This window comes from Priestia sp. ABM2_011 (assembly GCF_056158845.1).
In genome coordinates this window covers 2,529,526-2,644,868 of record NZ_JBSWUB010000001.1, presented here as the reverse complement: position 1 = coordinate 2,644,868, position 115,343 = coordinate 2,529,526, and the positions used below count along the sequence as shown (strand labels likewise).

Genomic DNA, 115,343 nt, shown 5'->3' with positions numbered 1-115,343 from the left:
TTAAAAAGCTTAGAGAAAAACCCTTTATCTTCAACAAAATCCTTTGCATCAAATTTGTCCATAATCTTTCCAAGCTGCTTTAATAATTGACTTGACTCTTCCATGCTAGACGATTTAATTGTACTAAGCACTTTTCCGGAAAAAGAGGAAATTTCATTGGCTGTTTCTTTCCCATACTCAAGTAAAGCCAGCTGATTTTTATAATCAATTTGTTCTGCTAAGCGACGTACTTCCGGCTCTTCTCGCAGTTTTGCTTTTACTTCGTTAGGCTTTGTTTCTAAAACTTCTTCGGCTTCGTTTACATCTAAAGGCTGTAATTCGTTTGTTGCCATTTAAAAACCCTTCTTTCTTTAAAAGATTCGTTTTAACCATTTTTGAATGAGCGACGGCTCTTTGAATTCTTCATTAAAGCTAATATCTTCTAGCCAGTGCATATCGAAATACTTTTCTTCGACGAACGCTTCTATATCCAGTTGACCCGTCGGATTAAAGAGAACAATATCAACGCCGAATTCATTTAATAGAAGCAGTAAAGCTGCATCTTCACGCGTAAACGCTTCTCGTTCATTTCCATGATAAATAATGAGACGGGGTACATGCTGCGTATAATCAAACTTTTGAAGCATGCGAAGCACGTTGTTTGGAAGCTTCAAAGACTGATTAAACAAATACATTTGATGCTGATACGCATCTTCATGATCCAAGCGAAGGAGCTTTAAATGTGCACAATACCTAGAAATAGCTGCAGCGAGCCCTTTCTGAAGCCCGATAGGCAGCTCTTTATAGCGCCACCAGTTGCTTTCAATCATTCTATCAGGACTGAGCGTGCCATCACTTCCGAGAGCTCCTTGATAGTGAAAGTGATTATTTCCTTCTATTTTTTTAGCAAAAGGAACAGAATCAATCGTCAGAGCTAACTCATCTTCCGTTTGCATGAGCTCATGAACTTTACTCCAGTACTCTTTTCGGTTTTTAGAGATACCAAGTACTTTTGAAAACAAGACCGGCACGTGTACATATGGCTTGGACACTTGAAAATTAGGACGAATAAACGCCCGTTCTCTCATTAATAAAAAGATTTCATCATACGTCGTTTTAAGAGTAACTGAAGTTGGAAAATACGAACGAAATTGCCAAGGTTTATACAGCATAGACTCCTCTGAATGAAGCACTTGCTCAATTTCTTGAGAAGCTCGAAATGCTACCGTACCTTTTCGAACCGGTTTATCCGTTGGAAAAGGTACAAGAGAGCTAGTAGAAGGAAACGTATAAACCGTTGTTAAGTGCTGATTCTTATCTACTTCTTTTAAATGATCCTTTCCTTCTGGATGAAAGGTAAGGACGTCAAAACCTAGTAAAATTAAATAATGGAGAAAATACTGCTCGCTTTTATTTGCATCCCCATACCACATGATGCGAGGCGCGTGCTCAGGAAATGCTTTATCGACCATCCAAGGTTTTACATGATTCCACTGCCACTTTATTAAATCGATTAATACGCGTTGAAAATGCCCGTCCATAAAGCCCTCTGCGTGCTGTTCTTTAAAACACGTTAACGTTTCAATAAATTTTTCACGTACTCTTCTATGTATAGCGGGATTTTCCGACTTCACGATCAGCTTTTTCCCTTCTAAAAAAGCAAATAGCCGATTGACAGAAAGGCCGCGTTCTTCTTGATTAATTTTAAGGATCGTTTGTACTTCTTTTAATCTATCATTAGAAATGGACTTATCAAGCTTATCGTGCAGGACAAGGATCGATGGCGATGAATGCGCAAGTTCATAAAGAAAATCTGCGTACTCGTCCGCATCAAGATGAGTGCCTACATATCTGCCTGCCACTTGTTTATAGGTAGTTTGCTGCTCATTTTGTATAAAGTCACCTCGCAGAGAAACATCTTTAGAAAAAAGAGAAGTTCCATCCTCCTCGTTAAGATTAATCATATGAGGATCAATTAATTTACTCACACCTTACAGCTCCTTTCTTTTCAGACATATACATGCTAAAAAGAAAGGGTACTCGTTAAAGCACCCTTTCTTTTTCATTTATCGCATGCCTTTTTTATACGGATAGTCCGTAGTTGCGGCAAAGATCGGCCAATCCGCCAGAAAAACCGCTGCCAATGGCATTAAATTTCCAGTCGTTTCCGTGCTTGTATAGCTCACACACCACAACAGCTGTTTCGATTGAAAAATCTTCGCCTAAATCATAACGAAGCACTTCTTCATTTGTTTGGGCGTCAATGAGACGAACAAACGCGTTGGATACTTGTCCAAAGTTTTGTCCGCGAGCATCTGCGTCGTGAATCGTGACGCTAATTCCGATTTTTTCAACGTGGTCAGGAAGAAGAGAAAAATCAACGGCGATTTGCTCATCGTCTCCATCTCCTGCACCTGTACGGTTGTCACCGGTATGCTCCACAGCTCCGTTTGGACTTTTTAAATTGTTGTAAAAAACAAACTCTTCGTCATTTACAACTTGGCTTGATTTATTGGCTAAAAATGCACATGCATCTAAATCGAAGTCCTGAGACCCAGCATATTTATTTGTATCCCACCCAAGACCTACTATTACTTTTGTTAAGCCTGGGTTCGTTTTGGTTAGGTCAATGCGCTGACCCTTTGATAAAGAAATTGACATAAAAACATCCTCCGTACATTTTCTTACTTTAATGATTAGGCGTTTAAACCAAAGTCGTTTACAAGTGCCGCCAAGCCGCCTTGATAGCCGCTGCCAATGGCATTGAACTTCCATTCTCCATCGTGTCGATACAGCTCGCCTACCACGACCGCTGTTTCAATCGAGAAGTCTTCACCTAAATCATAACGAATTAACTCTTCGTCATTTGTTGCATTTAAAATACGAACGTAGGCGTTGCTTACTTGGCCAAAGTTTTGACCGCGTGCTTCCCCTTCATGGATCGTAATGGTGAACGCAATACGTTCAATAGATTGAGGCACATTTTTCAAATCTACTTGAACCTGCTCATCGTCTCCTTCACCTACGCCTGTACGGTTATCTCCAGTATGTTCAACCGCTCCGTTTGCACCCGTCGTATTGTTGTAAAAAATAAAATCAGATTCTGAAGCGCATTTTCCCGCTCCGTTTAATAAAAAGACAGATGAATCTAAATCAAAATCGTTTCCACCGTCATACTTATTTACATCCCACCCAAGACCTACTACTACGTTTGTTAATCCTGGATTCGTTTTTGTTAAATCTACTTTTTGTCCTTTTGAAAGATTAATAGCCATTTCGTTTCCCTCTTTTCTAGTTGTTTATTTTGTATATTTGTTTGCAATTTCAGCCAATCCAGTATCTCTCGTTGCATCTCCAGTTGCTGAAAACTTCCACTCTTTTCCGTCTCGATAAATTTCACCTGCAAATAAAGCTGTTGCTCCTGAATGATCTTCAGATAGATTAAAGTGTACAAGCTCTTCGTTTTTAGCACTGTCCACAACACGGATAAAAGCATTTTTAATCATACCGAAATCTTGGTTTCGCTCAACACACTGATAGATGTTGACTACAAACACAAGTTTATGTACGTTTCCAGGAACATTTTTTAAATTAACAAAAATTTGTTCATCGTCCCCTTCACCTGCTCCGGTAAGATTATCGCCTGAATGCTTGACGCTTCCACAGTTACTATGACGATTTCCAAAATACACAACGGCTGAGTTACTTACAAGTTTATCGTTCGAATTGAGCATAAGAACAGATGCATCGCAGTCAATCTCTGGGCCGCTTCCTCCAAAACCAAAAAAGCTGCGTTTTTTTACAGGATCCCATCCTAATCCAACCGTAATAGAAGATAACCCTTCTCTTCCCTTTGTTAAATCAATTTTCTGCCCTTTTTGTAGATTAATAGCCACGTTTATTTACTCCTTTACTATAGCGAACACATTCTTTTACAGGTTCTATATAACTTTACATAATAGCGTAGATAAATGAAAAAATAGTGAAATCTTTGATACTATTTTTAACGTTTACGTAAGTCTTCTTATGGAGAGAATACCACAATTTGGTGATTGTTTCAAAAATTAAGCTATGTTTTATAACGTAAATTCATTGACTGAGAGTTTAAAATTTAAGTTAAACTATTAAAAAAAGGCTGTCTCTAAACCGGAAATCCGAGTTATGAGACAGCCTTTTTTGGCTTATTGAGCTATTTTTAAAGTCGGTTCTTGCTGTTCAGCTGTTTTAGCAGCTGCCACGTTTTGAATACGGCCTTCAGCTTTGTATTCAAACGGGCTCTGAAGTGTTTTAATATAGTTTACCGTTGCTTGTAAATCTTCTGGTCCCACTTCCATATCTGACGAAAGTGCACCAATACCATATTTTTCATTTCCGTACATGTAGTTATTCACTACTACCGTATATTCTTTTTCTTTGTCGATTTTACTTCCATCTGGTAGCGTAATATCGACTACTTTATTTGTGCTTCCATTCCACGTATAGTTAAAGCCTGCAATATGGAAATCTAGTCCAGATGATGTAATTTGATTATTTAACACCGTTTCTAAATCCGCTCCGCTTAGCTTTACTTTATTTAAGACGTTGCCAAACGGCTGAATCGCAAACAAATCACCGTATGTCACATCACCAGCATCAAGCTGTGAACGAACGCCTCCGCCATTCATTAAAGCAAAGTCAGCGTTCATTTCTGCTTTCATACCGTCAGCAATTAAGTTTCCAAGCGCGATATCCCCTGTTGCTCCGCTAGAAGGATAGCCTTTTGCCAAATCTGTAGATGAATTCCCAACCACTTGTGCTTTAATAGGCGCTGCTAAATCTTCGTACTTTTTCATAATGCTTGAAACTTCAGGATCTGGCGTATAGTCTTTTTGGTATACGGTCACAATTTTTGCATCTTTTTTCACGATGTCACCCGTGTTATCAATTTCAACGTCTACGTCAGAAAACGCTGAGCCGTATGAATAAGCTTGAACGATTAGTTTGTTATCTACTACTTTGTTGTTGTATACGTGATTGTGAGCTGAAAAGATCACGTCAACTTCATCGTCAACTTTTTTAGCGATATCTGCTGCATCAAACTCGGTAGACGTTCCATTTTGATTAGATGGATTATGAGCAAGTACCACAATGGCTTTAATACCTTGCTTTTTCAACTCTGCCGTGTATTTATCAATTGCTTCTGCTTCGTCCGTAATTTTTAAGTTTTCATTTCCTTTACGAACAATCATGCTTGGCGTTTCTTGTGTTACAACGCCGATGAAGCCGATTTTCTTGCCGCCTACTTCTTTTATCGCATAAGGTTCTGTAATTAATTTATTAGTTGACGTATCATAAGCATTTGACGCTACTACCGGGAAATTCATGCCGTCGTATCCTTTTGTTCCTTTTGGATGGTCTCCGCCTTCAATCATACGGTGAAGCTCAGCAATACCTTCATCAAACTCATGGTTTCCAAGCGTCCCTACATCAAATCCAAGCGATTCCATCACTTCAACCGTTGGCTCGTCTTGAAACAGCGCTGAAACTAGCGGACTTCCGCCAATCATGTCTCCTGCATGAACTAAAAGCGTATTCGGATTTTCAGCTTCTTGTTTACGAATAGCTGCTGCTGTATATTTCATATTTCCAGCTAACAGCGATTGGCCATTTGAATTGATTTTTGTATCTGTATCGAGCTGACCGTGCAGGTCGTTCATGCCTAACAGCTGAATCTTTGTATTATCTTTTGATTCGCCGTTTAAATTAATTTTGTAAATGCCGAATCCTTTGTCGTCCGTTTTATTTGTATACGTAATGTTACTTCCTTCAGTTAAATAGCTTTCTCCGCGCGGTGAGCTTGTGAACGTCACGTTAGCCGTTCCGTTAATTGGTGCAATGGACCAGTTATCATCAGCTGTCGGCGTAATTTCTTTTTGTTCGGTGATGTAGTCCATTAGAATTTGACGGTTTTCATCCGCTGAATCCACCACAAGCTCGCTTCCTTTTAGACCAGGGAAGTTTCCGCCTCCGCCAGCTCGGTAGTTATTTGTTACAACAATAAACTCTTGATTCGGATCAACAGGCTTGCCGTTATACGTTAAGTTAACAACGCGGCTTGAATCTCCGTGAATCACGTTTCCATTTACATCGTATTTTGCTGGTTTTGTTACGTCGATTTGGTATTGAACGCCATCAATGACGTCAAAATTATAAACAGGGAAGCTTGGGTTTAATAATTCCTGCTCTTCTGTTTTGTTCGGTGTAATTTGATTAAATTTACCGGCAGACATATCAATCCAGTCTTTTACAACAGAACCTTTTACTTTAACCGCTTTTAACGTGTTGTCATATAGATACAGGTCGCCAGCGCTTCGGATCGTTAAGTCACCTTTTTTAATTTCCGTATATTCATCAACGCCGTTTCTTCCTGCTTTAAAAGGCGCTCCCACTGATAAAATCGGAAGGTCTTTATATTCCGGCTTGTTTTGAGAAACGTACTTTTCTACGTAATCTTTTTGTGCATTTGTTACCACTTGAATAGATGGATCATCTTTTACAAGAGAAAAATAGCTGTGAATATCATCCGTCGTTTTACCAATTGGTGTGTTCACATATTTAACCGTTGCATCGTGATCTTTTTGAACCGCTTTAACAACACCTTTATCCGGTTCTACCGTACTTTGCGTAACCGTTTTCCCTGACACGTCTTTTACATCTTTATACGTTTCACGCGTAGACGATTGAGAGCTTACTACTTTCCATTTTCCTTTTTCTTCTTTTAACGTTAAGTCAATTAAACCAAGTGACCCTCCGCCGTAACCTGCTTGGACAGCGGGAACGCCGTTGATTGTTCCTTTTGCATTATCAACGCCAGGAAGAGGCTTTTTATCTGCTCCAAGGAACAAACCGTCTAGCGAAGCTTCCGTTTTAGCAGGGAAGACTTTATGCGTATGCGAAAACGTAATAGCATCAATGCCTTTTACTTCACTTAATGAGTAAATGACATCTTCCGTGTTTTGCTTGTTGCTGCTAAACCCGGAGTGAGCCATCGCGACAACTACGTCCGCGCCTTTTTTCTTCATTTCTGGAATGTACTTATTGGCTGTTTCCACAATGCCTTTTGTAATGACTTTTCCATCAAGGTTTGCTTTGTCCCAATCGTTAATTTGAGGAGGCACAAAGCCAATGAAACCGACTTTAATCGTTCGTTTTTTACCGTTTTCATCAACGACTTTTTTATTCATAATTTTATACGGCGTAAATTTATTTTTGTCATTTTTCGGGTTGCTGTCATGATCGTCAACATAGACATTGGCATTTATGTAAGGGAAGTTCGCATCGTTGTACGCTTCTTTTAGAAAGTCTAATCCGTAGTTGAACTCATGATTTCCAAGTGTTGCAATATCGTAATCCAGCTGATTCATGGCTTTAAATACAGGATGAACTTCACCTTTTTTCAGCGGGTTAATCTTGGCTTTATACGTGCCTAGAGGCGTTCCTTGAATGAGGTCTCCGTTATCTACTAATAAGCTGTTTTTTACTTCTTTTCGAGCATTTTTGATTAAGGTAGCGGTTTTAGCTAAACCTACTTTTTCATAAGGGGCGTCTTTGAAATAATCATAGTTTAATAGATTCGTATGAACATCAGTTGTTTCCATCAGGCGTATATTCACAAGCGCATCTTTTTTATTGTGGCCTTGATGCTTGCTTTGCTGTGAGCTTTGTCCAGGGTGACGTTCTTCTGCTCCTGCCTGTGTAGTTAGAAGCTGCATTGATAATAAAGAAAGTGCCAGTGATGTAGTTAGTATTTTCTTCGTTTTGCTGCGTTTATTCTTTTTCATCTACCATTCACCTTTCAAGTAAGTTATCATCGCTATAAATCTAGCAACTGTTCAAAAATAGTATAGCAGAAAAGATTTATAAAGGATGTAAATTTTTTGATTTTTTAGTAAACCATTTGTATGCGTTTTATTAACTTTTTGTAAACCGAAAAATTTTTTTTAGTTTCTCTCTTTAAAACAAAGGACTATGGTTTTTATTAATTGGATGAACCCTCCTTTCTAAATGAGTCTTATTACCTAATACATCAACGTTCCCACGTTCTCTTTTCATTCAAAAAAAATTTATTTCAAGCGGTGTGTATATATGTACTATACATAGGATATGAAAAGCAGACATTAAGTTTGTCACAGCTTCTAACAAAATTTCGTAGATATAAAAAAGAAAGAGAAGGTTTTGTCTTCTAATAAATAGATATTTTTATATAATTTTACATTTATAACATGGAAACGAGGTTGAATTATAAGGCATACCTACTATATCAATCCAATCTAAAGCATCTATACACATGAAACATACGTTCACCCTACAAATAAAAAAATCCGAACGAAGTTGATTCTCCATCAAGAATCGTGATTCATCGTTCGGATTTTCTTCAATTAGCACACTTTTGTCCCAGGTTTGTTTTTTTACTGACCTAATTCTTTAATTTGTTTCATAATACTTGATACATCTTGAATTGATTGAAACAATTCACTGTTTTTTAGCGCTTCTGGATTGAAGCTGCCATCCTTTATATTGGCTTCATACGCTTCAATTCCACTAATGATTTTTTCGTTTTGCTGAACAAGCTGATCGTGCACATCAGAAGCGATGTCAGGAGCTTTGGTTTGATTAAATTCTTCGGCTTTCCCTTTCATTTCCTGCAGCTTTTGCTCGAGCTTTTTTATTGCCTCATCGTCATTAACAGCTTTTTCCGCTAGAGGCGGTATTTCTTCAGCAAACTTTTGAGCTTCACTCACGTAATCTTTCGCATTGTTTGCGTAGTTCAACGTACTGCTTGTATCTTCAAGAAAAGAACAGCCGCCGACCATAAAGAGAACAGCAGTTGACATGACCAGCATCCACTTTTTCACTTAGCACTCAACCTTTCTTATTTTCTTTTCTGCTATCTTCTTTTCGATTTTCGTTTCTTTAACTCTTTCATAATAATCGGTACAGCTTTTTTTATTCCTTTTTTTACAGCGGGGCTTTTTAACAGTCTCGATAGTTTTGACATTTTTAAGCTCCTCTCTTCTTTTGAAATAACAAAAAACACCTTTACCATATGTGGTAAAGGTGTTTGTATCCAGACCTTTACCAATGGCAACATTGGCAAAGGTCTCGCTAACAATTTGCATTGTCAATAAAGCCGGAGATAATAATCTCGAAATGACGACTTTACTGCAAGAGCTACTCCCCTTTGAGCAAAACAGCATTTTTTGTTAACACAATCATAACGTATGTTCCTGATTATCGTCAACTTATATGGAATTAATACACATCTTTTTTGGTAAATACCAGAAACGACACGAGCAGCCCGGCAAGTCCCCAGATGGTTAAAACACCTAAGGAAAATCCTAGTGTCATTCCTTCAGTCGGAGGAGCTGTGCCTTGCAGGTAAGAAGTTAAATTTAAATTGACCATAAACAAGTATTTAGCTGAATTCCACGAAGAAACCATACTGCTTAAAATCGTACCTGCAATCAAACAAGCAAGCATCACCCCCATGCCAGCAGCCGTACTTTTAATTAAAACGGACAGCATAAAAGCAAGCGTCCCAACCACCAGTGATACAAACCAAGCAAGGCCAAATTCCATTAAAATATATCTCCACTGCGAAATTAAATGAACGTCCGCTGTATTCAAATCATTGCCCTGCACGCTAAATCCCGTAAGAATAGGCGCTGTCCAGCCTTTAAATCCAAATACAACGCCAGAAATGAGATACGACAAAACGCCAAACATTAAAATTAAAAACGAGACGGACATGACGAGCGTGATGTATTTACTAAGCAGGATTTTCCACCGTTTCACAGGCCTCGTCAACAGTACCTTGATGGATCCCAAGCTGTATTCTGAAGACACTAAATCCGCTGCAATAATCATAATCATTAGCGGCAGCAAAAGCTGAATGGCGTTTTCAATGAACCCTCGCACAAACGTTGGGGCTCCTGGTTCCGAAGGATTAATATCGTTATCTAAGTAATACTGCTGCTGCGCCACGCGAATTTCAAGCTGCTTGCGCCAATCATCTGAAATTTGGCTTCCGCTCAGCCGGTTTTGCGTATCGATAATTTCTTGCTGCAGCGTACTGCGCCAATCGGTCGTTCCTAGCTTTTCTTGAAGGCGCTGCGTTTCGCGAAGCTGAGCATAGGTGAACATGGAAATCAAAACGCCCATAATAAGGGTAACGATTAACAGGCGCTTTTTTCGAACGAGCTTGATCATTTCATTTTGAACCAAACTAATCAATCGATTCGCCTCCTGTCATTTCGATAAATAAATCTTCAAGAGTCGGAAGCTTTCGGTTCATTTCTTTTACCGTTACTCCTGCTTGAATGAGCTGTTTGTTCCACTCTCCCACTTCAGCTTCCTCATAAAACGTCGTGACATATTCTCCCTGCACTTGCACAAAGTCCGTCACTTGTTTTAAGACGTCTATTCCCGCTGGCTGCGGATCTAGCTTCCACAGTAAGCGCTCCTGCTGAGTTAACAGGGTCTTCACCGATTCTGTGTGAATAACTTCTCCTTTTGCAATAATCGCTACTCGGTCACACATCAGCTGAATCTCGCTCAGCAAATGACTCGATACTAAGACGCTTAGACCTTCACTTTCAGCTAAAAAGCGAATAAATTTACGCATATCCCGAATCCCAGATGGGTCGAGTCCGTTCGTTGGCTCATCTAAAATGAGCACTTTTGGTTTTCCGAGAAGCGCTTGCGCAATTCCTAAACGCTGCCTCATGCCTAACGAATACGTGCGAACTAAGTCGTGGATGCGCTCTTGCAAGCCAACTAATGCCACAACTTCATGAATGCGTTCTTCCGTCATAGAAGGAATCATACGTGAAAAATGCTGCAGATTTTCCCAGCCGCTTAAGTATGGATACAGCTCAGGATTTTCAACAATACAGCCGATATGCTCCATCGCTTTTGTAAACTGCTTTGATACGCTGTATCCACAGATAGAAATGGAACCAGCCGTCGGGCGAATCAAGCCGACAAGCATTCGAATCGTTGTCGTTTTACCGGCTCCATTGGGTCCTAAAAAACCGAACACTTCGCCTCTTTTTAATTCAAAATCAATATTTTTGATGATTTCACGTTTTCCTATTACTTTTCTCAGTCCTTTTACGGAAAGTGTTACTTCACTCATATCATTCCCTCCCTTACCACGTAATAAGCGATGCTACACGTTCTGCGATCAGCTTGTAGCCTTTTGCATTCGGATGAAACTTATCAGTATATAAGTAGTCATCTACCTTTAACTGAAACAAATCAAAGGTCGGAACAAAAACAGTTTGCTTATAATTAGCGCTTAATTCACTGCTTTTATAATTCCATTCCCGTACAATAGCCGTTGTCGTTTCTGCATCCTGCAGGTTACTAAACGGATTATATAAACCAATTAAAAAAATCGTTGCGTCTTTATTTGCCGAACGGATGCTTTTTAAGATGCTGTCTACGTTTTTTAAATAGTCATTTTCTAGCTTTTGAATATTGTTTTTATTTAAGTTTTGCAGCGTTTGTCCACCTTGAAATAAGTCATTTCCACCAATCGTAATCAACACGGTATCTGCAGACTTAATCTGCCGCTGAATTTGCTGCTGCTTTACTTGACTTGCCAGCTGCGAAGACGTTTGACCTTTTATTCCAAAGTTACTTAAGAGGATTTTTTTCTTCGTTTTTTCTTCAAGATTATCTTTTAAATACCCAACGTATCCTTTCCCCGCTGCGTCTCCTGTTCCTCTTGTCAGTGAATCTCCTAAAGCAACAATCGTATAATTTTTGGTGCTTTTGTTACTGCTGCTTGTTTCTTGCTTCAGCTTTGGCATTTCTTTTACAGTAGCTTTTGAGGCGCTAACATAATCATAAATAGACATTCCAAGCCCTGCTGCAAACAGCAGACACGAAATAATTGAAATAAAGGATACGATCCATACCCACTTTCCTTTCGCTTTCACTGGCTGCACTCCTTTTCGTCTTTTTAGTTATCTTTTTTTAGAGCTTCAACTGTTTTTAGTAACGCCGACCAGTCTAAATGACCCCAGCCATTTTCGACCCCTTGTTCATAGTGACCTTTCACAAGCTCTCCTAACGGAAGCGGCGCGGACACTTTTTTGGCTGCATCAATAGCCAAGTTTACATCTTTTAATCCAAGCTCCAGCTTAAATCCGGCTGGATCAAAGTCTCTTTTAGCAATTAAATTGCCGTAATTTTTATACACAGGAGATGCAAATAAGCTGTTAACCACTTCAAGAAACTGCTCCGCTTGCATCCCGTACTGCTCTACCATGACTACTGCTTCAGAAACAGCTTCTAACATCGATACTAGTAAAAAATTATTGCCAAGCTTAGCTACATTTGATAAGTAAGGCTCGTCTCCTACAGTAAAAATAGTTTGACCAATCGCTTCAAACAGCGGCCAAACGTGCTCTCTTGCTTCTTTATTACCTGCAACTATTACTTTGAGAGCCGCAGCAGCTGCTGCGTCGGGGCGCCCTAAAACGGTCGCTGCAACAAAATGCTGTCCTGATGCAGCATGTGCGCTTGTTAATTTTTCGGACAAATCTACGCTAATAGTACTCACAGAAACGTGAATACCGCCTTCTTGGAGGCCTGCAAGTATACCGTCTTGTGACATCGTTACTTCTTCTAAAGCCTCGTCATTGGAAAGAATCGTAAAGACAAGATTCGCTTCTTGTGCTGCTTGGGCAGGTGTCTCTACAACCTTTGCTCCTTTTTTCACAAGACTTTCCGCCTTTGAAGCAGTTCGGTTATAAATCACAAGTTCATGACCCGCTTTTATCATATTTTCCGCCATCGGTAATCCCATATTTCCTAAACCAATTAAACCCACTTTCATCTTTACCACTCCATTTCAGCGCTCAGTATGTACATTTATACTTGTTTTCTACCTTTAGAAAAACCATATTTTCATTATTATATAACTACAGTAAAAGCGAATACAAAGAATAGCCTTTCTAAAATGTTCAAAATGTGACATTTTTTAGACGTGTCTTATGAAAAACTTGTCAAAAAAATACGGATAGTTTTTAAATAAAGCGCTTGCAAGCATAGGAAATTTCTGCTAAGATATAAGAGAATTATTTTTGTTCGGTGGGGATGTATGAGTATTGTCACTTTTCGTCTTTAGATTTGAGCAAGAATAGTACCACAATGTGCGAGTCCGCACGAGGAGGCAACAATTATGGAACAAGGTAAAGTAAAATGGTTTAACGCAGAAAAAGGTTTTGGATTCATCGAGCGCGAAGGTGGAGACGATGTATTCGTACACTTCTCAGCAATCCAAAGCGAAGGCTTCAAATCTTTAGACGAAGGTCAAGCTGTAACATTTGACGTAGAACAAGGTCAACGCGGACCTCAAGCTGCTAACGTTCAAAAAGCATAAGAAACACAACATATCAGAAACAGATCCTTTAAAGGATCTGTTTTTTTGTGTACAAACATAAAAAAGCCCTGTTTTTCAACAGGGCCAGTCGGTACAAATACAGAAGTAAAGTTAATGGTACTCTTAGTATAGCACAAGATCATAACAATCTATACGAAATAATAAAATAAAACTTTCATCCAGCACGTTTACCTATGTTTATAGCTATTCCAGACTCTCTAGGGCGCTCGCAAATCGTTTAATTCCTTCTCGAATAACCTCTTCTTCCCCTCTGCCAAACGTAAAGCGAATAGCTCCGCTTTGAGAACTCAGCACGCTTCCTGGGACAAAGGCCACTCCTTTTTTAAGCGATTCTTCCAATAGACGATAGTCATCGACCGGCTGATTCACTTTGCACCATAAGTGAATCCCGCCTTGAGGCGAATCGAAAGATACTTTTGATCCAAGCAATTCGTTCAGACTCGACGACAGGGCATACTCTTGCTTTTTGAGCTCTTGTCTAAGCTTTTCAATATGAGAAGAAAACGTAGGAGAATCTAAGAATTGATAAGCAATCCACTGCGGAAAGATGCTGTGACCAAAATCAATTTGCTGCTTAGCGTCTGCCAGGCGCTGAATTACTTGCTCCGGCCCCACTATCCATCCAATTCGAAGGCCTGATGCAACAATTTTAGAAAGCGAGCTGATATAGAGGACATTTCCGTTCTCGTCCATCGATTTCAGCGTTTGATGTACATTTCCGTCAAATGCCGTGAGTGAATAAGGATCATCTTCAATAAGCGGAATGCCGTATTCTGAAGAAAGCTCTAAAAACCGCTTTCGACGCGCTTCTGATAACACAATACCGGTCGGGTTTTGATAGTACGGATTTAAAAAAATCATTCGAATGCGATGCTTTTTATGTAATTCTACTAAGTCGTCCGGGTTGGCTCCATTTTTATCTACAGGCAGTAAAAACGTTCGTAGACCTGCTGATTGAAAGAGCGGCAGTGAATAGCTATAGGATGGATCTTCAATCGCTACTGCATCCCCTGGCTTTAACAAACACTGCACAATCAAATGAAGTGCTTGCTGTGCACCTGATGTAATTAGAATAGAATTGGAGTCAGTGGAGATTTTCCGGTACTCATAAACATGAGCAGCAATAGCATCGCGCAAACGTTCATTGCCGTGGGGATGATCATAGCCTAAATGTTCATTAAAAGGCATGCCCGCTAATATTTGCTGAAAATCTTCGCTTGGAAATAAGCTAGGAGCTAACTCTCCGCTGGCTAAGTTCACAAAATCTGTTCGCAAAGCCTCGCTTCTGATTCGCTGTACGAGCGGTAAATTAGGCAGAAATGAACCGTCTTCTACATATCTCCCCCAGTTTGGAATACGTTTTCGGGAAATTCCCCAGATGCTCGAACTCACTCGCGTGCCGCTTCCTTTTTTACGTTCTACGATTCCAAGTGCCTGCAGCTCTTCATAAGCAGCTACTACCGTGCTTCTGTTCACGTTGAGCTCAGCGGCAAGCGTTCGTTCTGATGGCAGCATAGAATCCGGTGGAAAAGCTCCCGATGAAATACAGCTTTCAATATATTCTGCAATTTGTTTATAAATCGCTTTTTTGCTAGCGCGATCTGGTCTCCAGTTCATGCGGCGTCAGTCCTTACATTTAAACTTTCTTAATTAGTAGTTTATCCTTTATCTCTCTTATCTTAAAGCAGTTTTATAAAAAAAGACCATCCAATTCGGTGTTTTTTTGCTCATCCACTTTATCAAAAATTATAATAGTAGCTATTTTTTATTTTTAGGTATTTTAGTTTACATAATAATTTTATAGTTAATCATATTGAATGAATTTCACCATGAAAAAGAGATTGAGACATAACCACACCAGTCCAATCTGAAGACGAACAAATGGGATACATGAGCTCATATGGGTTGCTTGGTACACCACATTTGATTTCCGTGCAAGACTTCGCTTTCCGCGGGCGGCCGGTGAGCCTCCTCGTCGCATACGCTCCTGCGGGGTCTCACCTATTCCGCTTTTCCCGCAGGAGTCTTCGCCTTGCTCTCCAATCAACTGCTAGAAGCAACGAAATACATGAAAACTACATTCACCATGCCAATAAAAAAACCCAAACGAAGTTGATTCTCCATCAAGAATCTCGATTCATCGTTCGGATCTTTCTTCAACTAAATTACTTTCGTCACAGCCTATTTTTTTATAAAGGCGGTAAATCTAGCTTGCCTTCTTGAAACAATTCTTTCACCATGTGCTTGGCATACCCTGTTGCTTGCCCAAGCGTTATTTTTGCTGGCATAGGCGCTTCGTTTGCATCAACGATTACATCGATAATACACGGTTTATTCTGTCTAACTGCACTTTCAAAAGCCGGCAACAGCTCGTCTTCCTTTTCTACTCGGTAGCCAACACCTCCGCAGATATCTGCATACCTAGCAAAATTCGGGTTTGTTAAATCTGTCCCAAATTCAGCATTTCCCATTACTTCTTGTTCAAATTTAATCATGCCGATTTTATGATTATTAAATAGCACTACGACTAGCGGAAGATTGTATTTAACAGCTGTAATAAAGTCAGCCATTGTCATCGCAAAGCCGCCGTCTCCACACACCGCAAACACCTGCTTCTCGGGATAAGCAACTTTTCCAGCAATTCCGCCCGGCAGCCCGCATCCGAGAGTGGCTAACCAGCTTGAAATCACAAACTGCTGATTTGTCATCCGAAAATGACGCGCCATCCATACTGTGACGTTTCCTACATCTACAGACAAGACCGCGTTATCATCCGCTACGTGCTGAAGCGCTCGAATCACTCGCTGAGGCTTGATAGGTACACTTTCTTTGGCTTCTTGGTTATCAAGTTGATTCCACCACTTTTTCATACGTTCTTGACTTTGCTCTAAAAACTGACGATGCTCTGAGCGGCCAACGTTTTCTAAAAACCACTGAACCGTTGCTTTCGCTTCTCCTGCAAGCCCTGCATCTACAGGATATCGTTTGCCAATTTGTGCAGGATCAATATCAATATGAATCGTTTTTGCATGGTCTGGCAAAAAGCCTGTAAACGGATAGGACGTCCCAATCATGATGAGCGTATCCGCTTCTTGCATCGCTTCATACGCTGGCTTTGTCCCGATTAATCCAAGTCCTCCAAGGCAATATGGATGCTCATCCGGTATTGCGCCTTTTCCAGGAAGCGTAAGGACAATAGGTGCTGCGATTTTTTCTGCAAATGCAAGCAGCTCTTCTCTCATTTCATGTGTGCCTCGACCGGCTAGGATAACCGGACTTTCCGCTTTACCAATCAAATCTTTTGCTTTTTCAAGATCTTCTCTATGGGGGAAAATGTCTTGCTTGACAATGATGCTTGATGTTTCTCGTGCTTCTGATCCAACTTCAAAACGAGGAATATCATCGGGAATGGTTAACACAGCCACACCTTTTTTAGCATAAGCTGTTCGAATCGCTTGATTGACAACAGTCGGAAGCTGCTCAGCGGACATGACTCGCTGGTTATATACAGCCACGTCATCGAACATTCTCTCTAAATTAATTTCTTGAAACGCATCGCTGCCGATGAGATCTGACTCTACTTGCCCTGTAAGTGCTAAAACGGGCGCTTTGTCTAATTTGGCATCATATAAACCATTTAGTAAATGAATTGCTCCCGGTCCGGCAATAGCCGTGCATACTCCAATTTTCCCCGTTAGCTTTGCATATGCAGCCGCTGCGAGAGCTCCTGCTTCTTCATGCCTCACTTGAATAAACTTAATTTTATCTTGGGCTTTGCGAAGCGGTTCAATAATTGAGTTAATGGAGTCTCCCGGCATGCCGTAAATATGATCAACGCCCCATTCAATTAGCAGTTCAATCAGTTTTTCTCCAGCTTTTTGTTTAAACATATGACTACCCCTTTCTTCTTATATATAGAGATAGTGTGACCTGATACGCTCTTTCTTACTTATTTTCAGTCGTATAATTTTCGTTTTCTTTCGTTAAATGAAGGCAACATCTTCGTTAAATTTTCTTCACTCCTTGCAATTATCATTATCTTTTGCTATTCTATAAGAAGAATTATTTTTGTTCGGCAACAATCGATAGGTGAATACTTTCGTCTTAAAGATTTTGATCATGAGCAAGGATAGTAATACAATGTGTGCATAGCACACGAGGAGGCAACATTCATGGAAAAAGGTACAGTAAAATGGTTTAACGCAGAAAAAGGTTTCGGATTTATCGAGCGCGAAAACGGCGACGATGTATTCGTACATTTCTCAGCAATCCAAAGCGAAGGATTCAAATCTTTAGACGAAGGTCAAGCTGTAACATTCGACGTTGAAGAAGGTCAACGCGGACCTCAAGCTGCTAACGTTCAAAAAGCATAAGTAGAAAAAGACTCTGATTACAGAGTCTTTTTTTTATGTAGAGCTACGCATAAAATCTTTTTAACATGCAGTTTGTACACGTTATTATAAATAGTAAACTAAAAGAGTCTCTTCATTCCGAAGAGACCTTTTGTGGAAGAAATAGTTGAAGAAATAAAGTGTGGATGTTGCGTCGTCCTCATTTTTTAATAATTAGCACCAGCCGCCGCCGAAGCAAGAAGCGCCGATGATGATTAATAAGATGAAAAGTACAATGATTAAAGCGAAACCGCCGCCGCAGCCACCGCCGCCATAACCACAACCGTATCCGTAACCTCCGTAGTATCCCATGTGTTTCACCTCCATTTGCTATACTTTAAGATATGTGGATTTAGTTAAATTGCTCCTAATAATTCCATAGAACTTTTGAAAATGTTTGTCATACACTAAAATACTGAGCTTCTCAAACAAGTTCCACAAAGTGATAAAATATCTGATTTTATGGGCATTTACTCCTCTTTTCTTTATCTTTTAAAAATGTAATCGCTCCCTTTTTCATGAATGTACACCGCGCTGAATACCTTTAGTTATGTACACTCACACAGGAGGGGTTCAATATGTTAACACTCGAAATTTCAAAGCAAATCGTTAAAAACGTCTACCCTATTGTCTTATCGAACCGCAGTAAAATCTTTCAAGAGGAAGTGAGCGTCGCCGCCTTGCAAGACTACTTTGGTCTTGATCATGCCTTTAGCGTATATGCAGCTGCCACCATTATTTATCAGCTAGAAGCTGATGGATATGTATCCAAACCTCTGAAACGCAGCGAATACAAGCGAATTTTGCTCAAATAAAAACAAGCATCCCCACAAGGATGCTTGTCTTATTTATAGCTATACCTGTCGAATAATTGCTCGACTCTTTTGTGATAGTCCGCAAGGTAATCAGAGAGCTCCGTTTTGCTCAAATTATTGGCCTGCTCCTCAAATAGTGACAGCAGCGAAATTTTAATCATTTCCATTTCCGTTTCCGAACGATTTTCATTTCGCAAATCTTTTCTTAAATTCCACAGGCTTTGCTCCATTTCATGCTTTAATTGTTCTAGTGAGTGTGGTTCTGCAGATCCGGCACGAATGTCTTTTTTAAATCCACTCATCTTATCACTCCTCGCATTTGCACCTGCTAGATAGTATCTAATGTATACTATACCATAAATAACTATACGAGGCTTAAGCATGCATTTTAAGCAGTTGGTCACAAAATAAAAAACATCTCTTTGGATGTCTTTACGTTACTTTTTATCTTACTTCGTCTTCTTCACCTTTTACATATTTAAAAAATGAATCAATCATTTCATTTAAAAAATCATTTCGATCTTCAAAATTCATAATTTCTAAAAACTCCACAATATCCTTATCTAAGCTAATAGAAGCGGGAATATAAGCAGCTGCTTCCCTTCTTTGCGGGAATGGAATCACATTATCTTTCTTCTTCATAAAACACCGTCCTTTTTCTGTGCTTTACTAGTGTAAGCTTTCAAGGAACGATTTGCAAGTCCCTCTGATGTAAAATTTTATATAAACATTCTTCTGAAAAGACAGAGTATATCTTTAGCTACTCAAGCAAGCTCATTTGACCTTAGCCTTTTTCGTGTTCTGGCGTCATATTAATAATTCGCCGCTGTTTTCTCTTTTCCTTTTGGCATCTTTTAGCAAATTTAAACACAAATAGTTTAAAAGAGGTTTTTATTTCCTTCTTATAGGTTAAAGAAAGGAAACAACATTTTTATATGGAGGGGTTACAAATGATTGCATTAACTGGAAAAGTTGCGCTTGTGACGGGAGCGGCATCTGGAATTGGACGCGCTTCAGCCATTACCTTAGCTGAACAAGGAGCGCGCGTTGCTCTTTTAGACTTAGAGGAAGAAAAATTACAAGAAGTAAAAGAGACCATCATGGCGAGCGGCGGAGAGTGTATAGCCATTAAAACAGACGTATCTGACTCTGAAAGTATAAAAGAGAGTATCGAAACGATTAGCAGCTTATGGAGTCAATTACATATTGTTTCTATTAACGCAGGCATCAACGGTACGTTTTCTTCTATTGAAGAACTATCACCAGAAGATTGGACAAAAACAATTGATACAAATTTAACGAGTACTTTTTTAACCGTGAAGCATTCTATTCCTTATTTGAAAGCTCAGGGAGGAAGCGTTATTATTACTAGCTCCATTAATGGCAACCGTACATTTTCAAACATCGGCATGAGCGCATACAGTTCCTCAAAGGCTGGCCAAATGGCCTTCGGCAAAATGGCAGCTCTTGAACTTTCTACATACGGAATACGGGTTAACGTCATTTGTCCAGGAGCAGTTGATACAAATATTGAAAGCAATACATTCCGTCAAGAAGACAAATTAAAAGAAGTCGCGATTCCAATTGAATATCCAAATGGCAATCAACCGCTTGCTAAACGCTCGGCTAAGCCCGAAGAAGTAGCAGATTTAATTTCCTTTTTAGCTTCTGACGCGTCCAAACATATTACCGGAAGTGAAATGTTTATTGACGGCGGAGAATCGCTGCTGTAACGTACAAGCCCCTGCATTATCTGCCAGGGGCTTGTTTTTTGCTTTTATGAACAACGTCTACTCCACCCGAAGCGGATATAATACTGCCTGTAATCATATCTGAGTTTTCATCACAAAGAAACTCAATAATACGCGCAATGTCTTCTCCTGTCCCTGATCGACCGACAGGCGTTGCTTTGTCTTCTAGTAATCTTGCTTTTATAATATCACTTTCTTTCATGTCTCCTACAATATCTCCGGGGCAGACCATATTGGCCGTAATCCCGTATTCCGCTACTTCTAGAGCAAGCGATTTGGTCAGAGAAGCTAGCCCTGACTTAGCGGCACTAAAAGCCGCGCGGTACATCCATCCAGGGGTATGCTCTACATCTTGAAAGCCGTATGTAATAATCCGTCCAAACTGCTGGTTTTTCATAATAGGAACAACAGCTTTGACAAAGTGAAAAACAGAGCTTAAATTCCCTTCCACCATTTCATACCATTCACTGTCTGTGTACTCTATTAATTTCTTTCTTTCAAATACATACGGACCTGCATTATTAATTAAAACATCAATACGTCCAAACCGCTCCATAGCCTGCGCAACGACATGTTCAATATCTTCTTTATTTGTTATGTCTCCTTCTATAAACTGTACGTTATCACTATATTGATGCCATTCTTCTTGCAGTTCTCGCACTTTATTTTTATCACTGCGAAAATGGACGGTAACGGAATACTGCTTTTTTAGAAACTGTTCTGTTACTTTTTTGCCGATACCTTTATGACCTGCTGTAATTAATGCATGTTTCATCGACCTTCACCTCTTTTACTCTACTTCTCTACTATATATATTAGACAGCTTCTTGATTTCTCCTTTACTAACGGAAAAAAGCCCTTGACGAAAGGGCTTTTCTTTTACGGTCTTAACAAAATTTTACCTGTACTTTTTCGGCTTTCAAGAAGCTCATGTGCTTTCGCTCCGTCTTTTAAGTCAAATACCACAGGATCGGTTAGCACAAGCTGACCTTTACTGATCCACTCAAACAGCTGCTGTGAGCGTACTTTGCGTTCTTCATAAGATACAAGCACGTTCCACAGATCTCCGCCTGTAAGCGTTTTAGAGGTATCCATCAGCATACGTGGGTCGACCGGAGCCGGATCGCCTCCTGCCATTCCGTAAAATACCACGGTTCCGCCTGTTTTTACGGCTTCAAAGCTTTTTTCTAGCGTAACTCCTACAGATTCGTAGGCAACATCTGCGCCTCGCTTCGTTACTTCTTTCACTTGTTCCACCCAGTTATCTTCGTATAAAAAGACATAGTCAGCCCCTGCTTGAGCCGCTGCTTTTGCTTTTTCAGAAGATGACGTTAAGCCAATAACCTGTCCGCCTAATAGCTTGGCAATTTGAACTAAAAGCTGCCCTACGCCTCCAGCAGCTGCGTGAACAAGCACATAATCGCCCGGCTGAATGCTGTAGCTGTCTTGTGTTAAATAGTGGGCCGTTAACCCTTGCAAAAGCACAGAAGCAGCTGCATCAAACGAAATATCGTCAGGTACAGCAATTATTTTATCCTGTGGCACGGCAACAAGCTCTGCATTTGCAAAAGGAACGTCAGCAAAAGCAATGCGGTCTCCTACGTTAACGTGACTTACTTCTGCTCCTACTTCTTCTACCACACCTGCTCCTTCATATCCTAAAATATACGGAGGTGTACCCGTTAAGTGGTAGTTCCCTTTTCTTCGGTACACATCCGCAAAATTAAGTCCAATTGCTTTTGTTCTTACTAGTACGTCTGTTGGACCAATAGAGGGATTCGGTATATCTTGATAGTGAAGAACGTCAGGTCCTCCAAATCTTTCAAATACTAATGCTTTCATAGATAAGTTACCTCGTTTTCTTTATGTATTCCCTTTCATCGTAATTCAAAGAGATACCAAACACAAGTTTCTGACTCAGGGAAAAAACGCTTTGTCTCCTCATGAGACAAAGCGTTTTTTTAATTTGTTTGTGCTACGGTTTCTCTCATCGTTCCATTTTTTTGATAAGACGTATGAAAAGAAAAGGCTTTTTCAAGAACGTGCGGTGTTTGGCCGCCTCGCGTGAGCGCTTCTTCGTAATACGCCATAAGCTGGTCGCGGTACATTGGATGTGCACAATTTTCAATAATGCGCTTTGCTCGTTCTCTTGGAGCAAGTCCGCGTAAGTCTGCATATCCTTGCTCTGTTACAATGACATCCACATCGTGTTCCGAATGATCAACGTGCGAAACAAACGGCACTATGCTTGAAATATCACCGTTTTTAGCAATGGATTTTGTTACAAAAATACCAAGGCGCGCATTTCGGGCAAAATCCCCTGAGCCTCCGATTCCGTTCATCATTTTTGTTCCCATCACATGCGTGGAATTGACGTTTCCGTAAATGTCTAGCTCTAGTGCAGTGTTAATAGAAATCAGCCCTAAACGACGAATGATCTCGGGATGGTTGGAAATTTCCTGCGGACGAAGAATAAGTTTATCTCGATAGGCTTCAAAATTAGAGAAAACTTGTTTCATTTTATCCGCTGAAAGCGTAATTGAGCAGCAAGAAGCAAACGTAACTTTTCCTGCATCAAATAAATCAAACACGGCGTCTTGCAATACTTCTGAATACACTTCTAAATCATGAAACTCCGAATCTAACAAACCGTGGAAAACGGCATTTGCCACGGATCCAATTCCAGATTGTAAAGGGGCAAGCGATTCAGTTAATCGCCCTTCTTTAATTTCTTGACGTAAAAATGAAATCAAATTTTGAGCCATCACAACCGTTTCTTCGTCAGGTGCTACAATTGTAGACGGTGAATCTAGCTGATTTGTAAATACAATACCCTTTACTTTATCTAAATCAATTGGTATGCCTAACGAACCAATACGATCATCGGATTTTTTCAAAGGAATTGCATCTCGCTTTCCTTGAGCGCCCGGATCATACAGATCGTGAATACCTTCTAACAGCTCTGGCTGCGCTGTGTTTATTTCAATAATAATTGATTTTGCATGCTCGGCAAACACCATTGAATTGCCGATTGACGTTGTTGGAATCATCATTCCGTCATCTGTGATAGAAACCGCTTCCAAAATAGCGAAATCTATTGAATCTAACACGCCTGAACGCACCCATTCAGAAGTATGCGATAAATGCTGGTCAATAAACTGAAATTCACCTTCATTAATTTTTTTACGCATCGTCGGATCCGCTTGAAACGGCAGGCGTTTGTTTAACATGCCTTTTTCTGCAAATAGCTTATCCACATCTGACCCAAGTGAAGCACCGGTATACACGCTGACTTTTATTGCCTCAGTTTCCGCTCGTTTCGCTAGCGCAAACGGCACAGCTTTGACATCGCCCGCGCGTGTAAAACCGCTTAGACCAAGCGTCATTCCATCTTGAATCCAAGACGCTGCTTCTTCAGCAGAGACAACGCGATTCTGTAATGCTTCATGCTTAATTCGATTACGTGCGTTTTCCATTCTCTTCACTCCTTGTTTTTGCTCTTTTTACCATTTTACTGTAAAGAAAGCGTCCACAAGAGTTTTTGGAATGAAATGGACAAAAATAGCGACAAAACAGCATATTTGATGATAATGAAGCTAAATGACGGTTAAAACCCAAGCAGCTTTCGAAAATAACTGGCGTACGACTGACTGACCGGAATTTTTTCTCCATTGTTCATCACTAATAAAAAAGTCGAATGTGTATCAGGGTAAATTTCTTGAATTTGTGTCACATTGACGATAAAGGAACGATGACAGCGCACAAACTCTTCTTTTGGAAGCACATAATCAAATTCATTTAACGTGTATTTATGCGTACCCGTATACTTCTGTGCGTACACATAGGTTTTTCGGTCACGCGCTTCTACGTAGATGATTTTTGAGAAAGGAACCGGTATCCATCCTTCGTTCACCTTTAACGTCACAACTGACTTTCCGCTCGTTAACGCAGGAAAAATCGCCGTTACGCATCCTTGAACATCTCCTTCATCTAAAAAAGGCACGGCCATGCCGTAGTAAGGTGTGCCGAACACGTCTCGGTGAATAAATTCCGATACTTTTTGCTTTCGTTCTAATGCTTTATATGTAATCGTTCCTTTTTTTATTTGATCTCCAGGGCTGATTTTCAAATTAATTCGTTTGCTTGCTCGGTAATACACGTACGTTTCTAGATCTGAAACGGCAATCGACGCTTCATCGGAGAACAATTCACTGATAACATCTAGTAGGGCTGAGGCTTTAAATGGTTTCATGGTTTCACCTTCTTTTGTCTAGTTAAACACGTTGCTTCTTTATTGTAGCGCAAAAGCAAAAGCGATTGGGAGACAAGCATGGAATTTATCCTTTTAACTGCATAAAATTTCTATTTTTTCACAACATAAAACAATGAAATGAAGGAAGGGTGAAATGTATGGGCTATGCTGAATCGACGTTTCGAATCGCCTGTTCATTTTTTGTGCTGCTTCTTTTAACGCGGCTCATGGGGAAAACAGAAATTAGCCAGTTAAATGTATTTACATTTATTACGGCAATTACGATTGGTAATATCGCTTCTTCCCTCTCCACCGATGAGCGAGTGGAGATTGATAAAGGGGTTTATTCACTGCTAGGTTGGACATTTTTAACGATCGCTATGGGCTATATTGGAATGAAATCGAAAAAAGCGCGGCATCTTATTACCGGTGAGCCTAAAATTGTAATTAAGCAAGGGAAAGTGATGGAAAAGGCATTAAAACAAGTGCGGCTAGATATTGAATCTCTTTTAGGCATGCTGAGGCAGCAAAACGTATTTTCCATAAAAGATGTAGAATACGCCATATTAGAAATCAACGGAAACCTTTCCGTTATGCAAAAACAAGATAAAAAGCCGAACTCATGGTCAAAAACGCTTTTATTTCCCACTTCAACCGGCGTTATTTACGATGGAAAAGCGAATGAAGATGCGTTGAAGGACCTGCATGTAGATAATAATTGGCTGCATAAGCAGCTCGAAAAAGCGGGAGTCAAATCAATTGATGACGTCTTTTACGCTGAGGTTCAGTCGGACGGATCGCTTTATATTGACTATAAAAAAGACAAATTTAACTCATAAAAAAAATCCGTACCATATTAAGGCACGGATTTTTTATTAGCTTGCTTTTTTCACACGATTTGTAATGGTATCTTCTTTTGGTGATGTTTTACGAATAAAGAAGGCTAAAACAAACGCGATTACACTTAAAATCGTTGCGATCATAAACGCATCGTTAATACCCATTGCTGTACCTTGATTCACAGCTTCAGCCATACTGCCTTTATCTGTCGGCAAAATTTGCTGATTCGTTACGATGTTTTTCACGTGTTTTTCACCTTGATTCATCATAATGGATACAAAGAACGCCATTCCTACAGCTCCAGCAACCATTCGAAGCGTATTAACCATTGCCGTGCCGTATTTATTTAGACTAAGCGCAAGCTCATTTAATCCTGCTGTAAAGATCGGCATCATGAGCAGTGACATCCCAAACATACGAACAGTATAGACAATCATCACATACATAAATGTTGTGGTTGTTTCAAGTTTTGTTAATTCATATGTTGTCACAACGGTAATCGCTAAACCAATAACAGCAAGCCATCTTGCGCCGAACTTATCAAACAGTCTTCCTGTAATAGGAGACATAATCCCCATTACAATTCCCCCTGGCAGTAACAGCAAGCCTGAAAGAAACGGTGAAAAGCCGCGTACGTTTTGCATATAAATCGGCATTAAAATCATACCTGAAAACATTGCCATCGTCACAATTACGTTAATAATTGTTGTCAGCGTGAACATGCGGTAACGGAAAATACGGAATTCAAGAAGCGGCTGATCAATTTTTAACTGACGGAAAATAAAGAACAGAATCGAAATACCGCCTACAATAAACATGGCTAACACTTCGGTGCTGGTCCACCCCTTTGTACCGCCCGTAGCGAACGCATACAGTAAGCCGCCAAATCCAATTGTTGATAAAATAACGCCAAGCACGTCTAGCTTAGGTCGGCTTGTTTCCGTAACGTTTTTCACTAAAATAATTGCCGCAATTACGTTAATAAGTGCAATTGGAAACATCATAAAAAATAAAACGCGCCATGAGTAGTGCTCAACGATTAAACCAGAAAGCGTCGGACCTACTGCCGGTGCGAAGTTCATCGCTACTCCAAAAATCCCCATCGCAAAACCGCGTCGGTCAGGCGGGAATAACGTAAAAATAACGTTTGTAATTAACGGAAATAAAATTCCTGCTCCTGCTGCTTGCACGACGCGTCCCACTAAAATAACAGAAAATGTCGGTGCGATACCGCAAAGGAGTGTTCCTACTGTAAACAGACCCATTGCTGTAATATACAGCTGCCTTGTCGTAAATCGATTCATTAAAAATGCTGTAATTGGAATAACAATTCCGTTTACTAACATAAAGATAGTTGTTAACCAGTTCCCCGTAGCCGCCGTTACATGGAAATGATCCATCATTTGCGGAAGCGCAATGTTAATCAGCGTTTGATTTAAAAAAGCGACGAGCGCTCCCATTATCATTACGCCAAAAATAGACCGAGTTCGGGCTTGATCGGACTGTTGTGTTTGTGTATTCATTTTAACAAGACCTTTCCCTTTTAAAATTATCTGTATGTAAATCTTCAGATGACAAACAGGTTAAGAATATAGTTTATGTGTTCATTCTATTAATTTATGTCACGAATATTTAATGAACTTAATTATATACCGGATAAATATATCCGTTTCCGAAATATTTGTCAACAAATATGATCATTTTCGTAAAACTTTTCCATCAGTATATATAAAGTAGGATGCCCTTTAATGAAGAAAAAAATGAGAGCCTTTCAACGAAGGCTCTCATTTCTTTAAGGAATACTTATTTTAAGATTTGAACTTTCACTGTTTTTCTTCCCCATTTTAACGCTTCTTTTTGAGAAGGAAGAAGAACATCAATTTTATTTCCTTTAATCGCACCGCCTGTATCAGCTGCGATTGCCGTGCCATAACCTTCTACGTATACTTTTGAACCAAGCTTAATCACTTTTGGATCGACAGAAATCACTTTTTGATTTGGATTCTTTTTCAAATCGATTCCAATCGCCGTTTTTCCGCTGCAGCCTTTGCAGTTCGCTGTGTACGCTGTTGCTGTTACTTTAAATTCTTTCACAACGTTTGAAGACTTCGCAGGCGCTGCTTTAGCAGGCGTGCTTGATTTTACTTGTGATACTTTTAATACTTGTTTCGGATGAATGCTGTCTGACTTTAAGTTATTCCACTGTTTCAGCTGACTAACCGATACTTTGTATGTCTTTGCAATTTTGTATAGCGAATCTCCGCTTTTTACTGTATATGTATTTGTTGCAGCTAATGCACCACTTGCCACACCGAACAGTGACATTAGAACTAAACTGAACGTAATCATTGTCTTTTTCATGTAATTGATTTCCCCTTTATATACCAATACATAAAAAATAACACATGAATATTACAGTTATATTTCAGTAGCATGTCAATAGTTTGATAGTTTAGTTACAGTAAAAATAAATATTCTTCCTTTTAAACTAGTAAATTAATCACCTTAACATTTCAAAAACATACATATTTAGGCATATAACGGTGCTTTTACACACATTTATATTGGATTATTTCATTTGTAACATTTCACTGGTTCTAGAGGCTTAGACTTTATTTTTCATTGGTTATTTAGAACATAGTTTATTTAAAATTAATAAATGCGTTAAAGGATCTTAATATAAATCACTTTTTACACCGCAGTTGATTTCCGTGCAAGACTTCGCTTTCCGCGGGAGTCTTGCCCTCCAATCAACTGCTAGAAGCGTATACATATATCACCGCGATAACAATAAAAAATCCGAACGCGTTGGATTCTCCATCAAGAATCTCAATTCATCGTTCGGATTTCCCTTCAACTAAAATGCTTTTATCATAGCCTTTTTATTTGAAATTAGAATACCTGCAATACTTGTTAATACGGCTGCCACTGAAGCATTCTGGCTGCCTCAAATCTTTTTTCTACATTCGGCCAGTAAACGATTTTCCACCAATTATCAACGTACGGATCACGTTCATTTTTGTACTGCAAATAATAAGCGTGTTCCCATACGTCTAATACGAGCAGCGGAATGGTATCCCACTGCGTGAGAAGCTGATGACGCTCCGCTTGCAAGACTTCAAGCTTTCGCGAACGCGGCGACCATACTAAGATAGCCCAGCCCACACCTTCTACTTTTTTTGCGGCTTGAGAAAAGTGCATCACAAATTTCTCATAACTGCCAAAGTCTTTTTGAAGCTGCTGCAGCAGCTGGCGCCTCGGCCTTCCTCCTCCTTCTGGACTCATGATTTCCCAAAAGATTGTATGCAGATAATGACCGGAGCCATGAAAAGAAGCTTCCCGTTCCCAATGTTTTATGAGGTCAAAATTATTTGTGTTACGGGCTTGTTGCAGCATGAGCTCTGCTTTATTTAATCCATCGACATAGCTTTGGTGATGCTTGCTGTGATGAAGGCGCATAATTTCTCGGTTAATATACGGCTCAAGAGCTGAGTAACTATAACCAAGCGGCGGCAGCTCATGCTGCCCCGGCGCTATCGATTCCCTCTCCCTGCCGTCGTCTCCAAGCCGCTCTTTTAAGATTTTATCAATGTGCCGTACCGCATTATTGATTTCTTCTAACGTATATTCGTTCACATCTTCTTCACTTAAATATTCAAGAACGTCTTCTTGCGTGCGCGTGATATATGACGTTATATCTACTTCTGTAAAAGCTTCTTCAAATACAGGATCACATACTTGTTCAAGCCAGGTCTGAACTTCCATCAAGTATCTTTTTCTCTCATCTTGATCGGCCATACTTCCCCTCCTTACACCTCATCTTCACTATCATATTCAAAAGAAAAAGCAACATAACTTCCTACTTGTATCTATTGAGGTAGAAAATTCGACATAAAAAAGCAAGAGCTCCTTAAAGGATAAACTCTTGCCTTTTTTCTTATATCTTCTTCGCCATATTCACATAATCAATCGTTTCTTGCTTACTAACAGCTGCGTGCTTCAGCTTTGGGTCATAATAGAGCTCCACTTTTATATTATTGATTTCACAGTCGTCTGGCATGTCCTGCAAATCCGTTAAAAACGGCAGCAAGTGATTGTTCATATCGTATTCAAACGCCCCGTTTTGCAAGTAATACACCTTTGGCACATAGTTAATATGGCGAAAAAACTTCACTACGTTAATTCGCTCACCGTATGAGGCGATCACTTCATCTTCTGTCAAGTTCGGATAAGATAAATTAAACACTTGCCGAACCGGCGTTTTCAGCCACTTGGTCAAGCAAGTCTGCGGATTATTGACAAGCGCTTTTGCTCCTTTTACGTACCCCGCTAAAAACATTGACATAAAGCCGCCGCCCGAAGATCCGTAAAATAGCACATTAGACGAACTCACCTGTACTTTTTTCATGAACTTTTCAATTAAAACCGCAATGTCTTTTAAATAAAAACGGTCGCTTGTCCCTTGCCCCCACGCAAGCGACACCTTTCCTAAATAAAGCGTAGGATCGTTATAATAAATAATTGAATCTTGGAATTCATTCATCCACGAATGGCGCTGAAAATATGGAGGACCTGCCGGCATTTCTTGACTTGCTCCTCCTCCTGAACCAAACACAAGCAAATGAGAAGACTCTTTTTTTAATCTCACCAAAAACTCAAACAGCACTCCGTTCCACTCGACTCCTACTAAAATGGGCTTATCAAACGGCAGCTGAAGTTCATCCAGCTTTTCATACGTACTATTTATCTTTTCATATTGATCAAGCAACAGCTCTGCAACTCACTTTCCTTAAAATGATCCGTCTTATGCGTCTGACATTGATCATGGCTCTGTAAAAAAAGAACCTGTTACAGTGTATGAAAATCAGTGGACAAATGTTTGTACACGTTATCAAAAATAGGCCTTACCTACATATCCTCCTAGGCTTCTGTCACGAAATAAAACTCTCTACATACGATACAGCATCATAAAAAATTCAAGGATAGGAGCTGGAGACCCTTGTCAACGCCCTATATGGATTACAATAATCCAAACGTACAATACTTTTCTGATGTGAACAAAAACAGACTTAATACGCGAAACGATCAAAATTACATTAACCGATTGGGCCGGGATGTGCTCAACACATTAGGAAATGTATCATTACTTGATATTTACTTAAGCAAAAGCCGTGTAGTCGAACCGCACTATCACCAAAATGCCGCTGAGCTTGTCTACTGCATTTCAGGCTCAGCCGTCGTTTCATTAATCAATCCGTTTAACAACGAAGTCACAAATATTCCGATTACTCCCGGTCAAGTAGCCAATATCCCTCAAGGCTGGTGGCACTGGGAAATTGCGTCTGAAGACAATACGCATTTACTTGCCATTTTTGACGCCCCTTACCCGGAATACATTTTTGGATCTGATATTTTAAATAAAACGCCTATTGAAGTGCTTGCTCACACGTACTGCTTAGATCCGGAGCAGCTAAAGAAAACGCTGGCTCCGCTAAAAAATCAAACCATCGTGATTGGACCAACGGACGAATGCGGAGAAAAAGAACACTATAAAAAGAAAAAACAAGTAGGCCCTGTACACCACCAGCAGCCTACTTATACGTATCCTCCGCCTCAAAATCCTTATTACTCTCCTCAAAATCCCTATCACTATCGATATTGGTAGAGACAAAAAAACCCCGCTGCCAGTGCAACGGGGTTTTTTAACGAATACATAACGTTATTAATCTGTATATGTACTGTGAAAAGCGGCTTCAATATATGCAACTTGGAAATGATAATGTCCAATTAAATATTTCACAATATCCACTTGATCGATTTTGCCAGGCTTATCGACCATCGCTTCTTTCACCATTTTTTCAAATGTACCTTGATCAAATTGTTCTTCATGAATAACAATTGTCTCAGAGTACGTTTCATTTTGTCCTTCTGAAATGCGGTAATAATACAATTTTTTCACCTCAATTTATCTTAAATACATGTATACCCCTAACTAATAACATTCAAACATTTTTTCAACGTTCTTTTTCCGCTTTACGATAGGCTGCGGCTTTTGCTTTTACAAGCAGCCTTGTAAACCAATACGCTACTAACGTTATCCCTATATCAATCAGAAAAATATAGAACAAGCTCATTACTTTTCCTGAATCAATAAATTTAAAATGGTGTTCAAGGGGCGCCAGTCCAAATGAAAAAACAGCGCTCAGCAGAATCGTATACAGATAAAAATTCTTTTGGTGATTCGTACAATATTGATAAAGCAGCAGAAAGCCTACCGGCAAAATAGAAGCGGTAATATTCGTTGCGTTTGGAAGCAGCGGCGTTAAAAAAAACGTGTGCGTTAAATGACCGCTTCTCCCAAGTGCAATATCAATATATGCCCAGAGCATGTGCACTGTGTAACCGAAGAAAAACACCTCAAAGATCCTCGTCCGATCTACGGTAAAATACAACAACACAAGAGGAAGAACGAGCGAAGCAACCACCACCCAAAACTGCCAGTTTCCGAAATCTGAGTACTGATGCCAATACGACGATAATAACTCCTGGAGCTTATCGCTTTGTTCATGTATGTTTCCCCAGTATTGTTTATAACTCACTGAAGCACCCTCCTATATAGAATCTCTGCTTATGTATGTACGAATAAGCTCCATTTTATACAGAGAAACATGAAAAGCGGCCATTTATTGCTTGTGATTACCCAAATTGGTCACCGGGAGTTCACGTTCAATTACTTCTTCCTCTTTTCGATCAACAGCGTACGCTTTTGCTGTTGCCCTTGAGCTAACTGACGTGGATAGCTTCTCATCTTTAAAATGCAGCGCGACTCCGTCATCTACAGCGTAGCCTTCTTTCATTTCCCCGCTTGCCATTAACTCATGATACGAAGGTCTTCGATTGCTTTCTCCGTCGTAGTGAGGACAGTTGCTTCCCGTTAAAAATCCTAAACAGTCGATTTTAGACAGTTTATTGTTCATTGAATCGGTGACGCCTTCTTCAAACCAGCAAATCGAACCTGCGCTTATTCCCGCTAAGATCACTCCTTTTTCATAAGCCTCTTTTAAAATCGTATCCAGTTCCCATTCTTTCCATAAAGAAAGCATATTCCTTGTATTACCGCCGCCTACATACAAAATATCGTGCTGCAGCACATATGCTTTTAAATCTATAAAGTTTGGTGAAAACAGCGATAAATGAGACGGTGTACATACCAACTTCTCAAACGCTTCATAAAACCTTTCTATATAATTATCGGCATCTCCGCTGGCTGTAGGGATAAAACAGATTTTCGGCACATCTATATGAGCTTGTGAAAGTATGTATTGATCCAGAAGCAAGTTATCCGGCTCCATCGAAAAACCTCCGCCGCCCATGGCTATAATTTGTCTCATTTCAATTCTTCCTTTCAAAAAAGTGATATAGAAAATGTAAATTCATACTATTTCAAACAAGAAGTTTTCCGTATAATGGAAGAGTAAAAAAGGTGGTGCAAAGCTTTTGAAAATAGTACGAACACTTTTACTAATACTAGGTATTTTTATTATCTTGTTTTGTATCTTTGGCTATATCGATTATAACGGTCAAAAAATGGATTTAGGAGCCAAACAAGAAAAAAACATCCCATCTTCCATAAGCATTGACGGGAGAACTATTACGCTATCTGCTGTAAGCGAAAAGTACGATAAAACGCAGTTTGGCTTTTTTGTTATTCAAAACAATTCGACGCATACCTTAACGATTCCTTATGAAAATACGGCGGATCACTTAAAAGACGGAAAGTGGTACGAAGTTGTGCTAAACGGATTGGAGTTTCCTGATAAAACTGTCACGCTGAAGCCAGGGAAATCACTCAAATTAGATATCGCAACTCCTAACTACAAAGTAGGAAAATATCGTTTTGTTCAACACTTTAAAGATGAAAACGGAAAAGAGTATGTACTAGCGGCTCCTTTTGAAATCGTTTGGCCGAGTCTTAAAAATGTTCTCGGACAGTTTGATTAAAGGTAAAAAAGCACTTACCTGCTATGAGGTAAGTGCTTTTTATCAGCTCTGATTTAAAACGCGAAGCGTAACTTGCTTTGTTCCGACTTTTACCGTCTCTCCGTTTTTGATGGCTTCTTTCACACTGAGACTGTGCAGCAGAAGATTTTCTTGAAGCAGCGTTTCAAACTTCGCAACGGCTTCCTTCACTTCTTCGTCTCCGCTAAGTTCCAAATCAATACGTAAGTTCACGGGTAAATCCAGCTTTTTACGATAATCTTGAACCGCTCGAATTACTTCACGAGCGACTCCTTCCTGCACGAGTTCTTCGGTTAACGCCGTATCCAACACCGCAGTGTACGTGCCGTTGGATGCAACTGCAAAACCTTCTTTTGGCACTTTTTCAACGAGTACGTCTGCCGTTTCAAGCGTTAGGTTTTCTCCTGAAGCAAGCGTAACACTCAGCTTGCCTTGTTCAACAAACTCTTTCCCTTTCTCTTCTGAAAGGTTTTTCAGCGCTTGGTTGACCTCATTAACTTGTTTCCCGAACTTTGGCCCAGCCTGTTTAAAATCAAGTTTTAATACGTATGAAACAAGTTTGTCGTCGTCTTGCTCCACGTTAAAGTTCTTTACATTAAGCTCATCTTTGATGACATCATGGTATGCTTCCCACTCTACATCTTCTTCCGTTACCACAAGTGAAAGACTTTGCAGAGGCTGCTTTACTTTTAACGAATGCGTATTTCGGATGCTTCGGCCTAGTTCCACCACTTGAAGCACCGCTGCCATTTCTTTTTCCAGCTTTTCATTCACTTTCGTTTGATCGCATGCAGGATAGTCTGCTAAATGAACGCTTTTCCCTGTCAGATTTTCATGAACATCATCCGCAACAAACGGCGTAAACGGTGCTAACAGCTGACTAAGCGTGACTAACACTTCATGAAGCGTATCGTAAGCCGCTGCTTTTTCTCCGTCCATCCCTTCTGACCAAAAGCGATCGCGAGAACGTCGTACATACCAGTTGCTTAGCTCTTCAATAAATGCCGCGATTTCACGAGCGGCACTTGTAAACCCGTAATCTTCAAGATGTGCTGTGACGCGCTTGACCGTGCTGTGCAAACGCGAAAGAATCCACTCATCCAATTTTGTTTTTTTCAATTCATACGTTTGCTCAGGGTTATAGCCGTCAAGCTTGGCGTACAGAATGTAAAAGCCGTACACGTTCACAAGTGTATCAATCACTTTTGACTTCGCTTCTTGCACGACGCGCTCTGAAAATTTCTTCGGATTCCACGGTGCACTGTCTGCTAAAAGCGCCCATCTAAGCGCATCCGCACCAAATGTATGAATAAGATCAACAGGGTCTAGCGCATTTCCTTTACTTTTAGACATCTTTTGACCGTTTTCATCTAACACGTGGCCAAGAGACAAAACGCGCTTATAAGGCGCTTTTCCAGTAAACAGCGTTGAAACTGCCATCAAGCTGTAAAACCAGCCGCGCGTTTGATCAATTCCTTCTGCGATAATGTCTGCTGGAAACTGCTTTTGAAACAGCTCGCTGTTTTCAAACGGATAGTGATACTGCGCAAACGGCATCGAGCCGCTGTCAAACCAAACGTCAATCACTTCCGGCGTTCGCTTCATTTCTCCGCTGCAGACCGGACACGTCAGCTGCACGTCATCTACATAAGGCTTATGAAGTTCAATGCTGTCATCAACGGAATGAGACGCATGATTTTGAAGCTCTTTGATACTTTTCGGAGCTACTTGATGCTGGCATGCTCCGCATTCCCATACGTTCAGCGGCGTTCCCCAGTAGCGTTTTCTGCTGATGTTCCAGTCCACCATATTTTCTAAAAAGTTGCCAAAGCGACCGTGCTTGATATGATCCGGGTGCCACGTCACGCTTTCATTGTTTTTCAAAAACTGTTCCTTCAACGCCGTCGTTTGGATAAACCAGCTTTCATTTGCGTAATAAAGAAGCGGCGAGTCGCATCGCCAGCAAAACGGATAGCTATGCTCATGCTTTTCTTTATGATACAGCACGCCTTCGTTTGCTAAATAACGTACGATATCAACGTCGCAGTCTTTCACGAAACGTCCTTGAAAAGGCGACACTTCAGACGTGTACTGTCCTTTTTCATCCACTACGTTCACAAATGAAAAGCCGTTTTCTTTTACAACTCTGTAATCATCTTCACCATATGCAGGTGCTAAATGAACAACTCCTGTTCCGCTTTGATCCGTTACGTAATCAGCCGTCACGACTTCATGCCCTTTTTCCACTTTCACAAAATCAAACGGCGGCTCATACGACATCCCTTTTAACTCATTTCCTTTATGATGAGATAAAACGCTATATTCTCCTTTTAACACTTTGTCTGCGAGTGCTTCTGCCACTATATACACGCTGTCGCCTTGCTGAGCGCGAACGTAGTTCATCTCTTCATGCACCGCAAGCGCCACGTTTGACGGAAGCGTCCAAGGCGTTGTCGTCCAGCCTAAAAAATACTCATTATCGCGGTTTTTCACTTTAAATTTCACCGTTACCGTTAAATCTTTTACATCTTTATACCCTTGCGCCACTTCATGCGAACTCAGCGAAGTTTGACAGCTCGGGCAGTAAGGTGATACGCGGTGGCCTTTATAAAGAAGTCCTTTGTCATGAATTGTGCCAAGTACGTTCCATACGCTTTCAATGTATGAATTCTCTAAGGTGATGTAAGGGTCTTCCATATCAACCCAATAGCCAAGCTGCTCCGTGAACGTGCGCCACTGTTTTTCATACACAAACACACTTTCCTTACACTTGTTGATAAAAGCTTCTACGCCGTATTTTTCAATATCATGCTTCCCCGATATCCCGAGCTGCTTTTCGACACCGAGCTCTACCGGCAGTCCGTGCGTATCCCAGCCTGCTTTCCGGATCACTTGATGCCCTGTCATCGTTTTATAACGAGCCACCACGTCTTTAATCGTCCGGCCTAGCGCGTGCCCCACGTGAGGCAAACCGTTGGCTGTTGGAGGCCCTTCATAAAATACAAACGAAGGATGCCCTTCTCGATTTTGAACCGACTGCTGAAACACATTTCCTTTTTGCCACTGCTGCTGGATACGCTGTTCGCGCTCTTGCGAAGACTCCCTTACATTCACTTCTTTCATGTGATACCACTCCTTTTAAAGTTAAAAGCACACAAAGAAACCCGTCCCTATGACTAGGGACGGGTTTTAACCGCGGTACCACCCTGGCTTCTATTGATCCGTTCATCAATAGCACTCAGCAACGTACAATCATACGCGTTCTTTTTAACGGTAGACTACCGTTCAAACTTACTTATAGGTTCAGTTTGACTTCTCAGAGAGGATATTCCCCTGCGGCTTGAACACTGGCTTTCAGCTATCACCAGCTCTCTGTAGAACAAACTTGCAGCGTACTGATTCTCTTCAACGAATTTGTGTGCTTTTATTAGTAGCTATTGTATGCGGTTTGGAAGGGAATGTCAATGTTTATGATATTTATGTATGTTTCTCCGTATAACGTAGCCATCTATTGATAAAATAACTGCTTACCACTGTTTGCTGTCTTTTTCACGCTCTCAGGAAAAGGAAATATACACAAAAAACCACCTCATTTAAGGTGGGTATTATTTGGCTCTCCGACTTGAAAGACGCTCTTTAAAACCAGTTAATAAACGGCGGAATGCTCTGAGGGAAATGAAATAGATTGCACGGATCATATGCTCGTTTCACTTCTCGAAGCTTTTTAAAATTCTCTCCATAATAAGCTGTTGGCCAATCTCTGATGAACCGGTCCGGCCAGTTCACATAATCTCCAGTTGTATATCTCGATAAAGCATTTCTTAATTCTTCAATCCATCGAATATTTGCTCGCTCTTCTGAAGGATGGCTCCATGTGGCAAGATATTCCTGTGCGATAACAGCATCTCTATAATAGAAGGCCGTTTCATTAGAGCCAACTTCCTCCACTGCTCCCCCAAGAGACTGGTGCCAAATACTAGATTTTTCATTCGGAGCATTTTCTAAAAAATGCTTCATTGTTAAAATAGCGTCTTTTGGAAAAGGTTTATTAAGAAAAGAACCTGACCTTTTTCGAGGGGCGGGTTGGTTTCCGCTCGGATCGTCAAAAAATTGTACAGCTTCTATATATGAAACTTCCTTTATTACTACTTTTTTAGGACACCCAACATCTATTAAAGGCTGCAGAAGTTCCTTCAACTTGAATGATGAACCAACAAACTCACCTTGAGCGATAATCTGATTTGCTTCCTTGGATTTTAACTCAATCTCCGAAGTTAAGCGCTTATCGGTATTTGTGGCCCAGTGCTGCCATGCATCAAAAGCAGCTTCGAAATCTTCCCATTCCCATGTAATTGAGAAGATTGACACCTTTGAGATAGGCTGCACCTTGAATGTAAGAGACGTAACAATACCAAAGTTTCCGCCCCCGCCTCCACAACAAGCCCAAAAGAGATCACTGTTGTGATTTTTATTTGCCTTAATGAGTTCAACTTCTCTCTGTTCATTTACTATGGCCATTTCAACTTCAAGCAAATTATCACAGGTAAGCCCAAACAACCTTGATAACATCCCAATTCCTCCGCCAAGCACAAGGCCTACAAGACCAACACTGCTTTCCGTACCTGCAGGGATAGTCGTTCCTTTTTTCCATAATTCATTATATACTTTCCCTAGATTAGCTCCTGCTTCTATTTTCGCTGTCATGCTTTTACTGTCGATCTTGATTCTATCCATTTCACTGACATCAATTACTAATCCACCGTTTACTAGTGAAAAATTTTCATAGCTATGCCTACCGCTTCTTATTCGAAATGGGACATGATTTTCCTTTACCCACTTCAATGCATTTACTACATCGTTTGTATTCTGACAAAATACAATTATTCTTGGAAATTTAGGCACACCTAAATTATTATTTGTTCTAGCCTGATCATATTCCGCATCATCAGGTGTAACGATTCGTCCAGTAAGCTTTGTTTCCTCCACGATATAACCCCTTTCTTAATACAGATAAGATGCTATATCCTATGAATTTTCTTCAGAAAAGACACACAGTTTAAAGGGGAGAAATAGAGAATAGAAAACTTACTGGAGGGGTTCCTCGTATGCTTATCTGCATAACTTGAATCCTGAAGAACCCGCAAAAGAGATAATCATACCTCTACAACAAATAAAATAAACATATACAGAATGATACCTCTGATGGGATTCGAAAGGAGAAATTACCTTTGACAAAATATCGGATTATGACCTTTGATGGAGGCGGTACTTTAGGTGCTTTAAGTTTACAGCTTTTGAATAGATTAGCTTATCAAAATCCCAAGTTAATTAGTGAAACCAATGTTTTTTCGGGAAATTCGATCGGTTCATTTACTGCTCTTGCATTAGCAAGCGGAAGATCGCCAGAAGAGACGTTTGATTTTTTTAAAGATCAAATCTTACCGGCATTCAGCGTTTCCCGACCAGGCGGACCTGTTTTTAATCAACAATTACCCTATTCTGGTTTTATTAAAGCCATACGAACGTTTTTCCCCCGGGACCTTCGCCTTGGAGACTTAAAAAAACGAATTGTTGTGCCATCCTTTCACTTATTTTCACCGGAGCTGAATCGTTGGAATCCTGTGTTATTTCACAACTTTCCTGGTTCTCCTTATCTTAATGAAAAAGCGAGTGACGTAATACTTAGAAGCAGCGCTGCTCCCGCAACGCAAAGAGCTTATCAAAACTACGTGGATGGGTATACAGTAGCAACTAATACCAGTACAGCTAGTATCGCGTTTGCAGTGGGAAAAGCAAAGCAGCCGTTGGATCAAATTGCCGTATTATCCATCGGAACAGGTGAGCAGCCAACTCAATTAAGAAGAGATACCAAGGGATGGGGAATGGTGAGTGCCGATAACATACGTCCTGAAGATATGGAGGACCTTCCGCCAAATTGGGGAGTACTTTTAGACCGTTCTCCTAATGAACCCTTGCTGCCGTTTCTTCAGATTATCTCTGGTGGATCAAGCTACTATGAATCAATGGTCAGCTCTGAGCTTTTAGGCGATCAGTTTTTTCGGTTGAATCCGCGGATTCCTAATTTCTCTAAAACAGATCCTTCGGTGGTGCCCGCTCTCATTTCAATTGCTAATAAAACGAATTTACGGTCTGCGTTTCATTTCATTGAAAAAAACTGGAATTGCTAATGTTTTTTGAGAAGAGTATTGAAATAGGGAATTTGTTGTTTTATAAACACAAATTCCTCTTTTATAAGAATTTAGCGTTTTTAACTAATTTCAATTTATTTATCATTTCTACCAGGATCAATAAGATCTTTTATTTCTTCTCTTTCAGATAACCCTTATACTCCAGCCCGGTTATTTTAATTCGCAAATTATCATGTAGTAATGTTTTCTCAATGGTACTCATTTTTCCTCATAAAAATTTACACTTTGTAGCATTTTTACAATACACTTGTTGATAAAAACTTCTACGCCGTATTTCTCAATGTCGTGCTTCCCTGATATCCCGAGCTGCTTTTCGGATCACTTGATACCCTGTCATTGTCTTATAACGAGCCAGCACGTCTTTAATCGTCCGGCCAAGCGCATGCCCTACGTGAGGAAGACCGTTTGCTGTCGGAGGCCCTTCTCGATTTTGAACCGACTGCTGAAACACATTTCCTTTTTACCACTGCTGCTGGATACGCTGTTCGCGCTCTTGCGAAGACTCCCTTACATTCACTTCTTTCATGTGATACCACTCCTTTTAAAGTTAAAAGTACACAAAGAAACCCATCCCTAGTCATAGGGACGGGTTTCAACCGCGGTACCACCCTGCCTTCTATTAATCCGTTCATCAATAGCACTCAGCAACGTACAATCATACGCGTTCTTTTTAACAGTAGACCACCGTTCAAACTTACTTATAGGTTCAGTTTGACTTCTCAGAGAGGATATTCCCCTGCAGCTTGAACACCGGCTTTCAGCTATCACCGGTTCTCTGTGGAACAAACTTGCAGCGTACTGATTCTCTTCAACGAATTTGTGTGCTTTTATTAGTGGCTATTGTATGCGTTTTGGAAGGGAATATCAATAAAAGGTGACTCTATTTTCTGAATAATGTTTCATTGCATAGATCAGTATATGCCATATTTACTCATTGGGAGGTTCATACAATATAACCATTTTCTCCTCTTGATTTAATATCCTTAGATACCAAATATAATAAAATAGTCACTAATATTTACTTTTTAGTAGTATTATAAGCTAAATTATTATGATAAGATTTTAATGATAACTGTTTTAATTGTTATTTTATATTAAACAAAGGTGGTTTCCATGAAAGAAGTTAAAAGAAGAGAGCTTGAGCTACTAGCAAGGGTTTGTAAACAAAATGATATTCCTTTAAAGTTAGCTAGCCAATTAATTCGTTCAGCAGAAAAATTATCCTATGAAAATGTTAGTCAAAGTGTGAGAACTAAAGAATATCAAGATTTAATCGATTTTCATACTAAAAATAATTAATAAGGTGAGGTTTAATGTTACTTAAAAAGTTGATTTTCGACAATTATAAAACCTACTATGGTCTGCAGGAGATTGACCTCTACATACCGGAAAAAGTCCGGAAGGAAAAAAGTCAAAATATTATTCTACTAGGCGGACTAAATGGAGCCGGTAAAACTACTATACTTAAGGCTATTCTTTATATTTTATTCGGCCAACGAGGAATTTCTCAGGTAGAATATAAAAGATTGTTTTCTAATACTATCAATAATTCCTTCTTTAATGAAGGTGGACGTGAATGCTCTATTTCTTTAATTTTAGAAACAGATTCCGGTGAAGAATGGAATTTGAAAGTTAAATGGTATTTTGATCAATCTAAAAGAATGGGGCATGAAGAAAGAGAGCTTGAGGTTAAAAAACAAGGTTCAAGCATTCCAAAGCGTGCGCGTATTGATAACATCGAGGTATTTAATAAATTCATAGATAGAATTATTCCTTATCATGCTGCACCTTTCTTTATTTTTGATGGAGAGGAAATTAAGGATATTATTCTAAGACAAAATAGTGATGAAATGAAAGAAGCTATTCAAAAAATAACGGGCATGGAGGCTTACAAACATCTATTAATTGACCTCCGCTCTCTTAAAGCATCTCTTGAAAATAAATTAGCTAAATCCGTCAGTCGAACGAAACTTAATAATGTCCAAAGAGAAGCCGAAGAATTGGAAGGCACAATCACAATACTAGAAAATAAGAAACAAAAATTTCTAACCGATATTCAACGATATAAAAAACTGATCAGTGAGGCTCACGAGAAACGCAATGCGAAAATTTCACAAAACTCAAAATCTCGCGAAGTCATCGTAAAAAACCAAGCTCGCGTAGCCACCCAACTTGACCTGTGTGTCAAACAACTTGATGATTTTCTTCAAGAGAACATAGTAAATATTCTTTTACGTGATAAAATCCTTAAGTTAAAAAAGCAGCTTAAAGCAGAAAATGAAATTCACCATAAAAAGGTGCTACAAAATGCTTCTTTATCTCCTTACCGACGTTTCATTGATCAATTACTTAACAAAAGTATTACTCCAGCTTTAACGGAAGACCAACTAGAACAAATAAAAAACATTGGTCAAGAAATCTGGATTAAGGAAAATGATATACAACAAACTGTACCTTCTGACTTTCAAGAAATACATGATATATCGAATAATGATTATAGTTATTTAATGAATCTTGCTATTAAAGATAAAAATCCAGTAGTAGAGTTAATTAATAAAATCGAAAAGTTACAGCAAGAATTAGATAAATTAGAATCGGATATCCGTAATGCACCAGAAGCAGTAAATATCGAAGAAGAAAATGAAAGAATTGATCTTTTAGTCGAAAAATCAGGAGAAATCAACACTAAATTTAAAGCTTTAAACCGTAGATTAAATAATGCTTTGGAAGAAAAAACTAAGCTATTAAATAGTCTTAGTAGACTATCCAACCAAGATGAAAACTTAGAAGAAGTGCAAAGACGCTACATCCATGTAGAGCGTATAATTAAAGGAATGGAACAATATGTTTCAGAACTTATAACTATGAAAGCAACATATATTAAAGAAGAATTCTCAACTATGTTACATCGATTATTTAGAAAACAAGATGAATTTGGAAAAATAGAATTTGACATTAATACGTATACTATTCGCCTTTATAATGATCGTATGCAGGAAATTAGTATTCAAGACAGATCAGCGGGTGAAATGCAGATGATTGCTTCTGCCCTAATATGGGCCTTGACAAAAGCATCGGATTTATCTTTACCTGTGGTTATTGATACACCGCTGGGACGACTTGATAGTTATCATAGAAATCATTTAATTAATCATTACTATAAAGAACTAAGTGAACAAGTTATTATTCTTTCTACTGATACAGAAATCACACAAGAATATGTGACGTTAATGGAAAATAATTCTTATAAACAATATATGTTAGATTATGATGAAAATAAGAAATATACTGTTATCAGAGACGGTTATTTCAATTTTGTAAAAGGGTGATATAGTGTCTAATCGAAGAATGCTATTATCTGAGGAAGGAAAACAAATATTAGACAGAGTTGTAGATTCCTTAGAATGCGAAAGACCTATGGCTGTAAAAATAGCTCTAGCTAAAGGAATCTCAATTTCAGAAGGACCAGTTTCGGAGCAATACTCTCCCGGAAAGAATAAGTGGACCATACCGGATAATATTATTAAAGATAAGGAATTTCTATTATTTAAGCATCTAATTATTAATGAAGTGAGTACACCTCTAACAGATGATGATTTACACAAACATATGCTAGCCTTTATTGAAAAAGGATTAAGAAAGTTAGAAGACGATTTAGAAAATAAAACTTCAATGGAAGATTTTAGATTACGCATCATATAAAAAAACCACCTCAAAGGTGGTTTTTTTTTACGTTCTTTCTGATAATGGACTAATATCTACTACTGTCACTGTAGGATGAGATAGTTCTCCGTTTTCTTTTAGAATAGGACCATGAACAATACATTGCCCTTTTCTTAATGAAGCTAATTTGTGTTCCCAATGCTTTTTCTCATGATTATCTTTAGATAAGCTAGCTGCAATGTGCGATAATTCTTGCTCTGGAGGTGAGAAATAAATTTTTTGAGATGAATTTTGTAATCTTGCTAATTCATCAGCATCTAACTGTGATTTTAAGAATTGAGTCGCATACCATGCTGACCAACCAAATTTTCTTCCTTCTGTCAGCACTCTAGCAGAAGGTGATTTTTCGGTATGATCAAGATTCTGCGCTTCATCCATAATCACGGGCATAGGCGTATTCTTATTACCGTACCTCACAGAATAATTCCATAAATCCCAAAGGATAAATTCAGTGATGATTAATTGAACATCTCGAGGGAACCCGGTAAGTTGAATTACATAAACCTCACCCTCACTATGAATAATATCTTTCCAGTTAATCACATTGTCGTTACTGAATGGATTACGATCAATCAAAGGTCTAATCTGTGATAGTGCTGTTTTAGCATAATTTGATCCATCCTCTTCAAGAAGTTCTTTTAGCTTTACTAAGCTCATTTGCTCATCATAAAGCTCTAAACCTTTTAGAATCGCTTCGTATATTGCATTTTGTTGTTGAATACCTAACGAACTATAAACAGCCGCAAAAACACTTTTAATTCGCTCTGCTACATCAGTGTTGGATTCTGGTAACTGAATTCCTCCGATATCCCGAGTATTCTTTTGAAATGGATTTATTGGAAGTTTTTCACTGTAAACAATTTTTTGTTTTAATTTGTGTCCCAGATAGTCCACAAACTCAGGTTCTAATTGATTAGGTAAAAAGCCTTCGGTATAGTCAATAACAATACTAGAAATTCCCAGCTTAGCTTTCTCTAACAATAAACATTGCATAAAATAAGTTTTACCTTGACCTGACTTACCAGAAATTAATAAATGTCTATTGGCAAGGCCTTTATTACCATATTCCCAATAGATTTCTCGATTAGAATTTTCCGCTTTACCAATCTTAATTCTTGCCTGTTCTAAGGAAAGATAATTAGTTATTTCTTCCGTCGGATTCGTAGATAACTTCCCTTCATACCTAGACTGAGCGCCCTTTTTATACAGAGAATTTTCATGTTCATCAAGATTCTCAGTAATTACCGTGTCTGCTTTCTCGGTTTCATAAGATCCTAAATTTTCACTAACAGCCGCATAGTCCCCATGTTCTTGAAGGGGGCTACTTTTTTCTATCGTTGGAAAGACATCCGATTGAGCACTTTTATCCATTGAAGATTTATGCTCCCCTTCTAGTTTATAACGAGACGATAGCATATCTTCTTTAATAAAATCGCTTGATTCGAACTGAATCCAATGCTGCATTTCTTTAATTGGAAAGACTAGACCCTCATACCCATCTTTTTCCGTGAGATTTAATAGTAAGACATCGTCTTCTAATTGAGCGCTTCTATGAAAAGCATCTTTTTGGAATGAGAGTATGGCGCTGTTCCCTATATAATTTTTCAGACTATTAGACACTAAGTAATCATCTTTTAATAATTTTTCAATAACTTCATCTGATAGACTATATTCTTTCTCTTTCCAAAAACCACTTTGTGTCAGCTTTTGAGCATTAGAAATGAATAGCTGAGCAAAGAAGTTACGATAAAACTTACTCGTAAATGTATCTTCGGCTCGCTTAGTTAAAGTTTCAATAAACAATTGGTTTGTTTTTTGAACTTGGTGTCGTGCTTTTTCTAATACTTCTCCTTTATTTATTCCAATCTTGACTTCAATAGGATAAAAATGAAGTGAAATATCCCCTTCTCTATTTTCTAAACCTATTAATAGTAAATCATCGCTATGACTTCCTTTAACTCCAAGGTTTTTAGCTGTAAATACCCCATCAGATTTATTCAAACTAACAGCTCCAGCAACCCTTAACACCTCTTCGAGAGAAATAGGAACCCAAAGAATATCTGGATGATCAAAATAAGATACAGAATATTTGATAGCAGAAATAATACTTAATTTTTCTCGATCATAATGACCTTTACTTCCTATGATCCTTAATAGCCACTCACCGTTAAATGTATTAAAAGCTTTAATTGTAGCAAGGACATTTTCCTCTGTGCCTTCTACACCTTTTTGCTTAAGAAACTCTTTAATTACAGCATAATATTGGTTTGTTTTATCAGTCACAGTTATAGCATCATATCGACTTGAAGAAGAGTATTGATCGTTATAATGAATCACAACTAGCTCGTCCTCATAATCATGAAAAAATTCCAAATCAATTAATGGATCTACAAATGTTACCCAATAAGATGATTTAAAAATCTTTTTCAATGTTTCCTCATCCGCTGTAGTTGTTCTTGAAAAAATAGCTTCTCCTTTTCTATAACTATCATTACCGCCATTTCGCAAGTTCGCCGCTAATTCATTTAAATAGTAAGCTGTGCTTGTTAAGTAATTTTGAGGATCGATACTGTATGCTTTTGTGCCAAATCCACTTCTATAGGTCTCCTCATCCTTCATTGACGGGACGCTTGAGTAAAGGCCTTCAATAGCAATCCCTGACGTCATGCCATTAAGTGGCTGTACTGCATGGTTCTCTTGAGCATGCATTTTATAAAAGGAGATATGAGCATATCTTAATTCTTCCTGAAGTTCCTGCTTATAAAAGAACAGTTTTTCTCTTATTGTTCTTAAGATATCATCCGAGTCTACATTTTTTGATTTAAGTTTAATGTCAAAAAGATATTCAAATTGCTCAATGGTTTCAGTTCTAGCATATAAATCAAAATAACTCTCTATATGCTCTTCTTTATAAAGAGTAACTTCTACCGGTTTTAAGCTTTCAGTACCTTCTTTATCAATTTCTTTAATCATCCACTGTAATATTCCACGAATAACCTCTTTATCATTGACAATATTAATTACATTAATTTGAAGAGGTGCTTGAGATTTCTTAATAAACAAATAAGAGAAATGCTCTTTAAATTGTGTGATTTTTTCGTTCACAACCTTAGCTAAATACTGATTAGCAGCTGAAACAGATACTTTATTAACCGGTTTGAACATCAACCATTCCATAGCTGCTTGTTGATAATCCGGCTTAAACAATGTTTCCGATTCATCATATAAAAATGGAATAAGTCCATTTGGATTTAATCTATTTAAAATACTGTTATCTAGCTCTTCTGAATCCAATAACTCAAACATTTTCAGCTTAAATGCAACCATTATTGGATGAAATGGCGTAAAATATAACATTCCATTTGATTGAATAGTACCTAACTTAAATAAATCTCTTCCTTTACGTCCTGCGGGAGATCCATTTTCAAATTTGTTGATTTCCTTCTGATATTCCTTTATATAATCGATTGCACGCTTCTCGTAATCATCAGTAACCGTACATAAACTAGGAATTGACTTTCGAATCTTAAAATATGTTAAAAATCTACTATAAGCTTCTCTTAAGTCATCACTCAGTTTTAATTCTCTATTATTAAGCAGCCGGTCCGATTCATGAGTTGCATACTTTAACCCATTTTTAACCCATTCATCTTCCCATTTGAAGTAGTCTCGATATTCAGAGTGAAAGTAAAATTCTCTGTTCTCTAAAACCAAACGGTTATTTTTTTTGAACCATTGAATATCTTTACCAGTTTCCCTGATAAGCTTCCAAATTCGTTGACCAGTAATCGGCATAGACTCAGGCAATTCATTTTTTAAGAGGAGGGGAATAAGCGATTCTTCAAATTTTATATTAAGGCTTAATTCATCCTCATCATTAAAAGCCTCTGGTAATGGAGTAACAACCAATTTTTGATCTTGAGAGGTAATAATTGTTTGATTGTCCTCTGTTACTTCTACTTTCTGTATATCTATTTTATCTCCAAAGCTCAATTCATCTTCTTCGAATTGTAGCTCTATATGACCACCATTTGGATCAATTAAATATTTGGACTTATAACTATCTAAATAGATAGGCTCAACTGGTAAAACAGCAATAAAAAACTCTGCACCTAACGCTGCTTTGTTGTCATGTTTGTAAGAAAATCTCGTGAAGGTTGTGGCATCCTTTTCAAGCTTTATTTTAGCAAAAATATTAGTTTGCTTAACTTCAACTGTGAGGTTCTTAGAAAAAGCATTAGGCACTTTAAGGAATTCAGAGCTTAAACTTTTTACGTTACCCTCTAAACTAAAAGAAGCTTGTAATTCAATTTCCTCTTTACCTTCAGGATTAAAAATTATAATATGTCTTTTTCTTTTACCTGAAGTGGATTCTTTATACGGCTTATCCCAAGGTTTAATCGTATGGTTAACCTTTAAGCCTATTAAATCTACTTTTTTCTTTTTATTAAGTTTTCTATAATCTTCGTTAAATTTATAGACTCTAGAGAACGGTAATTCTCGCCACTCTTCTTTAATTAGCTCGTTGGCACCTTCTGGTGAAAATTGTTTTTCTAATTCTTCTTTATTAAGACCGAAATCATGCACTTTTCTTACATAATCAAAAAGATCTCTATTCTCTCTTAGACGATCTCTTTGTTCTTTGCCATTAAATTTATCTAGGTCAGCATCTTTAAAAAGTCCAAATTTATGGTAATCCGTGTCATCGATAGAACCTTTTTGTAAAGTAGCAAAAATATCCTCAAACTCGAAAAAAGTGATTTGTTGAAAAGATTGTTCTTTCACTAAGTTATTTAGATTGTCTAATAAAATAATTTGATCAACTTTTTCCAAACTTCTATTTTCAATCTCATTTCTCAAATTATTAAATAACGAAGCTGGATGTAAAGGCATTCCTTCTTTTTGTAAATCACTACTTCCACCTTGAATGGAATCTAATTGCTCAGAAACAATGCTAATTAAAGCGGAGTTTTCCCAAACTCCTTTTTGCTCTCCAACTAAGTTCCTTAATGTAACAAGAAAATCAGGCTTAACGTCTTTTGAAGTATATGCTACTACTAAGTTAATTTCATGGAAAGGAATAGAAAATGTTTCATATTCCTCTCCCAACTCATGTTTATATCTAAAAGGTTTAGTTCCTTCTAGTATTTTCAGCGCTTCAACTAAGTGAAAAACATCCGTTCCACTATCTAGTTGTAAGTAAAACCGATCTCCTTTTTTAATTCCTGCTTTTTTAAAATATTCTACTAAGAGCGTAGAAATATAATTATAAAATTGGTTTGACATATTGTGCATCTCCACTATCACTTTTTTTATCCAAAATGTTAAGGTCATCAAATAAGCTTATAATCTCTTTTTTAGAGTAACGGTCAAATGCTACTCCTCTTTTTTCTAGTTCTTTAAACAAATCATTTAAAGGAATTCTTTTATCTTTTACCGAAACAGCTGTTAACAAAAGTAGAAAATCATGCTTAATATTAAATACCTGTCCATAACTTCCTCGGGTCTTTAAAAATTGGTTAGCACCTAAATCACCTATGTTTTCACCGAACTTCTTAGCAACATCTGTGCTTATACCTTCTTTTACGCAATTAAACAGTAATTGAAAAGCTTCTGGAAGGCTTTGAGCAGCTTTATTCTCATGAGACGGAAGCTTTCTTAATTCTAGATAGTCCTTGATCCATTGATTAACTTCGCTTAAAAAAGCAGCTTCATACTCCTCACCTTTACTCTCTATTAGATCGTAAAGTTTACGATATGGAATGAACTCAAGTATGTCATCATGCTCTTCCACATTATTCAGTGAATTATGACTAAGTTGAGAAATAGTATGAATATGAGGAAATAGATTAATAGATTTTTCTTTTACATATTTAAAACCCTCTAACTCACCAGTAGCTTTTCTTCTTCTACTCATAGATTCCCATTCTAACGCGAAATAAAGAGGTTGCACCATTTCCATATCAGCAGTGGTAAATTGCTCGAATTTCACAATTAATTGACACGCATACATAAACACATAATAATGTGTTAATAAAGGAAATGAAGTTAAAAAATAATCCTTATATTTACTTAGATACAAGATATCCTCTTGGTAAATACGTGTAAACTCACCTAAAAGAGGCTGATATTGTTTAACTGTTTTATTTTTCGCCTGATTTTGGGGATTCTTTGAAGATTCTTCTACTCCATTCAACTTATCAAGAATTAACTCCGTTAATATATCTTCTGACTCTTTATTATTGAAAATAGCCTTAATTTCAGGATTATCTTTAACAAAAGTTTCGCTCATAAACTGACCATATTTTCCAAATTCATTTTTCAATTTCTTTTCGATTTCTATATAATTAAATAAAAACGGATGAATAGGTTTAATATCTTCCTGATTAAATAGATATTGATCTAAAAATCGCACAAAATCATGGGAATCATCTTCATTGTTATAATCTACATTACTTGCAATATGTTCACTTAACTCATTACTTTCTGCAGACGTCACAAATTCCTTATCTTTAAAGGCCTTATTGCTTAGCTTTATCTCACAAATATTTCGTATATATTCTCCAAGAACTTTATTAAATTGTCCTCTAATTTCTTTTGTTCTTTTAGACAAAAAAGGTAACACATCTAGCACGTTACCAGTATCATGCTTTTTTTTGGTTTCGAAGAGATGATTTAAATACTCTCTTTCCAAGGTTTGAACCATTTTACTTACTCCCTTTCAAATACAAATGAACCAAAAGTATCACGCTTGATTGTATAAAATTTATTATCCTGAGGGAAATGAACAAGCATTTCCTTTTTCTTCATTCCAAACGCCATAAGCTTTTCAATAAATTCAACAAACTTTATTGCATCTTCTTCATTCTTTTTGTTTGGACAGTATCCATCTTGGACTTTCGTTAACAACTGATACAATGGAAAATCAATATCTAAGAAGATATTATTTTTTTCATCATTATCGTTATAAGCAAGTGTAATAAAGGACTTAAAAGATTCGATTACCTCTCCTTTATTCGGCTTTAAATGACTAATAGAAGGATTCAATTCTAGCTTTTGTGCTAGACGGTACTTTTCAGAAGGTTTATCTAAATATATATAGCCTTTCATTGGACTACCTTTCCATTTAAAAATAGCTGTTTCAATCTCCCCATAAAACCCTTTTATTTTTCTCATATCTCCCACGTTAAAATAATAAAGGCTTCTAAGGAATTTCGAATAGCTTTGATCAGCAATATTAGCGGCAAATTTTTCATTTGTTAAAAACGTAACTCTAATAAACGTTTCAAAAAACAAATTAAAAGAATAGTCCGTTAAATTATCTTTAGATATAAAAGGTTTAAACCAGCCTTTCGATGTTTCAGCATAAACATAATTTTCAATTAGAGTATCCCAATCATTTAAGGTATTAAGCTCTACTACTAACTGATCAATAAACACAGAGCGACGGTGAATAGGGTCTAATTGACTTAGAGATTGAAGAATTATAGAACGCTCTTTTCGATTAAATAGAAGGTTCGGTAAAGAGAATTCTAAAACGTCAAATTCAGACATCAGTTCTATGTTTTGAATGTTATCTGGAATTAAGATATCAGCGATAAAATTCAGGAAAGCTCGAGCTGAGATAACTAGTTTTTTTCTAACGATTGTCTGAATAACTAATTGTACAATTTGTTCTTGAACAAATTTATTTTGTAAAAACTCATAGTTTTTGTGAACCATGTTATGAAGCCCATTTTTTTTATCTTCTTCTAGTGCTAAATAAAACGGATTTTCATCTGAAGAATCGCAAATTTTTCTTATTAAAGAAGAATAAAAAGTCGAATTGGGCCCTTTTTCAGTTAATTCATACGAATGGTAATCACCAAAGCTTAGTAAATCGAAATTCTCATTGCTGAAGTAAGTAGTTACATTTTGAGAAAACAACTCACTATTATCCACAAACTCCCTTAATGTCTCATAGGAATATTCTTTGTGTTTTGTATTAATAAAGTTGTGTAACACTCCCATATTAATTGCTAGTATTACTTTTTGCGTCGAGTGTTCAATTTTTTGATCTGAAAAGCTATTCAATGCTTCTTCCAAAGTCTCCATTGCATCTTTATTAGGCGAAAAGCTTTCAGTAGCATCATTAAAAATTGTATAATCTTTTATTAAATCTGGCTTCTTTTCTTTAAGATATGCTAGTAAGTGAGACTTTCCGTCCCCTACACTACCACATAACAAAATTAAATTGCCTGTTTCTCTACTTTCATTACGTTCTAATATATTTTCTAAATCCAATTGAATATTGCGATCTACGTGCATATAGTCCTTAAAGATGCTAAAATTATTTGCATTCTCGATTGCTTCTTGCGACGAATCTTTTAATCTCTTTAGCTCTCTTACTAAGTAGCTCTGTCCTGGCTCTAAATCTTTATTTAAAATTGAAGAGGTAGAGTTATCTTCTTCTTGAGAAGACACAGGGTCATTTACTAAGAGGGGTTCTTCTACTCCTGATAATTCTTCTTTTTGCGCCATCTTTAATCCTTCAGGACCAAAAAGGCTCATAATTTGTTTCTTTACAATATCTTCAATGTTTTCTTGTTGAGGAGGTTTAGGATTCTCGTATAAAGGCACTTTTAATTGTTCTAATGAATACACCTCATAAAACCAAACTCCAATTTTGTACATTTCTCTATGTAGTTTAAAAGCTTCTGTAATGTCATTAAATTGGCCATCATGAGCAGCTTTATTGCCTGACAAGCGAATTGTATCGAATGATCTCTGAATATCTCTTTCAATATACCCTTCTTTCGTTAAGTACAAGATCTTTTCATACAAAGAATTGACGTAAGGTTCTTGTATTTTCTCCTGCTTAAATACTTCACTAAGAATTGCTTCAGCGAATAATCTAGCTTTTACAACTGAACTACTTGGATCTTCATATATTAATTCTTGCATCTTCTTGGCATTTTGAGCTGCTACAGGATTTATATCTTCTAAGAAGCTTAAAAAAAAGACCTCTTGGGAACTCATTTGTCAATCATCTCCGGTTACTATAATCATTTTCCATTTCATTTTAATTTTAACATATATTATATCTATTTTCTTTATGCTGGACCAATATGTTTATTTACACAAAAAACAATCTAATTAGAAAATTAGAAATACAGAAAATCGAACCTCCATTCGGTTTTTTTCATTGTATCTTTGAATTAATTAATTTATAATCAAATTATATTTTACGTACGTAATAAGGAGGTTTGATTATGGACTCGACATTCACTTATAATTTCCCTTCTATTAGAGGTGTCCAAGCAGGAAAAGAATATTTTGTAGCTATGTGCCCTTTACGAATTATTCCAAAGATTTTTCTTTTTGATGAAGAAGAAATTCCACCTGAATACAAATATCAAAGGATTTTAAACAAATCTAGAATTCCAGAAATGACAAATTACATAGTGGAAAATCAAAAAGATTATGTATTTTCCTCCATCACAGCGTCTATAGATGGTGAAATTAAGTTTCAGCCATATAATGAGGACCCTTCATCCAAAGACTTAGGACAGTTGCAAATTTCATTGGATGCAAGGTTTTTGATTAATGACGGGCAGCATCGAAGAGCAGCTATTGAAGAAGCATTAAAAATATCTCCCGAACTTGGCAACGAAACTATATCTGTAGTTTTTTTCCACGATGAAGGGTTAAAAAAATCCCAACAAATTTTTTCTGATTTAAATAGGCATGCTGTAAATACTACTTCTTCTATCGGTATTCTTTATGATTATCGAGATCGTTTGTCTCTTATTACTAAAGATGTTGTAACCACTACGCCTTTATTAAATAGATATACAGATAAAGAAAGAGTATCACTGTCCAAGAATTCACCCAAGATACTGGCTTTAAATCACATTTTTAATACAAACCTAAAGCTAGTTGGAAAATCTAAAGGTGATGAAATAACTCATGAGGAAGAAGAGTTTTTGAAGCAATTTTGGTTAGTTTTGTGTGATTCTATTGTAGAATGGAACATGGTTTTTGAAAAACAACTGACTCCTCGTGAATTAAGAGCAAACTTTATTGTGGGACATGGCGTATTTGTTGAAGCAGTTGGTTTAGTCGGACAATATCTACGAAAGCATCACCCCAAAGACTGGGAGAGTTACGTTAAAAAGCTATCAAATATAGATTGGAATAGAAGTAATACAAACGATTGGTTGGGACGTGCATTTAATCAAAATGGTCGTATTCAAAAGACTTCCTCTACCATTCAATTAACTTCTAATAAAATTAAGCAATTGATTAGTTTACCGCTAAGTGATGCTGAACAATCATTAGAAAATAAATTTTTTCAAGGAGTAGTTTAATTATGAGTAATGGCATCATTAGTAATCTTTTATCAAAACAAGTGCCTTTTATTGACGAAGCAAAAGAAAGCATAAAAAAAGCTTATAAGGAAGATGACCGCCCTTGGGTAGTAGGATATAGTGGTGGTAAAGATTCCACAGTTGTAGTTCAGTTAGTATTTGAGGCTCTAAGTGAAATGCCTAAAGAGGAATTGCACAAAAAAGTATATGTAATTTCTTCCGATACATTAGTGGAAACACCTTTAATTATAAATTCGATTAATCAAACTCTTAGAAGAATTCAAGATGAAGCTTTAAGTAGAGATTTACCAGTTGAAACACACAAAGTAAAACCAGTTTTTGAACAGTCATTCTGGGTCAATATTATTGGTAAAGGCTACCCTTCACCAAATCAAAAATTCAGATGGTGTACAGATCGATTAAAAATTGATCCTGCTAATCAGTTTATTATGGACAAAGTATCTTCTTTTGGAGAAGTAATCATGGTATTAGGTGTACGTGAAGATGAAAGTGCTACACGTGGTAATGTAATTCGTTCTCATACCGTCGAAGGAAAGACTTTCATGAGACACTCTACGTTATCAAACGCATATGTGTACGCTCCTATTAGGAGCTTTACCCTTGATGATGTATGGAATTATTTACTTAACCATCCATCTCCATGGGGAGATGACAACCATGAACTTCACAGATTGTATCAAGATTCCAATAGTGGCGAATGCCCGCTTGTAATTGATAAATCTATTAAAGAAAGTGCTGGCTCTTGTGGAAACAGTAGATTTGGTTGCTGGGTATGTACAGTCGTTAACGAAGATAAAGCTTTGAGCGGCTTTATTCAAAGTGGTCATGACTGGATGAAACCCTTACTTGACTTTAGAAATTGGCTATCTGCTATCAGAGATGATCGAACTAGAAGAATGAAGTATAGAATGAATGGTCATACCTACTTTAAAGATGTAAAGATTGTAGATATTGATGATGTACCACATGTACTAATTCCAAAGAAATCCGGTAGACCTAAACAACACATTCCATTAGACCAATATACTGTTGTACCAAAAGAAGAATTAAAAAATTATCTTTTTACTAACAACATTGATTTAAGTGCACCTCAAGATTACAAAATACTAGTCACGTATCAAGAAGAAACATTAGATGGTGAAATGGTGACAAAGCATGCTCAACTTGGTTTAGGGCCTTTTACATTAGAAGCACGACAAGAGATTCTTAGAAAACTTTTAGAAGTTCAAAAAAACTTAAAGCACCCTGATGACCCTCATTATGAACTTATAAGTATTGAAGAGTTAAAAGCAATTCGGAAAATTTGGTTCAAACATGGAGATTGGGAAGATCAAGTTCCAAAAATCTTTGAAGAAATTATGGGTTATTCTTTAGACTGGGAAATTGATGACCGTCCACTATTTGATAAGGAACAAATATCCGACCTAGAACTACTATGTGATCAATTTAAAGTTGATATTAAAGTAATTAAACAATTGATCTCTATTGAAAAAGACTTTTCTGGCTATAAAGTTAGAAGAGGTTTAATGGATGAAATAGGTAAAGCATTAAAACAAGATTATTTACATCTGTAATAGGAGAAAATGAGGTTTAAACATGATTATAAATGAAATTCAACTAACTAACATCGGCGCCTATAAAGAGACCAATTCATTTAACCTTCGACCGGAGAATGGAAAGAATGTTATTTTAATCGGTGGAGAAAACGGTGCCGGTAAAACTACCCTCTTGAATGCAATAAAGCTGGGTTTGTTTGGTTCTTATGGTTATGGCTTTAAAACGGAAAATGCTGAATACTTTAAAAGAGTTCAAAGCATTCTTAACCATAATGCGAAAAAAAATAATGAAAATAATTTTAGAATTAAATTGGATTTCTCTTTAATAGATAATTTCGAAAAGACCGATTATGTATTACGTCGACACTGGAAATTCTCCAATAATAATTTAAAAGAAACACTCGATTTATCAGCAAACGGAAAGTATTTATCAGAGTATGAAAAAGAAATTTTTCAGTCAAAACTAAAAGAGATCATGCCTCCTCAGCTATTAGATTTATGTTTATTTGATGGTGAGGAAATAGCTAGAATTGTGAACGAAGATTTATTATCTGAATACCTTCAAAACTTATCTAAAGTAGTATTTAACCTGGATTTATTCGAAATACTTGAAAACGATTTGGAAAGCTATTCTAATCAATCTGTAGATGTTAGAAAAATGGAAGAGTCTGAGCAAACTCTCTATGATTCAAATCTTCGTGAAAAAGAACTTAGAAAGAAAATTGTTTCGGCCATTTCTGATTTAAAGGAGCTCAACCTAAAAAAGGATGCTCTTAATGATGAATATCAGCAGCTTAAAGATGCTTTTGAGAAGTATGGTGGCCTTGTAAAATCTGAGAGAGATCAGATTGTTAAGCAAATGAACAGCCTTGAAAACATTAGGAAGCAAAACTTAGAAAAGATTAAAGGTTTTGTTGCTAATCTCCTTCCTTTTTATCTGACAAAAGGACTTCTCACAGATGCTAGACAACAAATTCAGAATGAGGAATCATTACAATTATTTAAACAGTTAGATACAAAATTAACAGATGATAAAATTAGCGATGTTCTTCATTCTCTTAATGGTTCTTTTGAAGATAATGCAGGTGAAACTTTAAAAGCTCACCTTTTAAAATTAGTAAAGCCTGAAAAAGAGATCACCTCAGTTCATGGAGCTTCCTTTTCTGAAAGTAGCTTAATTGAAAATATGTTTCTAACTATTTCAGGTACTGCTCACCAAGAATGTCTCGACATTATTAAAGACAATAAAGAAAAGTTAACTGAACTCCAAAAGCTAAGAGAAAGATTAAAAATTAATGATACAACCAATGAATTTAGTGATATGATTCAGCGCATGGAGACTACTCAACAAGCTATTTTAAAATTAGAAGATGAGCTAAACTCTCGTGAATCGCAATTAGAAGACTGGAAATCAGAACTAGAAGTCATAACGTCTACCATCGATAAGATCCAAGGTACGTTAAAAGACAGTGAAAAAACAAAAAGTTCATTTATTGAATCACAAAAAATTATTACATTAAGTCGACGTTTCCGAGAAATTCAGTTAAAGAAAAAGTTACAGCAAGTTCAAATCGAAGCAACTACTATGCTGAAGAGAATCTTGCGAAAACATAACTATATCTCTTCTATTGTTATTGATCACAAGACATACGATGTGTCCTTACTAGATTCTCAAAAGGATTATGTTGAAAAGTCCACACTATCGGCTGGTGAAAAAGAAATTTTACTTATTTCAATTATTTGGGCTATATTTAAATGCTCGGGTAGAAAAGTACCTTTTATCTTTGATACTTTACTAGGAAGATTAGATAAAACCCATAAAGCCGCAGTATTAAAAGAATTCATTCCTAACTGTGGAAGACAAGCTATTATTCTTTCAACTGATACTGAAATTGATGAAAATAACTACAAGATTTTAGAAGATAGTGTAACTAAAGAATATATGCTTGAATTTAACGTAGAAAGAAAAGAAACGCAGATTTTAAATCAATATTTCCCTTTTAGACAAACGGGGGTGAACCTATGAATTTCCGATTAAAAACTTCAAAAGAAACAGGAGATAGATTAGTATCTCTTCAGGCTACAACAGGGTTAACATGGAATATTCTGTCCCGAATCGCCCTTGCTCTTTCTTTAAGAGATCCATCGATGCCAAATTTAGTAGAAAATAAATCTGGCGTGGATATTAACCGAAATGCCATGACCGGAGAAAATGATTATATTTACAAAGCCTTAATTAGACAACATGCTCAAAGAAACGTTACGGATGAAGAATACTTCCCCGATCTTTTTAATGCACATTTAGAGCGTGGCATTGTTTTGCTGGATAACGAATACAAACATGCTAGAAACTACGAAAAGCTTCTCCAAAACTTATTAAAAATGGAAGGATAGGTGATACTGATGCTTTATTTAGACAATAGTGCAACTACACAGATTCATCCTGAAGTTAAAGAAGCTATGCTCCCCTACTTAATGGAGGAATTCGGTAATCCGTCAAGTAAGTATTATTCTGTCGCTGAGAATGCTAAAAATGCGGTTAAAGAAGCAAGACACTCTCTTGCCTCTTTAATTGGCGCTCACGACTCTGAAATTATATTTACTAGCGGCTCAACTGAAAGTAATAATATGGTTATTAAAGGCGTGGCAGATTATTATTCTAACCACGGTAAACATATCATCACTAGTAAAGTAGAACATCCCTCTATATTAGAAACATGCAAGTACTTAGAAGAAAAAGGCTTTGAAGTTACTTACCTTGATGTAGATCAGTACGGGAGAATTGACTTAGCAGACTTTGAACAGCAATTGCGAGATGACACAATTTTAGTATCGCTAATTTGGGGAAATAACGAACTAGGTTCTTTAAATGACATGGAATCGATTTCCGAATTATGTCGTAAAAGAAACATCTTCTTACACACGGATGCAACTCAAATAGTTGGTAAAATTGAAATGAATTTATCGGCTTATCCTGGAATTACTTTTCTATCATGCTCAGGTCATAAATTCCATGGACCTAAAGGTATCGGTGCTACTTTTATCCGTAGAGATCAATATGATATTTTAACAAAAATTACCCCTCTTCTCCATGGAGGCGGGCAAGAACAAGGAATCCGAAGCGGTACGTTAGCTGTTCACAATATCGTTGGCTTAGGAAAAGCAGCAGAAATTGCAGAAAAGAATTTAAAGAAAAACATTAAGAAGTTAGAAGACATGGAATCTTATGTTTCGTTAATTTTAAAAGATAAATTTAACGATCAAATTGTTTTCAATCATGATACTAATCATAAGATACCAGGAGTTTTGAGCGTTCAATTTAAAGGAGCAAATAACGAACTTTTAGTGAAAAATTTAGCTCCAGTAATGGCTGTGTCTACAGGTTCAGCGTGTAGTTCTAGCAAGCCTTCTCACGTACTTGCTGCTATCGGACTTTCGATTGATCAGGTTAGATCAACCGTTAGGTTTTCGTTGTCTAGCTTTATTGATAAAAAAGATTTAGAGATATTTAAAGAACTGTAAGAGGTTAAGCCTTACAGTTCTTTTATGTTTATAGTATACAATAATTTATAGTTATCTGGTAACCTAATCACTTTCTCTTTCCCAGTATTATATAATACTATATAAATTTTCATTAACATTCAGTCTAGTTAGATTCGCATATTATTCATAAAAAATAACTTCTAAGCGTTTTATGATTCCTCCCACATCATTCATCAGCTTGAATTCTTCCTTTAAAGTAACTTCTCTATATTTACATCCCGAAGTTTCACAGTATAATTTTTCTGGATCTCAAGTAAATATTTATTGCTATTGAATATTACACAATTTATAGCGTTAGAATATATCTCCGTTCTAAAAATACACCTTTTTAGTAACATTTATCTCAATGAAAAGCATCAGCTCAGGATTGTCCAGTTGTTTTCATTTGTTAGATTCTTTAATTTCCCAGCATAAAAACTGCTTCAAATACCTATAAACACCCTATCACTCTAAATCAAAATAATACCCGTCATCCTCCATCACTTTCTTCAAAAACTCTTCTAAAGAATCGGCAATCTTTATGTCATCATAATAAATCGCATTGTTCTGCTCTTCACTTATTTCTATCAGCAGCAGCGCACTTTCATTGACTTCAAAAAATAGTAATTTACCCTCTTCTAAATCTTTGTAAAGTTCGATATCAGGGTAAAATTCAAAATCGTTTACTTTTAATCTAGCGTCTCTGATTGAAGAAGGGCCCATGATGCGGTTTATATTATATTCAGACCCCCGAAGGAAGCCGTACCCCACCTCTAACAGAAACTTCCTTAACTCAAAAGGAAACTTTAGACCTAACGTTCTTTCTGCCTCTTCAACATCAGTTTCACGTACGGGATAAAATTGATTATCTTCTTGATCCGCCACAAAGTCGTACTTCATCATTTCCTCTCCTTTACATTTCACTTAATTTAATCCTCATCAGACAAAGCAAAAGCATTACTAACATCCTCTAATTCTTCCATGATGCTATTGAATTCACCCTCTATATGCAATAATTCCACCATCTGGATAATCTCCACACCATCCATAAGACAAATACCCGGATCTATGTAATTTAAATACGCTTTCAAAGAAGTTATTTTTAGTACCATTAACCGCTCTACTAATTACACAATTCAAAGGTTTCCAAGCTATATAGGCTTCTTCATCTTGAGAACCTACATAAATACGTCTATCTGCTTCTTCATTCCAAGAAATCAAAGGTAACGTTCCATTGAACTCTTCCCATTTTCCCGTTAGTTTCTTAAAATATTGTTTCATTACATGTTTCAAAAGCTTCCCCTACCTTACATACAACTATATTTCCAACTCGATATTCTCCGTCCCATTCACACGGAATATAACCGCTAAAATCCATACCTAACAATTAAAATAGGATTTCAGAAAATCAGAAAAGGTAGGCCACGTTGCCTCTAATTCCCCTTTTAACAGCAGCTCGTCTCCTCCTTCAAAATTTACTATGTACACGCTATCGGTTAAAGCATCAAGCACTAGTACGGCATTAGCTGATGTTTCACTTAAAATCAGATATTGTTTAGGAAAACCGTATTCTCTTTGGCAAATAAGCGTATATGCTTCAATGTTATTTTCTTCATCTACTAAATCAAGTAATTCAAAAGGTATGTATTCTTCCCAGAATGGTCCGGCATACCGTGTGTAAAATTCTGTGAAGGTTTGGGATCCCTTTACTTCTAGCCGTGCTAAAGCATCCTTTACTGAAGTTTTATCTTCACGTATATATATTTTTTCTTCAAGAACTTGGTTCAATTTATTTGGCAGCATCTTGATCTAACATTCCTCCTAAGTCTAATTTTCTACTAATTAATTAACTAATCAACATTTACCGAAATAAATGTAGCCACATCACTCGGAAAATCATCTAGAAATGCATCACAAACTAACTTTTTTGTAATTATTTTACATAAAAAATCGGTCATGGACAGTGAGTAAATATAATTTTCAGGCAATCTAGATTCATACACCACCACTTTCCATTCGGCGGGGCTCCCTTCAGTTAGCCAATATAATTCGTCACCATTCTCCGTATATCCCCAAGGAAGAACACTTCCATTTTGTGGATAAAAATGATGTTTATAATATTGAAGGAATTGAATATTAAACTTCAGTTCAAGCTCTTTTAAGGCCTCTTTATTTACTCCTGGATTTAACTTATGGCTACCTTCAACATATTTATTTCTTCAACAAATAGCTTTAGTTCAAGATTTCCTCAATAAAGCTCTTCGCCCATTTATAAAACCTCCTATTTATTTAGACTTCATAGGGATCTATTGTCTAACTCTTACCATTATCACCTGCATAATCTGACTCCCAAATAATCAGTAAAAGAGATACTCATACCTCTACAGCACATTAAATAAACATATACAGAATGATACCTCTCATGGAATTCGAAAGGAGAAATCACCTTTGACAAAATATCGGATTATGACCTTTGATGGAGGCGGTACTTTAGGTGCTTTAAGTTTACAGCTTTTGAATAGATTAGCTCATCAAAACCCCAAGTTAATTAGTGAAACCAATGTTTTTTCAGGAAATTCGATTGGTTCATTTACTGCTCTTGCATTAGCAAGCGGAAGAACACCAGAAGAGACGTTTGATTTTTTTAAAGATCAAATCTTACCGGCATTCAGCATTTCCCGACCGGGCGGACCTGTTTTTAACCAACAACTACCCTATTCTGGTTTTATTAAAGCCATACGAACGTTTTTCCCCCGAGACCTTCGCCTTAGAGATTTAAAGAAACGAATTGTTGTGCCGTCCTTTCACTTATTTTCACCGGAGCTGAATCGTTGGAATCCTGTGTTATTTCATAATTTTCCTGGTTCTCCCTATCTTAATGAAAAAGCAAGTGACGTAATACTTAGAAGCAGCGCTGCTCCCGCAACGCAAAGAGCTTATCAAAACTATGTGGATGGGTATACAGTAGCAACTAACACTAGTACAGCTAGTATCGCGTTTGCAGTAGGGAAAGCCAAACAGCCGTTGGATCAAATTGCCGTATTATCCATCGGAACAGGTGAGCAACCAACTCAATTAAGAAGAGATACAAAGGGATGGGGAATGGTGAGTGCCGATAACATACGACCAGAAGATATGGAGGACCTGCCGCCAAATTGGGGAGTGCTCTTAGACCGGTCTCCCAATGAACCATTGCTGCCGTTTCTTCAGATTATCTCCGGTGGATCAAGCTACTATGAATCAATGGTCAGCTCTGAGCTTTTAGGCGATCAGTTTTTCCGGTTAAATCCGCGGATTCCTAATTTCTCTAAAACGGATCCTTCGGTGGTGCCCGCTCTTATTTCAATTGCTAATAAAACGAATTTACGGCCTGCGTTTCATTTCATTGAAAAAAACTGGAAATGTTAGTCTTTTTGAGAAGAGTATTGAATACGGAATTTGTTGTTTTATAAACACAAATTCCTCTTTCAGATAAACCCTTATATTTTAGCTGATCATGATAATTCGTTCGTTATTGTAATCGTGCTTTTTTATTCTTGCTCGTTTCCCCTATTAAAACTTTACACTTTTCAGCATTTTCACAATCAACTTGTCTTGTTTTTCCCCTTGTTTCTCTGTTAAATGATCTCCAGTGTATTTGTAATAAAGCTCGATTACTTTATCCGTATTTTTATCTGCTATATATGCTACGTATGTATTTGGAACATACTTAATATTGCCCTTTACAACTTTTTCTTCAGTTCCTTTAAAATATGTATATGCTGAATCGTAATATATACTGATATGCGCTGTTTCTATCTTTTTTGGTTGATTCACATGTAGGTTCTTTTTAAAGAAACTCTCTACATTTATGTCCTCATTTTCTTTTACTTTCTCTGCCAGTTCTACGTTTATGTATGAAATTCCATTTTTATTATTAAAGGAGTTTTCCGAAGAAGCCACCCATCGCTCATAAGCATTTCCATTGAGAGAGTAGTCTTCTTTATTTTCATGAATTAACTGATACTCCTCTGGAAACCACATCGTATACTGCCCTGTCTTCGATTTAAACTCATAAAATCCATCATCTACTTTTTTATCTTTTTCTAAAAATTCTCGTGTAAAGTGATCATTAAAAGCGGGGACGTTTGGATAACGGGTTTCATTTATCATCCATATACCTCCTATTAAAATAGTAGCTCCAGCAATGACTGCACTAACTATTTTTGTGCGTTTTTTCATCATAGCACCTCCTTTTACTTATGTTACGACCTATACTTTATACATGTTCGATACTACCATAATTCTACTGGAAGAAGCATGAACATAATCAATGAAAGACTCACAAATAGTTCCTACCACTCTACAAAAAAAGGAAAAACCGACTCCAACTACAACAACCGCTAGCTCCCCAAAAGGAACTAGCGGTTATTCATAATCTCTCAGAAACCATTCACTCTTCCACCGGCTTCTGCTCATCTGTTAACGTATCAATTTTAGTAATTTGAAGTTTGTCTTTGCCAGCAGTTTTCACATGGTAAATTCGTTCTTTTTTGAACTGCGTGCTCGCGTCATATGAATCAGTGAACGTGTACACTTCGTTTGTATAAATGCTGTAGGTTCCGTCATCATGTGACTCTGTTTTTGTCACTAAAAATTGATCGTTAGCAAACGATACGTTTTTGCCGGCGAGTGATGTGATGTAGCTTTTCAGCTGTTTATACACTGGCTGATTCGAGTCGATATAGGGTGCCATCCCACTAAAGTCTCCACTGTTTAAACTTGAAAAGTAAGCAGCTTTATAGGAGATAAAAAAGTTTTCAAGATCCGTTTTGCTTACTTCAGCTGGTTTAGGTTCTTCATTTTTTAACGACGTCGTGCTGGTCGTTTTTTTTATATCTGCGCTTGTTTCTGCCGTTTGATTGTCATGATTCATATATACAATCGTCATTAATAAGACAAGGACGATAGCGGCTCCTATTAAAATAGGAAAAGTGCGCCGTGATGATTGCTGCTTTTTGAGCACGGGAAAGTCTGCGTAGGATGGCAGTGTAACAGGTTCTATATCTACCTTTAACCGAGCTAACGGCTTTGGCATCTCCGTGCTTTTTATACTATTAAGCGGCTGAAGTGCTAAAAATTCTTCGTAGGTAACAATAAACTCGTTTACTGCTATTCCTTTATACATGCCGTAAATTCGGTTCCACAGTTCTCGACATCGAGTAGCCTTTATATCTTCACTCAGTTCGTTAAAAAATGGTCGTGATTTTTTAATAAAAGCCGCTAACCACGTTTGATGAGCGTCGACTTTGTGGACTGCATGTAGGTCGGTAAGTGATTGCTTTAACTTGGCATGTTCATTTGCATCGTTTTGGCTAATCACTTCCATACTGCGTTGCGTTTCTTTCAGCACAGTAGAAAGACTCTTACTCATTTTTTCTTGTAGCGCATCAAACTGACTGCGAACATCAGGCCAGTGAAGTTCGAGTAACTGTTTTTGTGCAGTCGTGGCTTTTCGAATACTTTCATTTAGCTCATGCTGCTTTGTGCGAAAGGCGGTCGCTTTTTGTTTGGTCACTACTTTATTTTTGCTTAGCTGATGCCATTCTTGCTTTAAACTCTTGTCTTCTTCGAGTACTGTGGCTATCGCTTGTTTTACATGTTCATGCTTTTTTTGAAAGTCAACGAACGCTGACAAATACGTATTCCAGTTTTCCTTCATTTCTTTTAACGATGACGCGTTAGCATGTTTTTCTGTTAGTTGAAAAAAGTCGTTTCTAAACGCTACCATATCCGCTTCAGAAATAAGTTCTTTTCCGAAAAGCTCTGTAACACTTCTATGTATGCTTGTTAACTGTTGGAGCTGTTTCATATTGCTTTGACGCTTTTTTATGTACTCTGGATAATCGTTTGAAAGAAATGTCACCATTGTATATTCACTGTTGTTCATGTTGTACTCTGTCCGTTCTTTTTCCAGTTCGTCATACACTTTTTGCAGCTGACGTTCTACTATGGAGAGGAATTTTTCTTTATCCATCCCGTCTACTTCTTCTTTTAGTATGTTTAAAGATTCCGTTTCTTCAATAAGAAATGTTTTTTCTTTATATAGCTGTATCCACCTTTCTAGTAAATGTGCTGCTGATTCATTCCAGTGGCTTGTATTCATCGTTTGCTTCACCTGTTGTTTTTATTTTTATCCTTTCTTAACTATACAGGAATTGAACAGAAATTCTATTACAGTTTTATTACTCTTGAAAAATCAGGTTCAAGCTTTCTAGAGCCGATTCTAACGTTTGTTTATCTCCTTGATCGTAGCTATGTGCCACAAGCACTACGGTTGTAAATACGGCTTTCCATTTTGCAAGCCTGTGCGTTTCTTCATCTACTTCTCCGTATTCTTTAAAAAAACGTGCTCTTCCTTGAGGAGGTAAAAAGCTGTAGGCAATCGCTAGGTCAACTGCTGGGTGACCAATATGAACATCCCCCCAGTCAATGATGCCCGAAACCATATTGGTTTGATCAACAATCATGTTTTTAATATGAAGATCTCCGTGAACTAGTACATGTTTTTCTTGATACTTAATTTCTTGTATGTCATTTACATAGTCTTCAAGAATCTCCTGTTTTGAATAAAGATTACGCTCTTTCATTTGCTTGACATACTTCTCTAGCGCAGGCTTTCGCTTCATCATATCAAGCCGATTTAACTCATCAAACGGAACACTGAGCTCTTGCGCTTTTGAGTAAGGATAGTGATGTAACGTGCGAAGAAACCTCGCTAGTACAGAAGCGGATTGTATGCGCTCTTCTTCTGTTAATCTTCCAGGTGGAGTTCCTTGAACGTAGTGATAGCCCGTAAAAGGCCAAGGATAGCCTGCATTCGGCTTACCGAAAAAAATAGGCTCTGCAATCGATAGAGGCAATTGAGAAGCAAGGCTTGGTAAAAGCTGATTTTCTGTTTTTAATAGTCTCACTGCGAGTTCTCGTCTTGGAAACCTGAAAACAAAGCGGTCGTTTACTTGATAAACCGTATTGTCAAAGCCGTAGCCAAGCAGCGAAATTTTAGCGGGCGCAAGTTCTGGAAACTGCGTCTCGATTAGCGTTTTGGCAAGCGGTGCTGATACGATTTGTTCTGCATCCCATGCATTTGGCACTGTGATCACCTTTCTTTAACGTGAAGTTTGTATGTAAAGTATACTATAAATAATTTTGACCATAAAAACCCTCTGACGCAAAGCCAGAGGGTTTCAGTGAGTATATAAATAAGATAGAATGCCTTAGAACTGCACACTACGCCTCTAAGTTAGTAGCCTACGGTACGTTTACTACTTAATACGTACACCAAAATACCTCATCGGCTGTTTCTTCAACATGCTCCATCTTAATAAAGTTCAATAAAAGATCCGTTTGGTCATTTCCTGTATACTCATCTTGGTCAACATTATAAAATTGAATAAGCTCGACCTTGTACATACCGTTTTTAATATCAATTCTATACTTAGAACAGTTTTGATCAGGCACAGACTGATCTTCAAACTGGGCGGCCATCGTAAGGCAGTCATAATCTACGAGATAAAGCTGATGATTGGTTACATTTATATAACCTGTTGCTTTTCTAAAGTATGTACCTATATCCGACTCTGTTCCAATCTTCACTTCTACGTTCCAGGAGTGTTCAATTCCTTCTTCTGTCATTTGACATACTAGGATATTTCTCTTTTTCATTTCACTGCCAAAATGGTTCAAAAGCTGATCTAGCTCCCAATCCTCATCGACAAATGATTGATATTCTTTTGCATTGGCCACTCCGATAAAATTGGTATCGCCAAAATCCATAGAAAATTTCATTTTATCTCCTCTGCTCTTTAAAGTAATTTTTATTATCCATTAACATATATCCGCAAACTTCTTACACGCTTTCTCTAACTCTTCTTTTTTAGCAAGCTGACAAACCCACTCTTCAGGAATACCATCCAGCTCATAATATACTCCTGCCATAGTACCTGTAATAAAGCCTATTGTGTCCGTGTCTTCTCCTAAATTCACAGCAGTGAGTACAGCTTCTTTGTAGTCATCACTTTGCAGAAAAGACCAAAGAGATGCTTCTAGCGATCTGACGACGTATCCGGTTGACCCGATTTCATTTCTCGCTGCGTGCGGCAAGCTTAGGTTTAACACTCGTTCATACGCAGTGAACTCTGCTTCATACTCCGTACCTGTTAGCTGTTTTTGACAGAGATTTACCGCGTTTTCATATGCTTTAAAAGGCTGGTCGCCGTCAAGAAGACAAATAAGCAGCTCCACGTATATAATGCAGCCAAGCGTAGAGCGCACATGGCGGTGCGTGACGTGCGCAATTCTTTTTATTTCTTCTTTTCTTTTTGTAAAGCTAGGTTCATCACATAGTGTAAAAGCAAGCGGGGCAATACGCATAAGCGCTCCGTTTCCGTTGTCGTATTCAGCGCTTCCTCCCCACTCTTCTTTAGGAAGTCCGCTTTTATAGCGGCGAATCGCTTCGCTTGTTGCGATGCCAATATCAAACATTTCTCCGTACGGCGTCCAGTAGCCATCCGACCAATAGCTCTCAAACTTTTGCATCAAATCATATTCATCTTGTTTGTCTAGTAAATTATCAATCAAGCACATCGTTAAAGATGTATCATCTGACCACGTTCCTTTAGGCTGGTTGTATGTACCGTAGCCGGTCATAGCCGTAATCCGAAATGAATCGCGTTTTTTAAACTCAACTGGAACGCCTAAAGCGTCTCCCACAGCTCCTCCTAGAATTGTAGAAAGGACTTTTTTATGTAGCGTCATGTGATCAACTCCTTTCTATTATTGTAATTGTTTGATTTTGGAATTTGCAAGAGATCTCTTGCCTAGACGTTTTTTCTTCTTTTTACAAAGGAATTTACAAGCCTTAATCTAATTTAGTAAGAGGTAAAAAAACATGTGAGGTGTGGTAGATGATTCATTTTTTTGAATACAATTGGCAAGTGAGAGATGAATGGTTTAGCTGGTGTTATCAACTTTCTAGAGAAGAACTGTTGAAGAAGCGGACTGGAGGAACGGGCAGCATTTTACAAACTCTGTTTCATATTATTGATGTGGAATACAGCTGGATACGTGCTATCCAAGGTAAACAAGATATCGTGCTTTCTTTTGAAGAACACGATACTCTTGAAAAGCTTCAAGCGCTCTCTTCTGCACATAGACCTGACATTGCCGACTTTCTAAGTCATTTGAATTTTTCTAACAAAAGGTACGTAACAGTCCCTTGGGATTCTACTTCTTACACAGAAGCTGACATCTTGCATCACATCATCATTCATGAAATCCATCACATCGGCCAGCTTTCTATTTGGGCAAGAGAGGTGAATAAACAGCCTATTTCTTCTCACTATGTAGGAAGAAACATAAAAGACATTCCTTCGTACTTCTCTAAAAACAATTGACCAACAAGAACAAACGTTCTATAATTACTTTGTAAATATATGGAGGCGAAAACAATGAGACCCGAGCTTAAAAGAGACTTACCTATCAACGAATTTACGGACTTTTACTGGCTCAAAACCGAACTGCAGCAATTTTGCCGTGAAAACAATATGAGCCCGTCTGGATCTAAAATGGAACTTTCAAAAAGAATTGAAGTGTTTTTAACAACCGGTAACACTCAACAAATAACAACGCGACCTAAAAGACGCTCGTCCTCTAAAACACAAGCGCCGCTAACATTAGATACCGTCATTGGGGAAAATCACCGCTGCAGTCAAGAAGTACGGACTTTTTTTAAGAAAGCCATTCATCCTACGTTTCATTTTTCCACGTATATTCAAAGCTACTTTAAAGAAAATGTAGGGAAAACCTATCGAGATGTGGTAAAAGCGTGGCATGAAGAAGAAAAACGTAAAAAGCAGCCTTCTTATCAAAAAGAGATTGCGCCTCAGTTTGAGTACAACCGGTTTATTCGCGATTTTTTTAACGATCAGAAAAACAATGGAAAAAGCCGCGATGATGCAATTGCGGCGTGGAAGTATTTGAAACTTCAGCCTGGAAGCAATCAATACCACTCTTAAATCAAACTCTACATAAATAAAGAGCATTAAAACACCACCTCAAGAAAAGGTGGTGTTTGTGCACGCCTGTAGATTTCTTCACATACGCATGTGCTGTTTGTTGCGGCGTAAAATCTTTAGCTATAAACAGACTCTTTTTTAATTAAACCAAGCGTCTGTGAAGTAGACGCATGAATTTCGTTAAAGAAGTCTGGATGATCAACTAACGACATGCCATAGGAAGGAATCATTTCTTTTATTTTTGGCTCCCACTTGTTCATGTTTTCTGGGAAGCATTTTTCCAATACTTCAAGCATAACGTGAACCGCCGTCGATGCACCAGGCGAAGCGCCAAGAAGTGCAGCAACAGAACCATCAGCGGCACTTACAACTTCTGTACCAAACTGAAGCGTTCCTTTTCCTCCGGCTTCCGTGTCTTTGATTACCTGCACACGTTGGCCTGCTACAACAATATCCCAGTCTTCGCTTTTCGCGTTCGGGATAAACTCACGCAGTTCTTCTACACGTTTTTCATTTGATAACAGCACTTGCTGAATTAAATATTTTGTTAACGCCATTTCTTTGACGCCTGCTGCTAGCATGGTTAAAATATTATTCGGCTTTACAGAACTGATTAAATCCAGGTTTGAACCTGTTTTTAAGAATTTTGGTGAAAAGCCGGCAAATGGACCAAACAACAGCGTCTTTTTGTTGTCAATATAGCGTGTATCAAGGTGCGGAACTGACATTGGCGGAGCTCCGACTTTGGCTTTTCCGTATACTTTCCCGTGGTGCTGCGCAATGACTTCAGGGTTATTGCATACCATAAATAATCCGCTTACCGGGAATCCTCCAATATGCTTGGATTCAGGAATACCTGTTTTTTGAAGTAAAGGCAAGCTTCCGCCTCCACCTCCGATAAAGATGAACTTTGCCGTGTGGTACTCAACTTTGCCGCTGTCTACATCTGCGACTTTTACTTCCCACATACCGTCACTTTTACGTTTAATATCTTTTACACTTCGTTTGTAATGAACGTGAACCCCTTTATTCTTCAGGTGGTCAAACAACATGCGTGTTAAAGCACCGAAGTTTACGTCTGTTCCCGAATCAATTTTAGTTGCGGCAATTGGTTCATTTGACGTGCGCCCCTTCATGATTAACGGAATCCATTCTTTTAGTTTGTCAGGACTGTCGGAATACTCCATTCCTTGAAACAACGGATTGTTTGACAGCGCTTCAAAACGCTTTTTCAGAAACGATACATTTTTTTCCCCTTGTACCAAACTCATATGCGGAATTGGCATGATAAAATCTTGCGGATTGCGAATCAACTTGCTGCTTACAAGATAAGACCAAAACTGTCTTGACAGCTGAAACTGCTCGTTAATTCGGATCGCTTTCGTTATATCTATAGATCCATCAGCTTTTTCTGATGTATAGTTTAGTTCGCACAGCGCAGAATGGCCCGTCCCTGCATTATTCCATTCGTTCGAGCTTTCTTCCCCTGCGTCTGCGAGTTTTTCAAATACTTTAATGTCCCATTCAGGTGCTAACTCTTTGAGTAATGATCCCAAAGTTGCGCTCATGACTCCGGCACCAATTAAGATAACGTCTGTTTTTTTCTGTACGTTGCTCATTATAACCTTCCTCATCCCCTATATTTGTAAAAAGATGTAGGCGCTCCTGCTTACGTAGTAAAAAAATTCAGGTGCGACCTAAGAACACACCTTTTTCTGTCTCACTTATAACTATATCACAGTATAATTGTCTGATGATTATAAACTATTCAAAAATGATAAAAAAGTGAGAAAATCGCCCACAAATTCCAAAAAACTTATTAAATTCCGTCTGCATTTTCTTTTATTAGTAAACTTTTATACCTACTTCTAAGTGGTAAAGCATTGATTAATAAAATAACAAACTATTCCAAAAATTCAGCTTAAAAACCAAAATAACTGCCTTGAAAATTTCACCTACTATAACTATACTCAGCCCAAAGAACAATCAGCACTATAAATAGAAAAGCCTTCATTCTTTTTGACTAGTTATACGTAGATGTATTCATATATGTATAGAGCACCAGCTCATCCAGGTTCATTTTTAGAAAAATAAGTATATATTGCAATGGCTAATTTTCAGCCCATATTGCAAGTTACAATATCTATGTCATATAACATACCATGAAATAAGTGAATAAGTAAATGATTATTCAGAAATTTATGTTATAAAACCTAACATGTATGTTGACTTTTACATAAACTATATTTAAATATTTAAAAGAAAACCCTCCAAATTTTGACGAGTGACATATTGTTATACGCTTGAGCATTTTTTTGATGAAGCATTTCCACAAAAATACCCCTTAGAGACTTTAGCAAATCAACGTGCACTTACAAAAAGCTTTTCAATCATGTAATTTACTTAAAAAATCCGTAAACGTATCTGCGATGTAAAATACATTGCTCCTTGCACGTTCTTCCACTTGTTCTTCAGTTAAACCTTTCTCTTGCATTAACACTTCTTTTTCAGCAGCATTTTCATGTTCCCAAAATACCACAATCGGATTGTCTATATTATTTTTACAATCTAAACAAAATAAATTTCCAGCGGGATCATTCGCAATAGAAAAAACCTTTTTCGAAAGCATAGGTTTATATAGTTCATATTTTTGAACAATGTACTTACTGCTTTTCTTATCAAAGCTAAATAAACTACCAAAACAACGCTCTACGTTGCCTACATTAAATTCTTCTGGTAATACGCTAGCACCTCCATTTATTTTTACACAATCAATATAATCTTTAGGTAAGTGGAATCCTAATTGCCTTCCACTTTCTTCAACCTCATTTTCTGATACTTCTCAATCAGCATATTCCCACTCTAAATCTTTTCTCATCTAATTCCTCCTTATAAATACGGATTATTCCATAACTCCAATCAGAAATGGATATTTAATTCTTCACGAATCGATTTTTCTAGATAGTCTTCAAAGCTTCCGGCTAGAACTTTTTTTCCGCCAAAGTCAAAATCAACTATGATGATTTCTTTATTAGGATATTGAAAGCCTACTGGATTTCCCGCACTGTCTACTCCAATCACAACAAAATGCTCGTATCCTTGACAAAGAATATTTCTGAACTGTATAGATTTATCTACAAATGACGGTGTAGACACAAACTCTGCCTCTCTTAACCCTAAAACAACCGCTTCACCAATTGCCCCCGAACCATACCTCAAAAGAAATTTTTTAAAGTCCTCTGGAAGTTTCACTTTTAGCTTAGCTTCAGCTTGTGTCACTTCCTCACTAGTAACAGCACCGCCAAAAGCTTCAGGGTACATTTCCAACTCTTGGTCCACTGCTTTTAATAATTCGATCTTCATTCCATTCCTTCCCTTTCTGTAGATGATGAATTTATAAGAAATACTTATTTAATTTTAATTTCACTACATATGGAGTTTAAGTAATCTATGTCAAAGAAATTAAAAATTTACAAAAAACAAAATAAACCTTAAAAGGTAATGTAGCCCATCAAGGTATATGTTTAGAGTAACGTTTTTATTTTTTAATATCCCTTTTCCATACACTTTCTCCGTCAGTTAAAAAAACTGCACTTGGCGGATCATCATAAAGTGAAATTTCAACTAATGAACCTTTCTTTTGTATTAGCCAATTATATAAACAACTTTCCTCACTAGTAGGATGCGCTAAAATATCATTTACTTGAAATACAGCTGCATCATATTCGGTATAATTTACATCGTCGTCATCTAACCCATTATCTGTTTCAAAAACTGTATCTAGTTCACCAACAATCCTTAATCCATTTTCCCATTCTAGTATCATGTCACTATGTTCATATTTTATTAATGTTCCTATTAAAGAGTCATACCCCATATACATCCTCTTTTCTTTTGTTTTTACGGCCTTGATGGTACTATATGAGCTCCATCTTTGCCATAATGCATCAACCCATTAGTAGTCTCAAGGTATTCACCGGTATTTCGACTATAGTACTTCCTAATAGTTTTACCAAAGTCTACTCTTTCTTTTTTACCGTTTGGCAGTAGTTGACCTTTCCCTGCAAACGTATCAAGCAATTCATAAGCTGTTTTATATTTCATCATATCATATACAATGTTTACAAAACTTCTCATAATACATACCGCTTGTCCTTTTGTTTTTCCCTCTTTAGTTTCTGTTGATAATATACATGAAACACTAGGTTTCTAGGTAACTTACTTCCTTTCGCTACTTGCACTTGCTGTACGGCTAAATTATAAAATAAAGCGTGTAGCGCCCTCTTTCCTTGTTTGCTTTTGTGTGTTTTACCTTTCCCACCAGAACCAACGTAAACAGGTGCAATCCCCGCAAATCTTGCTAATTTATTGGCATTTGGAAATGGCCTTACACCCCCAATTTCTGCAATTAATGCCGATGCCGTCACAAGTTCTATTCCTGGCATCGTCTTTAATTGATAATCTAAATGTGTCTACCTATTTCTATCCTAAAACGCAAAAAAAGCACTCGTTGCCTTTAGTTGACAATCAAGAGCTTTAAGTTCATATGTTTTTAAGTAGCATAAATTTGTAAGTTTTGTAGTAACTGTTGTCTGATTTTTGTTTGCTTCACCTTAACGCTTCCCACTATAATAAATTTCTTAATAAAAAGCACTTGTATTCAATGTTTTTATATTTTTTTGCAAGCTCTACTATTATTTCGCTACAACTCTCACACCTATCTAATTCCGCAAATAACAGAATTCTTCCTTTGATTTTTATAGTTCCCAAGAAAAAGCCCTTCTGGATTTACTCAGAAAGGCTTTGACTGTTATTTATTTAATAAATATATTTATATTTTATTTTTTAATAAATTTTTCTTATCGCTTGGTACACCCATTACTTACTGTAAATGCCCCTAGCATATAAAATGCCATCTCGCTAAATTCTCGTTCTTTTCTCGTTATTCCAGTATTAAAATAACATAATAGTACAGCCTTAATAAGCTCTCGATTTAAAACATATAATTGATACTCTTCAATTACCTAAGCATCCGTCCTTCATCAAGTTTAGTATTTTTTATAAAGGCAAAGCCTTGAAAGGCATAAAATTCTTCAAAATAAATACAGTTTTTTTTTATTTCTTTATCTGATATCTCTCTTTAATTTTATTCATATATTTTTCTATCTCTGACCCATTTTCTGGATGTCTCGCTATATAATCACCAGTTATTTCTTTTAAATATATAAATAAAGTTTCATAGCCTATTATTACTTCTTCATCCTCTTCTACTGCAGGATAATCGAAATAAAAGGCTATCCCTTCATCTCCAAAGTAATCCTCTTCCCATTCTTCATAGTCTTCAGCAAATACACACCAAACATGCTCTATTCCATACCCTTCTCCACCAGCTAGTTTTTCCAACACTTTTAAAAATCTGTCATCTCCTAGAACTTGAAAATAGTAATTAACTAGTTTCTTATTTTTATCTTCCATTTTATCACCCCATATTATCTATTCATTCTTTTATTCTTAGACCACTGTTTACATAGTACTCCGTGATGGCCCACCTTCATTAGCTCTCGATTCTCAATCAAATCATTTTCTTATTGTCTCGCTCAAAAATCAGCTGATTTAATATAAATTAAAGTAAAAACCTTGAAAGGCATTTAGCCAATCAAGGTGTTTGCTTGGAAATCAGGATTAATCTCTCTTGATACAAAATATCATTATTTGTTTCTTCTAAAGAAGTAATTAGTCTAAATAAAGTATTTTTTCGCATAAACTTTTGGATTCAAAACTTTGATATCTCAAATTTAATCCAAGTACTCCTCAGCAATTTGCATACTTCTCTTTAAGTTTAAGTCTGGGTATCTTTGATCTAGGCAATATAGTAATTCAATATACTTTTTACTTTGCAAATTATATGCCACTTCTTCAAAAATCTCACTTAAAAATGAAAGTTCTGTTTTTGTACAAACCTTTAAGAAACTCAAAGTCAAGTTTTCATCTTCACTTAGTAAAACAATTAACTCTTCCCATTTCTGCTCAATTCTTGGGTCATTATCATCTAGTAATGCTCGTGCACATAAGACCGCTCTAACTATTAGGTAGATGTTAACTTCTTCTATAATTATAATGGTTTTATTCGTTAATAATAACCAAATGCCTAGTTTGGCAATTTTTCTTTAATGTAAGAATGTTCAAGAAAACTAAGCAAACTCTTGGTTAAATATTTTACCTGGTATTGATCTAAATCACCATTGACAATTAACTGACCCTTCTCTTTTCTAAGTAATTGATCCGAACCGTTTTCTAAAAACAATAGATTTCCGCCAACTTGTCTCATAAGATTCCCAATAACTTTAAACAAAACTTCTATTCCTTGATAGAAAGTGTTACCAAATAATTGAACTCTAATGCATACATTTACTTCTAAATCGTAATGCCTTCTAATAAAAGCTATGTCAGATATATCCTCTATTTCTAGAGCTAATGAATAATACTTAATCCCAATAACTATTTCTTCTTCACTAATGTGAACAGTTATATCTTCGTTCACAGACCCAACTATTATACTTCGAATAATTTCCGCCAGGGATTTACAACTTAAATTAGAGCTTAAAAACAATTCGTAATCCATTTATTTCTCCTCTCCAAATACTCGTGTAATTTTTCCGTCGTTCACAATAAGTAATTCTTTTAAGTTTTTCAAATCTCCATTTGGATTAGCTTTTCTTTGAATACCTTCAGTAATTTCAAGAATTTTCTCAGGTGGAAAATTATCCACATTTTCTAATGCTTCTTCATTCAGTTTTGGGCTACTAATTCCTTTATCTCTAAAAATATGTATCAAGTTCAAGCCTTGTTCTTCACAGTATGCTTCAATTTCATCTTCTTGATATTTCAAGCTATATCCCTCTTTAGCTTGCCCTTGAGTGGAGACTCGTATATACCCAACAACGTTCAACTTTTCACCCTCCCATTACGAAAATTAAAATTTATGTAACGCTTTTCAAACGAATAGCGAGTATTATATGACCGTCTCTAGTAAAAATACAACCCACTATTTTTTATCCAAAGCAGCTGCAAAAGAAAATCCTTTTACATTACCCATTGTTTATCGCTACGAGCTTTTACGATTCCGTTAGTTTATCGTCATTGCCGTGTATAAAGTCCCTCGGCCATGTAAAATGTCATCTCGCCCGATTATCTTACTTTGCATGCTATCCAAGTATTAAAACATAATGCCTTGATGGTACAACCATCATGAGCTATTGATTTTTATTAGCATTTTTGTGTAGTCTAAAGCATAAATTTCTTACAAAAAACAAAAAGCACCTGTTGCCTTTAATTGACAATAAAGTGCTTTAAGCTTATATGTTTTCTTAAATGTATAAAACCTCTATACAATCTTATTCAATAAAACTACCTAATTCCTCTTCCCAAAAACACCCTTCAGTTAAAGAGGCAGCGTCGATTTTTTGAAGTTGGCCAGAAATCCAGTCTAACAAATCTTTAGTTGCATTTTTTTCGAGATAAGCTCTTCTTCCGTTAACAGCCTTTACTTTCTTTATAAATTCTACGTAGACAAGTAAAGCTTCTGCAAACTTTGCTATCGTAGTATTTATTAAAACAACCTTATTATCATTATCATAATCTATATATACGAGCTCTGAGTTAGATTCATCAATACATATTGGATATCCACTACCAGTAAATCCGAAATATAAAAACTTATGATACGTCGTTTCTAATTTATTGTTTTTTTCAATTAATCTTTCCCCACCACCGCTAACTGCAGATTCAAATGTTAGAAATGGAGGAGAAGATTCAGGAAAACCTGCTTCAATTAAGAGATCTTTAGTTTCTTGGGATAAGGGAAGTGAGTTAATTATTTTTTCATCATAGTTAACCAAACCATATATGTCTTTATTCCAATTGTCTAAAAAATCTTGTGGTGAAATCATTTTTTATACCTCCACTAAATATTATTAATTTTCACTTAATACGTTATCTTAATGTTTACGGCTGCTTTTGAGACGTAAATACTTCTCCAATCTCAGTCAAGGGGTCGTTGTCTCTAATCTTGTATTCTTTTTCAAAATTGTGTATGCCTCCAAACCCCTTATGTAATGATTGTGGCACAGCAGCAGCTTGACCTCCACCACCTATATGATGATGTATCAGTTTATCACCCTTACAACCTTTATATTGAGGAAAATACTTAATAAAGTCGTCATCTACTACAGGAACTAATCCGTTTTCAATCCTCTCAATATTTGCTTCACTAAAAAATTCGGGATGCTTATCTAATAATTCATTAAAGTGCTTAGAGGCACTTCTTTCCCATCCCGCTGCATTTGCTCCACTTTTTTTCTTTCCTTTATATATAGTTCATTTCAGAAACAAGTCTAGGATCGGCCCTATATTCTATTGGTACTTTTTCTATATCAATATCACGGTAAGCACGGATATCACTATAATCAACTTCATTGACTGTTTTAATTATAGTTTCACCCGTACCCTTAGAAACAGCCGCCTGATCATGAACCCCTTCAACACCCGCCTTACCACCAGGCTTTTCCACTTTCTCCAACGCTTTGGACTGACCTTTCGAAACATTCCCTATCTTATACGTCATTAACCCATTTAACGCTTTACCAAAGGTCTATCGAGGTAACGCCTCTTCTATCCCTACCAGTTGAGGTTGAGGACGTAAAGTCGGTATCTCAGCATCTAGTAAAGGTTTGATCTGCTTTTGAAACGGTTCATACACCTTTTCCGACCAATTGCTTGCTGCTTTTGGGCTAAATCTTTTGTTCAAGACCTACTTCCTTTATCACGTTCCCTTGTTTTTCTTTTCTTGTCAAGGTTAGTTAAATACAGACTTACCCCTAGTTAGCTACTCTCATTACTTCTTGATCACTATATCTATTCTTCTTCGGATACCTTTTTACCAAATCCAACTTTATAAAAAAACCTTGAAAGGCGTTTAGCCAATCAAGGTAGTAATAAAAAATGTTAACATAAATATTTTTCTTGTCTATGTTCGTAAAATCTCATTTCCCAGCATGAATTTCATAATTTTTTCTTTTATAAAAATTTTAGCAAATCATTCATCCATCCTAAAGTGGAAGAACCGTCTCTTCCTAATTAACACTATTCAAACATTACACCAAAACTAACATTTTCAAAATCCAAATATGCGTTGCAAATATCAGAAGTATAATAGGGTTCAAGTTCTAGAATTTTTCTTGAAGTAATAAACAGTCCAAATCCTGATATATCGTTACAATTTTTTTCAAATATTTGGATTTCCGTATCTGTATCATCATTAGCTACAATTATTTCTACATTTTGATTAACTAATTGAATAATCTTTTCATGAATCTTAATCAACTTATCAATTTCTATATATATATTTTCCTTTAGAAATTCTACGTCAATTATATCAAAATCAGTTTCATAATATTTACGATCATCATATTTATAGCTATTTACTTCTATATTTTCATCATATTGTTTCTTAAAGATATTGCAAATCACTTCAATATCTTCTTTCTTTAATTCATGTTCTGAGAGAAGGGTATTAACTAATCTCACTATTTTACAACTCCTTTTTCAATTAAATATTTGTATTGTGAATCACTTAATTTGAAAGCTGTATTCATAGTTCCATCTGAGTTAATAAAAGTCCATTGTTTAGTAGTTTCGTTGTAAATATGCGTTCCTTCAACGTTTCTATATTTACCTTGTTTTTGAACTCCAGTATTAATCAGCTCTGAAACATCGTTTTTGAATAATTCCACACTAGATTTGCTACCATCAGGATAACTTCCAAAATCATTCCTGTGTTTACTGAAAGCTTTATCTATTGAACTTTGTTTGAATACAACATCATCAGCATTGTGGACAAATTTACCCGTACCCTTAGCAACAGCCGCCTGATCATGAACTCCTTCAGCATTCGCCTTACCACCAGGCTTTTCCACTTTCTCCACAGCTTTCGACTCGCCCTTGGAAACATCTTTAACCTTATGCTTGGTTACGGTCTTTTCTGCTTTGTTTACACGAAGTACGTATTCTGCTCCTTCGCTTCCGTATTTCACCACTTTCCCTGGCACTCTCGCAAAGCCGCCAAGAACAATTCCTGCTCCCGAAACAGAACGGTCAAAACTAGATAGTTCATTCCCCGTAATAGGATCGTATCCTACACTTGCTTCCCATCCACCTTTTACATTGGAAACCAGAGGCACCATATCCGCTACAAAAGAAACAGCTGCTAGACCATCCTGTTGTTGCTTTTTGGCTTCCTCCTCATATACACTTCTTGCAATTTCAGGCTTTTTATCATTCGTATATATCTATAATAGATGCTTATTTAATTTTAATTTCACTATATATGGGATTTAAGTGATGCAGCTAACTTTTATGACAAAGAAATTTTAAAAAAACTTATAAAAAAACAAATAAACCTTGAAAGGCCTATAGCCAATCAAGGAATAATTTAAAAATCATTTTTTGTTTCTATAAATTCATCATGTAAAAGTCTGATGCGATTTCAGTCCAGTAAGTTCAATCAATAATACGGAACTATAAAAAATCATACTAAGGATTTCATCACAAAAGAACTGTTTCAAATGCATCACCTAACAGGGAATCAAAATTTTCAAATGACTGAATTAAAGTTCCTGAAGGTTTATCGAGTTCCACATATAAACTCTCTGTTAAATCATAACAGTACCATGCTGTATCAGAATCCCCCCAAAATATATATTGCTTTTGCCAACCATTTTCGTACCAAAGCTCGTTTGCTTCAATAAAACCATAAATGTCTTCATCTACTTCCTTATCTAGTAAAACTTTATCAACACCATATATTACCAAACCATTAAAATCTAATCCATTTACATTTTTCAAAAATTCAATATATGACTCGGGTAATGCCATACTCCCTAATTTCTCTTGAATATTATGATTTAATTTCATAATCTCTCTATCTGATGCTGGACTTCTAAGTGAACTTCCGTATTTTTCTTCAACCTTTTCTATTTCCCTCAACAAATCTTTCCACTCGGGCATATCTACTCTTCCCTTCTTTTAAAAGGTTTTAGGGGATAAACATCATCCTCAAACATTGGCCAATCTATAGTTTTACTTTGTTTTGGTGCCAAACCTCTTGTTAAAGAGTTTTGTTGATTAGTAACCGCTTTATGATAAGGATCATTCTTTATTAATACTAAGTTAGTAAAAGCATTTGTACCACCATCATCTAAAGGTAAATTGTGATGCACTTGCCATCCTTTAGGATTAAGTCCATCTTTCATTCTAGCAATATCACCTTCACCCAGACCAGCTTCTCTAAGATATTTAACTCTTACAGAGTCGTTAGCAAATTCTTTAAGGAAATTTTCCCTAATAGAACTATTAAATTTCTTCCTAAGCTTAGCTGTTTCTTCAGGAAGTCTTTTAGTATAAATGATTTCTTCTACCTTTACACCATTTAAATGAATTTTCTCTCCTTTTAACGTTCCTATAAAGTAATCATCTTTTTCACCATTTCCTCTACCCTTAACCACTGCCCTTTGATCATTGATCTCCTCAACATCCCTCTTGCTCTTACCACCAGGCTCTTTCACTTTCTCCAATGCTTTGGACTGACCTTTCGAAACATTCCCCATCTTATACGTCGTTAACCCATGTAACGCTTCACCAAAGGTCTTTCCAGGTAACGCCTCTCCTATCCCTACCAGTTGAGGTTGAGGACGTAAAGTCGGTATCTCAGCATCTAATAAAGGTTGAAGCTTCTTCTGAACAGGTTCATACTCCTTCTTCGACCAATTGCTTGCTGCTTTTGGGCTGACGACATTTCGCATATCGCTTAATGTTTTGGTCGCTTTATGGGCAGGTACATGCGGAACGCTTGTTACTTTTGGAACAGTTTTTGTGGCATTTGTGGGTTTCGTTCTCCAAACTAGAAAACAAAGTATAATTTTATAGCCAAAACACTCAGTTTCTTTAGTTTACAATCTCATACTCTCTTATTAGATTAGCCCAATGAATAGCTTCTATTTTTAACAGAAGATTATATAGACAAAAAATCCACAATGTAAAAATTTATCACTGTGGCGTATTACATTTATTTTTCTTGGAAATGTACCATATCATAAGGGTAGTACGGAGTATCTTTTAAAGCTAAGTCATCTAATTTTAAGATTTTTGCGATTGCTCCACTTTCAAAGCTCCAGTAACCACTATAAATATCATGTTTGTTTTCATGCGCATCGTACCACGCTTCATCTAAATGTCCCTCATACCAATATTTATTTATATATTCCTCCAGTTTTTCTATGAAATTCCCTTGTGAAATTTTATTATTTTCAATTACTTCTTTTAATTTTACATATGGATTTTTCACATAAAATTCACTCTGCTCATAAAAATCTGAGGCCTCACCATTTCTAAAAGCAATAAAATAATTAATCAAATAATCATTTAACCCTTCTTTCCTGGATCCATTGTTACCAGTCTATTAAATTCTTTATCTTCAATATTTAGCATCACTGCTATGGATGTCATCCATAGCATACGTATATACCCACTTTCTTTATTCCATACTTTCTCCATAATATCTATTACTTCAGGTAAAAACTCACGAATGTTTTGAACAGAGAAACCCGCAGAGTACATAGCCCTTAATTTATTAAAATAATAACCTTGCAATGCTATGTATCCATTCTTTAAACCTTTATCATCTTTCCCTCTTTCTTCAATGACTTTTTCTATTAATAATAAAAATTTTTCTATTCGTCTTTCCTCATAATGAATAAACTCGTCGAAATATATATTAGTCTTAATTGTATCCCGTAGCATACTCTCTCTCCACCTTTTATTCTTCAAGGATTTTCTTTACTACTGTTCCATCAGGCATAACCTGTATAACAATCCTTTGAACATTTTCTGGATTGAGCAACATTTCCATCATAATACATTCAATTTTAAAAAAAACCTTGAAAGGCATATAGCCAATCAAAGTCTAAGAAGTCTAACTAAAAAGCTAAAACTCAAACAAACTAAGGGATATTAGTTAGCAATATCAACATCAATATAACCACTTACTGGTTGTACCATACCGACATCAGCTACCAAATTCATATTCACTGAGATTGTAATTTCCGTAACGCTTTTAAACGAATAGCGAGTATTATACGACCATTTCTAGTAAAAAAATAACCCAAAATTTATAAGCCAAAGCAGTATAAGAAACAGTCTTACACGTTACCCATTGGTTATCGCCACGAGCTTTTTCATTGTCGTTAGTTTGTTAGCCAATCCATGTCATAACTACCCCTACCATATAAAATGTCATCTCGCCTAATTATCATTCGTATTTATATTATTATGAAAAGTTCAGCCTTTAAATGTAGCTTTCTATAAGTATCCATTATTCTGATTCATATAAGTTATTAAAGAACCCAGTAAAACTATCTGCAAGGATAAACATATTGTCCATTTCGTCTTCGGGTTCTATATCATGAATCCAAAAATATACTTTTCCCTGATACTCTCCACTAACTCCTAATAAAATCTCATTTCCTCCAGGATCATTACCAATTGAAATAAAATCTTCTGGTATTTCTCCTTCTAATACCTCAAAAACTTTACTTAAATTACTTTTCATATCGCCAATTCCATAAAACTTATTGACTAAACTTTCTCCTTCATCATTAGAAATTTTAAAGTTAGATTCTTGAGGAAATCCTCCATTGTATTCTAGTAGAAAATCAACATATTGCTTGGGTAGCGTAAGTTCATACTCTTGTTCAAATTGTTTTATATCCTGTAAAGAAACTTTTGGATTTACACTAAGCATTTTTGTCATACTCTCACTCCTATATCATTACTTATTTTTTCCATTAACCTTTGATTGACCACCAATGTGCCTAAACTCTCTGTGGATATCTTCATCTACTAGCATCATTGTTTTTCCATCTTCATGATGATGCCACGTATAACTGTCTGGCGGCCTTCTAATATCTATTATTGGTGGATCAGTATCTTTTGTAAGTCTAGCTGCTTTGTTTGCATTTTCAAAATCTTTCGGATTATTTTTAGGCGAATGAACTTCTATTTTTACAGGCTTAACATTTGGATGCATAAAAGGTGTAAAATCTGGATAACCATTCGGGTAGCTTACTGATGTTCCAGACTTGTTAGTATAAGTCCAAGTACCATTATTTTCGATGGAGATACTTCCACCTTTTTTATACCACTTTTCAGGTATTGGAGAGTTCATTGGTTTAGTCTCCAATATCTCTTTAGTGGAAATCTTCTATTTTTAGTTTATTACCTTTAACCGTACCCTTAGCAACAGCTTCCTGATCATAAACCCCTTCAACATTCGCTTTACTATCAGGCTTTTCCACTTTCTCCAATGCTTTGGATTGACCTTTCGAAACATTCCCCATCTTATACGTCGTTAATCCATTTAACGCTTCACCAACGGTCTTTCCAGGTAACGCCTCTCCTATTCCTACCAGTTGAGGTCGAGGACGTAAAGTAGGTATCTCAGCATCTAATAAAGGTTGAAGCTGCTTCTGAACAGGTTCATACACCTTCTTCGACCAATTGCTTGCTGCTTTTGGGCTGACGACATTTCGCATATCGCTTAATGTTTTGGTTGCTTTATGGGCAGGTACACGCGGAACGTTTGTTACTTTTGGAACGAATTTTACGGCTCCTGCGGGTTTCGCTCCTCCAATGACGCTTGCAAACAGAAACATGCTGTTTTCCCAGTGCTCTTTTGAAAGAGGTTTGTCCGGATTAAGTGCCTGCTGCCCTACATCTAAGAGTCCCATCGTTGCGTGATTGACAAAGTCATACGGTGAATCAAACGATTTTTCCCCTCGTTCATTCAACCCCTCTTTGAAACAAACAGCTCCATCAAATCCGCCCATCGTTATATAGTTTCCAAAGTCATACAAGGAGTTGTACCTTTTATCTGCTCTCTCTCCCATACCGGCCCAAACGTCTTGTGCTACGCCTTTAGTACCCGTAACTGTACCTTTTGCTAAAGTTATAGCACCTTCTCCTACGTCCTTGACTACAGCTTTTATACCAGTTTCTTCTTTTTTAGCCGCAGGGTTCTCGCAGATTTCTGTAAAGTCAAAGGATTCAGCAGTTTTTTCAGGTGTCACATCTCTAATCTGTCCCTGACGCATCACCGACTGCATAAGCATTCCCTCAACGCCCGTAGCGTTTTGAAGAACCTGTTGAGACGTTAGCATGCCCACAGTTGAAGACTCGTTGAGCGCCTGCAGATATGGACTTTTTTCCAGTTCCACTGCTTGCTCTGCAGGTGACAGTTCCGCTAGTTTTTTCATGTTAGCAGGTGCTGTATCCTGCTGAATTTGCGTTAGCACTTCTCTTATGTAAGGCGAGTTTTTTTCAAGCTTGTGAATTTCTTTTAACTGTTCAGCAGGCGTCATTGCCTGAAGTTGAATCAGTTTTTTAAGTCCTACTTCTTTTATCTCGTTCTCTTGTTTTTCTTTTCTTGTCAAGACTTTTCAAATATAGGCTTACCCCTCATCAGCTACTGTCATTAATTCTTAATTACTATCTCTACTCTTCTTTGAATATCTTCTCATCACATGCAACTGTATCAAAAAACCTTGAAAGGCATTTAGCCAATCAAGGTTTAAGAATAGTATTAAGATTTATTGACTCATATACTAGTCACCTAAGTCTATTTTTTCATAATGCTTATCAATTAATTTCACTAAATAATCATCTAATTTTTCAATACTATACTTTGACTTTTTAGCTTTCACAAGATTTGAGACATTTCACCATAAGTTTACTATATCAACTCAGTCCAAATTTTAGGGAATCAAGTGATTTCGTACATTTTTTAATGTTTAATATTATTTGCAAATTTTTATAATTTGTTTTGTTGTAAAAATGCTCCTAAAATCCTTTCAATAGGTAAACTAGCATTTTTTAATAATTTCTCTACTTTGTCCTTTATTTGCTTATTAGAAGCAATTATTTTTTTATACTCTTCTCCATAAAAAGAACGTAAAGAATCTATTGCATATTCAGCCACTTCATCACTCTCATTAAGTAAATCTAATAATAAATTAAATCCATATACTCCGTTATCTTCATCTATACAGTAGGCCAATCTAATTTTATATTTATCATCTTTATCTTTTAATCCTCGAATTAAATTCTCCCAATCAATATTAGTAAACTCACTCATCAATTCTTGCACATACATAAATTCATCGTCATAAAAATAATTATCTGCGCTATTTTCAGATAATACTGCATCTACTTTTTCGTACATTCACTTTCCTCCTCTATTTACTAAAACCACCTGGTAATGGAGCATTAATTTGTCCTGTTGGATAGCCGCTAACTACCATATCACCTATTTTAATAACATCAATTTCTACACCCTCAACAATTCCCCTATGGAAAGTTGCTCCATCTCTACCTCTAATACTTATTGGAGGAGAATTACCAATATCAGTTATACTATCTAAGATTTTAATATCACTCCAACCTTCGGGAAATATTGTACTATTTTTTATTTTTGAAAGATTCCCATCCGGAAATTGAGTTATATATTTAATATCTTTTGTACCATCAGGGTTGATTTTAATAGCTTCCGTAACATAGTTAGAATGGCTATTATTAATGTTTGATGAATGCCCTCCAATAATTTCATTTTTATTAGGGTTCTTTCTCTGTCCCAAAAGGATTTTTTCCTCCATTTCAGGTGTGATAATTGATTTGGCTCCGCTGACCGGCTTACTATTATTACCCGTACCCTTGGAAACATCTTTAACCTTATGCTTGGTTACGGTCTTTTCTGCTTTGTTTACGCGAAGTACGTATTCTGCTCCTTCGCTTCCGTATTTCACCACTTTCCCTGGCACTCTCGCAAAGCCGCCAAAGACAATTCCTGCTCCAGAAACAGAACGGTCAAAACGAGATAGTTCATTCCCAGTAATAGGGTCGTATCCTACACTTGCTTCCCATCCACCTTTTACATTGGAAACCACAGGCACCATATCCGCTACAAAAGAAACAGCTGCTAGACCATCCTGTTGTTGCTTTTTGGCTTCCTCCTCATATACACTTCTTGCGATTTCAGGCTTTTTGTAATTCTCATATAGATATGGATACTTTTTCAACTCTTTTTCTAATTTTGCTTTAGAATGAGAAAGCGCCGCAAAATATCGCTGAACCTTTGGACTGTTTTCCTTTTGAATATGTTTAAAAACTTCTTTAACATGGGGAGCTTTTTTTTCAAGCTGTTCGAGCTTCTTTTTTTGATCCAGTGGATGCATCATTTCCAGCTCTTTTAGCTGTTTTAGTCCAACTGTTTTAATAACTTGCTTTTCTTTTTGTTGAATAGTCAGCTTTTTAGGACTTGTAGTTTCTTTTTTAGTCCCAACACTCATTACAGACTGCATAAGCGTTCCCTCAACGCCCGTAGCGTTTTGAAGAACCTGTTGAGACGCTAGCATGCCTACAGTTGAAGAATCGTTGAGTGCCTGCAGGTATGGGCTTTTTTCAAGTTCCACTGCTTGCTCTGCAGGTGACAGTTCCGCTAGTTTTTTCATGTTAGCAGGTGCCGTATCCTGCTGAACTTGCGTTAGCACTTCTCTTATGTAAGGCGAGGTTTTTTCAAGCCTATGAATTTCTTTTAACTGTTCAGTAGGCGTCATTGCCTGAAGTTGAATCAGTTTTTCAAGACCTACTTCCTTTATCACGTTCTCTTGTTTTTCTTTTCGTGTCAAGACTTTTCAAATATAGCCTTACCCCTCATTACCTACTGTCATTAATTCTTGATTACTATCTCTACTCTTCCTTGAATACCTTCTCATCACATGCAACTTTATAAAAAAACCTTGAAAGGCATTTAGCCAATCAAGGAATAAATAATATATTCGTTAAATTTCCAATCTACTAATAAATCAAGGTAATACTTATCATTTTCTTCTATTTTCTTCAAAAATCAGCAACCTTACCCATAAATTTAAAGCTAACATAGAAATTTAGAAAACATATGTACTTAAAGCACTTGATTGTCTACGGTAGGAAACACATGCTTTTATTATTAGATTACATACAATATAGGATATAAATTTCGTAACGTTATAAAAACAGGATGGCACCTTTTGTATATCGCCCATGTGTCTATATTCATCACCCAGTAAAATGTCATCTCGCCTAAGCTCGTACTCCGTTTTTCTATTCTATCATTACGCTCAGTACTCCCTGACGGTACAACCATCATGAGTTTTTACTTTTTAACAGCCTATTTCAAATTGCAACATCCTGGTAACCCACTTCAGTTACTTTTTCATTTAATAGACGAAGCCCTAGTCCATTTTCTGTGTCCCATGTACAATCGAAGGTTATCGCAATATCTCGATCTTCATTAATATCTCCATACGGAACAACAATTCCAACTAAAGTTATCATCTCAAGTAATTGATTAGTCGTTTCGATTTGCGGATAATTTTCATTAACTTCAATGTCATACCCTAGTTCTTGACGCTCTAGTTTGTAATAGTCTAATATTGCTTGTAAAAAACCTTGCTGTAATTGTTCCCAATTTTGCACTAATGAGTTATAAGCACTATATTGTTCTTCATCAAACTTACCGTCTTCTTCACCTTTAACCATTAATGCTATTCCAGCTTCTTTTCCACAAAATTCAATGGTAGTGTACTTAACCCATCCATAATTATATTCAAGCTCACCAAAAACCACATCATTTATTTTCACCTTATCTCTCCTACTCCACCACTAATTGTCATTTCCACAACGTACTTTAAACGAATAGCAAGTATTATAAGACAATCTCTTGTAAAAATACAAAATGTCACCTCGCCTATTCTTGCTCTTATTACATTAGTATTAAAATAGCATCTCTTAATAACTTTTCTTAATGAGCTATTAATTCGAATTCAAGGATATCTTTAACTGTAAACCAGTCACTCATACTGAGAAAAATAAGTATCTTCTAATGCTGTATAAATCCATGTACTTGTTTCCCAATTGTTCTTCGGTAACGGAACTAAATCTAGAGCAGCTATATAGCTTTCTATTGCTTTATCATCTTTTCCTTTTTCAACAAAAGCATTTCCCTCATTACATAATTTCACAATTTGGTCATACACTTGATCGTTGAGTGCCAATACAAATCCCTCCCAATAATTATTTACCATCCACCTCAAATTGATATGTTAATACCGCTGAACCATTAGTAGTACACTCTACATCTCCGATTAACACTTAAAGGACAAAGTTTTTCAACCTTGTCCTTTAAATGACTAGCTTATTTTATTTAAACGCCAAACCCCATAAGGGTTATAAAAAGGGTCATCACTTTCAAACAGCACACACGATTCTTCCCTTAATTGAAAAACCGGAGCTTTAGGATCAACACTAAATGTTTCTCCACTATTAAATACAGGATTTTCGATCAACGTATATAGGCAAAAGGTTTGAAACAACTCTACCGTTTCAGCTGGATTGGTATTAGATGTAGATGTTAGTAAATCTTTATAGCCAAAATTATGCATACCACAGGTGTAAAACACATCTTCTTCTCTGGACATTTAAACGAAAGCAGCAAATGCTCTGTTCTCTGTACCATTGTTAACGTATTCTATCCAATTATTTTTGGTAGTGGCCTTTCCAGATGACTCAACGCTCACTGCTAAACCGCCCGATTGAAGAACTGCCTTTGCGACACTCATAATTTCAATAACTTGCTCAAGTGATCCACCTTCTGCAAGAATATACACCATACTACGGTGACTTTGAAGAGTTTCAATATCGCCCTTTGTAAACGATCCATTTCCACCAAGCTCAAACGCTTCAGCTACATAAGGAATATGTTCGTCAACAAATTCTATTTGATACAAATATTTAGGCGTCTGTAATTTACCTATATGTTCCCCTAGGTATACAAACTCTCGTTGACTTTCGTTAAATTTGTCTTTAAATGCTTGTCTATCATTCCATACACCTGGTATTCCCTAAATTATTTTCGAATTGTTTTCCACGCTCTCACCCACTTATAATAAATTAATTTATTGCTAGCTGTTCTTCAACAATAGCTCAATTCGCTTAAGTCTGAATAGCAGGCATAGATTCTTCTTTGAGTTTTTCACGATTTTTTTGTAATTTGTCTAATAATTTTTCTATCCCTTATTTACTAAACATATTTGCCTTTAGTTTTCATCAACAACTCTTCAATAATCTCTTTTTTAAAGAGAGTAATCACTTAACCTTTTATATTATATTTATCTTTTATCTTAAAAAGAAGTTCTTTCACATTTTCAGTACGCTCAGGATGTTTTTCAATGTAAAATCGGCATGCAGTTTGAAGATATTTACATAACTCTTCATAATCTACAATATTTTCTATTTCTTCATCTACACCATAGTAGAATAGAACTCTATTTTCCCCAAAAAATTCTTCATCATCTCTATCAAATTCATCTGAATATACTACACCCATATAATCCCGTCTTTCGACATATTCCTCCAAAAAACCTTCTAGTATCCTAACAAAGTCATACTCCATTACAAAATCACCAAGCACATCAATAACTGAACCTTTATGGAGCCCTTGCTCCTCATACATTCGAATCAACTTATTTTTATCATCAAAAACAGTACTCATTGTATTGTCTCCTTAGTTTTGTCCAAATTTCAACACTGGATAAAAATTTTCTATTTCCCCGGTATCAGTATTTTTAAATTCTTCAAACTTCAATCTATTACTTGAAACTCCCCGAATCATTTGTTTATTTGTCTGGCCTTTTAATTGTTTAACTCTTGAGGATTCAATACCTTCTTCCATTGCTTCATTCCCCAATCGAACAATTTCGTCACTGGATATTAAAGCAGGGTCATAAACCGTTTTCTTATGAGGAGGTTTATCTTCCTTTGGTACAAATTTAAATTCTCCGGTTCCTTTTCCTCTATAATCTTTTATCTCAACTTTTAATCTATACTCTATATCGTATACCCCTTTGACATCTGGATGCTCATCCTTCTTAACTTCATCTAATTTATATTGATCACTGTTATCAAAGTATTTTTTAAATTCATCATAGTTATGCCCGCCACTTACACCGTGACGTTTTGTACACTTTTCTACTTTCCCAGTTAAATGCTCAATATAGTAGCCTTCTTTATATCTTACATTACTCTTAACCACCGCATCCTGATCATGAACCCCTTCAACATTTGCCTTACTACCTGGCTTTTCCACTTTCTCCAACGCTTTGGACTGACCTTTCGAAACATTCCCTATCTTATACGTCGTTAACCCCTTTAACGCTTCCCCAACGGTCTGTCGAGGTAACTCATCTCCTATCCCTGACAGTTGAGGTTGGGGACGTAAAGTCGGTATCTCCGCATCTAGTAAAGGTTGAAGCTGCTTTTGAACAGGTTCATACACCTTTTTTGACCAATTGCTTGCTGCTTGTACGCTAAATCATTTGTTCAAGACCTACTTCATTTATTACGTTCACTTGGTTTTCTTTTCTTGTCAAGGTTAGTTAAATCCAGGCTTACTCCTAATTAGCTACTCTCATTACTTCTTGATCACTACATCTATTCTTCTTTGGATACCTTTTTACCAAATCCAACTTTATAAAAAAACCTTGAAAGGCATTTAGCCAATCAAGGAATAAATAATATATTCGTTAAATTTCCAATCTACTAATAAATCAAGGTAATACTTATCATTTTCTTCTATTTTCTTTAAAAATTAGCAATCTTACCTATATCCTATATTGTATGTAATCTAATAATAAAAGCACGTGTTGCCTACCGTAGACAATCAAGTGCTTTAAGTTCATATGTTTTTAAGTAGCATAAATTTATAAGTTTTATAGTAACAGTGTGTTACCTTTTGTAGATCACGACAAATACTATATTAAATCTTACGAGTTTGTATGAGTTTGTATGAGTTCGTTAGTTTAATATACATTCCATGTGTTTATATTTATCGCCCGGTAAAATGTCATCTAGCCTAAGCTCGTACTTTGTTTTCTATTCTATCATTGCGCGTAATACTCTATGATGGTACAACCATCATGAAGTACGAACTTCAAAATGACCTTTTCTTTTTTTGTGCACTTCACATATACTTTGTTTTTCATATATATGTGTATCAAACACTACAAACTTTATCACTTTTGTAAATTGCCATTATACACCTATCTATCTTTTTCATCCTCTTCATATGCTAATGCAGTTGTTACTATTTCCTCTGGTGATAACTCTTCATCATGCCAAAAAATTAAGTCACTTGGAGCTGGATGAGGTACATTACTTTCTAATATATCAACATATTCACTCACTTCTTCATCAGACAACTTCGGATTACATATTTTTTCTACAAGTTCAATTAATTCCTCTTTAGATAGTTTACTCTCCATAACATTCATCCTTTCCTAAATCAATGTCCTTTTTTCCCAAAATGATATGCTGGATCTAAGATGTTTTGATGCATTTTTGGTGAAGTAATTATTAAATTATCAAGATTATATACTTCTCCGCCTTTATCTATAGGCTGTTTATGATGAAGTATATATGACTTGTGTTTACCATAATGTTCAAGCTTAGGAGCAATTGGTGCATTTCCCTCTAACATTCTTGTAACATTTCGGCTATTAAACTCTTCTGCAAAACTTGAGTTTGCAACTGACTTCCAAAACTCTTTTCTAAAGTCATCAAAAGAGTTAAAATGTTTTCCTATTAGCTGGTCTCTAACCTCTTTTGGTATTACCCCTATTGAACCTTTATTATACATAAATTGTTTTTGAGTTTGGAGACTTCTTTCTAAGTTAAAACTTTGATTTACAGCCCCAGGTTGATACCTTAGATTCTTATTTGTATTCTTTCCCGTACCCTATGTTGTAATCTTAAACTCTCACAATAAAAAAACAAACCATGTAAAACCTTATTAAATTACTTCTTTCTCTTGTACTACCGGCAATTCATATGCCGTTTTATGTTTCATCATCCCATATACAATGTTTACAAAACTTCTCATAATACATACCAACGCTTGTCCTTTTGTTTTTCCTTCTTTTAGTTTCTTTTGATAATAAGCGTGAAACACTGGATTTCGTGGCATCTTACTTCCTTTTGCTACTTGCACTTGCTGTACAGCTAAATTATAAAATAAAGCGTGTAGCGCCCTGTTTCCTTGTTTGCTTTTATGTGTCTTACCTTTCCCACCAGAACCAAAGTAAACAGGCGCAATCCCCGCAAATCGTGCTAATTTTTTAGCATTTGAAAATCGTCTTATATCTCCTATCTCAGCTATTAATGCTGATGCAGTCACAAGTTCTATTCCCGGCATCGTCTCTAATTGATAATCTAGTAGATTTACTAGCTGTTTTAATTCTCTTTCGATGTATTTCATTTCTTTCTTTTTAAACTCAATCTCCCGTACAATACTTCTTACTAAAAAGTTTCGCATTTCTTGATACTCTTTAATTGTTTGTCCATCTTCTTTCACAAGCCTTAATATTTCACTTGCTTTCTTTACTGAACATGTATTGTTACTAACATCTAATAAAAAAGCTGTTAATCGCTTTATATTCGTCCCCTCTAAACAAGAGGGTGACGGATATTGCTCCCAAAATGCTAATGCTGTTTTTCCATCTAACTCTGAGAAAAACTTTTTATAACTTGGATAATGGTGGTTTAATTGAATATGTAATTGGTTCTTTAATGCACTTTGTGCTTTTACTAATGCATTCCGTCTTGAAACCAGTTGTTGTATTGACCATAATAAATCGTTTGGCTTTGCATCTGGTAATTGATTAAATTTGTTTATCAATATGCGTGCTACACATTCTGCATCCCAACTATCATTTTTTTGTATCATCACTTGGCTTTTTCGTTCTAAAAATGATAAAGCTGGATTTACTTCTTTCACTACTTGTTCATGATCTACTAAATATTTCGCTAATGCTCTTCCATAACCACCAACATCTTCTAAACCAAATACAACTGATAAACCATCACTCACATATGTCTCTACTTCTAATAAAAACTTCGAAAATGCCGATGGTTTATTATCAAATTGTATTTCTCCTAGTTTCTCTTGCCAGCAATTAATAATAACAGCCGTATGATGCTCTTTATGTAAATCTACTCCTACATACAAATAGTTCTGTCTATTATGCATAACTCATCCCTCTATTCAATGATTTAGTCATATATAAAAATGTCGGCAACCTTAGTTCGAGCGTTCATCTTCCGATGCGCATAGGTACGCAAGCCTATCCATTTTCATAATTTCATAAGTACATATAGTAAAATGAGCTAATTTTTTAAGTGAATTTATAAAATAATTGCTGGATGTTTCCCAATTGTTTGTATTTGCCCGTATGTATATACCCCTCGATAAAAGTTCTCTCGGTCTAACATACGTTTCACTTGCACTTTCGTAAACAACTTTCCTTTCTCAGTACAATACCCTTCCCTATTTAGTCGTTCTGCCAATTGAGTTAGCGACCAATGTTTAAAAAATTGTCTTAATTCAAATAGTCTACGTACAACTATCGCTTTCTCCTCATCTACCTCTAACACTTTTTGTACTTTTTTTACTCTATAACCAAACATCACACCGCCCCCCGCATATTCACCTTGTTCTGCTTTTTTCTTTCTGCCTCGACTTAGCTTTAATGCAATCTCAAGACGTTGATATTGATCTAATAGCTCTAACATACCATTTACTAAAAAGTCATTTGGGTCATGCGTGTATATACTGTAGTTTGGTTGTTCAATTGCTTTCACATCTACCTTGTGTTTCTTTAGCTCTCTTTGTATTAACACTTTTGCCATATCAGAGCGCCATAACCGAGATGTATTGAGTACAATCACGTGCTTCACTTGTTGATATGCCATATCTGACAATAGTTCTTGTAAGCCTTCACGTTCAATTGTTAATCCATTTTCATCAACAGTTGCACCACTTAGTCCTCTATCTTCATATACATGAAGCAATTGTAAGTTGTTTTCCATACAGTAACGTTCGATTTCTTCTACTTGATACGCTAAGCTGTATCCGTCACGTACTTGTCCTTCTGTTGAAACTCGTACATAACCAACTACTTTCTCTTCCATATTGAGTCATCTCCCGTTACAGCAATTACAATCCCTGTAACGTTTACCTGTTTTTTTTACGGATAACGTGTGCATAACGTCCATCCGTTAAAACGTACTTTACGATGACTTCAAAAAATAACACAACCCTTTATTTTTCCCTCTACTATCGTCGTACACTTTACATAGCCATTACAATCTATAAACCAACAATAAAAATTTAGCACTTAATGCACTTATAAAATTATAATGCTCTTTTAGATTTCTACGCTAAAACGCAAAAAAGCACTTGTTGCCTTTAATTGACAATCAAGTGCTTTAAGTTCATATGTTTTTAAGTAGCGTAAATTTGTAAGTTTTGTAGTAACAGTATGACGCCTTTTGTACATCATGACAAATACTATATTAAAACTTACGAGTTTGTACGAGCTTGTTAGTTTAATATACATTCCATGTGTTTTATTTATCGCCCGGTAAAATGTCATCTCGCCTAAGCTCGTACTTTATTTTCTATTCTATCATTGCACATAACACTCTATGATGGTACAACCATCATGGAGTATCTATTTTCAAACGCCCTATTATTTTTTCTGTCTTTCATTTAGTTAAATAGGATTATTCGGAAATTCACTATGATATTTATCGATTAACGCTTTATATTCTCCATCATTTGGTACTTCTCCTAAGTATTTATTTTTCCAAATAATCATTTGGTCACTAAAACCATATTCTGTATCGAACCAATTTGTATAATCATAATGCATCTTAAATTTCCCACTACTCTCAAGAGTCATTGTAAAGGAATACCAAAGTTCTTGCTGATTATCTTTAAAAACATTTCTTAGTTCATCACTCAACTCAAACAGCTTTCTTTTATTTTTTTTAAATTCTTCTTTATCAATAGCATAGTTAAATGGGATTTTCACACTATACTTAAAGCATTGTCTATTTTCAGGTGTATTATAAAAAAAGTACGTTCCCCCTCCAGTTTCCGATATCTGAGCATAAAAATAAAATTTCTCCCATTCTTCTGGAATCATTTCAATAACCGTTTCAGCTATTTCTCTATACAACTTGTTCATTTCTTTTTCCACTTTAATCAACCTCCTGCGCGATTTCTAATCGTTTTCTCAAATATTCCTTTTCCTTCTATTTCATAAACTATTTCAAAATAATTTGGTCTTAATGACGTTCCTTGATAAACTGGTTCAATCTTTACTGTTACTTTTTTAGGAGGCTTTCCACCTAACGAATTAGCCCACTCTTGCTCCATATTATACCACTCTCCACCAGAGCGATTAATTTGTCTATTTTGAGCAATCAAATTATCAATATCTCCAGAACCATGGAATTGAGTTCCTATCAAGTGGCCACCATCATCATCAGGTAACCTATCTTCACGGCCTGCTGCCACTTGCATTCCTTTGTTTCGTTTTCCTTTTTGAAGTATTAATTCTCCTGCCTCAACATCTACTATTCTACCAAGCTCATCTGTTGTATATTTATAACCATCCTCGGTAATATAACGCACGTTTGGTGCCAGTTCTTTTCTTCCATTTTTCCCTTTAATAATGTGCTTCCCAAGATCTTTCTCTTTTATTTCAGTTATCTTAGGAGTTTCACCCGTACCCTTAGCAACAGCCCCCTGATTATTGATCCTCTCAACATTCGCCTTACCACCAGACTCTTCCACTTTATCCAACGCTTTCGACTGGCCTTTTGAAACATTCCCCATCTTATACGTCGTTAACCCATTTAACGCTTTACCAAAGGTCTGTCGAGGTAACGCCTCTCCTATCCCTGACAGTTGAGGTCGAGGACGTAAAGTAGGTATCTCAGCATCTAGTAAAGGTTGAAGCTGCTTTTGAACAGGTTCATACACCTTCTTCGACCAATTGCTTGCTGCTTTTGGGCTGACGACATTCCGCATGTCACTCAATGTTTTGGTGGCTTTATATGCAGGTACACGCGGAACGTTTGTTACCATTGGAACAGCTTTTACGGCACCTACTGGTTTCGCTCCTCCAATTATACTTGCAAACAGAATCATGCTGTTTTCCCAGTGCTCTTTTGAAAGAGGTTTGTCAGGATTAAGTGCCTGCTGCCCTACATCTAGAAGTCCCATCGTTGCGTGATTGACAAAGTCATAAGGTGAATCAAACGATTTTCCCCCTCTTTCATCCAATCCTTCTTTGAGAGCGATAGCTCCATCAAACCCACCTACCGTCACAAGGTTTCCAAAGTCATACCAGGAGTTGTCCCATTTATCTAACCGCTGTTCTATTACGGTCAAAAAGTCTTGTGCTACTCCTTTATTACCCGTAACTGTACCTTTTGCTAAGGTGACAGCACTTTCTCCTACGTCCTTGACTAAAGCTTTTATACCAGTTTCTTCTTTTTTAGCTTTAGGATTTTCACAGATTTCTGTAAAGTCAAAGGATTCAGCTGTTTTTTTAGTCCCGACACTCCTAATCTGCCCCTGACTCATCACCGACTGCATAAGCATTCCCTCAACGCCCGTAGCGTTTTGAAGAACCTGTTGAGACGCTAGCATGCCTACAGTTGAAGAATCGTTGAGTGCCTGCAGGTATGGGCTTTTTTCAAGTTCCACTGCTTGCTCTGCAGGTGACAGTTCCGCTAGTTTTTTCATGTTAGCAGGTGCTGTATCCTGCTGAATTTGTGTTAGCACTTCTCTTATGTAAGGCGAGGTTTTTTCAAGCCTATGAATTTCTTTTAACTGTTCAGCAGGCGTCATCGCCTGAAGTTGAATCAGTTTTTCAAGGCCTACTTCCTTTATCACTTTCTCTTGTTTTTCTTTTCTTGTCAAGGTTGTTGGAATGCCTTTTTCAAAAACCGAGACGCCTCCTGAATCGGTCATCGCTTTTTTCGCCAACGCGCTCAGCTCACTTACATTGCCCGGCTGAATGGAACCATTTTGAAACCCAGCTTTCACTTTAGAAAGCAGCGAATTTAAAGACGTCAGCTGATCTTGAATGGCTGAAAGGCTTTGCGTTTGCTGTTCGTCAAAACGGACTAAATCATTCATCGTTTTGTCCGCTTTGTTTTTTGCTTGTTCTACTTCTGTTAAAAAACCTTGATCGTTAAGCGCTGAAACAGAAGCAAGATGACTGACTTTTTGAATTGCTGCATTCGCTTGATCGACAAGCGAAACTGTTGTATTTCTTGTTTGATTTAAATGCGCGGGAATAGTGTCTTGCAGAAACGGCTGCGTGATGTAGCCGTCTTCGCTCGGTTCAAATGAGCGCAGCGCATGTGTGATTTGAGTTAGTCGAGCTTCATAGGAAGTGAGTAATGAATGATACAGCGTTAAAAAAGAAGCATGTCCCGTTTCGTAAAAAGACCGAATCGCTTCTCCTCCTTTTCCTTTAAACGCATCATCTAAGCTTGAAAATGCCTGAACCTGTGAAACCAGGCCCTGAATTTGTTCTTTTTGACTTTTAATAGAGTCTAAGATAGCTTGAATATTTTCGTGAAAAGCATCGACATCAAGTGTTTTCAATAATCTGTAACCTCCTAGCTGTATCGATGTAGAAAAACAACAAACGGTTAACGAACAAGCGCCCGTCATTTTTCTAAACCTAAGCGGACGCTCCTCTTTATAAGGCTTGCATCATCCGCTAGGTAAAACCTTTTTATTTGAATGCCAAATCTATGCTGGTTGAAAGGTTGTTTTTGATAGCTTTATATAAAATATGAACATTATTTAGCGGCGTTTGCAGCTTTTTCATCTGCTTCTTTTAGGGACTGCACGGATTTTTTGGTGGCGTTCAAGTCATCGAGGAGCGTTTGCTTGTAGTCCACAATTAAGGTTTGCAGCTGCTGGTTCAGCTGGTTTAATTCATCGAGCACCTCTAGTTCTTGTCCGCTTCCGACGTGAAACGGAAAAAGCGGCTGGAACTGCTGCGCAGCAGCGCTTAGGTCACTAAGCGTTCTATTAATTTCACCATCTATTACTTTAATTTCGTCTGCCATACTGCATCACACCTTATCTTTTGCTTCGTCTTCTTGCATTTTAATGGCGCGTTCCATCCCTTGTATATCTGATTGAAGCGCCTTAATTTTTGCATCAATTGTCGTAAGGGCATCCGTCAGCTGACGGGTCAGCAAATCATCGTATTCGTCTAACATAGCCGTCCGGATGTCTTCAAACCCAACAGCAAGGCTGCCTGACCAAGTGGCGGAAGTGAGCTCTGGTTCTTTTACCTTTTCCTTTGCACGTTCAAGCTCGCCTTTGACTTCCGTTAACGTGTTTTTACTAGCGGTAAGCTGCTGGATATCTTCATGTGCCTGCTTCACTTGGGTATACAGATGAGCAACAAACATCTCATTCATATGATGACACTTCCTTTATATCTATCTCTTGGATCTTCTAACAGTAATTCCCTTTTATAGCTTATCAAATAAAGAAAGAGAGCACATCGGCACGTTTTCTTATATTTTTTGGGAATAATGTAGGTTTTTAGTTCAATACCCACTCTTCAGGATAAAATAACCAAAACTATCTTACCATTGACAATTTATCAAGATTTTTGGACTACTTCGCTTGTTATTTCCGCGCCACTAAAAGGCCTTTTTACACGATTTTTTTGTTAAAACGCATTCATTCTTTCTATTTCCAAATATTTAAACATGCGCTAGTATATACATAATATAAAGAGGAGGTTGAGTATGAGAGAAAAGCTCGTAAGACTCGGTTATTTACTGGGGTTGGCTCTTGTTTTGTCCGGCATTTTATATTTCTTTGCATCGAACTGGCAAGGCTTTGACCGCTACACTAAAATTGCGCTGAGCGTGGGGCTGATGCTGCTGTTTTACGGAAGTGCGTTTGTAGTGCGAAAGCTGCTTCCTCAGCAGGCGTTTTTAAGTCACTGGACTCTTTTGGCCGGCGCTCTTTCATTTGGATTAAGCATCGCGCTTCTTTCTCAAATTTACAACACGCACGCTGAATCGTACTGGCTGTTTTTAATTTGGCTTGTGCCGGTTATTTTGTTGAGCTTTTTTACAAAGTATCAGCCGTTTTACGTGTTATCGTTTGTTTTATTTCAATTCACCATGGCTTTTTTCATTTCACCAACTGGCGCAGTTTCACAGCGAGGCGAACACGAGACGCTTTTACTTTACGCAGGAATGGCGTTTGTGAACTTGATTATTTTTTGGATCATAAAAAAGAAACGGCGCTCGTCTCCTGTGATCATGTATGCGGCGTTTTGTTTGTTTCACTACATTTTTTTAACTGTTTCCCTGCCGGATTTCACAGGGAGCTCTAGCTTACGGATTGGTCTTATTATTTTTTATTTGCTGTTTTTACTAAGCTCCTTTTTTTATTTTTCAAAAGTGGAGCCGCAAAAGTCATTTTTAGGGATTTCCATCGTGGCATTTGCTTTATTTGTTATTGAACAGTTTTTCTCTTTTATTTTTAAACACTACGCTGAATGGTCACTTTTTTTAACCTTAGGATTCGTGATTTTGTTTATTGGTGCAAGCGTATGGTTTGTCAAATGGCTCACTACCAACACGTCAGCACAAAAAACCTCACTCCGCGTAATCAAACGAATAGCGGTGATTGGGATTACGGCTATTGCATCGGTGATCGGCAGCAGCTCTTTAGGAGGACTTGTCACACTTATTACAGGAACGTACCCAACAAACGGAATGCTTGTGATTGGCGTTTTGCTGATTGTGGCATGTTATTTAATTAAAGCAGATATTCCAACCGTGAAATATACGCTTTTAATGATGGGCGTATTAATTAGCGGCGGCGCTTCTTTTTTTGTGAACGACATTCTGTTTTTTATCTACGTCATCGCACTTGTAGCGCTTTTAGTATTCACGAAGCATACGCCCGTTCGCCTGTTGCTTTTTGTGCTAGTGCAAGGGCTTCTGTTAATAAAGGTTCCGACTGCTTACTATGACACTATCAAAATAGATTATGTGCTGCTCGCTTTGTTTCTATTAAATGCCGCTGTGTACGCGATAAACGTACACCACGCGTTTAAAAAAGCAGCGCTGCTTCTTGCTTTTATCTTTTTACTGTCGCTGACTGAATTAAGCGAACCTTCTTTTTTAAATATTATTTACTGCACGGTGTTTTTTGTAATTTCGACCGTCTTTTTATTTGTGACGGTACGAAAAGAGCCAAAGTATGATTTTATTGTTGGCATGATTTTCTGGTTTGTTTTTTTAGCGATGAAATATTACGACTTTGTGTGGGATTTATTTAATAAATCACTTGTGCTCGTTATTTTAGGCCTGATCTTTCTTTTCCTAAGCAGGAAATGGGACCTGTCAACGCCTGATCAGCCGCAGCCGTCGTTTCTTGACCGCAGCCGAACCGCTGTATGGATTATCATTCTTGTTCAGCTCATTATTCTGGGCGGCATTTTCACTAAAAACGAAGTGCTTCTTCAAAACGGAAAAGAAATTAAGCTCGCTTTACAGCCGATCGATCCGCGCTCGCTGCTGCAAGGCGATTACGTTGAGCTGAATTACGACATTGCGCACGTTACCTTGCCTCATGTGAAAGACGGAGAAAAAGTGAAGCTCGTTCTTCGCCCTAATAAACAAGGCGTGTATGAATACGCAAAAATCTACCAAGCGGATGATGAGTGGAATAAGCCCTACATTTCTAAAGATAAAGAAGTTGTCATTACGGGCAGCTATCACGACTGGGGAATTCAGTACGGAATTGAACATTATTTTATTCCAGAAGGAACCGGCAGCAAAGTGGAAAGCGAAGCTCGTTTTGCTACTGTACGCGTTGGAAAAAATGGAGATGCGATCGTTACAAAAGTAGGCAAATAAAAAAGCAGCCGCTTCAACATTGAAGCGGCTGCTTTTTGTTTTAATTGATAAATACGCCGATGATCATCGTTAGAATAAGAATCACAAAGAACATAATGATTCCATAGCCAATCCATTTTATTCTTTTGGGCGTTCCTTTTACATTCATATCCGTTAATTTTCCTTCAATACGCTTTTGATGTTCAGTAACATCATTGTATTCATTGTTAGGTGAAGTGATATTACCCTTCCTTTCTATTTAATCGTTTTCTTTCTTCTAAAAGCTCTTCGTATCTTTTTTCAAGACGCTGCTTGTCTTTTCCTTCTGGGGTGATAGAAAGCTCGCTAATCACTTTTGTTAATTCTAGTTGAAGCGCAAGTTTCTCGGCTTCATTTTGCTGCTGTGACGCTTTTTTGCTTTTACCCGTATCTTCAATCGCCGCAAGCTCCGCTTTGGACTGTTTTAACGTCAAAACATGCGTCGCAAGCTTTTTAACAAAATAGCGGTCGTGCGTCACAAATAAAATCGTCCCTGGATAAGCTTTTAACACTTCTTGAAGCGCTTCTTTTGTATAAAGATCAAGATAGTTGGTCGGTTCATCTAAAAGAAGAACGTTATAGTTTCCTAAAAAGACTTTTGCTAATGCCGTTTTGACTCGTTCTCCTCCGCTTAGCATCTCTACTTTTTTATACACGTCTTCACGTTTGAAAAGTAAGCGCGATAGCACCGTACGAATAAACTGCTCGGTGTACGGACTGTCTTCTTTAATGTTTTCTAAAATGCTTTTAGCGGGATCTAGATTTTCAAGGCGCTGATGGAAAAAGCCGAGTTTTACAGGCTTCGCAACCGTGATTCCTTCTGTTCGCTGCTCAATCATATTCAGCAGCGTAGATTTTCCGGCGCCGTTTTTGCCGACAATCGCTACTTTCGCTCCTGGCTTCACACCGCCTTTTAGGTTTTGAAACAAGATACGGCCACCAGCTGACGCTGAGATTTTGTCAAAGCTTAGTACCTGCTTGCTGTGCACTTGGTGAAACTGCGATAGGTCAAAATGAATTTCTTCCATTTCTTTTGGCTTTTCTTTTTTCTCCAGCTTTTCAATTCTTGTTTCAATCGCTTTTGCGCTTCTGTCTAGCTTCGCTTTTTGTTTTCCGACCGCTCGCTTATGAAGTCTCGCTTCAGAATTGCCCATGCGGCTCGGCGCTTTTTTAAGCGACTTTGATTTTTGGCTTTTTTCTTCAGACGCCAGTTCAAGACGCTGCTTTTCTTTTACATACTGTTCATATTCAAACTGCTGTCTTTCAACCGCGTGTTTTTTTTGCGTCACATATTCTTGATAATTGCCTTCATAACAGTGAATTTTGCCGCCTTCTACTTCCCAAATAGACGTACAAAGGCGGTTTAATAATTCTCGGTCATGTGAAATCAGCAGCAGACTGCCTGTAAAAGACTTCATTTCTTCTTCAAATTTTTCTACGCCTTTTACATCTAAGTGGCTCGTTGGCTCATCGGCTGCAAGCAGTTCCGCGCCGGATGAAAGAGCAGATGCAATTTTCTTTCTTGTTTCTTCTCCTCCGCTAAGAAAGTTCGCTTCAGTTGGCACACTCCACTGACTTTTCATCTCAGGAGAAACGGCAGATGTAGGTTGAACATCAAGCTGCGGAATCAGTGAGGAACGGCCATATGTTTGCACAATCCCTTGATCTGGACTCATTTTCTTCATTAAAATATGAAGCAACGTCGATTTGCCTTCTCCGTTTTTCCCAACAATTCCAATTCGCTCTCCGCGATGTACTTGAAGCTTCTCCGCTTGAAACAGCAGGCGATCTCCATAGCTTTTTTCAATATTTATAGCTTCTAACAATAACATAAAAAAACCTCCCTAGGATTTCTAGAGAGGATTAGAGGTCATAATTAGGCATACGCAAATATGCACCCTTTTATAGAGTAAAAAAAGGGAGAAATCACTTCATATAAGACATATAGAAATGGCACCTAAAAATGTACAGACTAATCCTATCTAGACAAATGTTCATTTAAAATAAAGTTTTAAAAGAATGTCTAAAAAAATAGGATTACTTATCCATTGTCTACGGTACCTTTCCTTTCTTAGTATAAAATGACTTACTTCTTACAGTGTATGATGAACATTTTTAAATGTCAATATCCATTTGGATGATATTCCCTTCTTTTCCTAAGTACAAAAAATCCTCAGCTGATCTCAGCCGAGGATTCTTTTCTTACACGTATTGATTCACTTTCCCTGTAAAATCAGGCAGCCACTCACCGTGGGCTTCAATTAAATCATCGCACATACGAATGATGTCATCCATGGATAATTCCGCATTTGTATGAGGATCTAGCATCGCTGCTTGATAGATGTGCTCTCTTTTTCTAGTGACAGCTGCTTCAATAGTTAATAATTGCGTATTAATATTCGTGCGATTTAACGCCGCAAGCTGCTCTGGTAAGTCTCCTACATAAGTCGGCATAATACCGCTTCGGTCTACAACACATGGAACTTCTACGCACGCTTTTGTCGGCAGGTTACTAATTAAGCCTCCGGTATTTAATACGTTACCCGCAAATTTAAACGGCACGTTTGTCTCCATTGCTTCAATGATTCTAGAGCCGTACTCATGTGAACGTGTATGAGTTAACTGACTGTTGTTAACCATTTCTTCTCTCATGGATTCCCAATTGCTGATTTGCTCTTCGCATCGGCGCGGATATTCATCAAGAGGGATGTTAAACTGATCAACAAGATTTGGATATTTATGTTTAATAAAGTATGGATGATATTCTGCGTTATGCTCAGACGATTCGGTAATATAATAACCGAACTTATCCATTAGCTCAAAACGCACCATATCATGATGCTTTGTTCTTTGTTTTTCTTTTGCCAGACGCTTGATTTCTGGGTATAAGTCTTGTCCATCTCTTTTTACTTCTAGCAGCCATGCCATATGGTTAATGCCTGCGATTTTCTCTTGTATTCCTTCATGATCCATTCCGAGAGAATCAAATAAATCTTTTGTACATACTTGAACACTGTGACAAAGGCCTACCGTCTTTACATTTGTATAGCGCAGCATTGCACCCGTTAGTGTTGCCATTGGATTGGTGTAATTTAAAAACAGCGCATCCGGACATACTTCTTCAATATCTTTTGCAAAATCAAACAGCACTGGAATCGTGCGCAGTGATCTGAAGATTCCTCCAATTCCTACTGTATCTCCAATCGTCTGACGCAAGCCGTATTTTTTAGGAATTTCAAAATCAATGACGGTGCTTGGTTTGTATCCGCCTACTTGAATCGCGTTAATCACATACTTTGCTCCTGTTAAAGCTTCTCTGCGGTTCAAATAGGCTTTAACCGTAATATTCACTTTGTAGTTTTCTTTTAGATTGTTTAGCATATTTTCCGAATCTCTTAAACGCTCAGCATCTATATCGTAAAGTGCAAACTCAAAGCCAGCTAAAGCAGGCACAAACATGCAGTCTCCTAAAATATTTTTTGCAAAAACTGTACTTCCCGCTCCGATAAATGTGATTTTAGACATCGTCATCTTCCTTCCTCGTATTGGTTTTATCCTTTTACAGATCCTGATGAAAGCCCTGCAATAAAGTATTTTTGTAGCACTAAAAATAAAATGGTCATTGGAAGCATCGCAATGATTGCAGCTGCTCCTACTAAGCTAAGATTATTTTGATTTTCGGCAAAAAAGCTCGCTAACGTAACGGTTAATGTATGCATTTCCTTATCTTGAAGGAAGAAAATTGCAAACTGATAGTCGTTCCAAATATAGACGCTTGCAATAATTAAAATAGACGCAGTGACAGGCTTTAGCAGCGGAAATACGATTTTAAAGAAAATCGTTAACGTGCCGGCCCCGTCGATTCTTGCTGCTTCCTCGAGCTCTTTAGAAATAGTGGAGCGAATGAAGCTCGCATATAAAAAGATCGTTAGCGGCAAAAATGCTGCGACATTATTTAAAATAGCAATTTGATACGTGTTCATCATCCCCATATTCACAACCATTTTGTACAGCGGAACTAGTGCTGTTAAAGGCGGTATTACCATCACGGCGATAAAGATAAAATAGACGTACTTATTTAGTTTCGTTTGGCGTCGCGCTAAAGGATACGCAGCCATTGATCCTAAAAAAATAAGCAGAATCGCCGAAACGAACGTAATGATAAATGTATTAACAAAAGAATTTCCTAAGTTCGCTTGCTCCCAAGCCGCTGTGAAATTTTCAAGGTGTATGCTTTTTGGAAATACCCATTTTGAACTAAAATCCCCGGTTGCCTTTAAAGAAGTCGTAACTAGAATATAAAAAGGGACAATATGAACGAGCGTTATACAAAGCGCTAGAAAGGTAAAAAACCGTTTTTTCCGTTTATTTGTATAGTCCATCACGCTTCTGTCTCCTTTCGCTTAAAGTACACAAGTGCTGATAAGCTAATGACTAAGATAATGAGCGCCATGCACACACCTTGAGTTGCAGCATAGCCGGCGTCCTGTCTTCTAAAATATAAATCATACATAAAAGTAGACATTGACTGCGATGCATCTCCAGGCCCTCCTCCTGTCAGCGCAACAATGACGTCAAACAGTTTTAAACCTCCGATAATATTTAAAACGACGTTAATTGTAATCGAAGGCATGAGCAGTGGAAGCGTGATGTTTTTAAACTGCTGAAGAGCCGATGCTCCGTCAAGCTGCGCCGCTTCGTAATAATCTTTTGAAATACTTTGCAGCCCCGCTAAATAAATAATCATCGCAATTCCAACGAATTGATACGTATTGACGAACACAATAATCCAAGAGTTAAGCTCCGGAGTTCCCAAAGCATTAATCTTCTCAAAGCCTAAAAATACAAGAAGGTCATTTAAAGCGCCTCCTTGGTAGGCAAAAAAGAAGTACCAGATATACCCCATAATAATTGGGCTGATAATAACTGGAAGGTAGACAATTGTTCTTGTTACAGCTTTCATTTTAATGCTTTGATTGAGAAGCAAAGCATACAACAAGCCAATAATGTTTTGGAAAATTGTACTGCCTATTCCGTAGAGCAGCGTATTTTTTATCACAAGCCAAGTCGTTGGGTCTGCAAGCAAACGTTTATACTGCTGGAGCCCAATCCAATCGTATGTTTGTGAAAATCCATTCCAATTAGTAAAGGAAAGTCTAATTCCGTTAATAAAAGGATAGATAATAAAAACGGTGATAATTACTAAGCCGGGAAGGTACATCCACCATAAAGAAGACTCTGTTTTTAATTTTTTCTTTCGTTTTTCCGTATCTCTTACTACGGAAACCGACTCTTTCCTGACTATTTCATTCATCGTGTTCACTCCTATTTCAGCTTGTGTTGAAAAGAAGCAGAAGCCTATCTCCCTGCTTCTTAGCGAACAAGGAACTTTTGCACACTATTTTATTGTTTACTGAGACGCTTGTACTCTTTTTCCATCTCTTTTGATAATTGCTTTGGCGTTAAACTTCCCGCTAGCAATTCTTGACCTGTAGAAGACATCACTGCCCACATACCGCTCGGTAAATACTTTCGGTCGAAGTATGGCTCAACTTTAATATCGCTATACTTATCGTAGTATTCAGAGTAGTAGTTTTGGGTTTTATTGTTTGTCAGAGCCGATGCTGAAGACGTTCCTTCGGCAATCTTTTTGGCAACTTCCGGCTGTGACACAAATTCAATAAATTTCTTAGCTTCTTTAAGGTGCTTAGAATCCTTCCACGCAGCAAGGGTAAAGCGCTCTCCGCCAATCCAGCTTTGCGTGCCCCCTTTATGAATAGCAGGCACCGGTACAGTTCCTACTTTTACTTCAGGATTTAATTCTGTTGCATCCGGTCCAAGAGATCCCCCCACAAATGTAAAAGCAATTTTATTTTGAGCCATTAATTCCGTTGCTTGAGATACTTTTGCGGTTAATACATCTTCATTCAGCAGCCCTTTTTTCTTCATTTCTGTCATTGTTTCCGCTAGAGGCGTATAGTTTGACCAATTGAATGTCCCTTTTTCCAACTGCTTAGCATAGTTCTTATTTTTTGCTGTAATAAGCTGAGGTGTAGCCAGCTGATCAAACACTTGAGCAATATTTCCATTTTCCCCTCCTGGAATCCATAGAGGCGCTACTTCTCCTTTGCTTTTCTTTTTTACTGTTTCTAACGCTGTTATAAATTCATCCATTGTGTTAGGAGGCTTTATTCCGTATTTTTCTAACAGCGTCGCATTATAGCTAATTCCGTCTTTTGCTTGATTTAAAGGATACGCATACACTTTGCCGCTTTTATCTTTTAAAATTTGATTTAGCGCCGGATCCAAATGCTGAACCCAATCCATATCTTTTAAATCTGCTACATACTCCCCGTAGCGAAGCTGAGACCAGCCGTGCGTATCAAATAAATCCGGCATATCATTTGCACCCATTTTCACACGAAGCATATCTTCATAGCCGTTACCCGGAAAATTTGCATCAATTTTAATATCTGGATTTTGTTTTTCAAATTCTGCAATCGCGTTTTGAAGCGCTTTTCTCTCGCCTTTATTACTCATCGTAGAAAAAAGCGTTAACGTTGTTTTCCCATTTCCGCCTGTTGCTGCTTCTTTATTTCCGCAGCCTGCTGCCACAACAGAAAAGACTAGTAATAGAACGAAAAGATACGTAAGCTTTTTCATTTATCTTTTTTCCCCCTTATACTCTATCAAGACATAAATGACTGAATATTCAGTTATTTATACATAGACAAATTCATTGCACAACGAAATAAAGTCACTTATAATTTAATCCTATACTTTTACAAAGGTTCAAAGAGTCCTAGAGATGAAAAAGCTTTTTCATTTACATACTTATCTGCCAATAAGTATGTAGTTTCTAGGGCTTTTTAACCTGCCTTTTTTATGTTTTTTTCTATTTTTCTTCCCCCTTATCACTCTTTATGTATGAATTCTTCTTTTCTATCACCCCCTTTCGAGTTATAGCTTTTAGGTTACTGCTTCTTGAGTAAAGCTCCGCAGCTTTCACGATAAATTAATTTAGTCGGCACCATGACTTTTAAAGGAACGGATCTGCCGCTTAACCGATCTACTAGCAGTTTAACAGCCTGCCTTCCCATTTCTTCGGTATATACTTTAACTGTGGTGAGCGGCGTGCTCGCAAATGCTGCGACATCCACATCATCAAAGCTTACAATCGCTACGTCTTCAGGAACCTTTATAGTTGATTGCTGCAAGGCACGCATCGCCCCTATCGCCATTGCATCACTTGCGATAAAAAATGCCTGAGGAAGATTTCCTTGCTTAATCGCTTGTGCCATCAGCTCGTAGCCTTCAGTCATTGAGTACTCCCCTATATAAACTTTCTCGGAATCAAGCAGGCCTTTTTCATGCATAACGCTTTCAAAAACTGTTTGACGCTGATCTTCAATAATAGAACTTCCATTTATATAGTGTTCTCTTTCTGTCCCTCCGATATAGCCAATTCTTTTATAACCGAGGTCAAATAAATGATTTAATGCATGTTTAGTAGCTTTCTCAAAATCAATCATGACCGAATCGTACAAATCCTCATCCGCTTTGTGATTGATAAAAACAATAGTATCTAAATGATTGCTCACTTCTTGAACCGTTTCTGGACTAACTCTTCCCACTACAATTACTCCATCAAGATCCTGCAGCAGCTCTTCTTGCTTCATGCCTTTTAGTCTAAATGACTTTACTGTAAAAATTTCTTTTTCTGCGCATTCACTCTCTATTCCATGGCGAATAGAAGAGAAAAAAGGGTCTACTAACTCTTCTTCAAGCGATTGAGCAAAAATAATACCTATCCTTGGAGCTTCTATGTCTTTTCCGTTTGCCGTTCCTTTTCGTATCTTAACAGGCGTATATTGCAGCTCCTTGGCTGCATGAAGAATGCGCTCACGGGTAACCTCAGATACAGAAAGCGTATGATCATTATTTAGTACTCTGGATACGGTTGAACTGGAAACATTAGCGTACGCCGCTATATCTTTTAAAGTTGCCATCTTTTTACCTCTCTATTGTAATCTTCTATTTTTACTAAATATTTATCTCTTATATTGGAAGAATAGCACATTAATAAAACGCTTTCAATAAATAATTTTAAAATTTCAGTAAATTTATTAAAATATTCTCCAAAATTCTTCATTTCTTTTGCTAGTTCCGCCGTTAAAATGACAAAATCACTGCTATTACTACTTTATTTTTATCACACTGCACTAAAACTTAAGTAAACTTTTAGTAAATATTAATTTTCGTAAGAATTTGTTCATATTTGATATAAAACGGTTTGTTGGGGAAAATAAAAGGAGAAATACTGATAAGGAAAGAGAGAGCATATGATTAGCCAATATTCTTATTTTCAACAATGTCTGCCCGTCCTTCAACAATTACATAATATGAATTTCACGAAAGAACAGCTGTTGCAAAAAGACGTTTTAATCGGTCAAGAAAAGGAACTAAGCATGTACTACTCGCCCCATAACGATTACATAAATCCAGAAGCTCATATTATTATTGCCGGCATCACACCGGGCTGGTTTCAAATGAAAACTGCTTTTAAACAATGCGTTTCCAGCCTGTCCCATCATCATCCGCTTGAACAAGTACTGTACGAAACAAAAAAAGCCGCTAGCTTTAGCGGAACGATGAGAGTCAATTTAATAGACATGTTAGACAGGTGCGGCGTTCAAAAAGCGATCGGTATGGACAGTGCCGCTGAGTTATTTGCTTCACAGCGAGATATGCTGCATACCACGTCCGTATTAAAGTATCCTGTGTTTTGCAAAGGAAAAAACTATACGGGTCATCAGCCGCCAATTGAACGATCAGCGCTTCTTTCACACTATGCTTTTGAAGTGTTTCCACAGGAATTGAACGAAATAAAGAATCCATGTTTAATCATTCCGCTAGGAAAAGCAGTTGAAAATGTTTTAAGAAAACTTTCGCGTGAACCTTCGTTTTCTCGGCATACGTATTTATTTGGCTTTCCTCATCCATCCGGAGCAAACGGACATCGAAAACGGATATTTGAAGAACACCTAAGTGAATTTATGGAAATTGTTGAGGGGTGGGCTGTAAACAGAAAGAGTTGAAAACAACCTTTAGCTCTTTCTGTTTACAACATCTCCTTCTTTTTCTTCTAGTTCTCGTTCATTTTGTTCTTCGTGAAACTCTTCTTCTGTTTGTGCAGCAAGATAATCAAACGGCGTATAGTAATTACGGGGAAGCTTTCGATGCCAAACTGTTTTAACAATAATAATCATCAACGGAATACTCACTATTAGAATAGCTGCTAAAACTAGTAGCGAAAAAATCATAAATTATTTCCTCCTGCTTTATAAACCGTTCCTCCTGGAACAACAAAACGGATACCCTACACCCATTCACTTATATTCAATCTACATTTACTGTCATCAGTATACGAGATTCATGAGTAACAAAACCGTTCTTTTTAAAAAAACGTTCTGGTTTGCCTTGGCCTCTTTCAGTAGACACATAGACTTCTTTCACTTCTTTTTGTATAAGTAACTCGTTAAGGAAAGATAAAAGACTCGTTCCTATGCCAGTTTGCTGAGTGCTGCTTAACACACAAATTTCATTTACATAAAACGTCTTATAGTTCGCCCACTGTTCTTCATTTCCTACTATAAATCCTATGAGTTTATTATTTTCACTGTGAGAGTAACCTATCCCTATGTAACCTGGAGTTTTACTGATATCGTATAAACGAGCATAAGCAGTGTTTATACTCCAAGGCTCATTCCACGGTGACCCACTAAAAACATTTGTATAGATGATTGCTGCTTCTTCTAATTCTTTATCGGTTAGTAAACGAACTTGACTTTTCATCATTGCTCCCCTTTTCTCAACAGGTCTCTTGAAACTCATTCATAACGTTCAATAGTTCTTTTAAATCCTCTATTATATATGAATCTGTAAAACTTCCGTCAAAGAAAGCGCCTTTTTTCCATACAGCATGCATGCCCGCGCCTCTTGCGCCAAGCACATCATTTTCTGGATGATCCCCGATGTATACACTTTCTTCAGCCGACACATCAAGCGCTTTTAATGCTCGCAAAAAGATATCTTTATGCGGTTTTTTAATGCCTTCTTGTTCGGAAACAAGTATGGTATCAAAATAGTGATCAATTCCAAGCGCCTTAATATTCATCCACTGAAAGTCCGTAAAACCATTTGTGATCATGCCTAGTAACAACCCTTTTTTCTTTAGCTCTTTTAGTACATCCTCCATATGTAAAAACGGAACGCAGTGAGCTGGAAAATAGTGAAGGTAATCATCTAGCATCTCCTCCCACGTCAGATTCGAAAGATCATATTCGTTCAAAAGCTGCTCATATACTTTATCTTTCCATACGTAGCCTTTTTGATCTAACTCAATAAATCTAGATGTGTACTCTTGCTTCGGTATGAGTGCTAGTTCTTCACTATATCTCTCGTACTGATCTTGAATAAAAAGCTTTAGTGAACTGTCTCGGTCTAATAGTGTCCCATCTAAATCAAAAATGACGGCTTTAATCATGATTTTCCTCCTTTATATATAAATCATTCCAGCGATTGGTTAATTATAACATTTATAGCTAGACAGCTAACTAGATTTAATTCTTTCCTATAAAAAAGGAGACCTCTTGTTTGGACTCCTTTTTCTTATATCCTTTATTTCCTTGTACTTGAATTAATAGATGTATCTATAAAATCATTTACATATTTGCTTATTTCTCTGTACTTCGTCCAGTGTAAATAGTGATGACCTTGTAAAACAACTAGTTTTTGCGACGATACGTGACTTAATTGATTTTGGTAAAACGTAATATTTGATTTTCCTTCTTTTGCTTCTTTATCTATTTTTCTAGTAAAAATCATTACGGGCATTTTTGAAGGAAACGACATATCGAGAGTTTTATTTATATTGTTGTTCAGCTCTTTTGCTTCATCAATGACGTTTTTGTTGTAGCCTTTCCAGCTGGAGATTGCTTTTGTCATTTTTAAATTTTTTGCTGTATACGTTCCTTCTTCGGCTAGCGGTAGATACTGATTAGGACTAGTAAGCAGGGCTAAGCGCGCAAGTCCACTTGGCGCTAAAACACTCATCAAACTTGGTATATTCGGCGTTTCTTCTTTAAAATAATCCAGCGCTTTTGGCAACGTAGGGTCTATTCCAATAATTGCTTTTACTTCATCTGGATATTTATTAGCGTAATACATGCTGTACACGCCAGAAACTGAATGCGGCATTAATATATACGGACCCTTTATATTCGATTTTTGCAAAGCTTCTCTCATTTCGCTTACACTATTTTCTACCGTACGTTTTTTATTCGTAGTGTCACTCCATCCGTATCCAAATGGTTCTACTACCACAACTTTATTATCCTTCGACAGTTCATTTACTAAAGGTTCAAAATCCAGTGCAGGCGCAGTCGTTCCTAGGCCGGTTAGTAGTACAATCGTATTTTCCCCTTTACCTTTTGTATATACATGAATATCTCTGCCATCAACCTCTACTAATTGACCAATAGGCGGGTACTTTTTCTTTTCTACTGCCGTCATTACTTGATTCGTTACAACCCAAATGATGCATATCCCTAAAATAGCTACTATCATGTTTCGTAAAATTCTCAAGAACCTAAACTTTTTTTGCACGTTTACCTCTCCTTTCCGTAAGTAGCAGTTAGTAAGCCGACGAGAATGCTAGAGAATCTTTGGAACTGCTTACTTACTATGACGCTTCAGAAAACGTTTAGTTCTATTTCCTATATAAAATTTAAAAGAATGATAGCAGCTTACTTCAGCACTAAACGAAAAAAAGGCCTCTTCTTATGGAAGAGACCTTTTACTATTTATTAAAAAAAGAACAATAAAAACTGTAACTTCTTCACTTGATGCCTAAGCGTATAACTGACGCTACGTTTTTAGCCGTTCTTTCAATGTTTTCACTCGCTTTTTCCAGCGCTTCTGACAGATCGACCGCTCCGGGCACGACGCTGAATAACGCAGAAATACCATGTTCATATACAGCTTCGCTTCCCGTTCCAATGCTCCCTGCTATCGCTATCACCGGAACGCTATGCTTTTTTGCTGTTTTGGCTACGCCAATGGGTGTTTTTCCGTAAATGGTTTGTCCATCTATTCTTCCTTCACCGGTAATGACAAGATCGGCATTTTTAATATAGCTTTCTAGCTCAGTTGCTTTAATGACGATGTCTACACCTGGCTTTAACCCCGCAGATAAAAATGCCAGCAGGCCGCCTCCTAGTCCTCCTGCCGCTCCGGCACCAGGAATACTTTGAATATGAATACCCATTTCTTTTCCAACAATCGCTGCGTAATGAGCTAAATTACGGTCAAGCTGTTTAACCATATCAGGAGTCGCACCTTTTTGAGGACCAAACACAGCGGATGCTCCGGTTTCACCCGTTAACGGATTGTCTACGTCGCACGCCACTTCTACTTTGACTTCAGCAAGCCGAGAATCCAAGTTTGTCAGATCGATAGAGGCTAACTGATCTAAACTGCCTCCTCCTTCTTTAATTTCTGCTCCGTTAGCATCAAGAAGCTTTGCCCCTAAAGCTTTTGCCATACCAGTTCCTCCATCATTTGTAGCACTTCCTCCGATGCCAATGATGATATGCTTTACTTTGTGATCTAACGCTTTAAGAATGAGCTCGCCGGTTCCTCGCGTTGTTGTGATAAGCGGGTTTCGTTTATCGACAGGGACATGATGAAGACCTGAAGCGGCTGCCATTTCAATAACAGCCGTGTTGCCGTCTCCAAGAATTCCGTAAAAAGCTTCCACCTCTTTACCTAAAGGTCCGGTTACTCGCGCTTGTATAATCTCTCCACCCGTTGCGTCTACAAGCGACTGAACAGTTCCTTCTCCTCCGTCTGCCATAGGTACTTTACTAATCTCCGCGTCTGGAAAATGGGCTTTTATTCCTTTTTCAACCGCTTCACAAACATGCAAAGCCGTTAAGCTTTCTTTAAATGAATCCGGTGCAATCACAATTTTCATAGAAACACTCCTTTTTGTTTTTACCCGTATAGCTTTAATACACCAAATATAAGCGTGGATACAATTGCCATAATGAGTCCAATCAGCGATTCATAAGGGATTAATTTTAAACGTTCTTTTATTTTCATATTTACACTTCCGCCCGTTGCGTGGAAAAAGCTTCCGTGCGGAAGGTGATCAAGTACGGTTGCTCCAGCATGAACCATAGCAGCCCCGGCTAAAGCAGAAACGCCTAGCTCTAAAATCGTCGATCCAAAAACTTGGCTTGCGACTGCTGTTCCTGCCGTTGTCGAAGCCGTTGCGGCTGACATAAAAATACCTGAAACCGGTGCTAAAACATAAGCAGGCAACCCAATGGCAGACAAGCCTTGAATGATCACGTCTTTTAGCTGAGAGTTAGCAATGATTCCTGCTAATGTCCCCGTTCCAAGCAGCATAATGGCTACACCTGACATTTTCCCTAACCCTGAAATAGCGTATGTATTAAGCTGTTTTCCTTTTTTCATCACAATGGCACCAACAATCCCTCCTGCGGGAAGAGCAACCATCGGATCAACATTAATATCAAAAAGCGGACGCAGCGCCAGCAGGACGATGGTAACGATTGGCGCTATGATGGCTGTTAAAAACAGCGGCAAGCTGCTTGCATCCACTGTATCTATTTCTTCAGCTTGAACCATTGTTCCTTTTTTCACTAATCGTTTGGCTACTACATAAGTAGCTGCTACGCCGAATATAGCGGGAATAATCCCTGCGACCATAACGGATGTAAGCGGAATATTAAATGCATCTGAAGCAGCAATGGCGTTAGGATTAGGAGACATTAAATTCCCTGCCTTTCCTCCTCCGATCATTGCTAGTAAAATAGCAGGCTTTGACATACCCGTACGTTTCGCAATAGCTAAAGCAATAGGGGCTACTGTGATCACAGCAACATCAACAAACACGCCTACTGTCGTAAGAATAAGTGTGGCTAGCGCTAGAGCTAAAAGTGCTTTTGTTTCCCCGAGTTTTTTTACAATGGTTTCTGCTATAACCGCTGCAGCACCTGATTCTATTAATACGCCGGCTAATACCCCAGCTGCAAGAATCCGCAGCACTGCAGGAATGATGCCTTGCGCTCCTTCAATCATTAAAGTAACGGTATCAGCAATATTAACTCCGCCTATCAGTCCTCCTATTAAAGCTCCGGCTATCATTCCGTATGCAGGAGCCACTTTCTTTAAGATTAATATAATGGCAATTACTAATGCACAAATCGCGCCTAATGCGCTTACTTGAACGTCCATAAAGCATCCCCTTTCTTATTTCTTCTATCCCCAGTGCTAATTGTAAGCGCTACCTTTAATTCTTTCATTAGTCATTTCAACAAAAAGAGACCTTGCT

107 protein-coding genes, 8 pseudogenes and 2 other annotated features (1 of these 117 running past the window's edge) are annotated in these 115,343 nt (G+C 37.3%); of the genes and pseudogenes, 21 read left to right on the top strand and 94 right to left on the bottom strand.

Annotation, left to right across the window (positions count from 1 at the left end; genetic code table 11):
* The 11 genes from ACXAE4_RS14290 to ACXAE4_RS14240 form a co-directional block, all read right to left on the bottom strand.
* Nucleotides 1-332 carry the start of a toxic anion resistance protein gene (locus ACXAE4_RS14290; protein ID WP_028413052.1) on the bottom strand. It extends 760 nt beyond the left edge of the window, so 332 of the gene's 1,092 nt are visible here — the first part of the coding sequence; its start codon is at nucleotides 330-332; its stop codon lies off the left edge, out of view.
* An 18-nt stretch (nucleotides 333-350) separates the two neighbouring features.
* Nucleotides 351-1,967 carry a YceG family protein gene (locus tag ACXAE4_RS14285; protein WP_034327704.1) on the bottom strand — a complete coding sequence of 539 codons (1,617 nt, stop codon included), beginning with the start codon at nucleotides 1,965-1,967 and terminating at the stop codon, nucleotides 351-353.
* Between the two features lie 94 nt (nucleotides 1,968-2,061).
* Complete coding sequence (locus ACXAE4_RS14280; RefSeq protein WP_028408240.1) at nucleotides 2,062-2,640, bottom strand: TerD family protein; 579 nt, start codon at nucleotides 2,638-2,640, stop codon at nucleotides 2,062-2,064.
* Between the two features lie 35 nt (nucleotides 2,641-2,675).
* Complete coding sequence (locus ACXAE4_RS14275; RefSeq protein WP_028413050.1) at nucleotides 2,676-3,254, bottom strand: TerD family protein; 579 nt, start codon at nucleotides 3,252-3,254, stop codon at nucleotides 2,676-2,678.
* Between the two features lie 24 nt (nucleotides 3,255-3,278).
* Entirely contained in the window at nucleotides 3,279-3,875 is a 597-nt protein-coding gene (locus ACXAE4_RS14270; RefSeq protein WP_028408239.1) for a TerD family protein, read from the bottom strand.
* A gap of 285 nt (nucleotides 3,876-4,160) precedes the next feature.
* The gene (locus tag ACXAE4_RS14265; protein ID WP_289577843.1) at nucleotides 4,161-7,799 is read right to left on the bottom strand and encodes a multifunctional 2',3'-cyclic-nucleotide 2'-phosphodiesterase/3'-nucleotidase/5'-nucleotidase; all 3,639 of its coding nucleotides are present in this window, start codon (nucleotides 7,797-7,799) and stop codon (nucleotides 4,161-4,163) included.
* 627 nt (nucleotides 7,800-8,426) lie between these two features.
* Nucleotides 8,427-8,873, bottom strand: a complete 447-nt coding sequence (locus tag ACXAE4_RS14260; RefSeq protein WP_051418561.1) for a DUF6376 family protein — start codon at nucleotides 8,871-8,873, stop codon at nucleotides 8,427-8,429.
* Nucleotides 8,874-9,270: 397 nt separating this feature from the next.
* Nucleotides 9,271-10,251 (bottom strand): ABC transporter permease, encoded by a 981-nt coding sequence (locus tag ACXAE4_RS14255; RefSeq protein ID WP_014459751.1) that lies wholly within the window; start codon nucleotides 10,249-10,251, stop codon nucleotides 9,271-9,273.
* Complete coding sequence (locus ACXAE4_RS14250) at nucleotides 10,244-11,155, bottom strand: ABC transporter ATP-binding protein (protein ID WP_014459750.1); 912 nt, start codon at nucleotides 11,153-11,155, stop codon at nucleotides 10,244-10,246. Before ACXAE4_RS14250 ends, ACXAE4_RS14255 begins: the two co-directional genes overlap by 8 nt.
* A gap of 13 nt (nucleotides 11,156-11,168) precedes the next feature.
* Nucleotides 11,169-11,963 carry a GDSL-type esterase/lipase family protein gene (locus tag ACXAE4_RS14245; RefSeq protein WP_289577845.1) on the bottom strand — a complete coding sequence of 265 codons (795 nt, stop codon included), beginning with the start codon at nucleotides 11,961-11,963 and terminating at the stop codon, nucleotides 11,169-11,171.
* 23 nt (nucleotides 11,964-11,986) lie between these two features.
* Nucleotides 11,987-12,865 carry an NAD(P)-dependent oxidoreductase gene (locus tag ACXAE4_RS14240; RefSeq protein WP_033579232.1) on the bottom strand — a complete coding sequence of 293 codons (879 nt, stop codon included), beginning with the start codon at nucleotides 12,863-12,865 and terminating at the stop codon, nucleotides 11,987-11,989.
* Between the two features lie 345 nt (nucleotides 12,866-13,210).
* On the opposite strand from ACXAE4_RS14240, the gene ACXAE4_RS14235 reads away from it, so the two are divergent.
* On the top strand, nucleotides 13,211-13,411 hold the full coding sequence (locus ACXAE4_RS14235) for a cold-shock protein (protein WP_013057405.1): 201 nt from the start codon (nucleotides 13,211-13,213) through the stop codon (nucleotides 13,409-13,411).
* Nucleotides 13,412-13,615: 204 nt separating this feature from the next.
* Here ACXAE4_RS14235 and pdxR read toward each other — a convergent pair whose 3' ends face one another.
* The 3 genes from pdxR to ACXAE4_RS14220 all read right to left on the bottom strand — a co-directional run bounded on the left by pdxR (nucleotide 13,616) and on the right by ACXAE4_RS14220 (nucleotide 17,322).
* Nucleotides 13,616-15,049 (bottom strand): MocR-like pyridoxine biosynthesis transcription factor PdxR, encoded by a 1,434-nt coding sequence (gene pdxR / locus ACXAE4_RS14230; protein WP_028413044.1) that lies wholly within the window; start codon nucleotides 15,047-15,049, stop codon nucleotides 13,616-13,618.
* A gap of 187 nt (nucleotides 15,050-15,236) precedes the next feature.
* The gene (locus ACXAE4_RS14225; RefSeq protein ID WP_080754433.1) at nucleotides 15,237-15,479 is read right to left on the bottom strand and encodes a hypothetical protein; all 243 of its coding nucleotides are present in this window, start codon (nucleotides 15,477-15,479) and stop codon (nucleotides 15,237-15,239) included.
* A 142-nt stretch (nucleotides 15,480-15,621) separates the two neighbouring features.
* On the bottom strand, nucleotides 15,622-17,322 hold the full coding sequence (locus ACXAE4_RS14220) for a pyruvate oxidase (RefSeq protein WP_223546054.1): 1,701 nt from the start codon (nucleotides 17,320-17,322) through the stop codon (nucleotides 15,622-15,624).
* 282 nt (nucleotides 17,323-17,604) lie between these two features.
* Here ACXAE4_RS14220 and ACXAE4_RS14215 point away from each other — a divergent pair, with 282 nt between their 5' ends.
* The gene (locus ACXAE4_RS14215) at nucleotides 17,605-17,805 is read left to right on the top strand and encodes a cold-shock protein (RefSeq protein ID WP_013057408.1); all 201 of its coding nucleotides are present in this window, start codon (nucleotides 17,605-17,607) and stop codon (nucleotides 17,803-17,805) included.
* Between the two features lie 192 nt (nucleotides 17,806-17,997).
* On the opposite strand, the gene yjcZ is transcribed toward ACXAE4_RS14215, so the two are convergent.
* Entirely contained in the window at nucleotides 17,998-18,135 is a 138-nt protein-coding gene (gene yjcZ / locus ACXAE4_RS14210) for a sporulation protein YjcZ (protein WP_013057409.1), read from the bottom strand.
* Nucleotides 18,136-18,401: 266 nt separating this feature from the next.
* Here yjcZ and ACXAE4_RS14205 point away from each other — a divergent pair, with 266 nt between their 5' ends.
* The gene (locus ACXAE4_RS14205) at nucleotides 18,402-18,638 is read left to right on the top strand and encodes a hypothetical protein (RefSeq protein WP_014459745.1); all 237 of its coding nucleotides are present in this window, start codon (nucleotides 18,402-18,404) and stop codon (nucleotides 18,636-18,638) included.
* A 29-nt stretch (nucleotides 18,639-18,667) separates the two neighbouring features.
* On the opposite strand, the gene ACXAE4_RS14200 is transcribed toward ACXAE4_RS14205, so the two are convergent.
* Nucleotides 18,668-18,940, bottom strand: coding sequence for a hypothetical protein (locus ACXAE4_RS14200; RefSeq protein WP_155008037.1), 273 nt, complete (start codon nucleotides 18,938-18,940; stop codon nucleotides 18,668-18,670).
* A gap of 142 nt (nucleotides 18,941-19,082) precedes the next feature.
* Complete coding sequence (locus ACXAE4_RS14195; protein ID WP_154990548.1) at nucleotides 19,083-19,280, bottom strand: hypothetical protein; 198 nt, start codon at nucleotides 19,278-19,280, stop codon at nucleotides 19,083-19,085.
* A 308-nt stretch (nucleotides 19,281-19,588) separates the two neighbouring features.
* On the opposite strand from ACXAE4_RS14195, the gene ACXAE4_RS14190 reads away from it, so the two are divergent.
* Complete coding sequence (locus tag ACXAE4_RS14190; RefSeq protein WP_048019146.1) at nucleotides 19,589-20,371, top strand: SDR family oxidoreductase; 783 nt, start codon at nucleotides 19,589-19,591, stop codon at nucleotides 20,369-20,371.
* Between the two features lie 16 nt (nucleotides 20,372-20,387).
* Here the strand turns inward: ACXAE4_RS14190 and ACXAE4_RS14185 are convergent, their stop codons facing one another.
* The 4 genes from ACXAE4_RS14185 to ACXAE4_RS14170 form a co-directional block, all read right to left on the bottom strand.
* Nucleotides 20,388-21,164 carry an SDR family oxidoreductase gene (locus tag ACXAE4_RS14185; protein WP_014459741.1) on the bottom strand — a complete coding sequence of 259 codons (777 nt, stop codon included), beginning with the start codon at nucleotides 21,162-21,164 and terminating at the stop codon, nucleotides 20,388-20,390.
* Nucleotides 21,165-21,268: 104 nt separating this feature from the next.
* Nucleotides 21,269-22,231, bottom strand: coding sequence for a quinone oxidoreductase family protein (locus ACXAE4_RS14180; RefSeq protein WP_014459740.1), 963 nt, complete (start codon nucleotides 22,229-22,231; stop codon nucleotides 21,269-21,271).
* A gap of 119 nt (nucleotides 22,232-22,350) precedes the next feature.
* The gene (locus tag ACXAE4_RS14175; protein ID WP_475236242.1) at nucleotides 22,351-23,865 is read right to left on the bottom strand and encodes an acetyl-CoA hydrolase/transferase family protein; all 1,515 of its coding nucleotides are present in this window, start codon (nucleotides 23,863-23,865) and stop codon (nucleotides 22,351-22,353) included.
* Nucleotides 23,866-23,996: 131 nt separating this feature from the next.
* Nucleotides 23,997-24,641 carry a LytTR family DNA-binding domain-containing protein gene (locus ACXAE4_RS14170; protein WP_014459738.1) on the bottom strand — a complete coding sequence of 215 codons (645 nt, stop codon included), beginning with the start codon at nucleotides 24,639-24,641 and terminating at the stop codon, nucleotides 23,997-23,999.
* 158 nt (nucleotides 24,642-24,799) lie between these two features.
* Between ACXAE4_RS14170 and ACXAE4_RS14165 the strand changes: the two genes are divergently transcribed.
* Entirely contained in the window at nucleotides 24,800-25,480 is a 681-nt protein-coding gene (locus tag ACXAE4_RS14165) for a DUF421 domain-containing protein (protein ID WP_098999542.1), read from the top strand.
* 36 nt (nucleotides 25,481-25,516) lie between these two features.
* Here ACXAE4_RS14165 and ACXAE4_RS14160 read toward each other — a convergent pair whose 3' ends face one another.
* The 4 genes from ACXAE4_RS14160 to ACXAE4_RS14145 form a co-directional block, all read right to left on the bottom strand.
* Nucleotides 25,517-27,004 carry a DHA2 family efflux MFS transporter permease subunit gene (locus tag ACXAE4_RS14160; protein ID WP_028413037.1) on the bottom strand — a complete coding sequence of 496 codons (1,488 nt, stop codon included), beginning with the start codon at nucleotides 27,002-27,004 and terminating at the stop codon, nucleotides 25,517-25,519.
* Nucleotides 27,005-27,284: 280 nt separating this feature from the next.
* The gene (locus ACXAE4_RS14155) at nucleotides 27,285-27,842 is read right to left on the bottom strand and encodes a 3D domain-containing protein (protein WP_154990544.1); all 558 of its coding nucleotides are present in this window, start codon (nucleotides 27,840-27,842) and stop codon (nucleotides 27,285-27,287) included.
* A 552-nt stretch (nucleotides 27,843-28,394) separates the two neighbouring features.
* On the bottom strand, nucleotides 28,395-29,279 hold the full coding sequence (locus ACXAE4_RS14150) for a superoxide dismutase (protein WP_014459734.1): 885 nt from the start codon (nucleotides 29,277-29,279) through the stop codon (nucleotides 28,395-28,397).
* Between the two features lie 139 nt (nucleotides 29,280-29,418).
* Nucleotides 29,419-30,249 (bottom strand): glycosyl transferase family 2, encoded by an 831-nt coding sequence (locus ACXAE4_RS14145; protein WP_154990542.1) that lies wholly within the window; start codon nucleotides 30,247-30,249, stop codon nucleotides 29,419-29,421.
* 231 nt (nucleotides 30,250-30,480) lie between these two features.
* On the opposite strand from ACXAE4_RS14145, the gene ACXAE4_RS14140 reads away from it, so the two are divergent.
* The gene (locus ACXAE4_RS14140) at nucleotides 30,481-31,146 is read left to right on the top strand and encodes a cupin domain-containing protein (protein WP_098999540.1); all 666 of its coding nucleotides are present in this window, start codon (nucleotides 30,481-30,483) and stop codon (nucleotides 31,144-31,146) included.
* 57 nt (nucleotides 31,147-31,203) lie between these two features.
* Here ACXAE4_RS14140 and ACXAE4_RS14135 read toward each other — a convergent pair whose 3' ends face one another.
* The 3 genes from ACXAE4_RS14135 to ACXAE4_RS14125 all read right to left on the bottom strand — a co-directional run bounded on the left by ACXAE4_RS14135 (nucleotide 31,204) and on the right by ACXAE4_RS14125 (nucleotide 32,872).
* The gene (locus ACXAE4_RS14135; RefSeq protein ID WP_228123005.1) at nucleotides 31,204-31,440 is read right to left on the bottom strand and encodes a hypothetical protein; all 237 of its coding nucleotides are present in this window, start codon (nucleotides 31,438-31,440) and stop codon (nucleotides 31,204-31,206) included.
* 55 nt (nucleotides 31,441-31,495) lie between these two features.
* Nucleotides 31,496-32,080, bottom strand: coding sequence for a hypothetical protein (locus ACXAE4_RS14130; RefSeq protein WP_289577853.1), 585 nt, complete (start codon nucleotides 32,078-32,080; stop codon nucleotides 31,496-31,498).
* 84 nt (nucleotides 32,081-32,164) lie between these two features.
* Nucleotides 32,165-32,872 (bottom strand): Type 1 glutamine amidotransferase-like domain-containing protein, encoded by a 708-nt coding sequence (locus ACXAE4_RS14125; protein ID WP_098999538.1) that lies wholly within the window; start codon nucleotides 32,870-32,872, stop codon nucleotides 32,165-32,167.
* 106 nt (nucleotides 32,873-32,978) lie between these two features.
* Here ACXAE4_RS14125 and ACXAE4_RS14120 point away from each other — a divergent pair, with 106 nt between their 5' ends.
* Nucleotides 32,979-33,482, top strand: coding sequence for an immunoglobulin-like domain-containing protein (locus ACXAE4_RS14120; protein ID WP_098999537.1), 504 nt, complete (start codon nucleotides 32,979-32,981; stop codon nucleotides 33,480-33,482).
* A 42-nt stretch (nucleotides 33,483-33,524) separates the two neighbouring features.
* On the opposite strand, the gene ileS is transcribed toward ACXAE4_RS14120, so the two are convergent.
* Together ileS and ACXAE4_RS14110 are read right to left on the bottom strand one after the other, a co-directional pair.
* Nucleotides 33,525-36,623 carry an isoleucine--tRNA ligase gene (gene ileS, locus ACXAE4_RS14115; protein ID WP_289577854.1) on the bottom strand — a complete coding sequence of 1,033 codons (3,099 nt, stop codon included), beginning with the start codon at nucleotides 36,621-36,623 and terminating at the stop codon, nucleotides 33,525-33,527.
* 52 nt (nucleotides 36,624-36,675) lie between these two features.
* Nucleotides 36,676-36,918 (bottom strand) — a binding site (T-box leader).
* A 218-nt stretch (nucleotides 36,919-37,136) separates the two neighbouring features.
* Complete coding sequence (locus ACXAE4_RS14110; protein ID WP_430029686.1) at nucleotides 37,137-38,486, bottom strand: FAD-binding oxidoreductase; 1,350 nt, start codon at nucleotides 38,484-38,486, stop codon at nucleotides 37,137-37,139.
* 242 nt (nucleotides 38,487-38,728) lie between these two features.
* On the opposite strand from ACXAE4_RS14110, the gene ACXAE4_RS14105 reads away from it, so the two are divergent.
* Nucleotides 38,729-39,688 (top strand): patatin-like phospholipase family protein, encoded by a 960-nt coding sequence (locus tag ACXAE4_RS14105; protein WP_475236236.1) that lies wholly within the window; start codon nucleotides 38,729-38,731, stop codon nucleotides 39,686-39,688.
* A 264-nt stretch (nucleotides 39,689-39,952) separates the two neighbouring features.
* Here ACXAE4_RS14105 and ACXAE4_RS14100 read toward each other — a convergent pair.
* Nucleotides 39,953-40,160: pseudogene (locus tag ACXAE4_RS14100) on the bottom strand (class I tRNA ligase family protein); the annotation flags it as partial.
* A gap of 127 nt (nucleotides 40,161-40,287) precedes the next feature.
* Nucleotides 40,288-40,530, bottom strand: a binding site (T-box leader).
* 292 nt (nucleotides 40,531-40,822) lie between these two features.
* Here ACXAE4_RS14100 and ACXAE4_RS14095 point away from each other — a divergent pair.
* From ACXAE4_RS14095 to ACXAE4_RS14085, 3 genes are read left to right on the top strand one after another with little or no spacing between them, the layout of a single operon-like run.
* A complete protein-coding gene (locus ACXAE4_RS14095) occupies nucleotides 40,823-41,008 on the top strand; it encodes a DNA modification system-associated small protein (RefSeq protein WP_033579252.1) in 186 nt (61 codons plus the stop codon).
* 14 nt (nucleotides 41,009-41,022) lie between these two features.
* Nucleotides 41,023-43,038 carry a DNA sulfur modification protein DndD gene (gene dndD, locus ACXAE4_RS14090; RefSeq protein WP_154990534.1) on the top strand — a complete coding sequence of 672 codons (2,016 nt, stop codon included), beginning with the start codon at nucleotides 41,023-41,025 and terminating at the stop codon, nucleotides 43,036-43,038.
* A gap of 4 nt (nucleotides 43,039-43,042) precedes the next feature.
* Nucleotides 43,043-43,411: a hypothetical protein gene (locus ACXAE4_RS14085; RefSeq protein WP_154990532.1), complete on the top strand. Its 369-nt coding sequence runs from the start codon at nucleotides 43,043-43,045 to the stop codon at nucleotides 43,409-43,411.
* Between the two features lie 27 nt (nucleotides 43,412-43,438).
* On the opposite strand, the gene dptH is transcribed toward ACXAE4_RS14085, so the two are convergent.
* The 3 genes from dptH to dptF are packed head-to-tail and all read right to left on the bottom strand — an operon-like array spanning nucleotide 43,439 to nucleotide 52,450.
* A complete protein-coding gene (dptH, locus tag ACXAE4_RS14080) occupies nucleotides 43,439-48,718 on the bottom strand; it encodes a DNA phosphorothioation-dependent restriction protein DptH (RefSeq protein WP_289577855.1) in 5,280 nt (1,759 codons plus the stop codon).
* Nucleotides 48,699-50,138, bottom strand: a complete 1,440-nt coding sequence (dptG, locus tag ACXAE4_RS14075; RefSeq protein ID WP_154990529.1) for a DNA phosphorothioation-dependent restriction protein DptG — start codon at nucleotides 50,136-50,138, stop codon at nucleotides 48,699-48,701. Before dptG ends, dptH begins: the two co-directional genes overlap by 20 nt.
* 5 nt (nucleotides 50,139-50,143) lie before the next feature.
* Nucleotides 50,144-52,450, bottom strand: a complete 2,307-nt coding sequence (gene dptF / locus ACXAE4_RS14070; RefSeq protein WP_154990527.1) for a DNA phosphorothioation-dependent restriction protein DptF — start codon at nucleotides 52,448-52,450, stop codon at nucleotides 50,144-50,146.
* 233 nt (nucleotides 52,451-52,683) lie between these two features.
* On the opposite strand from dptF, the gene dndB reads away from it, so the two are divergent.
* Genes dndB through ACXAE4_RS14045 form a run of 5 tightly spaced genes read left to right on the top strand, consistent with a single transcriptional unit; the run spans nucleotide 52,684 to nucleotide 58,880 of the window.
* The gene (dndB, locus tag ACXAE4_RS14065) at nucleotides 52,684-53,781 is read left to right on the top strand and encodes a DNA sulfur modification protein DndB (protein WP_475236233.1); all 1,098 of its coding nucleotides are present in this window, start codon (nucleotides 52,684-52,686) and stop codon (nucleotides 53,779-53,781) included.
* A 2-nt stretch (nucleotides 53,782-53,783) separates the two neighbouring features.
* Nucleotides 53,784-55,376, top strand: coding sequence for a DNA phosphorothioation system sulfurtransferase DndC (gene dndC, locus ACXAE4_RS14060; RefSeq protein WP_033579259.1), 1,593 nt, complete (start codon nucleotides 53,784-53,786; stop codon nucleotides 55,374-55,376).
* Nucleotides 55,377-55,398: 22 nt separating this feature from the next.
* Nucleotides 55,399-57,384: a DNA sulfur modification protein DndD gene (dndD, locus tag ACXAE4_RS14055; RefSeq protein WP_154990525.1), complete on the top strand. Its 1,986-nt coding sequence runs from the start codon at nucleotides 55,399-55,401 to the stop codon at nucleotides 57,382-57,384.
* Nucleotides 57,381-57,752 carry a DNA sulfur modification protein DndE gene (gene dndE / locus ACXAE4_RS14050; RefSeq protein ID WP_033579261.1) on the top strand — a complete coding sequence of 124 codons (372 nt, stop codon included), beginning with the start codon at nucleotides 57,381-57,383 and terminating at the stop codon, nucleotides 57,750-57,752. Before dndD (ACXAE4_RS14055) ends, dndE begins: the two co-directional genes overlap by 4 nt.
* A gap of 9 nt (nucleotides 57,753-57,761) precedes the next feature.
* Nucleotides 57,762-58,880, top strand: a complete 1,119-nt coding sequence (locus ACXAE4_RS14045; RefSeq protein ID WP_154990523.1) for a cysteine desulfurase family protein — start codon at nucleotides 57,762-57,764, stop codon at nucleotides 58,878-58,880.
* A 465-nt stretch (nucleotides 58,881-59,345) separates the two neighbouring features.
* Here ACXAE4_RS14045 and ACXAE4_RS14040 read toward each other — a convergent pair whose 3' ends face one another.
* From ACXAE4_RS14040 to ACXAE4_RS14030, 3 genes are all read right to left on the bottom strand, one after another.
* Nucleotides 59,346-59,780, bottom strand: a complete 435-nt coding sequence (locus tag ACXAE4_RS14040; protein WP_154990521.1) for an SMI1/KNR4 family protein — start codon at nucleotides 59,778-59,780, stop codon at nucleotides 59,346-59,348.
* 96 nt (nucleotides 59,781-59,876) lie between these two features.
* A complete protein-coding gene (locus ACXAE4_RS14035) occupies nucleotides 59,877-60,173 on the bottom strand; it encodes a hypothetical protein (protein WP_154990519.1) in 297 nt (98 codons plus the stop codon).
* Between the two features lie 87 nt (nucleotides 60,174-60,260).
* Nucleotides 60,261-60,683, bottom strand: coding sequence for an SMI1/KNR4 family protein (locus ACXAE4_RS14030; RefSeq protein WP_434738967.1), 423 nt, complete (start codon nucleotides 60,681-60,683; stop codon nucleotides 60,261-60,263).
* 645 nt (nucleotides 60,684-61,328) lie between these two features.
* On the opposite strand from ACXAE4_RS14030, the gene ACXAE4_RS14025 reads away from it, so the two are divergent.
* Nucleotides 61,329-62,288: a patatin-like phospholipase family protein gene (locus ACXAE4_RS14025; protein WP_098578655.1), complete on the top strand. Its 960-nt coding sequence runs from the start codon at nucleotides 61,329-61,331 to the stop codon at nucleotides 62,286-62,288.
* 144 nt (nucleotides 62,289-62,432) lie between these two features.
* Here ACXAE4_RS14025 and ACXAE4_RS14020 read toward each other — a convergent pair whose 3' ends face one another.
* The 5 genes from ACXAE4_RS14020 to ACXAE4_RS14000 form a co-directional block, all read right to left on the bottom strand.
* Nucleotides 62,433-63,101 carry a hypothetical protein gene (locus ACXAE4_RS14020; protein WP_098578654.1) on the bottom strand — a complete coding sequence of 223 codons (669 nt, stop codon included), beginning with the start codon at nucleotides 63,099-63,101 and terminating at the stop codon, nucleotides 62,433-62,435.
* Nucleotides 63,102-63,312: 211 nt separating this feature from the next.
* On the bottom strand, nucleotides 63,313-65,025 hold the full coding sequence (locus ACXAE4_RS14015; RefSeq protein ID WP_154990517.1) for a TcaA NTF2-like domain-containing protein: 1,713 nt from the start codon (nucleotides 65,023-65,025) through the stop codon (nucleotides 63,313-63,315).
* Between the two features lie 79 nt (nucleotides 65,026-65,104).
* Nucleotides 65,105-66,013 carry a phosphotransferase gene (locus tag ACXAE4_RS14010; protein WP_154990515.1) on the bottom strand — a complete coding sequence of 303 codons (909 nt, stop codon included), beginning with the start codon at nucleotides 66,011-66,013 and terminating at the stop codon, nucleotides 65,105-65,107.
* A gap of 175 nt (nucleotides 66,014-66,188) precedes the next feature.
* The gene (locus tag ACXAE4_RS14005; protein WP_186807078.1) at nucleotides 66,189-66,695 is read right to left on the bottom strand and encodes a hypothetical protein; all 507 of its coding nucleotides are present in this window, start codon (nucleotides 66,693-66,695) and stop codon (nucleotides 66,189-66,191) included.
* Between the two features lie 51 nt (nucleotides 66,696-66,746).
* Nucleotides 66,747-67,676, bottom strand: a complete 930-nt coding sequence (locus tag ACXAE4_RS14000; RefSeq protein ID WP_154990511.1) for an ADP-ribosylglycohydrolase family protein — start codon at nucleotides 67,674-67,676, stop codon at nucleotides 66,747-66,749.
* 149 nt (nucleotides 67,677-67,825) lie between these two features.
* On the opposite strand from ACXAE4_RS14000, the gene ACXAE4_RS13995 reads away from it, so the two are divergent.
* Nucleotides 67,826-68,314, top strand: a complete 489-nt coding sequence (locus tag ACXAE4_RS13995) for a DinB family protein (RefSeq protein ID WP_154990509.1) — start codon at nucleotides 67,826-67,828, stop codon at nucleotides 68,312-68,314.
* Between the two features lie 54 nt (nucleotides 68,315-68,368).
* Nucleotides 68,369-68,935: a DUF6434 domain-containing protein gene (locus ACXAE4_RS13990; RefSeq protein WP_154990507.1), complete on the top strand. Its 567-nt coding sequence runs from the start codon at nucleotides 68,369-68,371 to the stop codon at nucleotides 68,933-68,935.
* Between the two features lie 116 nt (nucleotides 68,936-69,051).
* On the opposite strand, the gene ACXAE4_RS13985 is transcribed toward ACXAE4_RS13990, so the two are convergent.
* The 40 genes and pseudogenes from ACXAE4_RS13985 to ACXAE4_RS13790 all read right to left on the bottom strand — a co-directional run bounded on the left by ACXAE4_RS13985 (nucleotide 69,052) and on the right by ACXAE4_RS13790 (nucleotide 98,434).
* A complete protein-coding gene (locus tag ACXAE4_RS13985; protein ID WP_013083523.1) occupies nucleotides 69,052-70,554 on the bottom strand; it encodes a malate:quinone oxidoreductase in 1,503 nt (500 codons plus the stop codon).
* Nucleotides 70,555-71,321: 767 nt separating this feature from the next.
* Nucleotides 71,322-71,813 (bottom strand): annotated as a pseudogene (locus ACXAE4_RS13980) (SMI1/KNR4 family protein).
* A gap of 41 nt (nucleotides 71,814-71,854) precedes the next feature.
* The gene (locus ACXAE4_RS13975; RefSeq protein WP_033579277.1) at nucleotides 71,855-72,298 is read right to left on the bottom strand and encodes an SMI1/KNR4 family protein; all 444 of its coding nucleotides are present in this window, start codon (nucleotides 72,296-72,298) and stop codon (nucleotides 71,855-71,857) included.
* Nucleotides 72,299-72,473: 175 nt separating this feature from the next.
* Nucleotides 72,474-72,812 carry a hypothetical protein gene (locus tag ACXAE4_RS13970; RefSeq protein WP_116740695.1) on the bottom strand — a complete coding sequence of 113 codons (339 nt, stop codon included), beginning with the start codon at nucleotides 72,810-72,812 and terminating at the stop codon, nucleotides 72,474-72,476.
* Between the two features lie 23 nt (nucleotides 72,813-72,835).
* Nucleotides 72,836-73,401: pseudogene (locus tag ACXAE4_RS13965) on the bottom strand (transposase); the annotation flags it as partial.
* A gap of 160 nt (nucleotides 73,402-73,561) precedes the next feature.
* A complete protein-coding gene (locus ACXAE4_RS13960) occupies nucleotides 73,562-73,705 on the bottom strand; it encodes a deaminase domain-containing protein (RefSeq protein WP_223260252.1) in 144 nt (47 codons plus the stop codon).
* 345 nt (nucleotides 73,706-74,050) lie between these two features.
* A complete protein-coding gene (cdiI, locus tag ACXAE4_RS13955; protein ID WP_154990505.1) occupies nucleotides 74,051-74,410 on the bottom strand; it encodes a ribonuclease toxin immunity protein CdiI in 360 nt (119 codons plus the stop codon).
* Nucleotides 74,411-75,083: 673 nt separating this feature from the next.
* Nucleotides 75,084-75,557, bottom strand: coding sequence for a hypothetical protein (locus ACXAE4_RS13950; protein WP_154990503.1), 474 nt, complete (start codon nucleotides 75,555-75,557; stop codon nucleotides 75,084-75,086).
* A 176-nt stretch (nucleotides 75,558-75,733) separates the two neighbouring features.
* Nucleotides 75,734-75,884: pseudogene (locus tag ACXAE4_RS13945) on the bottom strand (recombinase family protein); the annotation flags it as partial.
* Nucleotides 75,885-76,329: 445 nt separating this feature from the next.
* Nucleotides 76,330-76,884, bottom strand: a complete 555-nt coding sequence (locus ACXAE4_RS13940) for an SUKH-4 family immunity protein (protein WP_154990499.1) — start codon at nucleotides 76,882-76,884, stop codon at nucleotides 76,330-76,332.
* A 55-nt stretch (nucleotides 76,885-76,939) separates the two neighbouring features.
* The gene (locus tag ACXAE4_RS13935; protein WP_261786054.1) at nucleotides 76,940-77,062 is read right to left on the bottom strand and encodes a hypothetical protein; all 123 of its coding nucleotides are present in this window, start codon (nucleotides 77,060-77,062) and stop codon (nucleotides 76,940-76,942) included.
* 18 nt (nucleotides 77,063-77,080) lie between these two features.
* A pseudogene (locus ACXAE4_RS13930) lies at nucleotides 77,081-77,308 on the bottom strand (T7SS effector LXG polymorphic toxin); the annotation flags it as partial.
* Nucleotides 77,301-77,513, bottom strand: coding sequence for a hypothetical protein (locus ACXAE4_RS13925; RefSeq protein WP_196763259.1), 213 nt, complete (start codon nucleotides 77,511-77,513; stop codon nucleotides 77,301-77,303). The pseudogene ACXAE4_RS13930 and the gene ACXAE4_RS13925, both read right to left, overlap by 8 nt.
* Nucleotides 77,514-77,585: 72 nt before the next feature.
* Nucleotides 77,586-77,741 (bottom strand): hypothetical protein, encoded by a 156-nt coding sequence (locus tag ACXAE4_RS13920; RefSeq protein WP_155726329.1) that lies wholly within the window; start codon nucleotides 77,739-77,741, stop codon nucleotides 77,586-77,588.
* A 335-nt stretch (nucleotides 77,742-78,076) separates the two neighbouring features.
* Nucleotides 78,077-78,520 (bottom strand): hypothetical protein, encoded by a 444-nt coding sequence (locus tag ACXAE4_RS13915; RefSeq protein WP_154990497.1) that lies wholly within the window; start codon nucleotides 78,518-78,520, stop codon nucleotides 78,077-78,079.
* Nucleotides 78,520-79,254 (bottom strand): pre-toxin TG domain-containing protein, encoded by a 735-nt coding sequence (locus ACXAE4_RS13910; RefSeq protein ID WP_261786057.1) that lies wholly within the window; start codon nucleotides 79,252-79,254, stop codon nucleotides 78,520-78,522. The genes ACXAE4_RS13915 and ACXAE4_RS13910 overlap by 1 nt, the downstream gene beginning before the upstream one ends.
* A 283-nt stretch (nucleotides 79,255-79,537) precedes the next feature.
* Nucleotides 79,538-79,999 (bottom strand): YrhA family protein, encoded by a 462-nt coding sequence (locus ACXAE4_RS13905; protein ID WP_154990493.1) that lies wholly within the window; start codon nucleotides 79,997-79,999, stop codon nucleotides 79,538-79,540.
* 2 nt (nucleotides 80,000-80,001) lie between these two features.
* Nucleotides 80,002-80,793 carry an HNH endonuclease signature motif containing protein gene (locus ACXAE4_RS13900; RefSeq protein ID WP_261786053.1) on the bottom strand — a complete coding sequence of 264 codons (792 nt, stop codon included), beginning with the start codon at nucleotides 80,791-80,793 and terminating at the stop codon, nucleotides 80,002-80,004.
* 263 nt (nucleotides 80,794-81,056) lie between these two features.
* Nucleotides 81,057-81,404 carry a PoNe immunity protein domain-containing protein gene (locus ACXAE4_RS13895; RefSeq protein WP_475236223.1) on the bottom strand — a complete coding sequence of 116 codons (348 nt, stop codon included), beginning with the start codon at nucleotides 81,402-81,404 and terminating at the stop codon, nucleotides 81,057-81,059.
* An 8-nt stretch (nucleotides 81,405-81,412) separates the two neighbouring features.
* Nucleotides 81,413-81,790 carry a PoNe immunity protein domain-containing protein gene (locus ACXAE4_RS13890; RefSeq protein WP_475236222.1) on the bottom strand — a complete coding sequence of 126 codons (378 nt, stop codon included), beginning with the start codon at nucleotides 81,788-81,790 and terminating at the stop codon, nucleotides 81,413-81,415.
* A gap of 571 nt (nucleotides 81,791-82,361) precedes the next feature.
* A complete protein-coding gene (locus tag ACXAE4_RS13885; RefSeq protein WP_289577869.1) occupies nucleotides 82,362-82,799 on the bottom strand; it encodes an SMI1/KNR4 family protein in 438 nt (145 codons plus the stop codon).
* 18 nt (nucleotides 82,800-82,817) lie between these two features.
* Complete coding sequence (locus ACXAE4_RS13880; protein WP_289577870.1) at nucleotides 82,818-83,213, bottom strand: HNH endonuclease; 396 nt, start codon at nucleotides 83,211-83,213, stop codon at nucleotides 82,818-82,820.
* A gap of 22 nt (nucleotides 83,214-83,235) precedes the next feature.
* Nucleotides 83,236-84,477: a hypothetical protein gene (locus tag ACXAE4_RS13875; protein ID WP_289577871.1), complete on the bottom strand. Its 1,242-nt coding sequence runs from the start codon at nucleotides 84,475-84,477 to the stop codon at nucleotides 83,236-83,238.
* Nucleotides 84,478-84,854: 377 nt separating this feature from the next.
* Complete coding sequence (locus ACXAE4_RS13870) at nucleotides 84,855-85,265, bottom strand: hypothetical protein (protein WP_063247817.1); 411 nt, start codon at nucleotides 85,263-85,265, stop codon at nucleotides 84,855-84,857.
* 13 nt (nucleotides 85,266-85,278) lie between these two features.
* A complete protein-coding gene (locus ACXAE4_RS13865) occupies nucleotides 85,279-86,550 on the bottom strand; it encodes an EndoU domain-containing protein (RefSeq protein WP_475236218.1) in 1,272 nt (423 codons plus the stop codon).
* Nucleotides 86,551-87,253: 703 nt separating this feature from the next.
* On the bottom strand, nucleotides 87,254-87,721 hold the full coding sequence (locus ACXAE4_RS13860; protein ID WP_251439934.1) for a DUF2004 domain-containing protein: 468 nt from the start codon (nucleotides 87,719-87,721) through the stop codon (nucleotides 87,254-87,256).
* 212 nt (nucleotides 87,722-87,933) lie between these two features.
* A pseudogene (locus ACXAE4_RS13855) lies at nucleotides 87,934-88,134 on the bottom strand (tetratricopeptide repeat protein); the annotation flags it as partial.
* 135 nt (nucleotides 88,135-88,269) lie between these two features.
* On the bottom strand, nucleotides 88,270-88,557 hold the full coding sequence (locus tag ACXAE4_RS13850) for a DUF4261 domain-containing protein (protein ID WP_289577876.1): 288 nt from the start codon (nucleotides 88,555-88,557) through the stop codon (nucleotides 88,270-88,272).
* Complete coding sequence (locus tag ACXAE4_RS13845; RefSeq protein WP_251439924.1) at nucleotides 88,558-88,866, bottom strand: hypothetical protein; 309 nt, start codon at nucleotides 88,864-88,866, stop codon at nucleotides 88,558-88,560. It abuts the gene before it with no gap.
* A gap of 362 nt (nucleotides 88,867-89,228) precedes the next feature.
* Nucleotides 89,229-89,630, bottom strand: coding sequence for a ribonuclease toxin immunity protein CdiI (gene cdiI, locus ACXAE4_RS13840; protein WP_251439922.1), 402 nt, complete (start codon nucleotides 89,628-89,630; stop codon nucleotides 89,229-89,231).
* A 12-nt stretch (nucleotides 89,631-89,642) separates the two neighbouring features.
* Complete coding sequence (locus tag ACXAE4_RS13835; RefSeq protein WP_251439920.1) at nucleotides 89,643-90,413, bottom strand: CdiA family toxin C-terminal domain-containing protein; 771 nt, start codon at nucleotides 90,411-90,413, stop codon at nucleotides 89,643-89,645.
* A 763-nt stretch (nucleotides 90,414-91,176) separates the two neighbouring features.
* Nucleotides 91,177-91,398, bottom strand: coding sequence for a bacteriocin immunity protein (locus tag ACXAE4_RS13830; protein ID WP_251439918.1), 222 nt, complete (start codon nucleotides 91,396-91,398; stop codon nucleotides 91,177-91,179).
* Between the two features lie 20 nt (nucleotides 91,399-91,418).
* A pseudogene (locus ACXAE4_RS13825) lies at nucleotides 91,419-91,841 on the bottom strand (T7SS effector LXG polymorphic toxin); the annotation flags it as partial.
* A gap of 84 nt (nucleotides 91,842-91,925) precedes the next feature.
* Nucleotides 91,926-93,161: an IS110 family RNA-guided transposase gene (locus ACXAE4_RS13820; protein ID WP_251439916.1), complete on the bottom strand. Its 1,236-nt coding sequence runs from the start codon at nucleotides 93,159-93,161 to the stop codon at nucleotides 91,926-91,928.
* A gap of 155 nt (nucleotides 93,162-93,316) precedes the next feature.
* Nucleotides 93,317-94,102, bottom strand: a complete 786-nt coding sequence (locus ACXAE4_RS13815) for a recombinase family protein (protein WP_289577880.1) — start codon at nucleotides 94,100-94,102, stop codon at nucleotides 93,317-93,319.
* Between the two features lie 584 nt (nucleotides 94,103-94,686).
* Nucleotides 94,687-95,175: an antitoxin YezG family protein gene (locus ACXAE4_RS13810; RefSeq protein WP_154990473.1), complete on the bottom strand. Its 489-nt coding sequence runs from the start codon at nucleotides 95,173-95,175 to the stop codon at nucleotides 94,687-94,689.
* Between the two features lie 5 nt (nucleotides 95,176-95,180).
* Complete coding sequence (locus ACXAE4_RS13805) at nucleotides 95,181-95,816, bottom strand: DNA/RNA non-specific endonuclease (RefSeq protein WP_251439986.1); 636 nt, start codon at nucleotides 95,814-95,816, stop codon at nucleotides 95,181-95,183.
* A 1,197-nt stretch (nucleotides 95,817-97,013) separates the two neighbouring features.
* Nucleotides 97,014-97,670: pseudogene (locus ACXAE4_RS13800) on the bottom strand (T7SS effector LXG polymorphic toxin); the annotation flags it as partial.
* A gap of 131 nt (nucleotides 97,671-97,801) precedes the next feature.
* Nucleotides 97,802-98,074, bottom strand: a complete 273-nt coding sequence (locus tag ACXAE4_RS13795; RefSeq protein WP_154990469.1) for a DUF5344 family protein — start codon at nucleotides 98,072-98,074, stop codon at nucleotides 97,802-97,804.
* Between the two features lie 6 nt (nucleotides 98,075-98,080).
* Entirely contained in the window at nucleotides 98,081-98,434 is a 354-nt protein-coding gene (locus ACXAE4_RS13790) for a YwqH-like family protein (protein ID WP_154990467.1), read from the bottom strand.
* A 336-nt stretch (nucleotides 98,435-98,770) separates the two neighbouring features.
* Here ACXAE4_RS13790 and ACXAE4_RS13785 point away from each other — a divergent pair, with 336 nt between their 5' ends.
* Nucleotides 98,771-100,903 carry a GDYXXLXY domain-containing protein gene (locus ACXAE4_RS13785; protein ID WP_154990465.1) on the top strand — a complete coding sequence of 711 codons (2,133 nt, stop codon included), beginning with the start codon at nucleotides 98,771-98,773 and terminating at the stop codon, nucleotides 100,901-100,903.
* Nucleotides 100,904-101,124: 221 nt separating this feature from the next.
* Here the strand turns inward: ACXAE4_RS13785 and abc-f are convergent, their stop codons facing one another.
* The 6 genes from abc-f to ACXAE4_RS13755 form a co-directional block, all read right to left on the bottom strand.
* Nucleotides 101,125-102,753, bottom strand: coding sequence for a ribosomal protection-like ABC-F family protein (gene abc-f, locus ACXAE4_RS13780; RefSeq protein WP_289577881.1), 1,629 nt, complete (start codon nucleotides 102,751-102,753; stop codon nucleotides 101,125-101,127).
* A gap of 370 nt (nucleotides 102,754-103,123) precedes the next feature.
* A complete protein-coding gene (gene melA, locus ACXAE4_RS13775) occupies nucleotides 103,124-104,446 on the bottom strand; it encodes an alpha-glucosidase/alpha-galactosidase (RefSeq protein WP_014459694.1) in 1,323 nt (440 codons plus the stop codon).
* 26 nt (nucleotides 104,447-104,472) lie between these two features.
* Nucleotides 104,473-105,303 (bottom strand): carbohydrate ABC transporter permease, encoded by an 831-nt coding sequence (locus ACXAE4_RS13770; protein WP_028412981.1) that lies wholly within the window; start codon nucleotides 105,301-105,303, stop codon nucleotides 104,473-104,475.
* Nucleotides 105,303-106,235 carry a carbohydrate ABC transporter permease gene (locus tag ACXAE4_RS13765; protein ID WP_033579310.1) on the bottom strand — a complete coding sequence of 311 codons (933 nt, stop codon included), beginning with the start codon at nucleotides 106,233-106,235 and terminating at the stop codon, nucleotides 105,303-105,305. Before ACXAE4_RS13765 ends, ACXAE4_RS13770 begins: the two co-directional genes overlap by 1 nt.
* Nucleotides 106,236-106,324: 89 nt before the next feature.
* A complete protein-coding gene (locus ACXAE4_RS13760; protein WP_289577882.1) occupies nucleotides 106,325-107,584 on the bottom strand; it encodes an ABC transporter substrate-binding protein in 1,260 nt (419 codons plus the stop codon).
* Nucleotides 107,585-107,895: 311 nt separating this feature from the next.
* On the bottom strand, nucleotides 107,896-108,930 hold the full coding sequence (locus tag ACXAE4_RS13755) for a LacI family DNA-binding transcriptional regulator (RefSeq protein WP_154973044.1): 1,035 nt from the start codon (nucleotides 108,928-108,930) through the stop codon (nucleotides 107,896-107,898).
* A gap of 333 nt (nucleotides 108,931-109,263) precedes the next feature.
* Between ACXAE4_RS13755 and ACXAE4_RS13750 the strand changes: the two genes are divergently transcribed.
* Entirely contained in the window at nucleotides 109,264-110,019 is a 756-nt protein-coding gene (locus tag ACXAE4_RS13750; protein WP_289577884.1) for a hypothetical protein, read from the top strand.
* A 9-nt stretch (nucleotides 110,020-110,028) separates the two neighbouring features.
* Here the strand turns inward: ACXAE4_RS13750 and ACXAE4_RS13745 are convergent, their stop codons facing one another.
* From ACXAE4_RS13745 to ACXAE4_RS13720, 6 genes are all read right to left on the bottom strand, one after another.
* Entirely contained in the window at nucleotides 110,029-110,244 is a 216-nt protein-coding gene (locus tag ACXAE4_RS13745) for a DUF3951 domain-containing protein (protein ID WP_047750713.1), read from the bottom strand.
* A gap of 76 nt (nucleotides 110,245-110,320) precedes the next feature.
* Entirely contained in the window at nucleotides 110,321-110,776 is a 456-nt protein-coding gene (locus ACXAE4_RS13740; protein ID WP_289577885.1) for a GNAT family N-acetyltransferase, read from the bottom strand.
* Nucleotides 110,777-110,792: 16 nt separating this feature from the next.
* Complete coding sequence (locus ACXAE4_RS13735) at nucleotides 110,793-111,467, bottom strand: HAD family hydrolase (RefSeq protein WP_028412976.1); 675 nt, start codon at nucleotides 111,465-111,467, stop codon at nucleotides 110,793-110,795.
* Between the two features lie 134 nt (nucleotides 111,468-111,601).
* Nucleotides 111,602-112,495 carry an alpha/beta fold hydrolase gene (locus ACXAE4_RS13730; RefSeq protein WP_155017577.1) on the bottom strand — a complete coding sequence of 298 codons (894 nt, stop codon included), beginning with the start codon at nucleotides 112,493-112,495 and terminating at the stop codon, nucleotides 111,602-111,604.
* Nucleotides 112,496-112,820: 325 nt separating this feature from the next.
* Nucleotides 112,821-113,957, bottom strand: a complete 1,137-nt coding sequence (locus tag ACXAE4_RS13725) for a glycerate kinase (protein WP_289577886.1) — start codon at nucleotides 113,955-113,957, stop codon at nucleotides 112,821-112,823.
* Nucleotides 113,958-113,977: 20 nt separating this feature from the next.
* Nucleotides 113,978-115,246 carry a GntP family permease gene (locus tag ACXAE4_RS13720; protein WP_289577887.1) on the bottom strand — a complete coding sequence of 423 codons (1,269 nt, stop codon included), beginning with the start codon at nucleotides 115,244-115,246 and terminating at the stop codon, nucleotides 113,978-113,980.
* Between the last annotated feature and the right edge of the window lie 97 nt (nucleotides 115,247-115,343).

What these genes read in the sequence shown, in the direction of transcription:
- ACXAE4_RS14265 (WP_289577843.1), bottom strand. Translation starts at nt 7,799, where the DNA reads ATGAAAAAGAATAAACGCAGCAAAACGAAGAAAATACTAACTACATCA.
- ACXAE4_RS13765 (WP_033579310.1), bottom strand. Translation starts at nt 106,235, where the DNA reads ATGAATGAAATAGTCAGGAAAGAGTCGGTTTCCGTAGTAAGAGATACG.
- ACXAE4_RS13730 (WP_155017577.1), bottom strand. Translation starts at nt 112,495, where the DNA reads ATGACGGCAGTAGAAAAGAAAAAGTACCCGCCTATTGGTCAATTAGTA.
- ACXAE4_RS14200 (WP_155008037.1), bottom strand. Translation starts at nt 18,940, where the DNA reads ATGAGTGGATTTAAAAAAGACATTCGTGCCGGATCTGCAGAACCACAC.
- ileS (WP_289577854.1), bottom strand. Translation starts at nt 36,623, where the DNA reads ATGAAAGAAGTGAATGTAAGGGAGTCTTCGCAAGAGCGCGAACAGCGT.
- ACXAE4_RS14275 (WP_028413050.1), bottom strand. Translation starts at nt 3,254, where the DNA reads ATGGCTATTAATCTTTCAAAAGGACAAAAAGTAGATTTAACAAAAACG.
- ACXAE4_RS13970 (WP_116740695.1), bottom strand. Translation starts at nt 72,812, where the DNA reads ATGGGGTATGACTCTTTAATAGGAACATTAATAAAATATGAACATAGT.
- dndC (WP_033579259.1), top strand. Translation starts at nt 53,784, where the DNA reads ATGAGTAATGGCATCATTAGTAATCTTTTATCAAAACAAGTGCCTTTT.
- ACXAE4_RS13745 (WP_047750713.1), bottom strand. Translation starts at nt 110,244, where the DNA reads ATGATTTTTTCGCTACTAGTTTTAGCAGCTATTCTAATAGTGAGTATT.
- dptH (WP_289577855.1), bottom strand. Translation starts at nt 48,718, where the DNA reads ATGTCAAACCAATTTTATAATTATATTTCTACGCTCTTAGTAGAATAT.
- ACXAE4_RS13725 (WP_289577886.1), bottom strand. Translation starts at nt 113,957, where the DNA reads ATGAAAATTGTGATTGCACCGGATTCATTTAAAGAAAGCTTAACGGCT.
- ACXAE4_RS14150 (WP_014459734.1), bottom strand. Translation starts at nt 29,279, where the DNA reads ATGGCCGATCAAGATGAGAGAAAAAGATACTTGATGGAAGTTCAGACC.
- ACXAE4_RS13795 (WP_154990469.1), bottom strand. Translation starts at nt 98,074, where the DNA reads ATGGCAGACGAAATTAAAGTAATAGATGGTGAAATTAATAGAACGCTT.
- ACXAE4_RS13720 (WP_289577887.1), bottom strand. Translation starts at nt 115,246, where the DNA reads ATGGACGTTCAAGTAAGCGCATTAGGCGCGATTTGTGCATTAGTAATT.
- ACXAE4_RS14125 (WP_098999538.1), bottom strand. Translation starts at nt 32,872, where the DNA reads ATGAGACAAATTATAGCCATGGGCGGCGGAGGTTTTTCGATGGAGCCG.
- dndD (WP_154990534.1), top strand. Translation starts at nt 41,023, where the DNA reads ATGTTACTTAAAAAGTTGATTTTCGACAATTATAAAACCTACTATGGT.
- ACXAE4_RS14175 (WP_475236242.1), bottom strand. Translation starts at nt 23,865, where the DNA reads ATGGAAAACGCACGTAATCGAATTAAGCATGAAGCATTACAGAATCGC.
- pdxR (WP_028413044.1), bottom strand. Translation starts at nt 15,049, where the DNA reads ATGAACTGGAGACCAGATCGCGCTAGCAAAAAAGCGATTTATAAACAA.
- ACXAE4_RS13890 (WP_475236222.1), bottom strand. Translation starts at nt 81,790, where the DNA reads ATGCTACGGGATACAATTAAGACTAATATATATTTCGACGAGTTTATT.
- ACXAE4_RS14280 (WP_028408240.1), bottom strand. Translation starts at nt 2,640, where the DNA reads ATGTCAATTTCTTTATCAAAGGGTCAGCGCATTGACCTAACCAAAACG.
- cdiI (WP_154990505.1), bottom strand. Translation starts at nt 74,410, where the DNA reads ATGGAAGATAAAAATAAGAAACTAGTTAATTACTATTTTCAAGTTCTA.
- ACXAE4_RS13770 (WP_028412981.1), bottom strand. Translation starts at nt 105,303, where the DNA reads ATGGACTATACAAATAAACGGAAAAAACGGTTTTTTACCTTTCTAGCG.
- melA (WP_014459694.1), bottom strand. Translation starts at nt 104,446, where the DNA reads ATGTCTAAAATCACATTTATCGGAGCGGGAAGTACAGTTTTTGCAAAA.
- dndD (WP_154990525.1), top strand. Translation starts at nt 55,399, where the DNA reads ATGATTATAAATGAAATTCAACTAACTAACATCGGCGCCTATAAAGAG.
- ACXAE4_RS14015 (WP_154990517.1), bottom strand. Translation starts at nt 65,025, where the DNA reads ATGAATACAAGCCACTGGAATGAATCAGCAGCACATTTACTAGAAAGG.
- ACXAE4_RS14095 (WP_033579252.1), top strand. Translation starts at nt 40,823, where the DNA reads ATGAAAGAAGTTAAAAGAAGAGAGCTTGAGCTACTAGCAAGGGTTTGT.
- ACXAE4_RS14005 (WP_186807078.1), bottom strand. Translation starts at nt 66,695, where the DNA reads ATGGATTTTGGCGATACCAATTTTATCGGAGTGGCCAATGCAAAAGAA.
- ACXAE4_RS14185 (WP_014459741.1), bottom strand. Translation starts at nt 21,164, where the DNA reads ATGAAACATGCATTAATTACAGCAGGTCATAAAGGTATCGGCAAAAAA.
- ACXAE4_RS14030 (WP_434738967.1), bottom strand. Translation starts at nt 60,683, where the DNA reads ATGCTGCCAAATAAATTGAACCAAGTTCTTGAAGAAAAAATATATATA.
- dndE (WP_033579261.1), top strand. Translation starts at nt 57,381, where the DNA reads ATGAATTTCCGATTAAAAACTTCAAAAGAAACAGGAGATAGATTAGTA.
- ACXAE4_RS13805 (WP_251439986.1), bottom strand. Translation starts at nt 95,816, where the DNA reads ATGGGGAATGTTTCAAAAGGCCAGTCGAAAGCGTTGGATAAAGTGGAA.
- ACXAE4_RS13740 (WP_289577885.1), bottom strand. Translation starts at nt 110,776, where the DNA reads ATGAAAAGTCAAGTTCGTTTACTAACCGATAAAGAATTAGAAGAAGCA.
- ACXAE4_RS13870 (WP_063247817.1), bottom strand. Translation starts at nt 85,265, where the DNA reads ATGTACGAAAAAGTAGATGCAGTATTATCTGAAAATAGCGCAGATAAT.
- cdiI (WP_251439922.1), bottom strand. Translation starts at nt 89,630, where the DNA reads ATGAGTACTGTTTTTGATGATAAAAATAAGTTGATTCGAATGTATGAG.
- ACXAE4_RS14040 (WP_154990521.1), bottom strand. Translation starts at nt 59,780, where the DNA reads ATGAAGTACGACTTTGTGGCGGATCAAGAAGATAATCAATTTTATCCC.
- ACXAE4_RS14205 (WP_014459745.1), top strand. Translation starts at nt 18,402, where the DNA reads ATGTTAACACTCGAAATTTCAAAGCAAATCGTTAAAAACGTCTACCCT.
- ACXAE4_RS13940 (WP_154990499.1), bottom strand. Translation starts at nt 76,884, where the DNA reads ATGATTTCACCACAAGATTTTTTAGACAATTGGAATAAAGACATATAT.
- ACXAE4_RS13830 (WP_251439918.1), bottom strand. Translation starts at nt 91,398, where the DNA reads ATGGAGAGTAAACTATCTAAAGAGGAATTAATTGAACTTGTAGAAAAA.
- ACXAE4_RS14165 (WP_098999542.1), top strand. Translation starts at nt 24,800, where the DNA reads ATGGGCTATGCTGAATCGACGTTTCGAATCGCCTGTTCATTTTTTGTG.
- ACXAE4_RS13760 (WP_289577882.1), bottom strand. Translation starts at nt 107,584, where the DNA reads ATGAAAAAGCTTACGTATCTTTTCGTTCTATTACTAGTCTTTTCTGTT.
- ACXAE4_RS13785 (WP_154990465.1), top strand. Translation starts at nt 98,771, where the DNA reads ATGAGAGAAAAGCTCGTAAGACTCGGTTATTTACTGGGGTTGGCTCTT.
- ACXAE4_RS14215 (WP_013057408.1), top strand. Translation starts at nt 17,605, where the DNA reads ATGGAAAAAGGTACAGTAAAATGGTTTAACGCAGAAAAAGGTTTCGGA.
- ACXAE4_RS13950 (WP_154990503.1), bottom strand. Translation starts at nt 75,557, where the DNA reads ATGGATTACGAATTGTTTTTAAGCTCTAATTTAAGTTGTAAATCCCTG.
- ACXAE4_RS13900 (WP_261786053.1), bottom strand. Translation starts at nt 80,793, where the DNA reads ATGCGAAATGTCGTCAGCCCAAAAGCAGCAAGCAATTGGTCGAAGAAG.
- ACXAE4_RS13995 (WP_154990509.1), top strand. Translation starts at nt 67,826, where the DNA reads ATGATTCATTTTTTTGAATACAATTGGCAAGTGAGAGATGAATGGTTT.
- ACXAE4_RS14170 (WP_014459738.1), bottom strand. Translation starts at nt 24,641, where the DNA reads ATGAAACCATTTAAAGCCTCAGCCCTACTAGATGTTATCAGTGAATTG.
- ACXAE4_RS13850 (WP_289577876.1), bottom strand. Translation starts at nt 88,557, where the DNA reads ATGTCCAGAGAAGAAGATGTGTTTTACACCTGTGGTATGCATAATTTT.
- ACXAE4_RS13755 (WP_154973044.1), bottom strand. Translation starts at nt 108,930, where the DNA reads ATGGCAACTTTAAAAGATATAGCGGCGTACGCTAATGTTTCCAGTTCA.
- ACXAE4_RS13820 (WP_251439916.1), bottom strand. Translation starts at nt 93,161, where the DNA reads ATGCATAATAGACAGAACTATTTGTATGTAGGAGTAGATTTACATAAA.
- dptF (WP_154990527.1), bottom strand. Translation starts at nt 52,450, where the DNA reads ATGAGTTCCCAAGAGGTCTTTTTTTTAAGCTTCTTAGAAGATATAAAT.
- ACXAE4_RS13975 (WP_033579277.1), bottom strand. Translation starts at nt 72,298, where the DNA reads ATGAAGATCGAATTATTAAAAGCAGTGGACCAAGAGTTGGAAATGTAC.
- ACXAE4_RS14045 (WP_154990523.1), top strand. Translation starts at nt 57,762, where the DNA reads ATGCTTTATTTAGACAATAGTGCAACTACACAGATTCATCCTGAAGTT.
- ACXAE4_RS14250 (WP_014459750.1), bottom strand. Translation starts at nt 11,155, where the DNA reads ATGAGTGAAGTAACACTTTCCGTAAAAGGACTGAGAAAAGTAATAGGA.
- ACXAE4_RS13865 (WP_475236218.1), bottom strand. Translation starts at nt 86,550, where the DNA reads ATGAAAAAACTAGCGGAACTGTCACCTGCAGAGCAAGCAGTGGAACTT.
- ACXAE4_RS13885 (WP_289577869.1), bottom strand. Translation starts at nt 82,799, where the DNA reads ATGACAAAAATGCTTAGTGTAAATCCAAAAGTTTCTTTACAGGATATA.
- ACXAE4_RS13985 (WP_013083523.1), bottom strand. Translation starts at nt 70,554, where the DNA reads ATGAGCAACGTACAGAAAAAAACAGACGTTATCTTAATTGGTGCCGGA.
- ACXAE4_RS13905 (WP_154990493.1), bottom strand. Translation starts at nt 79,999, where the DNA reads ATGCCCGAGTGGAAAGATTTGTTGAGGGAAATAGAAAAGGTTGAAGAA.
- ACXAE4_RS13735 (WP_028412976.1), bottom strand. Translation starts at nt 111,467, where the DNA reads ATGATTAAAGCCGTCATTTTTGATTTAGATGGGACACTATTAGACCGA.
- dptG (WP_154990529.1), bottom strand. Translation starts at nt 50,138, where the DNA reads ATGGTTCAAACCTTGGAAAGAGAGTATTTAAATCATCTCTTCGAAACC.
- ACXAE4_RS14180 (WP_014459740.1), bottom strand. Translation starts at nt 22,231, where the DNA reads ATGAAAGCATTAGTATTTGAAAGATTTGGAGGACCTGACGTTCTTCAC.
- ACXAE4_RS13815 (WP_289577880.1), bottom strand. Translation starts at nt 94,102, where the DNA reads ATGGAAGAGAAAGTAGTTGGTTATGTACGAGTTTCAACAGAAGGACAA.
- dndB (WP_475236233.1), top strand. Translation starts at nt 52,684, where the DNA reads ATGGACTCGACATTCACTTATAATTTCCCTTCTATTAGAGGTGTCCAA.
- ACXAE4_RS14160 (WP_028413037.1), bottom strand. Translation starts at nt 27,004, where the DNA reads ATGAATACACAAACACAACAGTCCGATCAAGCCCGAACTCGGTCTATT.
- ACXAE4_RS14220 (WP_223546054.1), bottom strand. Translation starts at nt 17,322, where the DNA reads ATGTTTAAACAAAAAGCTGGAGAAAAACTGATTGAACTGCTAATTGAA.
- yjcZ (WP_013057409.1), bottom strand. Translation starts at nt 18,135, where the DNA reads ATGGGATACTACGGAGGTTACGGATACGGTTGTGGTTATGGCGGCGGT.
- ACXAE4_RS13750 (WP_289577884.1), top strand. Translation starts at nt 109,264, where the DNA reads ATGATTAGCCAATATTCTTATTTTCAACAATGTCTGCCCGTCCTTCAA.
- ACXAE4_RS13790 (WP_154990467.1), bottom strand. Translation starts at nt 98,434, where the DNA reads ATGAATGAGATGTTTGTTGCTCATCTGTATACCCAAGTGAAGCAGGCA.
- ACXAE4_RS14190 (WP_048019146.1), top strand. Translation starts at nt 19,589, where the DNA reads ATGATTGCATTAACTGGAAAAGTTGCGCTTGTGACGGGAGCGGCATCT.
- ACXAE4_RS14155 (WP_154990544.1), bottom strand. Translation starts at nt 27,842, where the DNA reads ATGAAAAAGACAATGATTACGTTCAGTTTAGTTCTAATGTCACTGTTC.
- abc-f (WP_289577881.1), bottom strand. Translation starts at nt 102,753, where the DNA reads ATGTTATTGTTAGAAGCTATAAATATTGAAAAAAGCTATGGAGATCGC.
- ACXAE4_RS14240 (WP_033579232.1), bottom strand. Translation starts at nt 12,865, where the DNA reads ATGAAAGTGGGTTTAATTGGTTTAGGAAATATGGGATTACCGATGGCG.
- ACXAE4_RS14000 (WP_154990511.1), bottom strand. Translation starts at nt 67,676, where the DNA reads ATGACGCTACATAAAAAAGTCCTTTCTACAATTCTAGGAGGAGCTGTG.
- ACXAE4_RS13880 (WP_289577870.1), bottom strand. Translation starts at nt 83,213, where the DNA reads ATGAACTCTCCAATACCTGAAAAGTGGTATAAAAAAGGTGGAAGTATC.
- ACXAE4_RS14195 (WP_154990548.1), bottom strand. Translation starts at nt 19,280, where the DNA reads ATGAAGAAGAAAGATAATGTGATTCCATTCCCGCAAAGAAGGGAAGCA.
- ACXAE4_RS14020 (WP_098578654.1), bottom strand. Translation starts at nt 63,101, where the DNA reads ATGAAAAAACGCACAAAAATAGTTAGTGCAGTCATTGCTGGAGCTACT.
- ACXAE4_RS13990 (WP_154990507.1), top strand. Translation starts at nt 68,369, where the DNA reads ATGAGACCCGAGCTTAAAAGAGACTTACCTATCAACGAATTTACGGAC.
- ACXAE4_RS14235 (WP_013057405.1), top strand. Translation starts at nt 13,211, where the DNA reads ATGGAACAAGGTAAAGTAAAATGGTTTAACGCAGAAAAAGGTTTTGGA.